Source organism: Pseudomonas sp. AN-1 (genome assembly GCF_034057115.1).
Classification (GTDB): Bacteria; Pseudomonadota; Gammaproteobacteria; order Pseudomonadales; family Pseudomonadaceae; genus Geopseudomonas.
In genome coordinates this window covers 279,888-393,863 of sequence record NZ_CP139195.1, presented here as the reverse complement: position 1 = coordinate 393,863, position 113,976 = coordinate 279,888, and the positions used below count along the sequence as shown (strand labels likewise).

105 protein-coding genes and 10 pseudogenes (2 of these 115 running past the window's edge) are annotated in these 113,976 nt (G+C 60.6%); 46 read left to right on the top strand and 69 right to left on the bottom strand.

Going from position 1 to position 113,976, the window contains the following annotated elements:
- The 3 genes from SK095_RS01865 to SK095_RS01855 form a co-directional block, all read right to left on the bottom strand.
- Nucleotides 1-56, bottom strand: the 5' portion of a protein-coding gene (locus SK095_RS01865; RefSeq protein WP_136488989.1) for a DUF3859 domain-containing protein. The gene continues 409 nt to the left of window position 1, outside the view; only the first 56 of its 465 coding nucleotides appear in the window; the start codon lies at nt 54-56; the stop codon falls past the left edge of the window.
- Between the two features lie 148 nt (nt 57-204).
- On the bottom strand, nt 205-2,103 hold the full coding sequence (gene htpG, locus SK095_RS01860) for a molecular chaperone HtpG (RefSeq protein WP_320547648.1): 1,899 nt from the start codon (nt 2,101-2,103) through the stop codon (nt 205-207).
- Nucleotides 2,104-2,203: 100 nt separating this feature from the next.
- Nucleotides 2,204-3,451, bottom strand: a complete 1,248-nt coding sequence (locus SK095_RS01855; RefSeq protein ID WP_320547647.1) for an MFS transporter — start codon at nt 3,449-3,451, stop codon at nt 2,204-2,206.
- Nucleotides 3,452-3,864: 413 nt separating this feature from the next.
- Here SK095_RS01855 and SK095_RS01850 point away from each other — a divergent pair, with 413 nt between their 5' ends.
- Complete coding sequence (locus tag SK095_RS01850; RefSeq protein ID WP_136488992.1) at nt 3,865-4,173, top strand: hypothetical protein; 309 nt, start codon at nt 3,865-3,867, stop codon at nt 4,171-4,173.
- Between the two features lie 62 nt (nt 4,174-4,235).
- Here SK095_RS01850 and SK095_RS01845 read toward each other — a convergent pair whose 3' ends face one another.
- The 11 genes from SK095_RS01845 to sdhC all read right to left on the bottom strand — a co-directional run bounded on the left by SK095_RS01845 (nt 4,236) and on the right by sdhC (nt 17,827).
- A complete protein-coding gene (locus tag SK095_RS01845) occupies nt 4,236-4,970 on the bottom strand; it encodes a DUF599 domain-containing protein (protein ID WP_136488993.1) in 735 nt (244 codons plus the stop codon).
- A gap of 60 nt (nt 4,971-5,030) precedes the next feature.
- A complete protein-coding gene (brnQ, locus tag SK095_RS01840; protein ID WP_320547646.1) occupies nt 5,031-6,341 on the bottom strand; it encodes a branched-chain amino acid transport system II carrier protein in 1,311 nt (436 codons plus the stop codon).
- A gap of 97 nt (nt 6,342-6,438) precedes the next feature.
- The gene (gene sucD / locus SK095_RS01835; RefSeq protein WP_136488995.1) at nt 6,439-7,320 is read right to left on the bottom strand and encodes a succinate--CoA ligase subunit alpha; all 882 of its coding nucleotides are present in this window, start codon (nt 7,318-7,320) and stop codon (nt 6,439-6,441) included.
- On the bottom strand, nt 7,320-8,486 hold the full coding sequence (gene sucC / locus SK095_RS01830; RefSeq protein ID WP_136488996.1) for an ADP-forming succinate--CoA ligase subunit beta: 1,167 nt from the start codon (nt 8,484-8,486) through the stop codon (nt 7,320-7,322). The genes sucD and sucC overlap by 1 nt, the downstream gene beginning before the upstream one ends.
- Before the next feature lie 204 nt (nt 8,487-8,690).
- The gene (gene lpdA, locus SK095_RS01825) at nt 8,691-10,127 is read right to left on the bottom strand and encodes a dihydrolipoyl dehydrogenase (RefSeq protein WP_136488997.1); all 1,437 of its coding nucleotides are present in this window, start codon (nt 10,125-10,127) and stop codon (nt 8,691-8,693) included.
- 69 nt (nt 10,128-10,196) lie between these two features.
- Complete coding sequence (gene odhB / locus SK095_RS01820) at nt 10,197-11,408, bottom strand: 2-oxoglutarate dehydrogenase complex dihydrolipoyllysine-residue succinyltransferase (protein ID WP_136488998.1); 1,212 nt, start codon at nt 11,406-11,408, stop codon at nt 10,197-10,199.
- Nucleotides 11,409-11,487: 79 nt separating this feature from the next.
- Nucleotides 11,488-14,319 (bottom strand): 2-oxoglutarate dehydrogenase E1 component, encoded by a 2,832-nt coding sequence (locus tag SK095_RS01815; RefSeq protein WP_201486585.1) that lies wholly within the window; start codon nt 14,317-14,319, stop codon nt 11,488-11,490.
- A 252-nt stretch (nt 14,320-14,571) separates the two neighbouring features.
- Nucleotides 14,572-15,291, bottom strand: a complete 720-nt coding sequence (locus SK095_RS01810; RefSeq protein WP_136489000.1) for a succinate dehydrogenase iron-sulfur subunit — start codon at nt 15,289-15,291, stop codon at nt 14,572-14,574.
- A gap of 11 nt (nt 15,292-15,302) precedes the next feature.
- On the bottom strand, nt 15,303-17,075 hold the full coding sequence (sdhA, locus tag SK095_RS01805) for a succinate dehydrogenase flavoprotein subunit (protein WP_136489001.1): 1,773 nt from the start codon (nt 17,073-17,075) through the stop codon (nt 15,303-15,305).
- A gap of 3 nt (nt 17,076-17,078) precedes the next feature.
- A complete protein-coding gene (gene sdhD, locus SK095_RS01800) occupies nt 17,079-17,447 on the bottom strand; it encodes a succinate dehydrogenase, hydrophobic membrane anchor protein (RefSeq protein ID WP_136489002.1) in 369 nt (122 codons plus the stop codon).
- Entirely contained in the window at nt 17,441-17,827 is a 387-nt protein-coding gene (gene sdhC, locus SK095_RS01795) for a succinate dehydrogenase, cytochrome b556 subunit (protein WP_178084045.1), read from the bottom strand. Before sdhC ends, sdhD begins: the two co-directional genes overlap by 7 nt.
- 363 nt (nt 17,828-18,190) lie before the next feature.
- On the opposite strand from sdhC, the gene gltA reads away from it, so the two are divergent.
- Entirely contained in the window at nt 18,191-19,477 is a 1,287-nt protein-coding gene (gene gltA / locus SK095_RS01790; protein ID WP_136489004.1) for a citrate synthase, read from the top strand.
- 95 nt (nt 19,478-19,572) lie between these two features.
- Here the strand turns inward: gltA and SK095_RS01785 are convergent, their stop codons facing one another.
- Nucleotides 19,573-19,824, bottom strand: coding sequence for a YkgJ family cysteine cluster protein (locus SK095_RS01785; RefSeq protein ID WP_320547645.1), 252 nt, complete (start codon nt 19,822-19,824; stop codon nt 19,573-19,575).
- 125 nt (nt 19,825-19,949) lie between these two features.
- On the opposite strand from SK095_RS01785, the gene SK095_RS01780 reads away from it, so the two are divergent.
- On the top strand, nt 19,950-20,294 hold the full coding sequence (locus SK095_RS01780) for a DMT family protein (protein WP_320547644.1): 345 nt from the start codon (nt 19,950-19,952) through the stop codon (nt 20,292-20,294).
- Nucleotides 20,295-20,303: 9 nt separating this feature from the next.
- On the opposite strand, the gene SK095_RS01775 is transcribed toward SK095_RS01780, so the two are convergent.
- On the bottom strand, nt 20,304-21,182 hold the full coding sequence (locus SK095_RS01775; protein WP_320547643.1) for an NAD(P)-dependent oxidoreductase: 879 nt from the start codon (nt 21,180-21,182) through the stop codon (nt 20,304-20,306).
- A 99-nt stretch (nt 21,183-21,281) separates the two neighbouring features.
- Here SK095_RS01775 and SK095_RS01770 point away from each other — a divergent pair, with 99 nt between their 5' ends.
- Nucleotides 21,282-21,869 carry an exonuclease domain-containing protein gene (locus SK095_RS01770; protein WP_136489008.1) on the top strand — a complete coding sequence of 196 codons (588 nt, stop codon included), beginning with the start codon at nt 21,282-21,284 and terminating at the stop codon, nt 21,867-21,869.
- Between the two features lie 121 nt (nt 21,870-21,990).
- A complete protein-coding gene (locus SK095_RS01765) occupies nt 21,991-22,272 on the top strand; it encodes a pyrimidine/purine nucleoside phosphorylase (RefSeq protein ID WP_201486588.1) in 282 nt (93 codons plus the stop codon).
- A gap of 88 nt (nt 22,273-22,360) precedes the next feature.
- Here SK095_RS01765 and cysB read toward each other — a convergent pair whose 3' ends face one another.
- The 4 genes and pseudogenes from cysB to SK095_RS01745 form a co-directional block, all read right to left on the bottom strand.
- Nucleotides 22,361-23,335, bottom strand: coding sequence for an HTH-type transcriptional regulator CysB (gene cysB / locus SK095_RS01760; RefSeq protein ID WP_201486589.1), 975 nt, complete (start codon nt 23,333-23,335; stop codon nt 22,361-22,363).
- A gap of 119 nt (nt 23,336-23,454) precedes the next feature.
- Nucleotides 23,455-23,952 carry a universal stress protein gene (locus tag SK095_RS01755; RefSeq protein ID WP_320547642.1) on the bottom strand — a complete coding sequence of 166 codons (498 nt, stop codon included), beginning with the start codon at nt 23,950-23,952 and terminating at the stop codon, nt 23,455-23,457.
- Nucleotides 23,953-24,008: 56 nt separating this feature from the next.
- Nucleotides 24,009-24,906, bottom strand: a pseudogene (locus SK095_RS01750) (5'-nucleotidase).
- A gap of 15 nt (nt 24,907-24,921) precedes the next feature.
- On the bottom strand, nt 24,922-25,872 hold the full coding sequence (locus SK095_RS01745; RefSeq protein ID WP_320547641.1) for a putative 2-dehydropantoate 2-reductase: 951 nt from the start codon (nt 25,870-25,872) through the stop codon (nt 24,922-24,924).
- 265 nt (nt 25,873-26,137) lie between these two features.
- Here SK095_RS01745 and SK095_RS01740 point away from each other — a divergent pair, with 265 nt between their 5' ends.
- A complete protein-coding gene (locus tag SK095_RS01740) occupies nt 26,138-27,214 on the top strand; it encodes a 3-deoxy-7-phosphoheptulonate synthase (RefSeq protein WP_168772478.1) in 1,077 nt (358 codons plus the stop codon).
- Between the two features lie 65 nt (nt 27,215-27,279).
- Here SK095_RS01740 and SK095_RS01735 read toward each other — a convergent pair whose 3' ends face one another.
- Nucleotides 27,280-27,576 (bottom strand): GNAT family N-acetyltransferase, encoded by a 297-nt coding sequence (locus SK095_RS01735; protein WP_136489015.1) that lies wholly within the window; start codon nt 27,574-27,576, stop codon nt 27,280-27,282.
- 369 nt (nt 27,577-27,945) lie between these two features.
- On the opposite strand from SK095_RS01735, the gene SK095_RS01730 reads away from it, so the two are divergent.
- Nucleotides 27,946-28,197, top strand: coding sequence for an Lpp/OprI family alanine-zipper lipoprotein (locus SK095_RS01730; RefSeq protein ID WP_090348647.1), 252 nt, complete (start codon nt 27,946-27,948; stop codon nt 28,195-28,197).
- A 147-nt stretch (nt 28,198-28,344) separates the two neighbouring features.
- Here the strand turns inward: SK095_RS01730 and SK095_RS01725 are convergent, their stop codons facing one another.
- From SK095_RS01725 to SK095_RS01715, 3 genes are all read right to left on the bottom strand, one after another.
- Nucleotides 28,345-29,301 (bottom strand): L,D-transpeptidase family protein, encoded by a 957-nt coding sequence (locus SK095_RS01725; protein ID WP_372239866.1) that lies wholly within the window; start codon nt 29,299-29,301, stop codon nt 28,345-28,347.
- Between the two features lie 64 nt (nt 29,302-29,365).
- Nucleotides 29,366-29,647 carry a hypothetical protein gene (locus SK095_RS01720; RefSeq protein WP_136489016.1) on the bottom strand — a complete coding sequence of 94 codons (282 nt, stop codon included), beginning with the start codon at nt 29,645-29,647 and terminating at the stop codon, nt 29,366-29,368.
- A gap of 61 nt (nt 29,648-29,708) precedes the next feature.
- Entirely contained in the window at nt 29,709-30,314 is a 606-nt protein-coding gene (locus tag SK095_RS01715) for an arylesterase (RefSeq protein ID WP_201486593.1), read from the bottom strand.
- A 10-nt stretch (nt 30,315-30,324) separates the two neighbouring features.
- Here SK095_RS01715 and SK095_RS01710 point away from each other — a divergent pair, with 10 nt between their 5' ends.
- The 3 genes and pseudogenes from SK095_RS01710 to SK095_RS01700 form a co-directional block, all read left to right on the top strand.
- Nucleotides 30,325-31,005: an ABC transporter ATP-binding protein gene (locus SK095_RS01710; RefSeq protein ID WP_320547640.1), complete on the top strand. Its 681-nt coding sequence runs from the start codon at nt 30,325-30,327 to the stop codon at nt 31,003-31,005.
- Between the two features lies 1 nt (nt 31,006).
- Entirely contained in the window at nt 31,007-33,511 is a 2,505-nt protein-coding gene (locus SK095_RS01705) for an ABC transporter permease (RefSeq protein ID WP_320547639.1), read from the top strand.
- A 30-nt stretch (nt 33,512-33,541) separates the two neighbouring features.
- Nucleotides 33,542-33,709 (top strand): annotated as a pseudogene (locus tag SK095_RS01700) (transcription elongation factor GreB); the annotation flags it as partial.
- Nucleotides 33,710-33,799: 90 nt separating this feature from the next.
- Here SK095_RS01700 and SK095_RS01695 read toward each other — a convergent pair.
- Complete coding sequence (locus tag SK095_RS01695; RefSeq protein ID WP_201486596.1) at nt 33,800-35,059, bottom strand: hypothetical protein; 1,260 nt, start codon at nt 35,057-35,059, stop codon at nt 33,800-33,802.
- 424 nt (nt 35,060-35,483) lie between these two features.
- Between SK095_RS01695 and SK095_RS01690 the strand changes: the two genes are divergently transcribed.
- Nucleotides 35,484-35,609, top strand: coding sequence for an IS3 family transposase (locus tag SK095_RS01690; RefSeq protein ID WP_414153867.1), 126 nt, complete (start codon nt 35,484-35,486; stop codon nt 35,607-35,609).
- Between the two features lie 639 nt (nt 35,610-36,248).
- Here the strand turns inward: SK095_RS01690 and SK095_RS01685 are convergent.
- Both SK095_RS01685 and SK095_RS01680 read right to left on the bottom strand, forming a co-directional pair.
- A complete protein-coding gene (locus SK095_RS01685) occupies nt 36,249-36,590 on the bottom strand; it encodes an RNA chaperone Hfq (RefSeq protein ID WP_201487066.1) in 342 nt (113 codons plus the stop codon).
- A gap of 21 nt (nt 36,591-36,611) precedes the next feature.
- Complete coding sequence (locus SK095_RS01680) at nt 36,612-37,055, bottom strand: hypothetical protein (RefSeq protein WP_201487064.1); 444 nt, start codon at nt 37,053-37,055, stop codon at nt 36,612-36,614.
- Nucleotides 37,056-37,145: 90 nt separating this feature from the next.
- Here SK095_RS01680 and SK095_RS01675 point away from each other — a divergent pair, with 90 nt between their 5' ends.
- Nucleotides 37,146-37,457 carry a helix-turn-helix domain-containing protein gene (locus SK095_RS01675; protein ID WP_201487062.1) on the top strand — a complete coding sequence of 104 codons (312 nt, stop codon included), beginning with the start codon at nt 37,146-37,148 and terminating at the stop codon, nt 37,455-37,457.
- A gap of 69 nt (nt 37,458-37,526) precedes the next feature.
- On the opposite strand, the gene SK095_RS01670 is transcribed toward SK095_RS01675, so the two are convergent.
- Both SK095_RS01670 and SK095_RS01665 read right to left on the bottom strand, forming a co-directional pair.
- Nucleotides 37,527-37,892, bottom strand: a complete 366-nt coding sequence (locus SK095_RS01670; RefSeq protein WP_201487060.1) for a histone-like nucleoid-structuring protein, MvaT/MvaU family — start codon at nt 37,890-37,892, stop codon at nt 37,527-37,529.
- A gap of 46 nt (nt 37,893-37,938) precedes the next feature.
- Nucleotides 37,939-38,499 carry a recombinase family protein gene (locus SK095_RS01665; protein ID WP_201487058.1) on the bottom strand — a complete coding sequence of 187 codons (561 nt, stop codon included), beginning with the start codon at nt 38,497-38,499 and terminating at the stop codon, nt 37,939-37,941.
- Between the two features lie 291 nt (nt 38,500-38,790).
- On the opposite strand from SK095_RS01665, the gene SK095_RS01660 reads away from it, so the two are divergent.
- Nucleotides 38,791-39,750, top strand: coding sequence for an arsenic resistance protein (locus tag SK095_RS01660; RefSeq protein ID WP_320547638.1), 960 nt, complete (start codon nt 38,791-38,793; stop codon nt 39,748-39,750).
- A gap of 143 nt (nt 39,751-39,893) precedes the next feature.
- Here SK095_RS01660 and SK095_RS01655 read toward each other — a convergent pair whose 3' ends face one another.
- The 11 genes and pseudogenes from SK095_RS01655 to SK095_RS01600 form a co-directional block, all read right to left on the bottom strand.
- Nucleotides 39,894-40,568, bottom strand: coding sequence for a DsbA family protein (locus tag SK095_RS01655; RefSeq protein WP_090212132.1), 675 nt, complete (start codon nt 40,566-40,568; stop codon nt 39,894-39,896).
- The gene (locus tag SK095_RS01650; protein WP_090212130.1) at nt 40,565-40,999 is read right to left on the bottom strand and encodes a disulfide bond formation protein B; all 435 of its coding nucleotides are present in this window, start codon (nt 40,997-40,999) and stop codon (nt 40,565-40,567) included. The genes SK095_RS01655 and SK095_RS01650 overlap by 4 nt, the downstream gene beginning before the upstream one ends.
- A 273-nt stretch (nt 41,000-41,272) precedes the next feature.
- Nucleotides 41,273-41,599, bottom strand: coding sequence for a DUF2790 domain-containing protein (locus SK095_RS01645; protein WP_201487054.1), 327 nt, complete (start codon nt 41,597-41,599; stop codon nt 41,273-41,275).
- Between the two features lie 146 nt (nt 41,600-41,745).
- On the bottom strand, nt 41,746-44,865 hold the full coding sequence (locus SK095_RS01640) for an efflux RND transporter permease subunit (protein ID WP_320547637.1): 3,120 nt from the start codon (nt 44,863-44,865) through the stop codon (nt 41,746-41,748).
- A 14-nt stretch (nt 44,866-44,879) separates the two neighbouring features.
- A complete protein-coding gene (locus SK095_RS01635; RefSeq protein WP_217681734.1) occupies nt 44,880-45,989 on the bottom strand; it encodes an efflux RND transporter periplasmic adaptor subunit in 1,110 nt (369 codons plus the stop codon).
- 9 nt (nt 45,990-45,998) lie between these two features.
- Nucleotides 45,999-46,544, bottom strand: a complete 546-nt coding sequence (locus tag SK095_RS01630; RefSeq protein WP_217681735.1) for a hypothetical protein — start codon at nt 46,542-46,544, stop codon at nt 45,999-46,001.
- A gap of 29 nt (nt 46,545-46,573) precedes the next feature.
- Complete coding sequence (locus tag SK095_RS01625) at nt 46,574-47,863, bottom strand: TolC family protein (protein ID WP_090212122.1); 1,290 nt, start codon at nt 47,861-47,863, stop codon at nt 46,574-46,576.
- Between the two features lie 133 nt (nt 47,864-47,996).
- The gene (locus SK095_RS01620; RefSeq protein WP_090212121.1) at nt 47,997-48,356 is read right to left on the bottom strand and encodes a DUF2946 domain-containing protein; all 360 of its coding nucleotides are present in this window, start codon (nt 48,354-48,356) and stop codon (nt 47,997-47,999) included.
- An 80-nt stretch (nt 48,357-48,436) separates the two neighbouring features.
- Nucleotides 48,437-48,808, bottom strand: a pseudogene (locus SK095_RS01615) (ISL3 family transposase); the annotation flags it as partial.
- Between the two features lie 59 nt (nt 48,809-48,867).
- Nucleotides 48,868-49,381 (bottom strand): annotated as a pseudogene (lspA, locus tag SK095_RS01610) (signal peptidase II).
- Nucleotides 49,382-49,584: 203 nt separating this feature from the next.
- A complete protein-coding gene (locus SK095_RS01600) occupies nt 49,585-51,984 on the bottom strand; it encodes a heavy metal translocating P-type ATPase (protein WP_201487043.1) in 2,400 nt (799 codons plus the stop codon).
- A 108-nt stretch (nt 51,985-52,092) separates the two neighbouring features.
- Here SK095_RS01600 and cadR (SK095_RS01595) point away from each other — a divergent pair, with 108 nt between their 5' ends.
- Both cadR (SK095_RS01595) and SK095_RS01590 read left to right on the top strand, forming a co-directional pair.
- Nucleotides 52,093-52,557 carry a Cd(II)/Pb(II)-responsive transcriptional regulator gene (gene cadR, locus SK095_RS01595; RefSeq protein ID WP_201487041.1) on the top strand — a complete coding sequence of 155 codons (465 nt, stop codon included), beginning with the start codon at nt 52,093-52,095 and terminating at the stop codon, nt 52,555-52,557.
- Between the two features lie 153 nt (nt 52,558-52,710).
- Nucleotides 52,711-53,229 (top strand): hypothetical protein, encoded by a 519-nt coding sequence (locus SK095_RS01590; RefSeq protein ID WP_201487038.1) that lies wholly within the window; start codon nt 52,711-52,713, stop codon nt 53,227-53,229.
- On the opposite strand, the gene SK095_RS01585 is transcribed toward SK095_RS01590, so the two are convergent.
- A complete protein-coding gene (locus tag SK095_RS01585) occupies nt 53,223-54,203 on the bottom strand; it encodes an IS481 family transposase (protein ID WP_201487037.1) in 981 nt (326 codons plus the stop codon). The two genes, SK095_RS01590 and SK095_RS01585, sit on opposite strands and share 7 nt — an antisense overlap.
- A gap of 167 nt (nt 54,204-54,370) precedes the next feature.
- Here SK095_RS01585 and SK095_RS01580 point away from each other — a divergent pair, with 167 nt between their 5' ends.
- Nucleotides 54,371-55,369 carry a YncE family protein gene (locus SK095_RS01580; RefSeq protein ID WP_201487036.1) on the top strand — a complete coding sequence of 333 codons (999 nt, stop codon included), beginning with the start codon at nt 54,371-54,373 and terminating at the stop codon, nt 55,367-55,369.
- Between the two features lie 247 nt (nt 55,370-55,616).
- Here the strand turns inward: SK095_RS01580 and pap are convergent, their stop codons facing one another.
- Nucleotides 55,617-57,107 carry a polyphosphate:AMP phosphotransferase gene (gene pap, locus SK095_RS01575; RefSeq protein WP_201487035.1) on the bottom strand — a complete coding sequence of 497 codons (1,491 nt, stop codon included), beginning with the start codon at nt 57,105-57,107 and terminating at the stop codon, nt 55,617-55,619.
- A 526-nt stretch (nt 57,108-57,633) separates the two neighbouring features.
- Here pap and SK095_RS01570 point away from each other — a divergent pair.
- From SK095_RS01570 to SK095_RS01560, 3 genes are read left to right on the top strand one after another with little or no spacing between them, the layout of a single operon-like run.
- Entirely contained in the window at nt 57,634-58,266 is a 633-nt protein-coding gene (locus SK095_RS01570; RefSeq protein ID WP_201487033.1) for a LemA family protein, read from the top strand.
- Nucleotides 58,266-59,111: a TPM domain-containing protein gene (locus SK095_RS01565; RefSeq protein ID WP_268932796.1), complete on the top strand. Its 846-nt coding sequence runs from the start codon at nt 58,266-58,268 to the stop codon at nt 59,109-59,111. Before SK095_RS01570 ends, SK095_RS01565 begins: the two co-directional genes overlap by 1 nt.
- The gene (locus SK095_RS01560; RefSeq protein ID WP_201487031.1) at nt 59,105-59,611 is read left to right on the top strand and encodes a TPM domain-containing protein; all 507 of its coding nucleotides are present in this window, start codon (nt 59,105-59,107) and stop codon (nt 59,609-59,611) included. The genes SK095_RS01565 and SK095_RS01560 overlap by 7 nt, the downstream gene beginning before the upstream one ends.
- Nucleotides 59,612-59,885: 274 nt before the next feature.
- Here SK095_RS01560 and SK095_RS01555 read toward each other — a convergent pair whose 3' ends face one another.
- The 8 genes and pseudogenes from SK095_RS01555 to SK095_RS01520 all read right to left on the bottom strand — a co-directional run bounded on the left by SK095_RS01555 (nt 59,886) and on the right by SK095_RS01520 (nt 67,833).
- Nucleotides 59,886-61,070 (bottom strand): methionine adenosyltransferase, encoded by a 1,185-nt coding sequence (locus tag SK095_RS01555; RefSeq protein WP_320547636.1) that lies wholly within the window; start codon nt 61,068-61,070, stop codon nt 59,886-59,888.
- Between the two features lie 36 nt (nt 61,071-61,106).
- Nucleotides 61,107-62,237, bottom strand: coding sequence for a cyclopropane fatty acyl phospholipid synthase (gene cfa / locus SK095_RS01550; RefSeq protein WP_201487069.1), 1,131 nt, complete (start codon nt 62,235-62,237; stop codon nt 61,107-61,109).
- Between the two features lie 20 nt (nt 62,238-62,257).
- Nucleotides 62,258-63,613 (bottom strand): MBL fold metallo-hydrolase RNA specificity domain-containing protein, encoded by a 1,356-nt coding sequence (locus tag SK095_RS01545; RefSeq protein WP_201487029.1) that lies wholly within the window; start codon nt 63,611-63,613, stop codon nt 62,258-62,260.
- 164 nt (nt 63,614-63,777) lie between these two features.
- A pseudogene (locus SK095_RS01540) lies at nt 63,778-63,975 on the bottom strand (DUF2933 domain-containing protein); the annotation flags it as partial.
- Nucleotides 63,976-63,994: 19 nt separating this feature from the next.
- Nucleotides 63,995-64,504: a hypothetical protein gene (locus tag SK095_RS01535; RefSeq protein ID WP_320547635.1), complete on the bottom strand. Its 510-nt coding sequence runs from the start codon at nt 64,502-64,504 to the stop codon at nt 63,995-63,997.
- The gene (locus SK095_RS01530) at nt 64,501-64,719 is read right to left on the bottom strand and encodes a hypothetical protein (protein WP_320547634.1); all 219 of its coding nucleotides are present in this window, start codon (nt 64,717-64,719) and stop codon (nt 64,501-64,503) included. Before SK095_RS01530 ends, SK095_RS01535 begins: the two co-directional genes overlap by 4 nt.
- A gap of 10 nt (nt 64,720-64,729) precedes the next feature.
- The gene (locus tag SK095_RS01525; RefSeq protein ID WP_320547633.1) at nt 64,730-67,147 is read right to left on the bottom strand and encodes a heavy metal translocating P-type ATPase; all 2,418 of its coding nucleotides are present in this window, start codon (nt 67,145-67,147) and stop codon (nt 64,730-64,732) included.
- 29 nt (nt 67,148-67,176) lie between these two features.
- Entirely contained in the window at nt 67,177-67,833 is a 657-nt protein-coding gene (locus tag SK095_RS01520) for a methyltransferase family protein (RefSeq protein WP_201487605.1), read from the bottom strand.
- A gap of 905 nt (nt 67,834-68,738) precedes the next feature.
- Between SK095_RS01520 and SK095_RS01515 the strand changes: the two genes are divergently transcribed.
- The 7 genes from SK095_RS01515 (at nt 68,739) to SK095_RS01485 (ending at nt 77,165) form a co-directional block, all read left to right on the top strand.
- Nucleotides 68,739-70,001, top strand: a complete 1,263-nt coding sequence (locus SK095_RS01515; RefSeq protein ID WP_320547632.1) for a TolC family protein — start codon at nt 68,739-68,741, stop codon at nt 69,999-70,001.
- Complete coding sequence (locus SK095_RS01510) at nt 69,998-71,464, top strand: efflux RND transporter periplasmic adaptor subunit (RefSeq protein WP_320547631.1); 1,467 nt, start codon at nt 69,998-70,000, stop codon at nt 71,462-71,464. Before SK095_RS01515 ends, SK095_RS01510 begins: the two co-directional genes overlap by 4 nt.
- The gene (locus SK095_RS01505) at nt 71,461-74,583 is read left to right on the top strand and encodes an efflux RND transporter permease subunit (RefSeq protein ID WP_320547630.1); all 3,123 of its coding nucleotides are present in this window, start codon (nt 71,461-71,463) and stop codon (nt 74,581-74,583) included. Before SK095_RS01510 ends, SK095_RS01505 begins: the two co-directional genes overlap by 4 nt.
- A 136-nt stretch (nt 74,584-74,719) precedes the next feature.
- Nucleotides 74,720-75,079 carry a copper-binding protein gene (locus tag SK095_RS01500; protein ID WP_201487442.1) on the top strand — a complete coding sequence of 120 codons (360 nt, stop codon included), beginning with the start codon at nt 74,720-74,722 and terminating at the stop codon, nt 75,077-75,079.
- 562 nt (nt 75,080-75,641) lie between these two features.
- Complete coding sequence (locus SK095_RS01495; RefSeq protein ID WP_201487443.1) at nt 75,642-75,941, top strand: hypothetical protein; 300 nt, start codon at nt 75,642-75,644, stop codon at nt 75,939-75,941.
- A 48-nt stretch (nt 75,942-75,989) separates the two neighbouring features.
- Entirely contained in the window at nt 75,990-76,574 is a 585-nt protein-coding gene (locus SK095_RS01490; RefSeq protein WP_236574793.1) for a hypothetical protein, read from the top strand.
- A 258-nt stretch (nt 76,575-76,832) separates the two neighbouring features.
- Nucleotides 76,833-77,165: a DUF2790 domain-containing protein gene (locus SK095_RS01485; RefSeq protein WP_201487444.1), complete on the top strand. Its 333-nt coding sequence runs from the start codon at nt 76,833-76,835 to the stop codon at nt 77,163-77,165.
- A 78-nt stretch (nt 77,166-77,243) separates the two neighbouring features.
- Here the strand turns inward: SK095_RS01485 and tatA are convergent, their stop codons facing one another.
- The 9 genes from tatA to SK095_RS01440 all read right to left on the bottom strand — a co-directional run bounded on the left by tatA (nt 77,244) and on the right by SK095_RS01440 (nt 84,062).
- Entirely contained in the window at nt 77,244-77,462 is a 219-nt protein-coding gene (gene tatA / locus SK095_RS01480) for a twin-arginine translocase TatA/TatE family subunit (RefSeq protein WP_201487446.1), read from the bottom strand.
- An 80-nt stretch (nt 77,463-77,542) separates the two neighbouring features.
- Nucleotides 77,543-78,280: a cytochrome c gene (locus tag SK095_RS01475; protein ID WP_320547629.1), complete on the bottom strand. Its 738-nt coding sequence runs from the start codon at nt 78,278-78,280 to the stop codon at nt 77,543-77,545.
- Nucleotides 78,281-78,293: 13 nt separating this feature from the next.
- Nucleotides 78,294-79,343 carry a copper resistance protein B gene (locus tag SK095_RS01470; protein ID WP_320547628.1) on the bottom strand — a complete coding sequence of 350 codons (1,050 nt, stop codon included), beginning with the start codon at nt 79,341-79,343 and terminating at the stop codon, nt 78,294-78,296.
- Nucleotides 79,333-79,707, bottom strand: coding sequence for a hypothetical protein (locus SK095_RS01465; protein ID WP_320547627.1), 375 nt, complete (start codon nt 79,705-79,707; stop codon nt 79,333-79,335). The genes SK095_RS01470 and SK095_RS01465 overlap by 11 nt, the downstream gene beginning before the upstream one ends.
- An 11-nt stretch (nt 79,708-79,718) precedes the next feature.
- A complete protein-coding gene (locus SK095_RS01460) occupies nt 79,719-81,575 on the bottom strand; it encodes a copper resistance system multicopper oxidase (RefSeq protein ID WP_320547626.1) in 1,857 nt (618 codons plus the stop codon).
- A gap of 198 nt (nt 81,576-81,773) precedes the next feature.
- Nucleotides 81,774-81,980: a co-regulatory protein PtrA N-terminal domain-containing protein gene (locus SK095_RS01455; protein ID WP_201487616.1), complete on the bottom strand. Its 207-nt coding sequence runs from the start codon at nt 81,978-81,980 to the stop codon at nt 81,774-81,776.
- A gap of 341 nt (nt 81,981-82,321) precedes the next feature.
- A complete protein-coding gene (locus tag SK095_RS01450; RefSeq protein WP_320547625.1) occupies nt 82,322-82,828 on the bottom strand; it encodes a plastocyanin/azurin family copper-binding protein in 507 nt (168 codons plus the stop codon).
- A 147-nt stretch (nt 82,829-82,975) separates the two neighbouring features.
- Complete coding sequence (locus tag SK095_RS01445; protein ID WP_320547624.1) at nt 82,976-83,539, bottom strand: plastocyanin/azurin family copper-binding protein; 564 nt, start codon at nt 83,537-83,539, stop codon at nt 82,976-82,978.
- A gap of 163 nt (nt 83,540-83,702) precedes the next feature.
- Nucleotides 83,703-84,062, bottom strand: a complete 360-nt coding sequence (locus SK095_RS01440; protein WP_201487469.1) for a co-regulatory protein PtrA N-terminal domain-containing protein — start codon at nt 84,060-84,062, stop codon at nt 83,703-83,705.
- Between the two features lie 203 nt (nt 84,063-84,265).
- Between SK095_RS01440 and SK095_RS01435 the strand changes: the two genes are divergently transcribed.
- Entirely contained in the window at nt 84,266-84,949 is a 684-nt protein-coding gene (locus SK095_RS01435) for a heavy metal response regulator transcription factor (protein WP_201487468.1), read from the top strand.
- Nucleotides 84,946-86,331 (top strand): heavy metal sensor histidine kinase, encoded by a 1,386-nt coding sequence (locus tag SK095_RS01430; RefSeq protein ID WP_201487467.1) that lies wholly within the window; start codon nt 84,946-84,948, stop codon nt 86,329-86,331. The genes SK095_RS01435 and SK095_RS01430 overlap by 4 nt, the downstream gene beginning before the upstream one ends.
- A gap of 482 nt (nt 86,332-86,813) precedes the next feature.
- On the opposite strand, the gene SK095_RS01420 is transcribed toward SK095_RS01430, so the two are convergent.
- Genes SK095_RS01420 through SK095_RS01410 form a run of 3 tightly spaced genes read right to left on the bottom strand, consistent with a single transcriptional unit; the run spans nt 86,814 to nt 89,537 of the window.
- On the bottom strand, nt 86,814-88,103 hold the full coding sequence (locus SK095_RS01420) for an ISL3-like element ISPpu12 family transposase (RefSeq protein ID WP_320547623.1): 1,290 nt from the start codon (nt 88,101-88,103) through the stop codon (nt 86,814-86,816).
- Nucleotides 88,104-88,124: 21 nt separating this feature from the next.
- The gene (gene lspA, locus SK095_RS01415; protein ID WP_320547622.1) at nt 88,125-88,637 is read right to left on the bottom strand and encodes a signal peptidase II; all 513 of its coding nucleotides are present in this window, start codon (nt 88,635-88,637) and stop codon (nt 88,125-88,127) included.
- Nucleotides 88,638-88,640: 3 nt separating this feature from the next.
- The gene (locus SK095_RS01410) at nt 88,641-89,537 is read right to left on the bottom strand and encodes a cation transporter (protein ID WP_004574643.1); all 897 of its coding nucleotides are present in this window, start codon (nt 89,535-89,537) and stop codon (nt 88,641-88,643) included.
- 95 nt (nt 89,538-89,632) lie between these two features.
- Between SK095_RS01410 and cadR (SK095_RS01405) the strand changes: the two genes are divergently transcribed.
- The 11 genes and pseudogenes from cadR (SK095_RS01405) to SK095_RS01350 all read left to right on the top strand — a co-directional run bounded on the left by cadR (SK095_RS01405) (nt 89,633) and on the right by SK095_RS01350 (nt 96,262).
- On the top strand, nt 89,633-90,040 hold the full coding sequence (gene cadR, locus SK095_RS01405; protein ID WP_004364961.1) for a Cd(II)/Pb(II)-responsive transcriptional regulator: 408 nt from the start codon (nt 89,633-89,635) through the stop codon (nt 90,038-90,040).
- A 466-nt stretch (nt 90,041-90,506) separates the two neighbouring features.
- Nucleotides 90,507-91,046: pseudogene (locus tag SK095_RS01395) on the top strand (STAS domain-containing protein); the annotation flags it as partial.
- 14 nt (nt 91,047-91,060) lie between these two features.
- Nucleotides 91,061-91,896 (top strand): annotated as a pseudogene (locus SK095_RS01390) (universal stress protein).
- A 4-nt stretch (nt 91,897-91,900) separates the two neighbouring features.
- Entirely contained in the window at nt 91,901-92,254 is a 354-nt protein-coding gene (locus SK095_RS01385; RefSeq protein WP_201487440.1) for a TraR/DksA family transcriptional regulator, read from the top strand.
- A gap of 57 nt (nt 92,255-92,311) precedes the next feature.
- Nucleotides 92,312-93,255, top strand: a pseudogene (locus SK095_RS01380) (SdiA-regulated domain-containing protein).
- A 195-nt stretch (nt 93,256-93,450) separates the two neighbouring features.
- Nucleotides 93,451-93,699: an AbrB/MazE/SpoVT family DNA-binding domain-containing protein gene (locus SK095_RS01375; protein WP_201487439.1), complete on the top strand. Its 249-nt coding sequence runs from the start codon at nt 93,451-93,453 to the stop codon at nt 93,697-93,699.
- A 79-nt stretch (nt 93,700-93,778) separates the two neighbouring features.
- Nucleotides 93,779-94,201 (top strand): hypothetical protein, encoded by a 423-nt coding sequence (locus tag SK095_RS01370; protein WP_201487438.1) that lies wholly within the window; start codon nt 93,779-93,781, stop codon nt 94,199-94,201.
- Nucleotides 94,202-94,549: 348 nt separating this feature from the next.
- A pseudogene (locus tag SK095_RS01365) lies at nt 94,550-94,741 on the top strand (type II toxin-antitoxin system HicB family antitoxin); the annotation flags it as partial.
- 216 nt (nt 94,742-94,957) lie between these two features.
- Nucleotides 94,958-95,707, top strand: coding sequence for an inositol monophosphatase family protein (locus SK095_RS01360; protein WP_201487437.1), 750 nt, complete (start codon nt 94,958-94,960; stop codon nt 95,705-95,707).
- A 206-nt stretch (nt 95,708-95,913) separates the two neighbouring features.
- A complete protein-coding gene (locus SK095_RS01355; RefSeq protein ID WP_201487436.1) occupies nt 95,914-96,099 on the top strand; it encodes a hypothetical protein in 186 nt (61 codons plus the stop codon).
- Complete coding sequence (locus tag SK095_RS01350; RefSeq protein WP_201487435.1) at nt 96,092-96,262, top strand: hypothetical protein; 171 nt, start codon at nt 96,092-96,094, stop codon at nt 96,260-96,262. Before SK095_RS01355 ends, SK095_RS01350 begins: the two co-directional genes overlap by 8 nt.
- Nucleotides 96,263-96,445: 183 nt before the next feature.
- On the opposite strand, the gene SK095_RS01345 is transcribed toward SK095_RS01350, so the two are convergent.
- Nucleotides 96,446-96,655, bottom strand: a complete 210-nt coding sequence (locus SK095_RS01345) for an MbcA/ParS/Xre antitoxin family protein (RefSeq protein WP_236574792.1) — start codon at nt 96,653-96,655, stop codon at nt 96,446-96,448.
- 315 nt (nt 96,656-96,970) lie between these two features.
- Between SK095_RS01345 and SK095_RS01340 the strand changes: the two genes are divergently transcribed.
- From SK095_RS01340 to SK095_RS01315, 6 genes are all read left to right on the top strand, one after another.
- The gene (locus SK095_RS01340; RefSeq protein WP_201487433.1) at nt 96,971-98,947 is read left to right on the top strand and encodes a type I restriction-modification system subunit M; all 1,977 of its coding nucleotides are present in this window, start codon (nt 96,971-96,973) and stop codon (nt 98,945-98,947) included.
- Nucleotides 98,944-100,335 carry a restriction endonuclease subunit S gene (locus SK095_RS01335; protein ID WP_320547621.1) on the top strand — a complete coding sequence of 464 codons (1,392 nt, stop codon included), beginning with the start codon at nt 98,944-98,946 and terminating at the stop codon, nt 100,333-100,335. The genes SK095_RS01340 and SK095_RS01335 overlap by 4 nt, the downstream gene beginning before the upstream one ends.
- Entirely contained in the window at nt 100,335-103,529 is a 3,195-nt protein-coding gene (locus SK095_RS01330) for a type I restriction endonuclease subunit R (protein ID WP_201487462.1), read from the top strand. The genes SK095_RS01335 and SK095_RS01330 overlap by 1 nt, the downstream gene beginning before the upstream one ends.
- Nucleotides 103,530-103,579: 50 nt before the next feature.
- Nucleotides 103,580-104,170 carry a DUF6088 family protein gene (locus SK095_RS01325; protein ID WP_201487461.1) on the top strand — a complete coding sequence of 197 codons (591 nt, stop codon included), beginning with the start codon at nt 103,580-103,582 and terminating at the stop codon, nt 104,168-104,170.
- A 63-nt stretch (nt 104,171-104,233) separates the two neighbouring features.
- Nucleotides 104,234-104,452, top strand: a complete 219-nt coding sequence (locus tag SK095_RS01320; protein WP_201487460.1) for a BPSL0761 family protein — start codon at nt 104,234-104,236, stop codon at nt 104,450-104,452.
- Nucleotides 104,453-104,510: 58 nt separating this feature from the next.
- Nucleotides 104,511-105,364, top strand: a protein-coding gene (locus tag SK095_RS01315; protein ID WP_320547620.1) for an IS5 family transposase whose coding sequence is annotated in 2 segments (ribosomal slippage) — nt 104,511-104,853 and nt 104,853-105,364 — 855 coding nt in all. Because the reading frame shifts where the segments join, the coding sequence is not laid out codon by codon here.
- Nucleotides 105,365-105,518: 154 nt separating this feature from the next.
- On the opposite strand, the gene greB is transcribed toward SK095_RS01315, so the two are convergent.
- Genes greB through gmtY form a run of 4 tightly spaced genes read right to left on the bottom strand, consistent with a single transcriptional unit; the run spans nt 105,519 to nt 110,674 of the window.
- A complete protein-coding gene (greB, locus tag SK095_RS01310) occupies nt 105,519-106,004 on the bottom strand; it encodes a transcription elongation factor GreB (protein WP_201487614.1) in 486 nt (161 codons plus the stop codon).
- 7 nt (nt 106,005-106,011) lie between these two features.
- The gene (gene gmtX, locus SK095_RS01305; RefSeq protein ID WP_201487613.1) at nt 106,012-106,614 is read right to left on the bottom strand and encodes a gamma-mobile-trio protein GmtX; all 603 of its coding nucleotides are present in this window, start codon (nt 106,612-106,614) and stop codon (nt 106,012-106,014) included.
- Nucleotides 106,615-106,622: 8 nt separating this feature from the next.
- Nucleotides 106,623-109,361, bottom strand: coding sequence for a VPA1269 family protein (locus tag SK095_RS01300; RefSeq protein ID WP_320547619.1), 2,739 nt, complete (start codon nt 109,359-109,361; stop codon nt 106,623-106,625).
- Nucleotides 109,358-110,674: a gamma-mobile-trio recombinase GmtY gene (gene gmtY / locus SK095_RS01295; RefSeq protein ID WP_320547618.1), complete on the bottom strand. Its 1,317-nt coding sequence runs from the start codon at nt 110,672-110,674 to the stop codon at nt 109,358-109,360. The genes SK095_RS01300 and gmtY overlap by 4 nt, the downstream gene beginning before the upstream one ends.
- A gap of 356 nt (nt 110,675-111,030) precedes the next feature.
- Between gmtY and SK095_RS01290 the strand changes: the two are divergent.
- A pseudogene (locus SK095_RS01290) lies at nt 111,031-111,882 on the top strand (IS5 family transposase).
- A gap of 155 nt (nt 111,883-112,037) precedes the next feature.
- On the opposite strand, the gene SK095_RS01285 reads toward SK095_RS01290, so the two are convergent.
- A complete protein-coding gene (locus tag SK095_RS01285; protein WP_320547617.1) occupies nt 112,038-112,898 on the bottom strand; it encodes a hypothetical protein in 861 nt (286 codons plus the stop codon).
- Nucleotides 112,898-113,976, bottom strand: the 3' portion of a protein-coding gene (locus SK095_RS01280; protein WP_236574807.1) for an AAA family ATPase. The gene runs 505 nt beyond the window's last position; the window shows 1,079 of its 1,584 coding nt (coding positions 506-1,584); its start codon lies off the right edge, out of view; its stop codon occupies nt 112,898-112,900. Before SK095_RS01280 ends, SK095_RS01285 begins: the two co-directional genes overlap by 1 nt.

Sequence of the window (113,976 nt, the reverse complement as noted above, 5' to 3'; positions counted from 1 at the left end):
GCCAGACCGGACACCAACCCCAGCGCCGCCAGCGCCCCCATCTTGAACAGTCGCATGTGGCTCTCCTTCGTTGCGATGCGGCGAGCCTATGACCTTTTCATGACGAAGCGATGACGCTCGCGCTTTTCCGCCACCATGAAAAATGCCGCCCGCCCCGGAGGGCGAGCGGCATCTTCAGGACCACCGCGGGCGGGGTTCAGCCGTTCAGGCCGACAGCTCCACCAGCAGCTTGTTGAGGCGCTGCACGTAGGCGGCCGGGTCCTTGAGGCTGTCGCCGGCGGCCAGTGCGGCCTGATCGAAGAGGATGTGCGACAGGTCGGCGAAACGGTCCTCGTCGGGCTCGGCATCCAGCTTCTCGATCAGCGGGTGCTGCGGGTTGATCTCGAAGATCGGCTTGGACTCCGGCACCTTCTGCCCGCTGGCCTCGAGGATCTGGCGCATCTGCAGACCGAGATCCTGCTCGCCGATGGCGAGGATCGCCGGCGAGTCGGTCAGCCGGTGGGAGACGCGCACCTCGGCGACCTGCTCGCCCAGCGCGCCCTTGAGGCGCTCGATCAGTCCCTCCTTGGCCTTGGCCACCTCTTCCTGGGCCTTCTTGTCCTCTTCCGAGTCCAGCTTGCCGAGATCGAGATCGCCGCGGGCGACGTCGACGAACTGCTTGCCATCGAACTCCGGCAGGTAGCTCATCAGCCACTCGTCGATGCGGTCGGTGAGCAGCAGCACCTCGATGCCCTTCTTGCGGAACACTTCCAGGTGCGGGCTGTTCTTGACCTGGGCGTAGCTCTCGCCGCTGAGGTAGTAGATCTTGTCCTGGCCTTCCTTCAGGCGGCCGAGGTAGTCGGCCAGCGCCACGCTCTGCTCGCCGCTGGCGTCGCTGGTGGAGGCGAAGCGCAGCAGGCCGGCGATCTTCTCCTTGTTGGCGAAGTCTTCCGCCGGACCTTCCTTGAGCACCTGGCCGAAGGCCTTCCAGAAGGTCTGGTAGTCCTCCGGCTTGTCCTTGGCCAGCTTCTCCAGCATGTCGAGGACGCGCTTGGTCAGCGCCGACTTCATCGAGTCGATCACCGGGCCGGACTGCAGGATCTCGCGGGAGACGTTCAGCGACAGGTCGTTGGAGTCGACCACGCCCTTGATGAAGCGCAGGTACAGCGGCAGGAACTGGTCGGCCTGGTCCATGATGAACACGCGCTGCACGTAGAGCTTGAGGCCCCTGGGCGCCTCGCGGTGGTAGAGGTCGAACGGCGCCTTGCCCGGCACGTAGAGCAGCGAGGTGTACTCGAGCTTGCCCTCGACCTTGTTGTGGCTCCAGGACAGCGGATTCTCGAAGTCATGGGCGACGTGCTTGTAGAACTCCTGGTACTCCTCGTCCTTGACCTCGCTGCGCGGGCGGGTCCACAGCGCGCTGGCGCGGTTGACGGTTTCCCATTCGGGCTCGGCCGGCTTTTCTTCACCGAACTGCTCTTTCGGCAGCTCGATGGGCAGGGCGATGTGGTCGGAGTATTTCTTGACGATGTTGCGCAGGCGCCAGCCGTCGGCGAACTCGGCTTCATCGGCCTTCAGGTGCAGGACGATGCGGGTGCCGCGCTCGGCCTTGTCGATGCTGGCGATGTCGAACTCGCCCTCGCCCTTCGAGCTCCAGTGCACGCCCTCGCTGGCAGCGGCGCCGGCGCGACGAGTGTAGACGTCAACCTGGTCGGCGACGATGAACGCCGAGTAGAAGCCCACGCCGAACTGGCCGATCAGTTGGGAGTCCTTCTTCTGGTCGCCGGAGAGGTTCTTCAGGAAGTCGGCGGTGCCGGACTTGGCGATGGTGCCGAGGTGGGCGATCACCTCGTCGCGGCTCATGCCGATGCCGTTGTCCTCGAGGGTGACGGTGCGCGCCTCCTTGTCGAAGCTCAGGCGTATCTTCAGCGGATCGCCGCCTTCCAGCAGCGCCGGATTGGCCAGCGCCTCGAAACGCAGCTTGTCGGCGGCGTCGGAGGCGTTGGAGATCAGCTCGCGCAGGAAGATCTCCTTGTTCGAATACAGGGAATGGATCATCAGGTGAAGCAGTTGCTTCACTTCAGTCTGAAAACCCAGGGTCTCTTTGCGAGTCTCCACGCTCATGAATGCGAACTCCACGGATGACAAAGCCGCGTCTGCGGCGAATGCCGTGGATATGGAGACTTCGCCCGGAATTTCAAGGGCTTGCCGCGAAAGCCCGGATTCAGGGCTCGAGCAGCTGGATCTGCGCCACCTCGCTCGGCCGCAGGATGAAGCTGGCTTCGCCCTGGCCGCCCAGCGAATGCTGGATCACCAGACGCCCTTCGGGGTTGAGTCCGTCGAATCGCCCTTCGGCACTGCGGCCACGCTCGGTGACCACGTGGACACGCACGCCCTGGTAGCGGCTCGGCGAGGTGAGCAGGCGCTCGAGCGAAAAGCCGATGCGCCGGTCGAGCGGGCGCGGCTCGCCGCGGACCACAGTGGTGGGAACCGGCGCGGTGCGACGCAGCTCCTCCTCGCTGGGCCGCGGCAGGGCCGGCGCCTGGTCGCCCTGCACATGCCAGCCCTGCAGCTCGCTGCGCCGCAGGGCAACGTCGAAGCGGCGCAGCACCCCGCCCACCCGCGCCAGCACTTCCAGCTGCAGCTGCTCGCCGTCCAGGTCCAGCGCCGGCAGCGGCTCCAGCACCAGGTCGCGCTGCCGGGTGCTGCGCTGCAGGTAGTCGGTGACCAGCCAGGCGATGGTTTCCTCGGTGTTGTGGCGGGTATCCACGCGCCCGTCGCGGTAGCGCAGGCGGTCGGTGTACAGCTCGACCTCGCCGCTCAGCGAGGTTCGGAAGGCCGGCGGCAGCACCAGGTGGAAGTCGCCACGCAGCCGGTTGGGCGGTACCGGCCGCAGGTCGAGATGCAGGGTGTAGCCGTCGACGATGCGCCGAGACTCGGGCTGGTCCTGGTCGGGCAGCAGCCAGTCGAGCTCGATTTCCGGCAGCGTCCCGTGATCCTCCGGCAGCACGTCGACGCGCAGCTCGCCGCCGTCATGGGCGGGCAGGCGGATGCGCAGATCGCGCCGGGCGAAGGAATCGTCGCCCTCGCGCAGCACCAGGGCGCCATCGATCAGTTCGCCCAGATCCGGCGCGAAGGGCTTGCCGTTGAACTCGCCGCCCAGGCGGATCTCCAGGCCGCCAGCGGCCTTGGGCTCGGGCTCCAGCCAGCGCAGGCTGAGGATGGCGGCCAGGCGGTCGGGATCGTGGCCGGCCAGCATGGTGAAACCCACCACCAGCGGAATGCAGCCCAGGCCCATCAGCATCACGGCGCTGCGCGCGCGGCGCCAGTGGCGCAGGATGAACAACAGCGGCAGCGGCGGCAGCAGGCTGCCGCACCCCCACAGCAGACTGGTGGCGAAGGCACTGGCCACCAGCCAGAACAGGCCGGACAGGATCAGCAGCAGGCCAGCGACTATCAGCAAGGAATCCATCAGGCAGGCTTCCGCAGGTGGCGGGAGGGGAAAGAAGACATCATGGCTGGTCGACCGTGAAGCGGTTGCCGCGCTCAAGCACGAGAAGTTGACTCATCGAAGGACCTTGTCTGCTAGGAAACCCCGCCGGCATTCTGGCGGACGAACGGCATCGCATGATACCCGCTTCGACGACAGCAGCCCAAGCGCCGATACATCGGGGTTCGGCCCGGAACCTTTGCCCGAAATGGCACTCTCATCAGATGAGCGAATGGAGCTTCCCCGATACTCGTCCCAGTTGTTGCGAGGAACGGGGAAAGCCGTGCAGGACGAGCCTCGGCAGGCGATTTGCCAGCCTCCCGATGCTGCACTACACCTGAATCTGACCGGCATTCGCCTTTCACCTGATTCGGATACTCCCAAGGAGCACCAACATGCAAAAGCCCCTGACTTACGCCCTGCTGCTTGCCGCCACCCTCGGCCTCGCGGCCTGTGGCGACAAGCCTGAAGACAAGGTGGAGTCGGCAAGCGGCTCCGCCGCCCAGGCGCCCGCCACCGCCGTGCAGAAGGCTGGCGAGGCTGCCAAGGAGGCAGGCGCTGCCGTCGAGGAGAAGGCAGCCGAAATGACCGAGAAGGCAGGCGCTGCCGTCGAGGAAGCCGGCAAGACGATGCAGGATGCAGGCGCCGCCATGCAGGACAAGGCCGGAGAGGCCGCCCCTGCCGAAGAACAGAAGCAGCAGTAACCCCCACCCTGCCGCCCGCCCGGTCTGCGCGACCGGGCGGGGCGGCGCTCCTCCTCCCTGCGCTACTCCATCCTGTCCCTGGCCGGCTCGCCCAGCGGTGCCGGGCTGTAGGCCATCACCTCCAGCACGTCGGAATGGAATTCGCGCCGGTACAGCACGAACACCACCCCGGCGGTGGCCAGCATGTAGACCCAGGGATTGATGAACCAGGCCAGGGTCGCCAGTCCGAAATAGTAGGAACGCAGCCCCAGGTTGAACTGGTTGGCGGCCAGCGAGATCACCCGCGCCGTGCGCTCGGCGAAGGCGCGGCGCTCCGCCTCGGTGACGTTGCGCTCGGAGATCATCGGCGCCGCCCCCACCATCATCGCCGCGAAGTTGTACTGGCGCATGCACCAGCTGAAGGTGAAGAACGAGTAGATGAACACCAGCGCCACGCAGATGATCTTGATCTCCGACAGCTCGCGGCTGACCTCCTGCACGAACGGCAGGCCTTCCAGCACCGACACCGCCCGCTCGGTGGAGCCGAGCACGGTCAGCACGCCGGCGAGGATGATCAGGGTGCTGGAAGCGAAGAACGAGGCGTTGCGCTCCAGGTTGCCGATCACGTTGGCATCGGCGATGCGGTTGTCGCGCATCAGCAGGCGGCGCATCCAGTCCTCGCGGTACAGGTGCATCACGCTGGCCAGGCAGGGGGTGTCCTTGCCCTTCCAGATCGCGTAGCGGGTGTAGCCCAGCCAGCAGAGGATGAACCAGGCCAGGGCGGCCACATGGGGCAGGTAGTGCGCGTCGATGGTCATGACAACTCCTTGTATGCTGCGCCTGTGCCTCCGGCACCCTTGCCGGAGGCACCAGCCGGATTACGCGCGCACCGGCGGGCAGCCCCGCAGGCGGTCGAAGATCATCGCGCCCAGCAGGGTCAGCAACGCCGGCAGCAGCCAGCCGAGGCTGTGCTCGGCCAGCGGCAGGCTGCCGAGCCAGCCCGGCACCAGGGCCTTCAGGCCGGCGGCGTCCAGGCCGGCGAACACGCCGAACACCAGGGTCATCGCCATCACCGGGCGGAACACCCGCGGCGGATGCAGCCACAGGCCGTCGGTCAGGCTGAGCAGCACCAGCACGATGGCCAGCGGATACAGGCCGACCAGCACCGGCACCGAGAAGCTGATCAGCTGGGTCAGGCCGAGGTTGGCCACCAGCAGGCTGAACAGGCTGACCACGATCACCACCGTGCGGTACGACACCGGGAACTGGTTGCTGAAGAACTCGCCGCAGGCGGTGATCAGGCCGACGGCGGTGGTCAGGCAGGCCAGGGTGATGACCAGCGCCAGCAGCAGGCTGCCGGCCATGCCGAAGGTGTGCTGCACGTAGGCGGTGAGGATCTGCACGCCGTTCTGCGCATCGCCGGCGATGGCGTGACTGGTGGCGCCGAGACGGAACAGCGCCAGGTAGACCAGCGCCAGGCCGATGGCGGCGATCAGCGCGGCGAGGATCGAATAGCGGGTGACCCGGTGCGCCATGCCCACACCGTGGTCACGGATGGCAGTGGCGATGACGATGCCGAATACCAGCGCACCGAGAGTGTCCATGGTCAGGTAGCCCTGCAGGAAGCCCTGCATCAGTGGCGCCGCCTGATAGTCGGGTGCGGTGGCGCCGACCGTACCGGCCGGGGCGAACACCGCCGCGCCGCCGAGCACCAGCAGGGCGACGATCAGCACCGGGGTGATCAGCTTGCCGACGCGCTCGAGCAGACGCCCGGGATTGAGGGCGAGGAACAGCACCAGGGCGAAATACACCAGGGTATACAGGGCCTGCGCGAGGCTGCCGCTGCCGGCCAGCGGCGCGATGCCCATCTCGAACGACACCACCGCGGTACGCGGCGTGGCGAACAGCGGACCGATCGCCAGGTAGACCGTCACGGCGAACAGCAGGCCGGCGCTCTTGCCGAGCGGCGCAGTGAGCTGCGCCATGCCGCCGCCCACCCGGGCCAGGGCCACCACGGTGAGCAGCGGCAGGCCGACGCCGGTGAGCAGGAAGCCCAGGGCCGCGCTCCACATGGCCTCGCCAGCGGCGAGGCCGGCGCTCGGCGGGAAGATGATGTTGCCCGCCCCGAGGAACAGCGCGAAGGTCATGAAGCCCAGACCCAGGACATCGACGGTTTTCAAATGATTCATGCACACAACCAGAAAGTGGGAACGGAATCCGGCGCCAGGCACAACGAAAAGAGCCACCCGCAGGTGGCTCCTTCCGTCAAGCCCGCTCCACCGGAGCTTATTTCATGGTCCAGCCGGTCACTTCGGCCAGCGCCTTGCCGATATCGGCCAGCGAGCGCACGGTCTTCACCCCGGCATCCTGCAGGGCGGCGAACTTCTCGTCCGCGGTACCCTTGCCGCCGGAGATGATGGCGCCGGCATGGCCCATGCGCTTGCCGGGCGGCGCGGTGACGCCGGCGATGTAGGACACCACCGGCTTGGTCACGTTGGCCTTGATGAAGGCCGCCGCCTCCTCCTCCGCGCTGCCGCCGATCTCGCCGATCATGACGATCGCCTCGGTCTGCGGGTCGGCCTCGAACAGCTTGAGGATATCAATGAAGCTCGAACCCGGGATCGGGTCACCACCGATGCCCACGCAGGTGGACTGACCGAAACCGGCGTCGGTGGTCTGCTTCACCGCCTCGTAGGTCAGGGTGCCGGAACGCGACACGATACCGACCTTGCCCGGCAGGTGGATATGGCCGGGCATGATACCGATCTTGCACTCGCCCGGGGTGATCACGCCGGGGCAGTTCGGGCCGATCAGACGAACGCCCAGCTCGTCGCACTTGACCTTGGCCTCGAGCATGTCGAGGGTCGGGATGCCTTCGGTGATGCAGATGATCAGCTGGATGCCGCCGAAGGCCGCCTCGAGGATGGAGTCCTTGCAGAACGGCGCCGGCACGTAGATCACCGACGCGGTGGCGCCGGTGGCGGCCACGGCATCCTTGACGGTATCGAACACCGGCAGGCCGATATGGGTGGTGCCGCCCTTGCCCGGAGTCACGCCGCCGACCATGCGGGTGCCGTACTCGAGGGCCTGCTCGGAGTGGAAGGTGCCCTGACTGCCGGTGAAGCCCTGGCAGATGACCTTGGTGTCCTTGTTGATCAGGATGCTCATTACTTGCCCTCCGCGGCCTTGACGACCTGCTGCGCAGCGTCGGTCAGGCTGCTCGCCGCGATGATGTTCAGACCGCTATCCGCCAGTACCCTGGCGCCCAGATCGGCGTTGTTGCCTTCCAGACGCACCACCACCGGCACCTTGACGCCCACCTCGCGGACCGCGCCGATGATGCCCTCGGCGATCATGTCGCAGCGCACGATGCCGCCGAAGATGTTCACCAGCACCGCCTGCACGTTGCTGTCGGAGAGGATGATCTTGAACGCTTCGGTGACGCGCTCCTTGGTAGCGCCGCCGCCGACGTCGAGGAAGTTGGCCGGGCGGCCGCCGTGCAGGTTGACGATGTCCATGGTGCCCATGGCCAGGCCGGCGCCGTTGACCATGCAGCCGATGTTGCCGTCCAGCGCCACGTAGTTGAGCTCCCACTTGGCGGCGTGGGCCTCGCGCGGGTCGTCCTGGGAGGGGTCCTGCATCTCGCGCAGCTTGGGCTGGCGGTACAGGGCATTGCCGTCGATGTTGAGCTTGGCATCCAGGCAGTGCAGGTTGCCGTCCTTCTTGATCACCAGCGGGTTGACCTCGAGCAGGGCCAGGTCGTAGTCCTGGAACAGCTGGGCGAGGCCGACGAATATCTGCGCGAACTGCTTGACCTGATCGCCCTTGAGACCGAGCTTGAAGGCCAGCTCGCGGCCCTGGAACGGCTGCGCGCCGACCAGCGGGTCGATGGTGGTCTTGAGGATCTTCTCCGGGGTTTCGTGGGCGACCTTCTCGATGTCCACGCCGCCTTCGGTGGAGGCCATGAACACGATGCGCCGCGAGGAGCGGTCGACCACCGCACCCAGATACAGCTCCTTGGCGATATCGGTGCAGGCCTCGACCAGAATCTTGCTGACCGGCTGCCCGTTGGCATCGGTCTGGTAGGTCACCAGGCGCTGGTCCAGCCACTGCTGGGCGAACGCGCGGGCCTCATCCTTGCTACGAACCAGCTTGACGCCGCCTGCCTTGCCGCGACCGCCGGCATGCACCTGGGCTTTCACCACCCACTCGCTGCCGCCGATCTTGTCACAGGCCTCGGCTGCTTCCTTCGGAGTATCGACTGCGTAGCCCCGGGACACCGGCAGCCCATACTCGGCAAACAACTGCTTACCCTGATATTCGTGAAGATTCATCTTTCCATACCACTTTAGTTGTAAGTATTGGCGACCGAATCCTAACCGGGAATGCACTTCAGTGGCTAGAGCTCTGGAATGGGCTTTCCGCTCCGCGCAACCGCCCGAAACGACAACGGCCCCTGGCAGCGGAAGTACCGGACTTCCGCCGCCAGGGGCCGTTGCGGGGCCGGCTGACGAAGGTGTCAGCCGGCGCCAGGCGCGTCAGCGCTTCTTGCGGTTGGCGATGTGGATGGCGTGGCCATTCACCGCCAGAGCGGCCTCGTGCAGGCCTTCCGACAGGGTCGGGTGCGAGAACACCATCATGCCCAGGTCTTCGGCGCTGGAGCCGAATTCCATGGCGATGGCGCCCTGCTGGACCAGCTCGGCGGCGCTCGGGCCGATCACGTGGACGCCCAGCACGCGGTCGGTCTTGGCATCGGCGATGACCTTGATCAGACCGTGGGTGTCGTTGGCAGCCATGGCACGGCCGCTGGCGGCGAACGGGAACACGCCGACGTTGACGGCGACGCCCTCGGCCTTCAGCTGCTGCTCGGTCTTGCCGACGGCGGCGATTTCCGGGTGGGTGTAGATGACCGACGGGATCAGGTCGTAGTTGACCTGGGCCTTGTGGCCGGCGATGCGCTCGGCGACCATCACGCCCTCTTCCGAGGCCTTGTGGGCCAGCATCGGGCCGCGCACCACGTCGCCGATGGCGTACACGCCCGGCACGCTGGTGGCGCACTGGTCGTCGACGAAGATGAAGCCGCGCTCGTCCAGGGTCACGCCGCTGTCGGCAGCCAGCACGTCCTGGGTCACCGGACGGCGGCCGACGGAGACGATCAGCTTGTCGAAGGTCAGCTGCTGCTCGCCGTTGGCGTCGGTGAAGAACACGGTGACCTGCTTCTTCTTGACTTCCGAACCGGTGACGCGGGCGTTCAGGCGGATGTCCAGGCCCTGCTTGGTCAGCAGCTTCTGGGCTTCCTTGGCGACCTGCTCGTCGATGGCCGGCAGGAACTTGTCCTGGGCCTCGATCACGGTGACTTCGGCACCCAGGCGGGCCCACACCGAGCCCAGCTCCAGGCCGATGACGCCGGCGCCGATCACGCCCAGCTTCTTCGGCACGCTCTGGAACTCCAGGGCGCCAGTGGAATCGACGATGGTGTCCTGGTTGACCGGTGCCGGCGGGATGTCGATCGGCTTGGAGCCGGAGGCGATGATCACGTTGCTGGCTTCCAGCACCTCGACCTTGCCGTCTTCGCCGGTGACTTCGACCTGCTTGCCGGCCAGCAGCTTGCCGTGGCCTTCGATCAGGGTCACGCCGTTCATCTTGAACAGGCTGGCGATGCCGCCAGTCAGGTTCTTCACGATGTTCGCCTTGCGGTCGATCATCGCCGGGACGTCCATCTTGACGTCCTTCACCTCGATACCGTGGACGCCGAAGCTTTCCTTGGCCTCGTGGTACTTCCAGGAGCTGTCCAGCAGCGCCTTGGAGGGAATGCAGCCGACGTTCAGGCAGGTGCCGCCCAGGGCAGTCTTGCCATCCTTGCCCTTGTACTTCTCGATGCAGGCGGTCTTGAAGCCCAGCTGGGCTGCGCGAATGGCCGCCACGTAGCCGCCCGGGCCACCGCCAATCACCACTACGTCGAATTTCTGGGTCATAACTCTCGATCCTTTTGGGATGAACCGGACGGCCCCTCTGTCAGGGGCCGTCGTGGGAGAAGCGCGGGATCAGACGTCCAGCAGCAGACGGGCCGGATCTTCCAGCAGGTCCTTGATGGTCACCAGGAAGCTGACCGCTTCCTTGCCATCGATCAGACGGTGGTCGTAGGACAGCGCCAGGTACATCATCGGCAGGATCACCACCTGGCCGTTGACGGCCATCGGGCGCTCCTGGATCTTGTGCATGCCGAGGATGGCGGTCTGCGGCGGGTTGACGATCGGGCTGGACAGCAGGGAGCCGAACACGCCGCCGTTGGAGATGGTGAAGGTGCCGCCGGTCATCTCCTCGATGGTCAGCTTGCCTTCCTTCGCCTTGCGGCCGTAACCGGCGATGGTGCCTTCGATCTCGGCCAGGCTCATCAGCTCGGCATTGCGCAGCACCGGAACCACCAGACCGCGGTCGCTGGAGACGGCCACGCCGATGTCCGAGTAGCCGTGGTAGACGATGTCGTTGCCGTCGATCGAGGCGTTGACGCCCGGGAAGCGCTTCAGCGCCTCGGTGGCGGCCTTGACGAAGAAGGACATGAAGCCCAGGCGCACGCCGTTGTGCTTCTTCTCGAACAGGTCCTTGTACTTGTTGCGCAGATCCATGATCGGCTTCATGTTGACTTCGTTGTAGGTAGTCAGCATGGCCATGGTGGACTGGGCTTCGACCAGACGCTCGGCGATCTTGGCGCGCAGGCGGGTCATCGGCACGCGCTTCTCGACGCGGTCGCCGACGGCGAAGATCGGCGCATCGGCAGCCGGAGCGGCCGGCTTGGCAGCCGGAGCCGGAGCCTTCTTGGCCTCGACGGCAGCGACGGCGTCTTCCTTGGTGACGCGACCGCCCTTGCCGGTGCCCGGAATGGCGTTGCGGTCCAGGTCGTTCTCGGCAGCGATCTTGCGCGCGGCCGGCGACAGGATGGCTTCCTCGGCAGCGGCGGCCGGGGCGGCAGCCGGAGCAGCGGCAGCGGCCGGAGCGGCAGCCGGGGCAGCGGCGGCAGCGCCTTCGGTCAGGGTGCCGAGCAGTTCGCCGCTCAGCACGGTGTCGCCTTCGTTCTTGACGATTTCGGCCAGCACGCCATCGGCTTCGGCCAGGACTTCCATCACCACCTTGTCGGTTTCGATGTCGACGATCAGCTCGTCACGCTTGACGGCTTCGCCCGGCTTCTTGTGCCAGGTGGCAACGGTACCGTCAGCGACGGATTCCGGGAAAGTCGGGGCTTTGATCTCAATAGCCATTCTGTGCATTTCCTATGGATTCGGGTTCTTCAGGCATGCGACTGCCGGACCCGGGGTCCGGCAGCGCAGTGTGAAGGCATTAAATGGTGAAAGCATCCTGCAGCAGCTTTTCCTGCTGCTCGGCGTGCATCGACGCGTAGCCACAGGCCGGCGCAGCGGAAGCCTCGCGACCGGCGTAGGCCAGGCCGAGGGTCTTCTTGTGTGCGGCGATGACGCGGCGCATGTGATGCTGGCTGCAGTACCAGGCACCCTGGTTCATCGGCTCTTCCTGGCACCAGACCACGTGCTTGAGGTGCTTGTACGGCGCCATGATCTCGGCCAGCTCCTCTTCCGGGAACGGATAGAGCTGCTCGATGCGGACGATGGCGGTGTCCTCGCGACCCTCGGCGCGACGCTTCTCCAGCAGGTCGTAGTAGACCTTGCCGCTGCACAGGACCAGACGCTCGACCTTCTTCGGGTCGAGGCTGTCGATCTCCGGCAGCACCGGATGGAAGGAGCCCTGGGACAGGTCTTCCAGGGTGGAGATGGCCAGCTTGTGGCGCAGCAGCGACTTCGGAGTCAGGGCCACCAGCGGCTTGCGCAGCGGGCGGATCACCTGGCGGCGCAGCATGTGGTAGACCTGCGCCGGGGTGGTCGGCATGCAGACCTGGATGTTGTGCTCGGCGCACAGCTGCAGGTAGCGCTCCAGACGGGCGGAGGAGTGCTCCGGACCCTGGCCTTCGTAGCCATGCGGCAGCAGCATGGTCAGACCGCACAGACGGCCCCACTTGGTCTCGCCGCTGCTGATGAACTGGTCGATCACCACCTGGGCGCCGTTGGCGAAGTCGCCGAACTGGGCTTCCCAGATCACCAGCGCGTTCGGCGTGGTGGTGGCGTAGCCGTATTCGAAGGCCAGCACGGCTTCCTCGGAGAGGAAGGAGTCGTACAGGTCGAACTTCGGCTGGCCCTCGTAGAGGTTCTGCAGCGGGATGTAGCGGTTGGCGTCCTTCTGGCTGTGCAGCACGGCATGGCGATGCGAGAAGGTGCCACGGCCGACGTCCTGGCCGGTGATGCGCACCGGGTGACCTTCCACCAGCAGGGTGGCGTAGGCCAGGGTCTCGGCGCAGCCCCAGTTGATCGGCATGGCGCCGACGCCCATGCGGCCGCGATCCTCGAGGATCTTGGCAACCTGGCGCTGGACCACGAAACCTTCCGGAATCTGCAGCAGCTTGGCGTTCAGCTCCTGCAGGGTCTTCAGGTCGAAGCTGGTGTCGTGCTTGGCGGTCCAGGCATGGCCCAGGTAGGGGCGCCAGTCGACGAACAGCTCGGGGTTCGGCTCCTTGACCAGGCTCTTCAGCACGTGCAGGCCGTTGTCCAGCGCGGTGCGGTATTCGTCGACCTTGGCCTGCACCTCTTCCTGGCTCAGGCTGCCTTCCTTGACCAGGGCATCGGCGTACAGCTCGCGGGTGGTGCGCTGCTTGGCGATCTTCTGGTACATCAGCGGCTGGGTGCCGCTCGGCTCGTCGGCCTCGTTGTGGCCGCGACGGCGGTAGCAGACCAGGTCGATGACCACGTCACGCTTGAACTGCATGCGGTAGTCGACGGCCAGCTGGGTGACGAACAGCACGGCTTCCGGATCGTCGCCGTTCACGTGCAGGATCGGCGCCTGGATCATCTTCGCCGGATCGGTGCAGTACTCGGTGGAACGGGTGTCTTCCGGGTTGCTGGTGGTGAAGCCGACCTGGTTGTTGATGACGATGTGGATGGTGCCGCCAGTCTTGTAGCCGCGGATCTGCGACATCTGGAAGGTTTCCATCACCACGCCCTGACCGGCGAAGGCCGAGTCGCCGTGGAGGGAGATCGGCACCACCTTGTCGCCGGCGACATCGCCGCGACGGTCCTGACGGGCGCGCACGGAACCCTCGACCACCGGGGAAACGATTTCCAGGTGGGACGGGTTGAACGCCATGGCCAGGTGCACTTCGCCACCGGAGGTCATTACGTTGGAGGAGAAGCCCTGGTGGTACTTCACGTCACCGGAGCCCAGCTCGACCAGCTTCTTGCCTTCGAACTCGTCGAACAGGTCGCGCGGGTTCTTGCCGAGGGCGTTGACCAGCAGGTTCAGACGGCCGCGGTGGGCCATGCCGATGACGATTTCCTTGGCGCCGTAGGAGCCGGAGCGCTGGATGATCTCGTCGACCATCGGCACCAGGCTCTCGCCGCCTTCCAGACCGAAACGCTTGGTGCCCGGGTACTTGGTGCCCAGGTACTTCTCCAGGCCTTCGCCGGCGGTCAGACGCTCGAGGACGTGCGCCTTGACTTCCTTGCTGTACTGCGGACGGCCACGCACGCTCTCCAGACGCTGCTGGAACCACTTGCGCTGCTCGGAATCGACGATGTGGGTGAACTCGGCGCCGATGGTACCGCAATAGGTCGCCTGCAGGGCGTCGCGGATCTCGCGCAGGGTCGCTTCCGGCTTGCCGATGAACAGCTCGCCGGTCTGGAACACGGTATCCAGGTCGGCGTCGGTCAGGCCGTAGTGATGGATCGACAGGTCTGCCGGCGCCTTGCGCTCCCACAGGCCGAGCGGGTCGAGCTTGGATGCCTGATGGCCACGCATGCGGAAGGCCTGAATCAGACGCAGCACTTCGACCTGCTTCTTCTCATGCTCACTGCTGACGGTGCCGGCGGACACCGGCTGGGCGCGACGCTGGTTCTTGGCCAGCAGCACGAAATGATCGCGGACCGTGGCATGGGAGACGTCGGGGGACTGGCTGCCGTCGGCCGGCAGCTTCTGGAAGTAGGTGCGCCACTCTTCGGGCACAGCGTTGGGATCGTGCAGGAAGAGCTCGTAGAGCTCTTCGACGTAGGCAGCGTTTCCACCGGACAGGTGGGCACTGTTCCACATCCGCTGCATTACGCTTTCATGCATGCTAGGTCACCCTCGGTAAGGGGACACCATCTGGCGTGGAGACCGCCGTGGCTTAAAGTCCAGAGCAGCGACTTCGGCAAAGCCACTTGGGATCCCGCTGATGGTCCGGGCTCCAGCCCGGTTGCCCCTGCTGGTCGTTTTTTAATCAAGAACCGCGGCTTTGTGGGCTACGGCTGGTTCTGCAACTGCGCGGAGTGCCGGCAAGCCGCCACTCCGCGCAGATTCTTTTGACTCACCGCACGCGGCGGCTCATCAGGTACCGCTTTGCAGCAGCATGTTACGCACGTGACCGATTGCCTTGGTCGGGTTCAGACCCTTCGGGCAAACGTTCACGCAGTTCATGATCCCGCGGCAACGGAACACACTGAACGGGTCGTCCAGCGACGCCAGACGCTCTTCGGTCTTGGTGTCGCGGCTGTCGGCCAGGAAGCGATAGGCCTGCAGCAGGGCGGCCGGACCGAGGAACTTGTCCGGGTTCCACCAGAACGACGGGCAGGAGGTCGAGCAGCAGGCGCACAGGATGCACTCATACAGACCGTCCAGCTTCTCGCGCTGTTCCGGGGACTGCAGACGCTCGATGGCCGGAGCCGGAGTGTCGTTCTGCAGGAACGGCTGCACCTTCTCGTACTGCTTGTAGAAGATGCTCATGTCGACCACCAGGTCACGGATGACCGGCAGGCCCGGCAGCGGGCGGATCACCAGCTTGCCGTTCTTGATCACCTGCGAGATCGGGGTGATGCAGGCCAGGCCGTTCTTGCCACTGATGTTCATGCCGTCGGAACCGCAAACGCCTTCGCGGCAGGAGCGACGGTAGGAGAAGGTCACGTCCTGCTCCTTGATCAGCGCCAGGACATCCAGGACCATCAGGTCCTTGCCGTCGATCTCGACGTTGAAATCCTGCATGAACGGAGCAGCGTCTTTCTCCGGGTTGTAGCGGTAGACGCTGACTTGCAGAGTTTTACCAAGCGACATATCAGCCTCCCTTAATAAGTACGCACTTTGGGCTCGAACGCCGGAACGGTCTTCGGCGAGAAGTTCACGCCGCGCTTGGCCACGCGCTTCTCACCCGGGAAGTACAGGGTGTGGCACAGCCAGTTCTCGTCGTCGCGCTCTTCGAAGTCTTCGCGGGCGTGGGCACCACGGGACTCCTTGCGGACCTCGGCGGCGATCGCAGTGGCTTCGGCCACTTCGAGGAGGTTCTGCAGCTCCAGCGCTTCGGTACGCGCGGTGTTGAAGGCCTGGCTCTTGTCGGCGATCTTGACGTTGGCGATGCGCTCGCGCAGCTCTGCCAGCTGGGCGATGCCCTTCTGCATGTATTCGCCGGTACGGAACACACCGAAGTAGTTCTGCATGCACTGCTGCAGCTCTTTGCGCAGCGGGGCAACGTCTTCACCGGTGGTGCGCTCGTTGACGCCGGACAGGCGCTTGAGGGAAGCCTCGAGGTCGCTCTCGGTGGCGCCGCGGTGCTCGATGCCCTCCTTGAGGGCCTTCTCCAGGTGCAGACCGGCAGCGCGGCCGAACACCACCAGGTCGAGCAGCGAGTTGCCGCCCAGACGGTTGGCGCCGTGCACCGACACGCAAGCCACTTCGCCCACGGCGAACAGGCCTTCGATGATCTTGTCGTTGCCGTTGGCGTCCTGGGTGATGGCCTGGCCATGGATGTTGGTGGCAACGCCACCCATCATGTAGTGGCAGGTCGGGATCACCGGAATCGGCGCGACCACCGGGTCGACGTGGGCGAAAGTCTTGGACAGTTCGCAGATGCCCGGCAGGCGGCTGTGCAGCACTTCCTCGCCGAGGTGATCGAGCTTCAGCAGCACGTGATCCTTGTCCGGACCGCAGCCGTTGCCGGCGATCACTTCCTTGACCATGGAACGGGCGACCACGTCGCGGCCGGCCAGGTCCTTGGCGTTCGGAGCGTAACGCTCCATGAAGCGCTCGCCGTGGGCGTTGATCAGATAGCCACCCTCGCCGCGGCAACCTTCGGTCACCAGCACGCCGGCGCCGGCGATGCCGGTCGGGTGGAACTGCCACATCTCGATGTCCTGCACCGGCACGCCGGCACGCAGGGCCATGCCCACGCCGTCGCCGGTGTTGATCAGGGCGTTGGTGGTGGAGGCGTAGATACGGCCGGCACCGCCGGTAGCCAGCACGGTGGCCTTGGAGCGGATGTAGACGGTCTCGCCGGTCTCGATGCGGATGGCGATGATGCCGACGATGGCACCGTCCTGGTTCTTCACCAGGTCGACGGCGAACCACTCGTTGAGGAAGGTGGTGCCGTTCTTCAGGTTGGCCTGGTACAGGGTGTGCAGCAGGGCGTGACCGGTACGGTCGGCCGCGGCGCAGGTACGGGCAGCCTGGCCACCGTTGCCGTAGTCCTTGGACTGACCACCGAACGGACGCTGGTAGATGCGGCCCTGCTCGGTGCGGGAGAACGGCAGGCCCATGTGCTCGAGCTCGAACACGGCTTCCGGACCTACGGAACACATGTACTCAATGGCGTCCTGGTCACCGATGTAGTCGGAGCCCTTGACGGTGTCGTACATGTGCCAGCGCCAGTCGTCGTTCGGGTCGGCCGAAGCGATGGCGCAGGTGATGCCGCCCTGGGCGGACACGGTATGCGAACGGGTCGGGAAGACCTTGGTCACGCAGGCGGTCTTGTGACCGGACTGGGACAGCTGCAGCGCGGCGCGCATGCCGGCACCGCCACCACCGATGATGATGGCGTCGAAGGAAAGAGTAGGAATGCTAGCCATGGATCAGATACCCCAAAGAATCTGCACACCCCAGACGAAGAACGCGAACATGGCGATGCCGCAGACTGCCTGGAAGAGGAAACGCACAGCGGTGGCCGACTTGCCCAGCGCCATCGGCGTCAGGTAGTCAGTGGAGATGGTCCACATGCCGACCCAGGCGTGCACGCTCAGGGCGACGACGGCCAGCAGGCTGAAGATGCGCATCCAGCCCTGGGCGAACAGACCGTGCCAGTCGGCATAGCCCAGCCCCGGATTGGCGACCAGGTAGCCCAGCAGGAAGAGGAAGTAAGCCGCGAGCACCACAGCGGAGACCCGCTGGGCCATCCAGTCGTAGAGGCCCGACCGGGAGAAGTTAGTGACGTTGGTTACCATACCCACACCCCTGCAAGAACGATCAGCACCGCGGAAATGGCGATGACGATTTTGGAGCCCAGCTTGCCGCCTTCCAGCGTTTCGCCAATGCCCATATCCATAATCAGATGGCGAATGCCGGCTACCAGGTGGTACAGGAGCGCGGACAACAGACCCCACATCACGAGCTTGGCCAGGGGGCTGGCCAGACACGCCTTCACCTGCTCGAAGCCTTCCTCGGACGCCAGGGACAGGTCGAGTGCGTACAGCAGCACAGCGATGCCCAGGAACAGAATGACGCCGGAGATACGGTGAGCGATGGACGTGTAAGCAGTGACTGGGAGTTGGATGGTCCTAAGGTCTAGGTTTACGGGTCGTTTGCTATTCACGGCTTTTTTCACACTGAGAGCCCCAACCAGCAGGGCAAGTTGTCGGGAAGTGCACTTGTCAGGTACCCATCACCAGGTAGTGACAACAGCCAGAACCTAGGCCTGGCATAGCCTCTGGCGGTCGGCCACGCAGTATAGACAGTTAGGTCAGGCCTGACAACGCGCGGCCTTAGCCTAAAGGACTGATTGTCGCACCCGTCCGAAAGGAGTAAATAGCCGTGAACTTGAGCGAACATGCGCGCGCAGAAGGCGTGTCGACCGACTTTCGGACAAATTGACTTTCGCCTTTATCGCTCTATAGTGGCACGGGCCCTGCCTGGGGGGCCGTGTATAGAAAGATGATTTCAAGCCAAGCACAATTTTAGGAGGCCGGTTATGGCTGACAAGAAAGCACAGTTGATCATCGAGGGCGCCGCCCCCGTCGAGCTGCCCATTCTCTCTGGCTCCATGGGCCCGGACGTCATCGACGTTCGCAGCCTGACCAGCCAGGGGGTGTTCACCTATGATCCTGGCTTCATGTCGACCGCCGCTTGCGAGTCGAAGATCACCTTCATCGACGGCGACAAGGGCGTCCTGCTGCACCGCGGCTACCCGATCGAGCAGCTGGCCGAGAAATCCGACTACCTCGAAACCTGCTACGCCCTGCTCTACGGCGAGCTGCCGACCGCTGCGCAGAAGGCCGAGTTCACCGGCCTGGTGAAGAACCACACCATGGTTCACGAGCAGATGAAGTCGTTCCTCAACGGCTTCCGCCGCGACGCACACCCGATGGCGGTGATGTGCGGCCTGGTCGGCGCCCTGTCCGCCTTCTACCACGACTCGCTGGACAATAACGATCCGAAGCACCGCGAGATCTCCGCGATCCGCCTGATCGCCAAGATGCCGACCATGGCCGCCATGGCCTACAAGTACTCGGTCGGCCAGCCGATCATGTACCCGCGCAACGACCTGAGCTACGCGGAAAACTTCCTGCACATGATGTTCAACACCCCGTGCGAGGAGAAGAAGGTGAACCCGGTGCTGGCCAAGGCCATGGACCGCATCTTCATCCTGCACGCCGACCATGAGCAGAATGCCTCCACCTCCACCGTGCGCCTGACCGGCTCCACCGGTGCCAACCCGTTCGCCTGTATCGCCGCCGGCATCGCCGCGCTGTGGGGACCGGCTCACGGCGGCGCCAACGAGGCCGTGCTGACCATGCTGGACGAGATCGGCAGCGTCGAGAACATCGAGAAGTTCATCGCCAAGGCCAAGGACAAGAACGATCCGTTCAAGCTGATGGGCTTCGGTCACCGCGTGTACAAGAACTTCGACCCGCGCGCCAAGGTCATGAAGCAGACCTGCGACGAGGTGCTGTCCGAGCTGGGCATCAACGATCCGAAGCTCGAGCTGGCCATGAAGCTCGAGGAGATCGCGCGCAACGATCCGTACTTCAAGGAGCGCAACCTGTACCCGAACGTGGACTTCTACTCGGGCATCATCCTGAAGGCCATCGGCATTCCGACCAGCATGTTCACCGTGATCTTCGCCCTGGCGCGCACCGCCGGCTGGATCTCGCAGTGGAAGGAAATGTACGCCGGCGGCTACAAGATCGGCCGTCCGCGCCAGATCTACACCGGCCACCCGACCCGCGACTACGTGCCGCTGGATCAGCGCAAGTAAGTCATCGCGTCACCGGCAAGGGGCTGCTTCGGCAGCCCCTTTGCTTTTGGGCCTCACCCTGCCGCCGGCAGGGTCCGCCCCACCGGCGGCACGCCTCAGGCGGTCATCTGCTCCCACTCCGTGAGCAAGCGGATGGCCTGCTCGCGGCTCTCGCCACACACCTGCGGATCGGCGGCAAACCGGCCGCACACCGGCGGCCGCTCCGGCAGGCCGAACAGCCGGCACAGATTGCGCTCATCCAGCTGCACGCAGCGGACACCGGCCGGCTTACCCTGCGGCATGCCGGGAATCGGCGAGGAAATCGACGGGGCGATGCAGCAGGCCCCGCAACCGGCTCGACACTCCATGGTTCAGGCTCTCGATACGATGGAAATCATGGCGGCGCGTGACATCGGCCGCGCGGCGCGGGAGGATAGCCGCCGTTTCGGCTGTCGCCAAGCACAGCCCATCGCCATGTACGAGAGAAAGCCCCATGCCGGTTTGGATGCAGACCGCGGCCCTGCTCAGCCTGTCCAACATCTTCATGACCTTCGCCTGGTACGGCCACCTGAAGACCCTCAACGGCAAGCCGTGGGTCATCGCCGCCCTGGCCAGCTGGGGCATCGCCCTGTTCGAGTACCTGCTGATGGTGCCGGCCAACCGCATCGGCTACACCGAACTGTCGGTCGGCCAGCTGAAGATCATGCAGGAGGTGATCACCCTGAGCATCTTCGTGCCGTTCAGCGTGCTGTACATGCAGCAGCCGCTGAAGCTCGACTACCTGTGGGCCGGACTGTGCCTGGTCGGCGCCGTGTACTTCATCTTCCGCAGCGCCTGAACCGGCCGGTCAACCCTTCGCCGGCGGCTTGAGCCGGGTGATCAGGCTGGAAGTATCCCAGCGCCCGCCGCCGTCGGCCTGCACTTCGGCGTAGAACTGGTCGACCAGCGCGGTGACCGGCAGCTGCGCGCCGTTGCGCCGCGCCTCGTCGAGCAGGATGCCGAGATCCTTGCGCATCCAGTCGACGGCGAAGCCGAAGTCGAAGCGCCCTTCCAGCATGCTGGCGTGACGGTTCTCCAGCTGCCAGGACTGTGCCGCCCCCTTGGCGATCACCTCCATCGCCGCCTTGCCGTCGAGGCCGGCGCAGTGGGCGAAATGCAGCGCCTCGGACAGCCCCTGCAGCAGGCCGCCGATGCAGATCTGGTTGACCATCTTGGTCAGCTGGCCGCTGCCGGCGTGCCCCATCAGCCTGACCATGCGCGCGTAGCTCTGGATCACCGGCTCGGCGCGGGCGAATACCACCCCCTCGCCGCCGACCATCACCGTCAGCACGCCATTCTCGGCCCCCGCCTGGCCGCCGGAAACCGGCGCATCGAGGAACTCCAGTTCGCGCTCGGCCGCCAGCACCGCCAGCTCGCGGGCAACCGCAGCCGAGGCCGTGGTGTGATCGACCAGCACGCTGCCCGGCGCCATGCCGGCGAAAGCGCCATCCGCCCCCAGCAGCACCGCACGCAGGTCGTCGTCGTTACCCACGCAGCTCATCACGAACTCGGCGCCGACCGCCGCCTCGCGCGGCGTAGCCGCACTGCGCCCACCGTGCTCGGCAACCCAGCGCCGGGCCTTCTCGGCCGTGCGGTTGTACACGCAGACCTCGTGGCCGTTGCGCAGCAGATGCGCGGCCATCGGGTAGCCCATCACCCCCAGACCGAGAAATGCGACCTTTGCCATCCTTACACCTCCATTCGACGAGAGGCCGAGCCTAGCACAGGGATTTACCGGAGCAGTAGGCAGCCCCCATACTCGGCCGAAACGGACTGCGGAGGGCGCATGAAGCACTGGCTGGTAATCGACCTGGAGGCCACCACCGATGACGGCGGCTGGCCGACCGAGGAGATGGAAATCATCGAGATCGGCGCGGTGGTCGTCGACGAACAGGGCCGCGAGCAGGATCACTTCCAGAGCTTCGTCCGTCCCACCCGCCGCCCGCAGCTCACCGCCTTCTGCCGGCAGCTCACCCACATCGCCCAGGCGGACGTCGACCAGGCGCCGACCCTGCTGCAGCTGCAGGAGCGCTTCGAGCCCTGGCTGCAGGCGCACCTCCCCGGCCTGCAGGGCTGGCTCAGCTGGGGCAACTACGACCGCCAGCAGTTCGAGGCGGAATGGCGCCGCCAGCGGATCGCCAGCGCCCTGGCCGCCCTGCCCCACTTCAACCTGAAGAAGCTGTTCAACCGCCAGTTCAAGGGCACCGCCGGGCGCAAGCAGGTCGGCCTCAACCGCGCCCTGGAGATCGCCGGCCTGGAGTTCCGCGGTACCCAGCATCGCGGCATCGACGATGCGCGCAACATCGCCCGCCTGCTGCCGCTGACCCTGCCGACCCTCGCCGCCGCGCGCCTCGAGCTGCACACCCCGCACTGAGCGTCCCCGGCGGCCGCGCACCGCCCGGGCAGGGCCCGAGCCCGGCCGCAACACAGGTGACGCGGGCATGCGCCTTGGGCATACTGGCGCGCCCTTTTTCTTCCCTTCCTGCGAGGCCCGCATGTTCAAGGTCAACGAGTACTTCAACGGCACCGTCAAATCCATCGCCTTCGACATGACCGAAGGTCCGGCCACCGTCGGCGTGATGGCCCCGGGCGAATACGAATTCGGCACCGCCAAGGCCGAAGTGATGCACGTGATCGCCGGCGCGCTGACCGTCAAGCTGCCGGGCAGCGACAGCTGGGAAACCTTCGCCGCCGGCAGCAAGTTCGATGTGCCGGCCGATAGCAAGTTCCAGCTCAAGGTCGCCCAGGATACCGCCTATCTCTGCGAATACCGCTGAGTCGCGGGGCCTGTGCCCCTGCGCCGCGCCAATGAAAAGCCCGACCACAAGGTCGGGCTTTTCATTGCGCCACTGCCGGGCTGCCGCCTCAGTAGGTCGGCAGCTCCACGTCGGCGAACAGCTCTTCCAGCTCGGATTTGTTGCGGCACTGCACCGCCTCCATCACCCGCTCACGGGTCAGGTGCGGAGCGAAGCGCTCGATGAAGTCGAGCATGAAGCCGCGCAGGAAGGTGCCGCGCCTGAAGCCGATCTTGGTCACGCTGGGCTCGAACAACTCGCTGGCGTCGAGCACCACCAGATCGCCATCCTGCACCGGGTCGACCGCCATCCGCGCCACGATGCCGACGCCGAGGCCGAGGCGCACATAGGTCTTGATCACGTCGGCATCGGCAGCGGTGAACACCACCTTGGGCTCCAGGCCGTGATGACTGAAGGCCTCGTCCAGCTTGGAGCGGCCGGTGAAGCCGAACACGTAGGTGACGATCGGATGCTCGGCCAGCGCCTCCAGGGTCAGCCTGGGCAGGCGGGTCAGCGGGTGCCCCTGGGGCACGATCACGCAGCGGTTCCAGCGATAGCAGGGCATCATCACCAGATCGCCGAACTGCTCCAGCGCTTCGGTGGCGATGGCGAAGTCCACGGTGCCGTCGGCGGCCATCTCGGCGATCTGCGTCGGCGTACCCTGGTGCATGTGCAGCGCCACCTCCGGGTACTGCTTGATGAAGTCGCCGATCACCTGCGGCAGGGCATAGCGCGCCTGGGTGTGGGTGGTGGCGATCGACAGGGTGCCCTTCTTCTCGTTGGAGAACTCCTGGGCGATCTGCTTGATGCTCTCGACCTTGCGCAGGATCTCCCCCGCGGTATTGATGATCCGCTCGCCGGCCGGCGTGATCCGCGTCAGGTGCTTGCCGCTGCGGGCGAATACCTCCACCCCCAGCTCGTCCTCGAGCAGGCGGATCTGCTTGCTGATCCCCGGCTGCGAGGTGTACAGGCTCTGCGCGGTGGCTGAAACGTTCAGGTCATGATGCGCAACTTCCCAGATGTAACGCAGTTGCTGAAGCTTCATGAAAGGTCCTCGATTCGGAGATAGGCCGGCGGACTGCCGGAGCAGCCCTGATTTTTTATAACCATATCCATGGTTTATTTTGGAATCTTAGACGAGAAATACCTTCCTGTATGCTCCCCTCAGCGACTTTCGCTACCTTCTGGCAGGATGGGCACCAGGTAGACCGGCACCCGCGCCTGCTGCAGCAGGCGCAGGCAGGTGCGCCCCAGCGCGGCGCCCGGCTGCAGGCTCTGGCTGTGCGAGCCGATCACGATCAGCTCCACGGCGAGATCCTCCGCCAACTGCAGGATCACCTGCGGCGGATCGCCGAGCTGGACCTGCACGGCGCGGATCGGCAGCGCATCCTCGGCACTTTCCTGAAGCTCGTCGCAGAATCCTTCGAACACCCGCTGCTCGATGCTGGCCATGACGCGCTCGAGGCCGTGCTGGTGGAGATCGCTGAGCGAGTCGGCATCGAGGTAGGTCTGCAGCAGCGATTCGGCAAACAGCCCGAGCGGCTCGACCACGTGCAGCACATACAGGTCGGCGTGGTGCACTCGCGCGAGCGTCAGCGCGTGCTGCAGTACGTAGGGTGCGTACAGCCCGAGGTCGGTGGCGTAGAGGATGGAGCGGATCATCAGGCCTCCATGGCAGGGGGCTGCGTTACCTCCTCAGCGTAGCAGGGCTTTGCCGCTCACTCGTTGGCCACACCATGGGGCACATGGCCGGTCGGCACCACGCTGCGCGCCCGCTCGCAGTGCCCGGCCTGGTCGTCGAAGAACACGTCGGCGGCGAAGGCCTCGAGGAATGCCGACTTGTCGAGACCGCCGAGGAACAGCGACTCGTCGAGGCGGATGTCCCAGTCGCGCAGGGTGCGGATCACCCGCTCGTGAGCCGGCGCCGAACGCGCGGTGACTAGGGCGGTGCGGATCGGACACTCCTCCTCGGCGAACTCGCGCTGCAGCGCGATTGAGTGCGGCAAGGAACGGCTTGAACGGCCCGCCGCCCAGCGGCTGACGGGCCGCCTCGCGCTCGCGCGCCTGGAAGGCGGCCAGGCCGTCCTGCTGGTAGATGCGCTCGGCCTCGTCGGAGAACAGCACCGCATCGCCATCGAAGGCGATGCGCAGTTCGTGGCTGGCCGCGCGCCGGGCACCGCCGGCGAGGATGGTGGCGGCGGCGAAGCCGGCCTCCAGGGCATGGCGCACGTCCTCGGCGTGGGTGGAAAGGAACAGCTGGCAGCCGAAGGCGGCCAGGTAGGGATCGGGGCTGCGCCCGCCGACGAAAGCGGCGCGGGTGATCGGCAGGCCGTAGTGCTGGATCGAGTTGAACACCCGCAGGCCGGTATCGGCACTGTTGCGCGACACCAGCACCACCTCGACCCGCGCCTGCGCCAGACGCGTGTTGAGGCCCAGCAGCTTCTCCACCAGCGGGTAGGCCTCGCCGGGCCCCAGCACCTCGTCCTCGTGGGCGATCTGGTACTGCCGGTAGGCCTCGATGCCCTCGGCCTCGTAGACGCGGTGGCTGTCGTCGAGGTCGAACAGCGCCCGCGAGGAGATCGCCACCACCAGCTTGTCGCCCAGGCTGCCCGCCATCTCAGCTCCTCCCCGTCACTGGCCGGCTTCCTGCAGGAAGGCCAGCGTCTGATGCAGCATGCGCACCCGCGGCATGTCCACTCCGGCGACGGCGGCGGCAGCAAGGGGCGCGGCATACAGCGCCGGCAGCTCGGCCGGGCGACGCTGGGCGAAGTCGTGGTACATGCTCGGCAGGTAATCGGGCATGCGGTCGGTGTAGGCCAGCAGCTTCTGCGGGTAGTGGTCCGGCAGCCTGTGACCGCAGGCCCGGGCGGCATCCACCACCTCCTCCATCAGCGACTGCAGCAGCGCGCGGCTGTGCGGACTGGCCATCAGCGGCGCGGTGGAGCTGCCGAGCAGCACCGAGACGCCGTTGTAGGGGATGTTCCACACCAGCTTCTGCCAGCGCGCCTGGTCGAGATCGGCGATCACGGCGGACTCGATGCCCGCCTCGCGCAGCCAAGCCACGCCCTGCTCGAGCAGTGCCTGGCGCTCGGCGGCCGACGCCGGCCCGCTGTGGTAGCCGAGGTTGCACACGCCCTGGGCCTGGTGCACCACCACGCCCGGCGCCTCGCGGTGAGCACAGATGAAGCACAGCCCGCCGAGCAGGTGCAGCGCGTCGGGCAGCAGCGGACGCAGCGCGTCCTCCACGCCCAGGCCGTTCTGCAGCAGCACCACCTTCGCCCCCGGCGCCGCGGCCTGCACGATCAGCGGCGCCAGCTCGGCGTTGCTGGTGGTCTTGGCCCCGACCAGCAGCCAGTCGCAGCGCGGCATCTGCGCCGCGTCGCGCCAGGCGTTGACCTGCGGCAGGTGCAGCTCACCGAGCTGGGCATGGCGCACGCGCAGGCCGTCGCGGGCCACGGCCTCGTATTCGCTGCGCAGCAGGAAGTGCACCTCGAAGCCGGCACGGGCCAGCATCAGGCCGTAGTAGCCACCGATGGCACCGGTGCCGATGATGCCGATGCGCGGGCGAACCGATTCGCTCATTGCAATGCTCCAGAAAGGATGGGCCGCCCACTATCGATGGCCCGCCGCCACCCTGGCAAGCCCGTCGAACGGGAAGCGTCCGCTGATCGGCCGGAAGCGGTGCGCCACCGGCCGCCGAGCCTTGCCATCCCGCGCCGAAAAACCCGCACATCTTATTGTTAAGCGGGCGCCTAAAGCGTTAAGGTTCAGGCATCCCGTTGCCCCTATTGCTGCCTCCGCCACGGGCCTGGCCGGCGGACGGCATCCGTGACCGATGAGTAACACGATGGCTGATTTACCGATCGACGACCTTAACATTGCCTCCAACGAGGCACTGATCACCCCCGAACAGCTCAAGCAGGAACTGCCCCTCACCGAAACCGCCCGCCGCACCGTGAGCGACGGCCGCCAGGTGGTGCGCGACATTCTCGACGGCAAGGACCACCGTCTGTTCGTGGTGGTGGGCCCCTGTTCGATCCACGACATCAAGGCCGCCCACGAATACGCCGAGCGCCTCAAGGGGCTGGCCGCCGAAGTCTCCGACACCCTGTACCTGATCATGCGCGTGTACTTCGAGAAGCCGCGCACCACCGTCGGCTGGAAGGGGCTGATCAACGACCCCTACCTCGACGACTCGTTCAAGATCCAGGACGGCCTGCACATCGGCCGCAAGCTGCTCTGCGACCTGGCCGAGATGGGCCTGCCGACCGCCACCGAGGCGCTCGACCCGATCTCCCCGCAGTACCTGCAGGACCTGATCAGCTGGTCGGCCATCGGCGCACGCACCACCGAGTCGCAGACCCACCGCGAGATGGCTTCCGGCCTGTCCTCGGCGGTCGGCTTCAAGAACGGTACCGACGGCAGCCTGACCGTGGCGATCAACGCCCTGCAGTCGGTCTCCAGCCCGCACCGCTTCCTCGGCCTCAACCAGCAGGGCCAGGTGTCCATCGTCACCACCAAGGGCAACCGCTACGGCCACGTGGTGCTGCGCGGCGGCAACGGCAAGCCGAACTACGACTCGGTCAGCGTCGCCCTCTGCGAACAGGAACTGGCCAAGGCCGGCATCAGCCCGAACATCATGGTCGACTGCAGCCACGCCAATTCCAACAAGGATCCGGCCCTGCAACCGCTGGTGATGGAGAACGTCGCCAACCAGATCCTCGAGGGCAACAACTCGATCATCGGCCTGATGGTGGAGAGCAATCTGGGCTGGGGCAGCCAGTCGATCCCGAAGGATCTCTGCGACCTCAAGTACGGCGTCTCCGTGACCGATGCCTGCATCGACTGGGACAGCACGGAAAAGACCCTGCGCAGCATGCATGCCAAGCTCAGGGATGTGCTGCCCAAGCGCAAGCGCGGCTGAGTCCAGCCAGCGTCCGCACACAAAAAAGCCGGGGTCAGACCCCGGCTTTTTTGTGTGCGGACGCTTCACTCCTGAGCCTGCGCCTCCAGGCCGCGATTGCGCTGGCGCCGCTCCATGTAGCGCTCCACGTAGGAGCAGGACGGTATCACCGTATAGCCCTTGTCCTCGGCGTACTGCAGCGCCTGCTCGGTCAGCGCCGCAGCCACGCCGCGCCCGCGCAGGGCATCGGGCACGAAGGTGCGATAGATGTCGATGGTCTGTTTGCCCAGATCCATGTAGGACAGGTAGGCCCGGCAGCCATCCACCGTCACCTCGAACTGCTTGCATGCCTGATCATGCCGAATGGACAGTGACTCACTCATCACGGTTCTCCCCTCGCCCAACTCGTCCGCCGTCGCTGATTGCGGCGACCATGAAACTGTCTGTCTGAACTCAAGACATTAGCAAAGCCTACCCGGCCCTGTCCAAAATCCGTGTCGCAGCCAAGCCCTGCGACCGCCTCAGCGGTCAATCCTGAATTTGACCGGTCCCAGACCGCCAAGTGCCCGCCGCCAACGACCGGGAGCGATTATTTTTTAAACAAACGACAGACCAAATGCCACGCAGGACAAAAAATTCCCCGTGACTTGCGCGAGACACGTTTACTTACTAAAAGTAATGCGTACTATATAACCCAGCCGATTTCCCGAGAGGGAAATTGCATTACGGAAGTCCACCCAAAGGGGAACACGATGAACAACGTTCTGAAAATTTCCGCTCTGACCCTGGCCGCCATCCTGGCTACCGGTTGCAGCAGCATGTCCAAGGAAACCGAAGCTCGTCTGACCGCCACCGAAGACGCCGCTGCCCGCGCTCAGGCTCGTGCCGACGAAGCCTACCGCAAGGCCGACGAGGCTCTGGCTGCCGCTCAGAAGGCTCAGCAGACCGCTGACGAAGCCAACGAGCGCGCTCTGCGCATGCTGGAAAAAGCCAGCCGCAAGTAATAGGTCTCCAGACCTTGCATTTGCAGAAGCCGACCCGCGAGGGTCGGCTTTTTTATTGTCCGCCACTTTCCCCTGGCAGCCCCACGGACAATAAAAAACCCGCTGCAGCCTGACTGCAGCGGGTTTTTCCAGCCAGCGACGGCCTGCTCAGTGCGTCGCCGCGCTGGCTACTTCCTCGCGCGACAGGGCGATCTCCACTGGCAGACCATCCTCGGCGGCCACCACCTCGCGCACCACCTCCCAGTCCAGGCGCATGCTGTCCCTGAGATCGTCACGCTTGAGCAGGGTATTGATCACCTCGGTATGCTTGTCGACCACCGACGGCTCGCCATGATCGTCAAGCGGAGTGTGCGCCTCGAGATAGACCTTGCCGCCGGCCACACCGAACTTGTAGGGCTCGTTGATGATGCGCACCGACGTGCCGACCGGAGCCATCTTCGCCAGTTCCAGCACATTGTTGTTGAGCATGCGGAAGCAACCATGGCTGACGCGCATGCCGATGCCGAACTTCTTGTTCGAGCCGTGGATCAGGTAACCCGGCGTGCCCAGGGTGAACTTGAACGGCCCCAGCGGATTGTCCGGCCCGGCCGGCACCACCGCCGGCAGGATGTCGCCCTCGGCGGCATGCTCGGCGCGGATGGAGGCCGGCGGCGTCCAGGTCGGATTCGGCATCTTGGCGGTGATGGTGGTGTTGGCGATGGGCGAACCCCAGCCTTCGCGACCGATGCCCAGCGGGTAGGTATGCACCACGTTCTGCCCCTTGGGGAAGTAGTACATGCGGTACTCCGCGAGGTTGATGACGATGCCCTCGCGCGGACCGGGCGGCAGGATGTAGCGGGTGGGCAGGATGATCTCGGTGCCCACGCCGGGCAGCCACGGATCGACCCCCGGATTGGCGGCGACCATCTCCAGGTAGCCCAGATCGTTGGCCGTGGCGATGTCGGCGAAGGTATCCTCGTACTTGGCCTTGATCACCCGTACCTGGCCGACGACATCCTCCCCGGGCGGCGGCAGGGGCAGCTCCAGTGCGCCGGCGGGCGCGGCCAGCAGCAATGCGGCCAGGCTGGCCAGCATGGGACGAACGGCAAGGACACGCGAGAACATCGAGAGTACCTGAGCAGAGTTGATGGTCAATTATTGTACATCGACAACCGACGCCGGGGAAAATTCAGCGCACCGGCCAGTCCCGCGGCAGGCCGCGGCGATCGGCGCGCAGACGCTGCAGACAGACCGAACACAGCCGGCGGTCCTTCAGGGTGGCCCTGTCCAGCTCCTCCCACAACGGCTGTGCCGGCAGCAGGCTGCCGCACAGGGTATGGTCGCCCGGATCGTCCAGCTCCAGCTGCCGGGCAACCAGATGCATGCGCACCTCCTGACAGGCGAACAGGTCCAGCTGCTCGGCGGGAACGAGCAGCCGGTAGGCATAGAGGGACCAGGGCTGGCGCGACATCAGGGGGCTCCGGGGCGGCGCGGCGCGCAACCTTAGCCGAAAGCCTCGAACGGGAAAAGCACTAAAGCAGCGGCCGCAGCGTCGGCCAGAGATTTTCCAGCAGGATCGGCTGGGCCTCGGCCGCCGGATGGATACCGTCGGCCTGCATCAGGCCGGCGACCCCGCCGACGCCCTCCAGGAAGAACGGCACCAGCGGCACCTCCTTCTTCTGCGCCAGATCGAGGTAAACCTGCTCGAAGGCGCTGGCATAGCGCTGGCCGTAGTTGGGCGGCAGCCTCATGCCCAGCAGCACCACCTGCGCGCCGGCCTCGCGACTGCGGGCGATCATTCCGGCAAGATTCTGTTGCAATCGCGCCGGCGGCTGGCCACGCAGGCCGTCGTTGCCGCCCAGCTCGATCAGCACCAGTTGCGGCCGGTGGTCCTCGAGCAGCGCCGGCAGGCGCGCCAGACCGCCGGCACTGGTGTCGCCACTCACCGAAGCGTTCACCACCTGCCATTGCGGCGCCTCGCGCTGCAGACGCTCGGCGAGCAGGCTGACCCAGCCCTGGCGGGTTTCCAGGCCAAAAGCCGCGCTGATACTATCGCCGACGACCAGCAGGGTTCCCGCCGCCGCATTCTGCACCAGCAACAGCAGACCCAGGCAGCCGCTCAACAACCAAGGACGCATCTGACTCTCCATGAACGCAAGCATTCTAGTCGCGCGTAACCTTAGCAAAGTGGTCCGCAGCGCGGAAGGCGAGCTGACCATCCTCGCCGACCTCAGCCTGGACCTCGTCCGCGGCGACAGCCTGGCCATCGTCGGCCGTTCCGGCTCGGGCAAGTCGACCCTGCTCGGCCTGCTCGCCGGCCTCGACCGCCCCAGCGACGGCGAGGTGCTGCTCGCCGGCCACGCCCTGTCCACGCTCGACGAGGACCAACGCGCCCGGGTGCGTGCCGAGCACGTCGGCTTCGTGTTCCAGTCGTTCCAGTTGCTCGACAGCCTCACCGCCCTGGAGAACGTCATGCTGCCGCTGGAGCTGGAAGGCCGCGACGACGCCCGCCCCTGCGCCCGCGAACTGCTCGAGCGCGTCGGCCTCGGCCAGCGCCTCTCCCACTATCCGCGCCAGCTCTCCGGCGGCGAGCAGCAGCGGGTGGCGATCGCCCGCGCCTTCGTCGGCGAGCCGGACATCCTGTTCGCCGACGAACCCACCGGCAACCTCGACAGCCAGACCGGCGAACGCATCAGCGAGCTGCTCTTCGAACTCAACCGCGAACGCGGCACCACCCTGGTGCTGGTCACCCACGACGCCCGCCTGGCCGCACGCTGCCACCAGCAGATCCGCCTGGAGGCCGGCCGTCTGATCGCCGCGCAGGCCTGACATGCGCAACCTGCCGCTGTCCCGACTGCTGCGCCTCGCCCTGCGCCAGCTGCTGCGCGAAGCGCGCAGCGGCGAGCTGCGCGTGCTGTTCTTCGCCCTGCTGATCGCCGTGGCGGCGAGCAGCGCCATCGGCTATTTCGGCGCCCGCCTCAATGCCGCCATGCTGCTGCGCGCCGGCGAGTTCCTCGCCGCCGACCTGGTGCTGCGCGGCACGGCGCCGGCCAGCCCCGAGCAGATCGCCGCCGGCACCCGCCAGGGCCTGGAGCACGCCCGCGCGGTGGAGTTCTCCAGCGTGATCGCCACCGACCAGGGCGTGCAGCTCGCCAGCGTCAAGGCGGTGGACGACGCCTACCCGCTGCGCGGCCGTCTGAAGAGTGCCGCGCAGCCCTACGCCAGCGAGGAGCCCGGCGGTCGACCGGCGCCGGGCGAAGCCTGGGCCGAGGCGCGCCTGCTGGCGGCGCTGGACCTGAAGGTCGGCGACCCGATCGAGGTCGGCCGCCAGATGCTGCGCCTGACCCGGGTGCTGACCTACGAACCGGACCGCAGCAGCGACTTCTACAGCCTGACCCCGCGGGTGCTGATCCACCTCGCCGACCTCGACGCCACCGGCGTGGTCCAGCCCGGCAGCCGGGTCAGCTACCGCGAACTGTGGCGCGGCGCGCCTGAGGCCCTCGCCGCCTACCGCCGCACCGTGCAGCCCGGCCTCGCCGCCCACCAGCGCCTGCAGGACGCCCGCGACGGCAACCGCCAGGTCGGTGGCGCCCTCGACCGCGCAGGGCGCTACCTCAACCTGGCCAGCCTGGCCGCCGTGCTGCTCGCCGGCGTCGCCGTCGCCCTGTCGGCGACCCGCTTCGCCAGCCGCCGTCTCGATCTCAGCGCCATGCTGCGCTGCTTCGGACTGACCCGCCGCGAGACGCTGCTGCTGTTCGGCCTGCAGCTGCTGCTGCTCGGCCTGCTCGCCAGCCTGGCCGGCGCCCTGCTCGGCGCTCTGGCGCAGTTCGGCCTGTTCCATCTGCTCGCCGGGCTGCTGCCGCCGCAGATCCCCGGTGGCGGCCTGCAGCCGGCGCTGGTCGGCATGGCCACCGGCCTGGTGGCGCTGGCCGGCTTCGCCCTGCCGCCGCTGGCCGCGCTGGGCCGGGTGCCGCCGCTGCGCGTGCTGCGCCGCGACCTGCTGCCGCCACCGCTGGCCACCTGGCTGGTGTACGCCATCGCCCTGCTCGCGCTGGGTCTGATCATGTGGTGGCTGAGCCTGGATATCCGCCTGACCCTCGCCCTGCTCGGCGGCGGCCTGCTCGCCTGCCTGGCGCTCGGCGGCCTGTGGCTGCTGGCCCTGCGCGGCCTGCGCCGGCTGCTGGCCGACGCCGGGCTGACCTGGCGCCTGGGCCTCGGCCAGCTGCTGCGCCACCCGCTGGCGGCGGTCGGCCAGTCGCTGGCCTTCGGCCTGATCCTGCTGGCCATGGCCCTGGTGGCCCTGCTGCGCGGCGAACTGCTCGACAACTGGCGGGCGCAGCTGCCCGAACAGGCGCCCAACCACTTCGCCCTGAACATCCTGCCGGCCGAGCGCGACGCCTTCGCCGCGCACATCGCTGCCCTGTCGCCACAGCCGGCCAGTCTCTACCCGATGCTGCCCGGGCGGCTGGTGACCATCAACGGCCAGCCGGCGCGCGAGGTGGTGAGCGAGGAGTCGCGCGGCGAGCGTGCCGTGCGCCGCGACCTGAACCTGACCTGGTCGGCGCAGCTGCCGGCCGGCAACCAGTTGCTCGCCGGTCAGTGGTGGGACACGCTGCCGGCCGATCATGGCCCGTCGGTGTCGGTGGAGGCCAAGCTGGCCGAGAGCCTCGGTGTGCAGCCGGGCGATCGCCTCGGTTTCACCATCGCCGGCCAGGACATCGAGGCGCGGGTCGCCAGCCTGCGCAGCGTCGACTGGGACAACTTCCAGCCCAACTTCTTCGTGATCTTCGACCCGCAGAGCCTCGCCGGCCAACCGGTCACCTACCTGACCAGCTTCTATCTGCCGCCGCGCTCGGAGCAGGCGCTGGTAGAGCTGGCGCGCGCCTTCCCCGCCGTCACCCTGCTGCAGATCGACGCGGTGCTCGCCCAGCTGCGCGGCATCCTTGCCCAGGTCACCCTGGCGGTCGAATACGTGCTGCTGTTCGTCCTCGCCGCCGGACTGGTGGTGCTGTTCGCCGGCCTGCAGGCGACCCTCGACGAGCGCATCCGCCAGGGCGCGCTGCTGCGCGCCATCGGCGCCGAGCGGAGCCTGCTGCTGCGCGCCCGGCTCAGCGAATTCGCCGTGCTCGGCGCCGGCAGCGGCCTGCTCGCCGCCGTCGGCTGCGAGCTGATCAGCGCCCTGCTCTACCGCCAGGCGTTCGACCTGGCCTGGCAGCCGCACCCGATGCTCCTGCTCCTGCCGCCGCTCGGCGCCCTGCTGGTCGGCGGCGCGGGCCTGTTCGGCACCCGCCGCGCACTCGACGCCAGCCCGCTCGCCGTGCTGCGTGAAGTCTGACCCTGCCACTGCCTACAGGATGCCCGTCCGATGAGCCGTTACCGTCCGCCGCGCAGCGCCGGCACCCCGCTGATCACTCCCGAGGGCGAGGCACGTCTGCGCGCCGAGCTGCACGAACTGTGGAACGTGCGCCGTCCACAGGTCACCCAGGCGGTGAGCGAGGCCGCCGCCCAGGGCGACCGTTCGGAGAACGCCGAATGCTCTTAAGAACCCCGGAGCACATACTAAAATCGACCAGACCTACATAGCTAGGCTATCAGGCAATAGTATATATACTATTGGCACATACTATCTGCCGCCACCCTTCTGACTATGCAATGCCGGCATCTCCTCCCCAATTTGAACCCTCTCTAACCACCTCGAGACGACCTCTCGCGCAGAGAGCCTGCTCCAATCAAAATGGTCATCGAGAAAAAAATTACAGAAAAATGTCTCGAATGGTGCCCCTCCTACGTTTGGAGGAAACGATTTTGACTTTTTTAACTCCAACCCATGTTCCTCGATATAGTCAATATAATTACCGAGAAACTTTGCGAAAAGGTGCCTTTGTGCAAACGAATAAATCCCTTTCTTATGCTGATAAACAATAACCCTGTCCGCCTGCGCATGAAATGTATAAAATAATTTTGTCGGGCTATACCTTTCAGCCAGATGCAAAAGTAACGCCTGAAGTGCAGAGGAATTTTCAATTTGCAATTTGAACTCCCTTGCCACCTCCCCAATCAATCCGTAAAGACCCGCCTGCTTCATCTCTGTGACTATTTGCCGCATGCGAGTGACCTCCTCGATAGATAGCCTATCCCGAGCAATTCTTGCATGCAGCACCTTCAAAAGCCCCCCCGCATCACAACCCTCAGCCGGACACAAGATATACACACCTCGGTATACACCATCCGGCGAGACACAGACTTCACTAAAATTTCTCGCCCGACTCCTTGATGCATTATCCGCCACACACATTGACTTGCTTGCAGACTCCACCTCTGGCGGAAGTGATTCTATGAATGCAAAAACCCTTTTTCCAAGCAAAGAACTGAAGATGCTATAATCAATAGCCGGAACTCCAGTCACACAAATCTCATTAGCGCCCTGAGCTATCGGCAAACGCAAGTCCACCCCACCAGCAACAACGGAAAAAAGAAAGACAGACTCAACAACATCAAGCTTATCAATATAGTCGAAAGGAAAAAGATTGCTCCTCTTGAACTCCCCAACAACCTTAGCACTCCGATCAAGCAATTCTTCTCGCGCCACTCGCTGACACTCTGAGCACCGAAACTCAAGAAGCCTCACCCTTTCAATAAGCTGCGCCCTGCTTGAAACTGGCTCAACAACCCCACAACAAGCACACACAAATTTATTTGAATTTTTCGCAAAGCAAGACTTACTAATAATCTTAGCTACACTCCGAGCCCCACCAAGCCGGTAGGAATGACTTATATCCCCAACCCTAAAACAAAACTCAGCCCTAGTACCAAAATGACCACGCCAATAATCATTAATAACTGAAACCTCAATATCCGAAACACCCACCGAATAACAAATCATGCAAAATCCTCATAAAATCCTAAAAGCCAAAGGATCCTAGCACGCCTCAAACGAGCACTCATCTGAAGTGGGGTGCAAATTCCATCCATGCCAGGGCATCGACCTGCTCGCAGTGACCGGCGCCGAATCAACGCTGGGTGGCGAGCTGCTCGATGAGTGGCAGCATGACGGCGCAACTGGTCAGCGACGCTCTGATGACGACCATTGGCGAAGAGGCAAGTCGGTGCCACTGCCGCTTCTCCATCAATCCGATCCAGGGCAATCAGTACGTCAGCTAGAACCTCCTGCGGTTACTGGCCGATCAGGGCATCAAATGCAGCATGAGCCGCAAGGAGGATTGTTGGGTCAATGCAGCCATGTAGAACCTTCTCTCGATGCTGAATATCGAGCGGGGCATCACCGCCAGTAGGCGACACGGGACGAGGTGCGAGCCAATGTTTTCGACTACATCGAACGTTTCTACAATGCTCGACGACGGCATTCGCCCCTGAATAGAACTAGCCCGGTAGTATTTGAAAAGCGCCATGCAGGGTTAACTGGGTTTCCCTGAAAGTGGGTGAAGCCAAATCAACCAACTTTTCAGTGAAAACCGTGCTGCTTCTGGCAGCTGCAGCATCATGGGCATGATGCTTGAGGCGTGCCTCATCAAAAAGCAACAGGGCCTGCGATAACAAGCAGGCCACAGTCGCGCGCCTCTATATTTCGAACCTGCTGAATTCTAGCCTGATGTCGCGCTACCAAATCAGGCGTGATGTAGCGACTCCACCAAAGTATAGACGCAAGCCCGGTGGCATTAGCTGGCGGTACTTTGGGGTTTAAACGCTCGCCGAGCTGTCGACTGGGCGCTCTCCGCCAAGCCTGATAAGGAGCTGGCGATCAATGCGCTCTACGCGCCGTAACAGGTGATGCTCATCTCAGATAGGCAGCCAATATTGCAGCCACCTGAGCTGGCAGCAGCCGTGCCGCTAGCGGATGGAGCAGAGCATGAATCAGCACAACAACTGCTGGGACAGCACCCTGTTGGATCTATTATTTCGCAGCCTGAAGACAGAATAGATATCGCCGACAGGTTACATGACCATCAAAGCTCCGCAGCAGGATATCAACCATTACCTGATCCATCGACACACCTAGCACCGCCCTCACCAGATCAATACCGGATTTCCTCAGGCTGTGACTGAGAAAAAACTTAACCCACTGACCTAGATGGCTTGACGATTGCAATACGACGCTTCCGCCTTCTCTGCAGAGCGGTTCCCATCCCCCTGTAGCGCAGAAAAAGATCGAGATCCTCGGCAGCTCGAATGTATGCGATGCTGCTTTTAAAGATCATCCGAGGCTCCTTGTTCCGACTGCGACCGCCAAGCAAGAGAGACTTCCGATCATGGGATCGCACCACACCGATGAACTGCACACCTGACTCAAGAAAAATGGTCAGCTCTCGACCGTGCGCGATGCAATGATCAAGAAATCTGCTCTGCTCGGCTGCCGAGCGATCAATCTTCTCGACCTGATGACGGAACTCTTCCATGACAACCCCGTGATCCCACAATTATCTGCGCAGGTGCTTGTCCGCTGAGAAAATAGTATGAGAGGTCCGCAAATTGTTTCTTTGCGCGCTAGGGTGGGTACTGTAGCAGTGCCCACCCTCAACCTTAAAAACATACCCCAGCTGGCTGTCCTCATCCAAAGCCACATTCACCTCTTCCACCGGCTCCATCATCCAGCGCTGACTGCCATTCAAATGAGCAGGCGTGACCAGCAATGCCTGTGCCAACCAAGAGCAATCGTCTTGCTCGTCGAGCAAGCGCTGAAGCGCTGGCACCGACGGAATCATCAGCATGCTGCTTATCCTGTCGTCACCCACTTCCCGTATGAACTCTATGTAAAACCACGGCCAGTGGACGTCTTGCTCGACGAACTGCCAATGCTGCACGCGGGTGTCACCAAAAAGCGTGCCCAAAGGCAGCTCCGCGTGTCGATACGTCATGAACATAGCTTTTCCTGCAAAAATATTAACTATAGTTAATGGCGATCCGACGTTCAAGACGGCTTCATCATCTCTTTTCCGGGGATGATGAAAAAGATGGAGCTGAAGACGGCGCTCGGCATGGCCCTGAGAAGGGCAAGGAAATCCAAGCAGCTCAGCCAAGAGGACCTGGCAGGCGTCAGCAGCCAGACCTACCTGAGCATGCTGGAGGGCGGCGCCAAAAGGCCGACACTTGAAAAGCTCGACGCTATAGCCTCTGCCATGGACGTGCATCCCCTGACGATCCTTGCTGACTGCTACCTGCTCATGGATGAGAAGCTCACGCTGGATGAGCTTTTCTCCCGTATTCGCACTGAACTCAGCCAGAGGGAGGCTCCCCCCAAGTCAGCCGCACAGAGCTCAGCCTAGGTGTGCAGTCAGATACTCAGCAATTGCCTTGGTAGGTAGACCCATTAGTTTACCCACCAAGACTCACCATCAGTCCTGCCGCCACCCCTCGACGACCTCAGCCCCGAACTCCGCCTTCCAGGCCTTGAGCAGGGCATGGTTCCCGCTCTTGGTTTCGATGCGCTTGCCAGTGACGGGCTGGACATAGACCTTCACCTGGCGAGGACGGCGCTGCTTCACGACCTCCGACGCGACCGGCTCAAGCTCGACCGGCTGCGGATTGAGGATGGCGACAACCTTCGCCAGCCCCATACCGTAGTCCGCCATCAGCGCCTTCAGCTTCTCTTCGAACTTCATTTCGCGCTGCAGACTGGCGTCGGCCTGCAGTTGCTCCAGCAGAGCCATCTGTTTCTGCAGTTCACGCTCGGCACGGCGAAATTCGGCCAGTTTGGACATGTTCACTCCTTTGGTTTTGTAACGAAATCAAATCGGAAACGGCCGGCTACTCGCCGGCGCGCAGGTATTCGTAGAGGGTGGCCCGGCTGATGCCGAACTCGCGGGCCAGGGCAGCCTTCGGCTCGCGAGCTTCGGCGCGACGGCGCAGCTCGGCGACCTGCTTGCTGTTCAAGGCTGGCTTTCGGCCGCGGTAGGCGCCGCGCTGCTTGGCCAGAGCGATTCCTTCGCGTTGCCGCTCGCGGATCAGCTCGCGCTCGAACTCGGCGAAGGCCCCCATCACCGACAGCAGCAGGTTGGCCATTGGCGAGTCTTCGCCGGTAAAGGTCAGCCCCTCCTTCACGAACTCGATCCGCACGCCGCGGCCGGTGAGCTGCTGCACCAAGCGACGCAGATCGTCCAGATTACGGGCGAGGCGATCCATGCTGTGCACCACCAGGGTGTCGCCATCGCGGACGTAGCCGAGCAGCGCGTCGAGCTGGGGACGCTGGGTGTCCTTGCCGGAGGCCTTGTCGGTGAACACCTTGCTCACCTGGGCGCCTTCGAGCTGGCGATCCGGGTTTTGGTCGAGGGTGCTGACCCGGATGTAGCCGATCCGCTGTCCGTGCATACAGCCTCCAGGGTGATTGTGTATGGATGAACCCTATAGAGCTGCCAGACACATGTCAAACAATGTAGAAAACGACCCTATCAAGACGCACGGGAGCCAGCTTCCTGAGTGTCCTGATAGGGTATGGCTCATCCGGACAGATGAGTGGCGGCCGTAATCGATCAAAAACTCTGTCACGCCTATCTTCTGCTTTATCTGAATTGTCTCTTGCCGCTTGAAAACACCTCAGCCCAGAAATAACGCCTTTCAAGGTGCGAGAATGCCTGCACCACAAACAGGAGGGGATTGAGGATGTTGCGAGACTGGCTGGAGCATAACCAGATAGACTTGTATTTCGTCGCCGTAGCCATCGCGGCTGCTGCAGGTCTGACCTCCGAAGATATGGCTGATCTGGCGGCAATGGCTATCACGCCGGCGATTGCCGTGTTGATGTATGCCATGTTCATGCAGATTCCATTCCTTGAACTTCAGCAAGCCTTCGCCAACCGACGCTTCGTCGGCGCCTTGCTGCTGGCCAACTTCGTGCTGGTGCCGCTGCTGGTCTGGCTTCTGACCCTGCCGCTGTCGACCAACAAGGCCCTGCTGGTCGGAGCCCTGCTGGTTCTGCTGACGCCCTGCATCGACTACGTGGTGGTATTCACCCACCTGGGCAAAGGCGACTCGCGGCTGGTACTGGCCGCCACGCCCCTCCTGCTGCTGCTCCAGCTGCTGATGCTGCCGGTTTATCTGAAGCTCATGCTCGGCACGCAGGTGGACACGGTGATAGCTATCCGTCCCTTCGCCGAGGCCTTCCTGTTGCTGATCGTCGCGCCCTTGGGGCTGGCCGTCGCCACCGAGCTGAGTGCGAGACGCTCCGCGGCGGTACGCATCTGGAGCGCCGGCTGGGCCTGGCTGCCCGTGCCGGCGATGGCAGTGGTACTGGTGACCGTGATCGGTTCGCAGATCGCTGCGGTGGCCCAGCAATTGGAAGTGCTGGCCCCCCTGCTACCGGTCTACGCCGCGTTCATGTTGCTCGCCCCTGCGCTCGGGGCGTTCAGCGCCAGGCTGTTCCGCCTGGCGGCGCCGGCAGCGCGGGCGGTGGCCTTCAGTACCTCCACTCGCAACTCGCTGGTGGTACTGCCACTGGCACTGGCACTGCCCGAGCCGATCAGTGGGCTGGCGGCGGCCGCGGTGATAACCCAGACCCTGGTGGAGCTGGTCGGTGAGCTGATCTACCTGCGCGCCATCCCGGCGCTGGTAAGGGGTATCTAGAGCCTGTACCTGTCTGTGTTTGGTAGCGGGCGAAAACAGCACTCCAGCGAGTGCCGGTGCCATCCCGGCAGCACCACCCGCCGGGTGCCTACGCTACGCCCGGCAGGAGGTGGACTGTAAGCTCTATCAGCGCACCCTTGGTGTCAGTTCCTGGCCTTGGCTACTTCGCTGCGAACCAGATCGCGCAGCGGCTCGGGACCGAACTCGCTCAGCGCGCGGCCATTGACGAAGAAGGTCGGGGTGCCCCGGATACCCACCGTCTTGACGTCCTGCATATCCGTCTCCAGTACGGCGTCGACGCCGGGCGTGTGCATGTCAGCGCGGGCCTTCTCCACATCCAGGCCGGCGCCCTCGGCGGCGACCCAGGCTGCTGCCACCTTGGGGTCGTCGTGCCAGCCTGGCTGGGCGGCGAGCACGGCCTCCAATACCTGCGGGTAGAGGTTCTGCTTGCGCGCGGCCTCCAGCATGCGCGTCACTTCCTCGGAGCCCTGGTGGAACAGTACATAGCGCAGCACCAGCCGCACATCGCTGGGGTTCTCGACGAGGATCTTCTTCACATGAGGGTAGAAGGCACGGCACGCCTCGCAGGAGGGGTCGAAGAACTCGACGATGGTCACCGGCGCCTGTGCCGGGCCGAACACCGGCGAGTGGAAGCGCACCAGGTTGCCGCCATTGGGCGCGTCCGGCGGCATCTGGGCGGGCGCCTGGGCCACCTGCGGCGGTTGCGGCGGCGTCGTCTGCGAGTAGAGGAATACGGCCACGGCGAAGACGGCCAGGATCGCCACGCTGATGATCATGACCAGGGTACGGCGGTTCATGGAGCAGTTCTCCGGCGAATGACGAGGAGCAGGATGGCGATAAGGACGAAAGCAAACAGGGCCAGCATCGGCAGCGGCACGCCGCCGAAGATGGTCATGCCGGCGCCCGAGCAGGACGGACCGGTAGCCGTGCAGGGCTGGATCGGCTGAGGAATCAGCCCGGCGTAGAGCAGCGTGTGAGCGAAGGCCAGTGCCGCGCCGATGCCGGCCAGCGGCAGAGCGTAACGCCAGATGGCGAAGTCCGAGCGGTAGCAGGCGATGGCCAGGATCACCGCCAGCGGGAACATAAAGGTGCGCTGGAACCAGCACAGTACGCAGGGAGCCTGCCCCATGACCTCTCCGATGAATAGTGCGGAGAGACTCGACAGCAGCGCCACCAACCAGGCGAGTAGAAGCAGTGGCCAGGGTCCGGAAGATGATGACGTACTCATTGGCCCCTCCTTGTTATGTAACGAGGACAGCAGTGGACAGCCATCCCATTGACTTGAAACATGACGATTCCTCCCAGATTGGCGGTTTTCAGAAGGGCTTGTCGGGATCCTAAATCCCATAGGAGATTCCCTAAAAAATCGGCGCCACTGGGACGCCGAGTGTCTGGAAAGGGGCAAGGCCCAGACGAAAGCACTTTCAACCACACGGCTGCAGTCAGCCGCTCCTTACATTAGGTGGGGCCATTTTTAGGCGATTGGTCAGCCGGCCCCCGCTCAGCCGCGCCGGCATCCTCCTCCGACTGCTTGGTACTCGACCGTTTGGAGCTCACCCTTTGAGTCGAGGAAGGTCATCCGCGCAGGCACCACGCCACAGACCTTGGCCTTGCGTGTCACACTGATCACCTTGACTACATCGAGCTCCATGCCATAGCGATACTTCTCGACTTTCGGAGCGGGTTTCCCGAGCTCTGCGGCATACGCTTCCATGGCGCGTTGGTTCTCCTGGATGATCTTGTCAGGGTCATTGTCGAAACCAGCCGATATTGCGGTGGAAGAGACGGCAAACATCGAGAGGGCCAAGATTGCTTTCAGGGATTTCATTTGAGTTCCTCTATCACTTCGGTAATTTGCGGAGTGCTGCTTCAGCGACTTCAGCTTCCGGATCATTTGTCGGCAAACACGGTTACTTTGTGGTGCGCAATACCGCCCCGGAGGGCTGTGATTGCGATGAGAAATGAGGCAAACCATCAGAAGGCCCCCGCTTCGCGATCAGCTATCAGGCGCTCGGTGTCCTTGCGGCCGAACAGCCAGAACATCACCGGGGTCAGATAGGTATCGAGGAGGGTCGAGCTGATCAGGCCGGAGAAGATCACCACCGCCACCGGGTGGAGGACTTCCGTGCCCGGACGCTCGGCCTCGAACAACAGGGGCGCCAGGGCAAAGGCGGTGACCAGCGCCGTCATCAGCACCGGGCTCAGGCGCTCCAGCGAGCCGCGCAGGATCATCGCGTGGTCGAAGTTCTCCCCCTCGATGCGCATCAGGTTGATGTAGTGGCTGACCTTGAGGATGCCGTTGCGCACCGAGATACCGGCGAGGGTGATGAAGCCGATCAGCGCGGCAATCGACAGCGGCTGCCCCGACAACCACAGGCCGAGCACCGCGCCGACCAGGGCCAGCGGGATGTTGACCATGATCAGCGCCGACAGGGTCGCCGACTTGTAGCGGCTGTAGAGCACCACGAACATCAGGATCAGCGAGACGATGGACAGCAGGCCGACCAGACGCGACGCTTCCTCCTGGGCCTGGAACTGGCCGCCCAGGGTGATGAAGTAGCCTTCCGGCAGCTTGGTCTCGTCGACCACCTTGCGGATGTCTTCGACGATCTCCGACAGCGGGCGCCCTTGGGCGTTGGCCGACAGCACGATGCGACGCTTGCCGTCGTCGCGACTGATCTGGTTCGGGCCGTCGCCGTCCTCGATGCTGGCGATCCGCGACAGCGGTACCCGACCGGTCGGGGTCTCGAACAGGATGTTGCCCAGCCCCTCCGCCGAACGCGCCGTCTCGGGCAGGCGCACCACCAGAGCGAAGCGCCGGCCACCCTCGACGATCTGGGTGACCTTCTCGCCCTCGACCAGACTCTCCAGCGTCGCCAAGATCTGCGGCGCGGGCACGCCGTACTGGGCGGCGGCGGCGTAGTCGATGCGCACCTTGATCTGCGGAGCCAGCACCTGCTTCTCGATTTCCAGGTCGGCGATGCCGGGAATATCCGCCAGCCTGCCGCGCAGGGCATCCGCCTGGCCGCGCAGGGTGTCCAGATCCTCGCCGAAGATCTTGATGGCGATCTGCGAGCGCACGCCGGACAGCATGTGGTCGATCCGGTGCGAGATCGGCTGGCCGATGCCGATGGCCGCCGGCAGATTGACCAGCCGCGAACGGATGTCGCCGGTGATCTCATCCATCGAGCGGGTCAGCTCCGAGGCCGGCTTGAGGCCGACATCCAGCTCGCTGACGTGCACACCCTCGGCGTGCTCATCCAGCTCCGCGCGACCGCTGCGGCGGCCGACGTGGGTCACTTCCGGCACCTGCATGACCAACTGCTCGGCCTGCTGGGCCAGCGCCGAGGACTCCGCCAGAGTCACGCCGGGGTTCAGACGCAGGCCGATCAGCAAGGTGCCCTCGTTGAACGGCGGCAGGAAGGTCTTCGGGAAGAACGGCACGCTCGCTGCCGCGACCAACACGGCAATGCCCGCTACGACTACAGCTGCCTTCGGACGCTGCAGGACGGCTTGCAAGCTGCTGCGATAGCGGCTTTTCAGCCAAGCCAGCAGTTTGGTGTCGCCATGCTCCAGCGACTTCATCCGCGGCAGCAGATAGAAGGACAGCACTGGGGTGACGGTCACCGAAACCACCAGCGAGGCCAGGGTCGAGACGATGAAGGCGATCCCCAGCGGTACGAATAGCCGCCCTTCCATGCCCGGCAGGGCGAACAGCGGCAGGAACACCAGCACAATGATGATGGTGGCGTAGAGGATGGCCGAACGCACCTCCATGGTCGCGTGCCCCACCAGTTCCAGCGGGTGCAGGCGGTGCTCGGGGTGCTTGGCCCGCTCCACCTTCAGCCGGCGCAGCACGTTCTCCACGCCCACCACAGCATCGTCGACCAATCCACCGATAGCGATGGCCAGGCCACCGAGGGTCATGGTGTTGATCGACAGGCCGAAGTACTTGAACACCAGACCGGTGATGAAGATCGACACCGGAATGGCCGTCAGCGCGATGATGGTGGGCCGCAGCGTGCCGAGGAAGAAGAACAGGATCGCCGCGACGAACACCGAGGCGCCGATCAGCTTGCCCTGCAGGGTGCTGATCGAAGCCTCGATGAAACTGGCCTGACGGAAGGTGACCTGGGGGGCCTCCATTCCGGTCGGCAGCGACTTGCGCATTTCCCCCAGCGCCGCCTCGATGGAGCGGGTCAGCTGGATGGTATCGGCCGTCGGTTGTTTCTGGATGCCGAGGATCACTGCTGCCTTGCCTTCGAAGCCGGCATCGCCGCGCTTCAGGGCTGCGGCAAAGGTCACTTCGGCGATCTGCCGCAGGAGGATCGGCTGGCCGTTACGCGCCGTGATGGCCAGGTTCGACAGATCCCCCAGACTCGACGTCCGCCCCAGGTTGCGAATCAGATACTCGCGCCCATTGAGCTCGAGGAAGCCCCCGGAGGTATTCGACGAATAGCCCTTGAGCGCCTCCTCCAGCTGCGTGTGGCTGATGCCCAGCTCGGCCATGCGCGCCGTGTCGGGCTGGACCTGGAACTGGCGGACCTCACCGCCAATCGGGATCACCTGGGCCACACCGGGGATCGCCATCAGGCGCGGACGCAGCACCCAGTCGGCGAACTCGCGCACCTGCATCGGGGTGATCCGTGCCGCGTCGATGGGAATCGCGATCTGCATGATCTCGCCCATGATGGAGCTGATCGGCCCCATGCGCGGGATCACGCCCGGTGGCAAGCCCTCCTCCATCGCGGAGAGCCGCTCCGACACCATCTGCCGGGCCCGAAAAATCTCCGTGCTCCAGTCGAAGGTGACGTAAATGAACGACAGCCCGCTGCTGGAGACCGAGCGCACGCTCTCCACGCCGGGCAGACCGTTCATCGTGGTCTCCAGCGGGAAGGTGATCAGTTGCTCGACCTCTTCGGCGGCCATGCCGCCAGCCTCGGTCATGATGGTGACCGTGGGCTTGTTCAGATCGGGAAAGACATCCACCGGCATGCGTGACAGGGTGAATGCGCCGTAGGCCATCAGCACCAGGCTGGCGATGATCACCAGCAGACGATTGCCGAGGCTGTTGTCGAGGAGCCACTTGAACATGGGTCAGGCTCCCTTCAACGAATCTGGTTGATCAGGCTGGCAGCCTGCGTCACGACACGATCCCCAGAGGCAAGCCCACTGGTCACCAGCACGGATACCCCGTCCAGCGCGGCAAAGGTGACCGGGTGCGGCACGAAGTGCTCCGGCGCGGTCTTGACCCAGACGACATTCTGGTTGGCGGCATTCTTCATCAGCGACGCCGCCGGCACCCGGATGCCCCGGGTACGACTGGCGGTCTGCACGAAGACTTTCACCGGCTGTCCCACGGCCAGGCGGGACAAGGCGCTGCCCTCGCCCTGGAACAGCATCGGCAGGGCCTGTTCACGCAGGCTGCGGGCCGCGCCGATGAAGGTCAGCGGCACACGTTCGCTACCCACCGCCAGAGTGGCTCCCGCCACATCGGCGGCCTGGTTCAGGTCGTAGGCCAGCGCTTCGATGCGCAGACGGGAGGGATCGACCACCTCGAACACCAGTTCGCGGGCATCGACCACCTGGCCGGAGACGGCATTGGTCGAGGCAATCACCCCGGAAACCGGCGCAACCAGTGCGTCCCGCGCATTGACGCCCGAATTCAGCGCAGCGACTTGCGCCCCCAGACTCGCGGCCTCGCTGGCTGCTGCCTCGATATCCTTGCGCGGCACCGTATCGGCCAGCTCGCGCAAGCGCGCCAGGCGCTGGTCGGCAAGGCCCTTGGCCGCTCGCAGTTGAGCCAGCTGCGCAGCCTGATTGGCCCGCTCGAGAACATCGCCGGTCGCCACTACATAGGCCAGCACCTCACCTTTCTTCACCGCCTGCCCGACGCTGGGAAAGCCGCGCGGTCCGGCTTCGAGGCGCCCAGCCAGCACGGCCTGCACCTTGCCGCCGGCATTGGGGTCCATCACCACCTTGCCGGCCAACTCCAGCGAGCGCGGCAATTCGGCCGTCTCGAGCGGCAAGGTGCGCACCCCGATCTGGCGTTGCGCCGGTTTGGGCAGGAATACGCTGCCGTCGGGCAGTCGCTGGGGGCCGTTGCTGTTGCTTGCAGGCGCTTCTTCGCCATGGTCATGCCCTTCGCCAGCCCAGGCGGGCGAGGTCAGCGACAGCAGGGCCAGGCACACCGCGGAAATCAGAAAATTAGCTTTCATAAAACACCTTCACGAATGACGAGGAGCGACACGGGCGCGGCGCATAGCCCAACCCAGCAGGGCAAGCAGAACCAGCCCGCCGGCCCCCCAGGCCCCATAAGTGCCCCAGGACACGCCAGATGCAGACTCTTCGGCGTGCTCTTCGTGATGGATATCCAGTTCGGCGGTCAGCTGCTCACGCTGCTGGTCGGCCACCACCAGGGCGACGATGGCCAGTTCGCCCTCTTCGGGCTCCTCCGCCAGCGCGGCCTCGAACTCGCCCGGCTCGTGCTGCTCGACCTCGACCTTGACGCCACCCACCATCAGCTGGAGGGTGGCGTCCGTCACCGGACTGTTGTCGGCAGCCCGGTCGAGCCACAGGGTGAGGTCGTGGCCATCGAGCACGCCGACCAACTCGAAGGTGTCGGAAGTCGCCGCGAAACGCGGCAGGGCCGGGCCTGTCGGAGTGGCCGGCGCTTCGCCATGGTCATGCCCATCGCCGGCTTGAGTGGCCAGGGGGGCGGCAGCGATCAAGATCGCCGCAGTGAAGGCTGTCAGCCTTGGAAACAGTGTCATCTTTGCAGTCCTGTAGGTTCGTTCTGGCCCTATTCGGGCAGCAGACCCAGTGCCTGGCGCAGTGAGGAAGTCGCCGCCTCCTGATCGAGTCGGGCCAGAGCGGCCTGACGCTTGGCGTCGGTTGCCTCGAGCTCGATACGCAGGCGCGTCGGCAGATCGGTTTCGCCGAGGCGGAAGGATTTTTCGAAGAAACCGCGCGACTCCTGGGCGAGCCGGGCACGCTTATCGGCAGCAGTCACTTGGGCGCGGGCGGATTCGAACTCCAGCCGGGCGGCCTCCAGCTCGCCGAGCAGGCGCTCACGCGCCAGACGCGCCTGCACCTCGGCTTCGATGGCTTCGGCCTCGGCCGTGGCTTGCTTGGCGCGATTGCGGCTGCCCGAGCCGAAGGGGATGCGAATGCCCAAGGTGAGGCTTTCGTCATAGGACTCCCCCGGCTCGCGTTCGCGGCTGGTAGACAAGGTCAACTCGGGATTGGCTCGGGTCTGCACGCGAGCCAGCTCGGCCGAGCGGCGAGCGACCTCGGCCTGATCCAGCAGTGCGACCACCGCCGGATGCTGGGCATCCAGCACAGCGAAGTCGGCGGGCAGCGCGGGTACCGGCTCACCGGCAACTACGCCAGACGCAGCCTCTTCGCGACCACCCGGCAGGGTGCCGATCAGGCTGCGCAACTGCTGCGCAGCCGTCGCCAGCGCACTCGTGGCTCGCGCCGCTTCGATCTCGGCCAAAGCCGCAGCCCCCTCGGCCTGGTGCTGATCGGCCTGGGCCAGCTCACCCGACTTGACCCGCTTGGCGACATCGGCAGCGAGCTGTCGGGCATTGCCCTCGCGCTCGCGGGCCAGGCTCGCTTCGACCCGGCTGCGTTGCCACTGCCAGTACGCCTCGCGCACCTCGGCAGCAGTACGCAGCTGCGCAGCCGAGGCGCGACTGGCGGTGGACTGGGCCTCGGCCTCGGCCACGGCGCCCGTCCGCGAGCGCTCGCCGGGCAGCCACAGGGGGATGGCGAGGCCGACATTGTGCTCGCGGCTACCATCGTTGCCATTGAGCTGGTCGCCTTTGCTCGACAGCTCCAGGGCCATGGGCTCGGCGGTCCAGCTGGCGGCGGCGGCGCGACGGGCAGTGGCCGCCTCACGACGCGCAGACGAGGACTCCGCTTCGGGCTGACGCGCCCAAGCGGTATCGAAGGCTTGCTTCAGCGATAAAGGACCGGCAGTGACCGACTGCAGGCTGGAAGCACTTGGCGCTGTCTGCGCCAACGAACTGCCGGTGGCCAGCACGAGCAAGGCACAGGGCAGCCATTTTCTGGTTTTGCTTGGGAACATCCCGACTCTCCAGTGATGAAAAAGCTCACGGGGAATCGGCGAGACGCCATCAGCTGGCTCGCAGCACGCCAACGCTCATCGTCGCTGACGATGGTCGTTGAGTGGGTACGGGAGAGAGGAGTCGCCTCGCCGATCAGGCGAGGCGGGCCCAGGCAGGGCGCTCAGGCGGAGAGAATGGCCGGGACAGCGGATGAGCTTGGTAGCCAGTCTCGCCAGCTGAGGAGCTGTTCACATCAAACAGAGTTGCCGCGGAAAAGATCGCCGTGACGCCAGCGGAAACGCAGGCGTTGCAATCGCCATGCAGGTTCTTGCCGCCTTGGGGATCGGGACCGTCGTCGTCCTCGCTTCCCGCCTGGCTTTGGTGCTGATGAACGTGGTGGCCGAAATGCTTCGTCTGGTTACCCGATTCGTGCTGGCAATAGCTGCCCACTGCAGCCCAACCGAGCTGCAGCGGCATCATCACCAGCAGAAAAATCGTTAGCCAACGGCGCATAAGGACTTGATAGTAGATGGATTAGTTATATGGAATCTTAACAGTTTCTGTCTGGTAAGAAAACCTGACGGGACCGACGGCACGCTGACGATCTCGACCTTCTGCCAGTCTTTCAGCTTCATCAGGGCTGGTCACCACATCCTGACGGTGGCTGGCCAGCAGATCAACCACGGCCTTCGCCTTGATGTTGGTGAGGACGCAACGATAACGCCGATCCAGATACAGTTCATCGATGCCAAGATACGGGGCGTCTCGAGGCGGCGCCAGTAGCTCATGAGCTCGGCACAAGCGTTGAAAATGTCCCACACCGTCTTCTCGTCCAGGCCGGTCTGTTCAACCACTTAGGGCAGGGCCTTCTCCACGTACTCATGCAGCCGTAGCGTCAGGCGGAAGCCGTCCATCATCTCCGGTAGCTGGAGTCTGAAGGTGGTCTTGCAGGCCCGCACCTCGTATTCCGGCATGTGCAGGATGTCGTCGGGAGTTTCGGTCATGGCTTTATTAGGTGTAGGCTTCAGGCAGCCCCATCTGGCTCGACATTGAGATTTGATTTCCCACGTAACAAGCTTACGGAAGCGATAAGAAATGCACCGAGGACAATTGCAATGTCGGCGAGGTTGAAGGCCGGCCAATGCCAGTATCGCCAATAGAAATCAAGGTAGTCCACAACATAGCCACGGAATATCCGGTCAATCAGATTACCTGTAGCACCACCGAGGATCAGGCAGTAAGCGATGGCTTCCCCTTTATGACGATTGTCTCGGATAAATTTGATAAGCACAATCGAGACCAATACCGCGATCCCTATAAAAAAGTAGCGCTGCCAGCGCTCCACCATCAGCGAAAAGACTAAATGCGGCACCGGTGTTCCAAACGTGTACCCAGTTAAGGAACGGAGTCACTGGAAGAGACTCGCCATAACCCATTGACTGCTGGACTATCCACTTTACACCTTGGTCCGACGCTGCTATCAAGCCGGAGAGAGACAATATAGCATGCGACGAGAGCTTCTTGTCAAGAACAAGCATTTTTTAATCCTTAAGCGCCAGAATGCACCTAGCGCCATTGTGCACAACAACACCCACGACGGTACCGGCAATCAGATCTGGAAATTTGAACCAAGCCAAGCGACGAGAACGCCGCCCAACCATATATTCCGGACACCCACACTTTCCAGCCTGGCTTGCCCCCCTGGATCAGCACTCGTGGACCGCAGAAGCTCGCAAACCCATTACTTGCGCAGCAACCGCAGCCCGTTGGCCACCACCAGCAAACTGGCCCCCGCGTCGGCAAACACCGCCATCCACAGCGTGCCCTGCCCGGTGAACGTCAGCAGCAGGAAAACCGCCTTGATCCCGAGGGCGAAAGCGATGTTCTGCCGCAACACCGTGGTGGTCGCCCGCGAAAGCCGGACGAATGCGGGAATCTTGCGCAGGTCGTCGTCCATCAGCGCAACGTCCGCCGTCTCGATGGCGGTATCCGTCCCCGCCGCTCCCATCGCGAAGCCGATGCTCGCCCGGGCCAGCGCGGGCGCATCGTTGATCCCGTCCCCCACCATGCCGACCGCACCGGCCTTGCCACTCGTCATCAGCCCTTCGATGGTCTTGAGTTTGTCTTCCGGCAGCAGCCCACCGCGAGCCTCGTCGATGCCGACCGAGCGGGCAATGGTTTCGGCGGTATGGATGTTGTCGCCGCTGAGCATCAGGGTTTTCACCCCGAGGGCGTGCAGCTCGCTGATCGCTTCGCGACTGGTTTCTCGCACCGTGTCGGCCACCGCGAAAATGCCCAGGACTTCGTGCTGGTTGACCAGCAGCACCACCGACTTGCCCTGGCGCTCCAGGGCAAACAGTTGCGCCTCGATGGCTTCCGAGCAAAGACCCAGCTCCTCGATCAGCCGGTGGTTGCCCAGCTGGTACAGATGATCGTCGATACGGCCACGCACGCCACGGCCCAGAATGGCAGCCAGATCGGTCACCGGGTATAACGCCAAGCCGGCTTCGTTTGCCGCCAGGGCGATGGCGTGGGATACCGGATGATCCGAGCGCGCAGCGAGGCTGGCCGCCAGGGCGTGAACCCGGGCCTCGTCTCCGCGCAAAGCAATAAAGTCGGTCTGCACCGGCTTGCCATGGGTGATGGTGCCGGTCTTGTCGAGTGCCAGCGTGGCCAGCTTGCGACCCTCCTCAAGGTACACACCGCCCTTGATGAGAATGCCCTTGCGTGCGGCCGCAGCCAGGCCGCTGACGATGGATACCGGCGTGGAGATCACCAGTGCACAGGGGCAGGCAATCACCAGCAGCACCAGCGCCTTGTAGATCCAGTCCATCCACTCGCCGGACAAGAACAACGGCGGCATCACCGCGGTCAGCAAGGCGATCAGGAACACTGTCGGCGTATAGATCTGCGCGAAGCGGTCGACGAAGCGCTGGGTCGGCGCCCGACTCCCTTGGGCGGATTCGACGGCATGAATGATCCGGGATAGCGTCGAGTGACTGGCTTCGGCCGTCACCCGAAATTCGAACGACCCCGTCTCGTTGATCGTCCCGGCAAACACGCTGTCACCCACGGTCTTGTCCACCGGCAAACTCTCGCCGGTGATCGGAGCCTGGTTCACGCTCGAGTGCCCCTGGGTCACCACGCCATCCAGCGCGATTCGCTCGCCCGGGCGCAGACGCACCGTGGCTCCCACTGCCACCTGTCTGGCGGGTACACCCAGCCACGTGCCATCCGGTTGCTGGACGGTGGCCGTTTCCGGAGCGAGTTCCATCAGGCCGCGAATCGCGTTGCGCGCACGGTCGAGCGATCGGGCCTCGATCACCTCGGCCAGGGCGAACAGGAACATCACCATGGCCGCCTCCGGCCACTCGCCAATGAGCATCGCCCCGGTAACGGCAATCGACATCAGCGCATTGATGTTCAGGTTGCGGTTCCTGAGGGCAATCCAGCCTTTCTTGTAGGTCGAGAGTCCGCCTACCGCAATCGCCAGCACGGAAAGCGCCACGACCAGCCAGTGATTGCCACCGTTCAACCAGTGCACGACCTCGGCCAGGGTCGCGCTCACGCCCGCCACGGCCAGTGGCCACCAATGGCGGGGGCTGGTAGACGGCTCGGCGGTGTCGTTGGCAACGCTCGGTTCGACCTTGGCTTCGAGGCCGATGGATGTCAGCGCGCCCAAGATGGCATTCAGGCTTTCGGGACGGTGCGTGACCGTCAAACGGCGTTGCAGCAGATTGAAGTCCAGGGACTCGACGCCGGGCATTCCGGTCAGCTTGTCGCGAATCAGCCGTTCCTCGGTGGGGCAACACATCTTCGCGATGGTCAACACCGTGCACACCTGCTCGGCTGGAAGGGCAAGACGCTGGGCCTGCATGCCGATGGCGCGCAATCCGGCTTCGACCGGTTCCAACGAATCGAGCTGATGGTTCACCGTCAGCGTGCGCTGCATCAGGTTGAACTCCAACCCTGTCACCCCGGCGAGCGGCTCCAGCTTGTCGCGAATCAGCCGTTCCTCGGTGGGGCAGTCCATGTTGTCGATGCGGTACTGCACAGTCTTGCCCGCTCCGGTGGCAAGACTCTTCGGTTCCGCTGACGACGCAGTGGAACAACCGCACCCAACAGCGTTGCACTCACCCATGCTGTACCCCCAATGACGTTGGACACGAGTAAACAACCTGTAGCGACTACAGAGTCAAGAGCCTATGCTGCAAATAGGAGTCACCAGACCCGGCTATCGGAGACCAACGTGAAAATCGGTGAGCTAGCCAGTACCACGGGCACCCAGATCGAAACCATCCGCTACTACGAGCGCGAGGGGCTACTCGCCTCGCCCGCCCGCAGCGACGGCAACTTTCGCATCTACACCGAAGCGCATGTCGAAAGGCTGTCCTTCATTCGCCGTTGCCGCATGCTGGACATGACACACGCCGAGATTCGGGGACTGCTCCACTTCAAGGATGCTCCCAGCGAGCACTGCGCCGGTGTGAATGCCCTGCTGGACGCGCACATCGGCCATGTCACCGCACGCATCGAGGAGCTCCGCCAGCTGGAGCAACAGCTCAAGAGCTTGCGTGAGTGCTGCAACGAGCCGAGTGCCGCCGCCCACTGCGGCATCCTCCACGAATTGTCGCAGCCGTTATGCGAAGGCGAAACGAGCGAGGGCAATCACGTGCGCTGCGCGCACTCAGGAGGCATCTCCCATCAGCGGTAGCCGGGGCCAGCCTGAGTGCCGCTTGTGAAGGGAGCAATCAAATAGGCAATCCAGCCAAGAGGCTCTACAGTTTTAGGCAAAACCCGTTGAGTCAACGCAATCGCTCGCTCATAGGGATGTTGGTTCAGCTCACCACCACAAAGGCAGCTCGATATGAAAAACATCAAACTGGCGGTACTCCTCGTTGCCGCATCACTGTCATCCGCATGGGCGCTGGCGGCAGACCCAACCCCAGCCAAAAGCGCTACCCCCCCGGCGCAGCAGCAAGCTCCGAGCATTGCCGAGTTCGACAAGCAGATGGCTCAGGCGCAGGAAAACCTCCAGAAGATGCAGGCCCAGATGGAGAAAATCCGGCAAACCCAAGACCCGAAGGAGCGGCAGAAACTCCTCCAGGAGCATTGGAATACCATGCAAGGCGGGATGGGAATGATGCACGGCATGGGTATGGGCATGTGGGGTGGAGGCATGATGGGTGGGCACATGATGGGCGGCGGCATGATGGGTGGCGGCCACATGATGGGCTGGCAGGACTATTCGAACCTGCCCCCGGAGCAGAGAGCACAGCGCCAGTACATGATGGACAGGTACATGGGGATGCAGCAGATGATGATGGATCACATGATGTGGCACCAACACTACATGGGGATGCCGCCAGCTAAACCCGCTCAGTAAGCATGACTCTGGGTGTGTAGTCCCGGGATGAGGTGGTGCGGGTCAAGCTTGAAACAGTCCGGTGTTCGAGTCCAGGCATCACAGATCGTTTTGAACGGAGTACGCCACCGTAGAGCCTTCAGGTGCTTGGCAAAGTTGTATGCCATGACGAAGGCCCGAACATGGGCTTTCAGCGCATCGAAGTCCGGGTAGTGGAACGACTTGATGGTGGCCTCCTTCACGGTGCGGTTCATGCGCTCGGCCTGTCCGTTGGTCCACGGGTGATAGGGCTTGGTCAGCTTGTGCTTGATGCCATGCTCATGGCAGACACGGTCGAAAATGTGCCCACCAAACCGATTGGTCAGGCCGTTTCGATACCGTGGCTGCTCGGTGAACGCCACGCCGTTGTCCGTGAGAACGGTGTGAATGGTGTACGGGTATGCCGTCACCACCTCTTCGAGAAACGCCGCACCGTTCTGCTTTGTCGCAGCATCGAAGAACGCCACGTGGGTGAATTTGGTGACACGATCGATCGCCAGGAACATGTGCTGTTTTCCCTGCTCCAGCCGGAGTTCACAGCTGTCGATATGCAGGTAGCCGATTTCGGTTGGAGCAAACTTTCCATGCTTGGCTCCACCCGGCTCTGTGCTGGGCAGTCTGCTGATGCCATGGCGCACCAGGCAGCGATGCAAGGCACTGCGAGTCAGTTGGGGGAGGGTTTCACGCAGATGCCCCAGCAGGTCGTCCAGGGGAAGCAGGGTGCGTCGCCTGAGCTCGACCACCATCGCTTCTTCAGCATCCGAGAGCCGGACACTACATGGCTTGGCAGGCCCCATGGGCTTGTCAGTTGTCGTCGAGCGCGAACGCCACTTGGCCACAGTCTTGACGTTCAGTCCATAGCGGGCGGCAAGGGCGCGCGTCGACTCTTGCGACGCTTGGAGCTCGGCTCGAACTCGCGGCGTTGTGCGGGCTGAGCCATGAAGACCTGTTGCCATAGCGCATCCTCCTGGTGAGGGTTCAAGAATGCACCATGACTTCCTGGGACTGCACACCTAGGCCTCCTGACCGAATTGTAATGGCCGCCTAAGCCTAGAGAAAGCTGTGCCGATCTAGGCTGAAGGGGTATATCGAACCCTCAGCCCCACGCGCCAGGAGTATTTCCATGAAACCAGTCCTAGCTGCCATCGGTATGGCGATTGCCCTGCTCGCCAGTGCTACGAGCAGTGCCGCAACCATCTATGTGGCCAACGAAGGCGCCGGCAGTCTAACGATCATCGACGATGAAGCGCGAACCACTAGCACGCTGGCACTCAATATCCTGCCGCATAACGTGGATTTGACACCCGACCGCAAGACCCTGCTGATTGTTGGCATACCTGGCGGCAATACCCAAGCTGGGCATGGGAACCATGACGCTCAAGGCGGGCGATTATTGGTGTTCGACGCCGACAAGTCGATACAGTCGGCGCGTATCATTCAGGTCGGCGGCCATCCGGCGCATGTGGTTCCGGATCGCAGCGGCAAACTCGCCTTCGTAACAGACGCAGCCAGTCATGCGGTAGTCGTCGTCGACCTCGCCGCCGAACGCATTCTGAACAGGATCAAGGTCGGCAGCTACCCGCATGGCCTGCGCCTATCCCCAGATGGACGCACCTTGGCCGTGGCCAACCGGGACAGTAACGATATCAGCCTGATCGACGTAGCTGACAGAACCCAGACCGCCCGCATCGCGGTCGGCAGGAAGCCAGTGCAAGTAGCCTTTGCTCCTGATGGTCAACGGCTGTTCGCCTCCCTCAGCGGAGAGAACGCAGTGGCCGTGGTAAACCTACAGAGCCACCGTCTCATTGCCACCCATCCCGTCGGCCCCGGCCCCATCCAGCTCTCCGTGACGCCCGACGGCACCCAGCTGGTGGTTGCCAATCAAGGTAGCCGGCAAGCACCGGGGCATACTTTGTCCATCCTGGATGCCGCCAGCGGCCGTCTCATCGCCACCACCAAGGTCGGCAACGGGGCCCATGGCGTATCCATCGCCGGCGACGGTTCGCGGGCCTATATCAGCAATGCCTTCGAAGACAGCATTTCGGTCGTCGACCTCAAAAGCCATGCGGAACTCGCCAAGTTCCCGACCTCAGCCGGCCCCAATGGCATTGTCGCGCGCTGACTGTCAATTGAAGCCACACCTCCTCCCGGCGGCGCACCTCTGTTAGGCATGGTTGTGCCCGTTCGGGAGGCTCGGTGACGAACACAGCACACGGCTACTCGACCTGAGCCAGTCGCGTGATGGGACATGACTGGCGCACATAGCCCTCCATCACCGACAGCATCAGAACAGATTAAAAACGCTTCACGGCCTGCTGAAGCCTCTGCACAGCCAGCCCCCACCGTGGGCGTCATCAGCCCCACAGGCATCAACCCGACCGGGCGAACGCTGACTCCAGCGCATCGTTAATGGTGCGCAGGACCTTAATCCGGGCGAAACGCTTGTCGTTAGCCTCGACCAGCGTCCAAGGCGCGATTTCAGTGCTGGTGCGGTCGACCATGTCGCCTACAGCATCGGAGTAAGCGTCCCACTTCTCGCGATTGCGCCAGTCCTCTGCAGTGATCTTGAAGCGTTTAAATGGTATAGCCTCCCGCTTCCTGAAGCGCCGCAACTGAGTTTCTTGGTCAATAGCCAGCCAGAACTTGGCCACCACCACCCCCGAGCTGGTCAACTCCTCCTCGAAATCGTTGATCTCACCGTAGGCACGCAACCAGTCAGCCGGGCTACAGAGTTCTTCGACCCGCTCCACCAAGACACGTCCATACCATGAGCGGTCAAAGATAGTAAATTTTCCACGCCGCGGGATATGCCGCCAAAAGCGCCAGAGATAGGGCTGGGACAACTCCTCTTCGGTTGGCGAACCGATCGGCACGATACGGTAAAGGCGCGGATCCAAGGCTGCAGCTACGCGGCGGATAGCCCCACCCTTGCCAGCTGCGTCATTGCCCTCGAACAGCGTGATCAGAGCGTGCCTGCGCATGCGCTTGTCACGTATCAATTTGGACAGGCGAGCCTGCTCGATGACAAGTTGTTCTTGATATTCCTCCTTGGTCAATTCCCGGCCCAAGTCCAAGGCATCCAGCAGGGCACGGTTGTCCAGGCTCGACACCAATGGCGCGGCGTGATGAGCGTGCACCGTCGGTGTTTTGTGCTCCAGCGCGCATTGCAACCCCTCAAGAAGGATACGAGCGACCGTGATGCTGCGATAGCGCTCATCCTCCCCCTCAATCACATACCAAGGTGCGTATTCGCGGCTACTGCGACGCAGTACTCGCTCGCCGTGAAGGACAAATTTGTCGTAAGTCTTCGACTGCTGCCAGTCTAGCGGACCCAACTGCCAGCTGTGCAAAGGATCGTCCTTCAACGTCTCGAGCCGCTCCTTCATTGACCTCTTTGACAGATGGAACCAGAACTTGAAGATCAACGTGCCTTCTTCGCTGAGCATCCGCTCCAGCCGCTCGGCGCTGGCGATGAACTGGTCGAGCTGGGCATCGTCGATTTTCTTGTGCACTCGTGCCTGCAGCATCTGGTCGTACCAATTGCCGAAGTAGATTCCAACCTTGCCCTTAGGTGGCAGCTGTCGCCAGTAGCGCCAGGCCTGCGGACGGGCCAGTTCCTCATCGGTCGGCTGATCGAAGGTACTGACCTCGATGAAGCGCGGGTCCATCCATTCGCTGAGCAGCCTGACCGTCTCCTCCTTGCCCGCGCCCTCAATGCCGGCAATCAGTATCAGCACCGGAAAGCGCGCCTGCTGCCCAAGCTCAAACTGGGCCTCCAGAAGCGCTTCGCGTAGCACCGGCACCTGAGCATCGAATGTGGCCTTGTCTATGGCGTGACCGACTTCAGCGGACTCAAACATGGATTCCCCCTCTATCAATGCTGATTTCAGCGTAACTGATCGACGACCGTTTGCCGGTAATTTTTCCCTTCACCCCCACAGCAAGGTTGCCCCCCTTAACTCATCGGAAAAGGGCCGAAGGGGGGGGGCTACCCCACCAGATCAGGAGATTTCTAGCTTCACCCAATTCATTATTTCAAAGCACACCCACAATTAATAAATACAAAGCCCGCCAGTCCGTGATAAAGCAACTTTAATACAGAGCAGACTGCCTAGCAAAACCAAAAAAACCAAGAAAAGCCCACACAAGCAATACCCATACATATAAATACAACTTCAAATCAATGAAAATCAGCCCGCCAGCCATGGCATTGCGATGACCTCCTAAAAATATTGATAAAACCCCAAAGCAACGCAAGCCAGCCAAACATTACACCAATGTAATCTTTTCGTCAGAAACGGAATAAAAGCCCCGGCCATATTGCCTACGATCAAGCAACCCTGCTATACATAAAAAACAATTTCAGATTGCAGGGAGATCACGACAATGCGAAAACTGTTTAGCCTGCTGCTCATCACGCTGGTCCTTAGCATCTCCGGCTGCGGCTATAACACCCTGCAATCGACAGACGAACAGACCAAGTCAAGTTGGTCCGAGGTATTGAACCAGTACCAGCGCCGTGCCGACCTGGTGCCCAACCTGGTCGGCACGGTTAAGGGCTATGCTGCCCACGAGAAGGAGGTGCTGGAGCAGGTAACGGCTGCCCGCTCTCGGGTCGGCGGCATCCAGGCTACGCCGGAGCTGGTCAATGACCCGCAGGCCTTCGCTCGTTTCCAAGAGGCCCAGGCCCAGTTGTCTGGCGCACTGTCGAGGCTATTGGTGGTGTCGGAGAACTACCCGCAGCTGAAGGCGGATGCCGCCTTTCGCGACTTGCAGGCTCAACTGGAAGGCACTGAAAACCGCATCACCGTGGCACGCAACCGCTATATCCAGGCGGTGCAGGAGTACAACGTCACGATACGCAGCTTCCCCTCCAACCTGACTGCGATGGTGTTCGGCTACAAGATCAAGCCTAACTTCAGCGTTGAGAACGAACGAGCCATTGCCACACCACCACAGGTGAATTTCGGGAGCTCTCCGGATAAACCGCAAAGCGGCACGCCGCAGCCGAGCAACTGATGAGCAAGTTCATTGCGGCGAGAGCCGGGCTGCTGGCAATGCTCCTCGGTTGGTGCTTGGCGGCCACGGCCCAACCGGTAGCGATGCCGCCCTTGACGGCACGGGTCACTGATCTGACAGCGTCACTCACGGCCGAGCAGGTAGCCAGTCTGGAAGGCAAGCTGCAACGCTTCGAGGTAGCAAAAGGCAGCCAGCTGGCCGTGCTAATTATCCCTAGCACCGGAGAAGAATCGATAGAACAGTATTCCCTCCGGGTGGTCGAGCAGTGGAGGCTGGGGCGCAAGAAGATCGACGATGGCGTACTGCTGATCGTTGCGAAGAATGATCGGACCCTGCGTATTGAGGTGGGCTATGGTCTGGAGGGGGCTCTGAACGATGCCACAGCCAAGCGCATCATCAGCGAGATCATCGTGCCACGCTTCCGCCAAGGCGACTTCTATAGCGGCATCGAGGCTGGCGTCGACCAGATGATCGCCATTATAGATGGCGAACCACTACCGCCCCCCAAACGCGGAGCGAATGGAGCTCAGGATGAGCTCTCGAAATCGATTCCCTTGATTGCGATGCTGGTCTTCGTGGTGGGCGGGGTGCTGCGAAAACTGCTGGGGCGTTTACCCGCTGCATCGGTAACTGGCGCCGGAGTGGCTCTGCTGACCTGGTTATTGATCGACGCCATCCCGGTTGCACTTGGCGCAGGACTGATGGCGTTCGTATTTATTCTTCTCGGGGGCGGCAGGCATGGCGGCTGGTACAGCGGCGGCGGCCGGTCCGGTGGAAGGTTCCGTGGCGGCTTCGGTGGTGGTGGAGGCGGATTCGGCGGGGGAGGTGCATCAGGACGATGGTGAAGAACAACTACCGGCGCCTGGTTCGCCACCTGACGATGACACCCTGGCAGCTCAAGCGTGCCTTCCCCCCACAGACGCTGAGCACGATTCAGGCAGAGATTGCGGCAAGCGAGTGCACCCATGCCGGGCAGATCCGCTTTGTTGTTGAGGGCGCATTGCAAGCAGTCGAACTATGGCGCGGGCAATCGCCGCGTGAACGAGCGCTCGAGGTTTTCTCGCTGCTACGGACGTGGGACACCGAGCACAACAACGGCGTGCTGATTTACCTGCTGTTGGCCGATCGCGACGTCGAGATCGTGGCCGACCGTGGCATTCATGCCCAAGTCGGTGCCAGTGCGTGGGAGGGGATCTGTCTCGCCATGGAGCAAGCCTTTAGGCAGGGGCGCTTCGAGGAGGGAGCACTGGAGGGGATTCGTGCCGTAACCCGGCTCATGGCACAGCATTTCCCGGAAACCGCCGGTGGGAGCAATGAACTGCCCGATCAACCGGTTTTGCTGTGATCACCGCACCGATGGAGTGCAGCATCAGCAGCGAGACAGCGATGTAGAGGCCCAGCGTCACGAGCGCCAAGGCCACGCGATTGCTGGCGCGATCAATATGTCCCGGACACGATATCTCCTTAAATACGCTCCGCCGATCCTGGCACGATCGACTGTTTCAACCAGCACACGATAGCGCTGCAGTAATGCAATGAGCACGACGTGCGGTAGATGGACGAAGGCTCCACACGCTGTTCGAGTCGCCCGTGGTATACGCACCCGGCCCCCTCTTTCATCAGAAGGCGGGCAAATCGCCGCGCACCAATCGCGCGGAGGTACGCTCGATGTCGGACAGATGAGCTTGCGCAAGGCTTTGTACTGCCTGGCGCATGGCCGCGCGCAAAGGACTGTGGCAGCCCAGTTCGACAGCAACCAGCGCAGGACGATCGACTGGCTGGCCGATGCGCGACAATAGTTGCACTGTGGCTTCTTCCACGCCCTCGACCTCGGCGACGATGGCGCGTGCTATTTCCCATGCGAGCGCGTTGTACAGCTTGCCGACATGGGAAACCGGGTTCTTCCCTGCCACGGCTTCAAGTGACATGCTGCGGCAGGGTGTGATCAGGCCATTCATGCGGTTGCCGCGCCCGACCTGGCCGTCGTCGCCCTGCTCCGCGCTCAATCCGGACACGGTCAGGTAAATCCCCTCCACACCGCTCGCGTTCGGATCGTCAAGCGTATTGATGGCGAGATCACAGGGGCTCACCAAGGTCGCGCGTAGATGCTCGGCCATCGCGTGCTTGATCGCAAAATAGTCTGCCGCATGGCGAATCTCCCGATCGATGAGCGCCAACGCGACGGTGAACGTCATCCTGTCGCCAACCCGCGCGCCCATGACCTTGTAGTCGTCGCCCGCTGCCGGAAATCGCGCTTGAAACTCGGCCGAGTGCAATAGCGTCCCCAGTTGCAGCACCTGTTTCTCGAGGGGCGAGTATGGTGCGAAGCCGATTCCGAAGGAGGTGTCGTTGGCCAGGGCGTGGGACATCCCGCGCGCGAATGCCTGCTGCAGATTGGGGCTGCCGGTGCGTACCGCACATTCGATTTCGAACAATGCCGGATCGCAGCGCAGGTTTTCGGATAGATAACGGTATGCAGCGCCCCTCACCAATTCGGCCAGCCCGGCGTCCGGCAGGGGACTGGCTCGACCGCACAGGATCAGGCGCATCGGCGTCAGCACCTGTCCACCGCCAAAGCGCGGCAGGCTCTCGCCACCGATCAACAAGGCCTTGTCGACGTTGTAATGCTGGATGCGTCCGTAGGCTTGCAGGTACGCGCGGTTGAGCGCCAGCGACACGGCCTCCGCGACACCATCGCACAGGCTGTCCGGATGACCGATGCCCTTGTGCTCGCACATCTCGGCTTCGCTCATCCGGTGCAAGTGTTTGCAGGCGGTAATGACGAACCGGGTCACGTCGCCCATGTACCCTCCCCCGCGTCACCTCGATTGGTGGATGCCCTAACGCAGGCGGCCGTAGCCGCCCGCGCAGCCGTGCTTGCTCAACACGATTTGCCACAATTGGTTCTTGCGCGCCCGAAACGAACCGGCGCAGGTCAACAGGTAGTAACGCCACATGCGGAAAAAGCGCTGATCGTAGTGCCCAGCCAACTCCGGCCAGTGGCGTTCGAAGTTGGAGTACCAAGCCATCAGCGTTTTGTCGTAATCGGCGCCGAAGTTGTGCCAGTCCTCCATCACGAAACGTGTTTCGATGGCCAGGCCAATTTGCGCAATCGAAGGCAGCATGCCGTTCGGGAAGATGTATTGGCCGATCCAGGGATCGGTCGTATGCACCGAGGTGTTGCTGCCGATGGTATGCAGCAGGAACAAACCGTCGTCGCGCAGCAGACGGTGCGCGGTCGCCATGTAAATGCGGTAATTCTTTACGCCGACATGTTCGAACATCCCCAGCGACACGAGGTGATCGAAGCAGCCATCCACGTCGCGGTAATCCTGCAGGCGTATGTCCACCGGGAGTTCGCGACAGCGTTCGGCAGCGTAACGCGCCTGATCCCGGGAAATGGTGACGCCGACTACCTGAGCGCCGTAGCGGGAAGCGGCATACTCGGCGAAACTTCCCCAGCCGCAGCCGATGTCAAGCACCCGGTCCCCCGCCTTTAGGCCGAGTTTCCGGCACACCAGTTCCAGTTTCCTTTCCTGCGCCTCCTCCAAGCTAACCGCGTCCTGCCAGTAGCCACAGGTGTAGGTCATGCGGCGATCCAGCATGCGTGCGAACAGCTCATAGCCGAGGTCGTAGTGTCGCTCGCCAACGATCCAGGCACGACAACGCGACTGGAGGTTCAGCAGTTGCGCCCGCCATTCGTACCAGCGCCCGAGTAAACTGCCGGTGAGCCGGCGATCGGCACCCGCGCGAAACAGGCGCGCGACGCACTCGTCCAGTTGCTCGCAGTCCCACCATTCGTCCATGTACGCTTCGCCGAGACCGAGGCTGCCCTGTCGGCGCAGGCGTCCGAACAGCCTCGAATCGTGCACCTGTAAGTCCCAAGGTCGACTGCCGTCGAGGTGGACTCCGGCGGCATCGAGCACAGCTTGCAGGCCTCTGACATTGTGGTTTTTGTAAATTCGAGTCATGCCCATCAGCGCGCTCCTGATCAATCCAGAACGAACTCGTCGAGCATTTCCGGAACCATGACGTTCCACCCCAGGCGCTCCTCCAGGTAACGCCGTTGGCTGTCAGCAGCCAATGCCTCGCCATGGGTTAGAAAAACCTGCCGCGGCGGCTGCTCAAAATGGCTTAGCCAATCACCAATTTCGCTAAAATCGGCATGCCCGGAGAGACTGGAGATCTCTTCAACCTGGCAGTTGATAGGCACATATTCGCCATAGATCTTTAGTGTGCGCATACCATTCATCAATGCATGGCCGCGCGTACCCTCAGCCTGATAGCCTGCTATCAGCAAGGTGTTGCGATGGTTGCCACCCAAGGCCTTGAGGTGGTGCAGAATTCGCCCACCGGTAAGCATGCCGGCGCCGGCAATAATTACCTTCGGATATGAGTCTGCACTGAGCGCCTCCGAATCCTGCCTGGTACGGACATAGGTCACGCCTTCGCACATGGCATGGCACTCTGCGTCGCTGAGCTGATGCTGGGCCCGGAAGTGGCAGAACACATGTGACACATTGATAGCCATGGGGCTATCCAGGTAAAGCGGCACATCTGGAATACGGCCTGCTGCGCGCAACTGCGTCAGCAGATGCATGAAAGTCTGCGCGCGCCCGACGGCGAAAGCCGGCAACATGACAGTCCCGCCCCTGCCGACCGTTGCGTTGACGATCTTCTCTAGCTGCTCGGCTACGTCGACGACCGTATGGCGTCGGTCACCATATGTGGACTCGAGAACAAGGTAGTCCGCATGCTTGATCGGCAACGGGGGCTTCATCACAGGATCATTCGGCCTGCCCAGATCCCCACTGAAGGACAATGTGCGCGTGCCATTATCAACATGCACGCATGCGGCCCCGAGAATGTGTCCAGCTGGAGTGAAGTGCACGCGCAACCCTCCAATCTCGAACACCTCATCGAAGTCACGTGTATCGAACTCCTTCAGTGCTCGCTCTGCCTGCTGAGCCGTGTATAACGGCTCGGCCGGGGTATGTTTGCTGTAGCCGTAACGATTGGCACGCAGAGCATCCTCCTCCTGCAGCTTGCCGCTGTCCGGCAACAGGATCTCGCCCAGGGCGCGCGTGGCGGGCGTGCAATAAACCGGCCCGCTGAATCCGTCTTGAATGAGTCGAGGCAGGTAACCGCTGTGATCAAGATGAGCGTGCGTCAACACAACAGCGTCGATCTCGGCCGGAGCGATTGGAAAGGGCTTCCAGTTACGCTGACGCAGGGCTTTGACTCCCTGGAAGAGCCCGCAGTCGACCAGTACTCGTGTATCCCCCTCCGTGACAAGATACCGAGAGCCGGTCACCGTGCCAGTGGCGCCAAGAAACTGTAGTTTCACGACCTTCGCTCCTGAGATTGATCTTGCCGCGGAGTTTCGCTACCTGATTTTTCTTCTTGCCCGTGCTTGTGCGCCTGCTGTTGCTTATCGCCTGTACTTGTGTGCCGATGGCCGCCACAGCCACCGTGCGCACCATGCCCTTCACGCTGCCCACCCTCATGTCCTTCATGCCCTCCATGACCATGACCGCCATGCATGAACAGGTGCATCAAGGGACAGGCCAACAACAACAAAAATGGGAGATAGGGTATGACGTGGGCCCGATGCTCGGTGAGCAGAAAATATCCGGCGATGGCAAGAAATCCAAGAAAGAACCAATTGGCACGGCCTGCGTTGCGAAATCGACTGTCGTGTCTGGGCATGGTATGCGCTCCCTGGCGATTAGCGGGATGGGTGACGATAGGGCAAGGCTACTTCCACATCGGATGGCCCTCCCTCATTGCGACGGATGCGCAAATGAATGACATAAGGCATATCCCCCTCCATGCGGAAGAAATTACCGAAGGTCACGGTGTCGGCAATTTTCATGGGTTCCAGAAGCTTTTCCTGAGATGCGCCTCCGAGAGGCTCAACTCTCGCCCGCACTGATGCTTCCGAAAGGCGTTTGCCCGTCTGCTCTTCAAAAATGGCCACCACCAAGTGATGAGTATCGACCCCCGCTGCATTAGTGGGCTGCATGTGCTTGCCGGACTTATGCTCTTGCTGGGCAACCATTTCAGCCGGCAATACGCCATAGTAGATCGTCAGTCCGTCCTTACGCACCGGTTGCCCAGAAACCTCGGCATACGCGTTCGAGTAACCGGAGAGGATTACCAGCATTGCAAGCCAGAAGAAGTGCACACGCATCCATGAAGCTGACACCCTATGATTCAAAACCACATGCGTCATCATGGCAAATCCTTCCTCTGCAGTTTACGGCCAGCTTCGCCAATATCCTTATCGAACTGTCGGACACCACGTGCGGTCTGGATCAGGACCAAGACCGGGCATATCAAGAAGATCAGAGAAACAACCAGCGACTTAATGCTAATACCGTACAGGTAAAGTACTGTCACGATACCAATGGCACTGACAACAGTGCAAATGGTCAGAATGTTGCGCTTCATGATCTCACCCCTACCTTGCGCCTATACGGGCGCGTTTGAGCAGTGCGGAGTTGACGATCACCGACAGCGAGCTGAGCGCCATGGCAGCAGCGGCGATGATCGGATTGAGCAGCCCGAAGGCCGCAACCGGGATGCCAATAGCGTTGTAAATGAACGCCCAGAAAAGATTCTGCTTGATCTTGAGCATGGTCGCACGGGAAAGCAGGATTGCCGTGACCACATCTCGGACATCATTCTTGATCAAGATGATGCCCCCGGTTTCCTTGGCCACATCGGAGCCGGAACCGATGGCGATACCAATATCAGCAGTGGCGAGCGCCGGCGCATCGTTTACGCCATCGCCAACCATCGCTACGACCTGACCTTCCTGCTGCAACTTCTGGATCACTGAGACCTTGTCTTCGGGCAATACTTCGGCGATGACACGATCGATTCCAACCTGTTGAGCAATCGCCTTGGCCGTACGTTGATTGTCACCAGTCAAAAGAACCACCTGAATACCACGCGATTTGAGTTCACTAATGGCTTCGGCAGCTTCCGGCTTGAGCGTGTCAGCCACCGCGATGATGCCCAGCAGATCCCCCCCCCGACCAACCAGCATTGCGGTTTTGCCTTGGGCTTCCAGCTGGGCCATGGCTTGTTCCGCATGGCTGATCGCGATGTTCTGCTGCTGGAATAGACGCCGGTTGCCGAGCCAGACCAATGTGCCGTGCAACTCCCCCTGGATGCCGTGACCCGCTATGCCCTTGATGCCGCGAGCGGCCTCAAGCACCAAACCACGATGCTGAGCTGCGCGCACGATGGCTTCGCCAAGGGGGTGCTCAGAGCCAATTTCAACGGCTGCAGCCAGAGCCAGAACACCCGCTTCATCGATGTCTTTAAGTGGCACTATATCGGTCACCGTCGGCTCGCCACGGGTGATCGTACCGGTCTTGTCGAAAACGACGGTCGAGAGCTTTTCAGCACGCTCCAACACCTCACCGCCCCGTATCAAGATGCCCATGTCCGCACCTTTGCCGACACCAACCATCAATGCAGCCGGCGTTGCAACGCCGAGTGCACACGGGCAGGAAATGATCAGTACGGCAATGAAGGCGAGCAGGCCCTGGGGGAAGAATCCAAAGGCCCACCAACCGAAAAAGGCAAGCAGGGCAACCAGAACCACTGCCGGCACGAAATAGCCAGTGACCTTGTCCGCGAGCCGCTGGATCTGCGCCGTACTCGCCTGGGCGTCTTCCACCATCTTGATGATCTGTGCCAGAGCGGTTTCCTTACCGATCTTGGTAGCCTTGAAGCGGAACAGCCCCGAGCGGTTGAGCGTGCCACCGATCACAGCTGCGCCAGGCTTCTTTTCCACCGGCATCGACTCACCGGTCAGCATCGATTCATCAATGCTCGTTTCACCTTCGGTGACTGCACCATCGGTGGGAATTTTCTCGCCAGGCCTCACCACCACGATCTCACCGACCATGATGCTTTCGGCCGGGATCTCCTCTTCCTTGCCGTCGCGTAGCACGTGGGCCGTAGCTGGCTTCAGGTCCAGCAGCCGCCGCACGGCAGCAGAGGATTTCTTCTTGATGATCTCCTCCATGTACTTGCCCAGCAGCACGAAGGCGATAATAACTGCCGAAACCTCGAAGTAGACGTCTCGCTCATCGACCTTGATCGGCAGGACATCAGGGAAGAACAACACGGCGACACTATAGAAGTAGGCAACCGTTGTGCCGAGCGCGATCAGGAAGTCCATGTTGATGCTGCGCGTGCGAATGGCATTCCACGCACCCTTATAGAAGCTCCAGCCACCGATGAATTGCACCGGAGTTACCAGCAGAAACAACCATACGCCCCAGGTGAAGAAGGGAAGTGCGTCAATCGGCACCCAGGTCAGGATGGTGGCGCCAGTAGCGAGACCAATGAATGCTCCCGCGCGCAGGATGGCAAGAGCAAGCACACCGGTGAGCGCAATGGTCACCCGTGTTTTCATCCGCTTGAGCTCAGTCTCGGGGGACTCGAAGGTTTGTTTACAGCTCTCGCTGCAAAAGTAGTAAGTGCGCCCGCCGCGCTCACTCTTCAGGGCCGTAGCCTTGTTCACCAGCATGCCGCAGATGGGATCCTTGGCTTTGCCCTCCACACCATGTTCATTGGCGCGAGGGGTTGCCACCGAGGAGCTGCCTCCGTGAGGACCATCATGGGTATGCTCGTGACTGCAACCTTCATGCTCAACCTTGCCCATATAGCGCTCTGGCGCCTTGGCGAACGCCCCTTGGCAGCGACTCGAGCAGAACCAGAAACGCCGCCCTTGGTACTCCTGACTGAGCGTCGTTGGCTCCGGATTGACCTCCATGCCACAGACTGGATCAGTTACCGTCCTCATAGACCCGCCCGACTTCCCCGACTCTTCCGTGCGCATGCCGTTATACTTTTCCATATTTCATCACTCATCTCACTAAGTCGAAATTACGATTTGGCTTGCACTTTATGACCACCAAAACGAGGAATGAAAGCGGGGACCTCATTCATGTATCGACGATAAGCATCACCAAACTGAGCAAGCGCATCACGCTCTTCAGATTTCGCCAAGCGCGTATACATGAACACGAGAATCGGAAACATGGCAATTGTTATCAATGTCGGCCATTGCAACAGAAAGCTGAACATGATCAACACGAAACCGATATATTGCGGATGACGGACTTTCGCATAAGGTCCAGTGGTGGCGAGCTTGCCTGACCTTTGTGCCTCGTACAGCACTCGCCAGGCAGAGGCCAGCAACCAGAAGCCAGCAATAAGGAAGACACTGCTGGCGATGTGGAACGGCCCCAGATGGGGGTTGGCCTTCCAGCCGAACAAGACCTCAAGCAGGTGGCCCGCATCGTGCGAGAAAAAGTCGATGCCGGGATAGCGGGTGCCGAGCCAGCCCGACAGCAGATAAATTGTCAGCGGAAAGCCATACATCTCGGTGAACAGCGCCACCAGGAATGCGCTGAAAGCACCAAAACTTCGCCAATCACGAGCTGACTTTGGCTTGAAAAAGCTGAACGCGAAGATGATGAACACCAATGAGTTGATGATCACCAATCCCCACAGGCCATAGGCTGGCATGTCGTGTGTCATGAGGGTTCTCCTTTGAAACTATCAGTAAAGTCCAAAACCTGCGCCCTGCCACCCTTCGAGAAAATCAACATGCCATCACTATCGTCGTCCCCCTTAAGACCCCTAAGAGGGTAACGGATGTAATTTTATGACATTCGATAATAAGCCGGTGGCAACCCTTGTCTTTGATGCTAGACCTAAAAAGCTGACATTGGACTGACCCCAAAATTACAATTTTGTCAGAAATCACTATCTTGTTGACAAAGACAAAAAGCACAACCCCTTGCCAGCAAGATCAAAATAACAATCTCAAACTCCCAGACAACTACAGTCAAGAGAAAAACCACACATTGCGCAAGGCACACGAAAAACACTGACCCCTGTCAATTCCTATCAAGCAAAAGCTGAGCTGCCTCGACAGGCAATTGCCGCCAACAAATTTCCCCTGCTATCGTTCTGAGAGACTCGAGTGGGGTTACCCTAGATGCTTCGGCTTTCATTGATTCTGGCGCTGACTTTCAGCCTCGTGTTGCCTTATTTCGGCAGCACGGCCTCGGCTCGGCCCACCGAACCCTGCCCGATGCAAAGTTCATTGCCTCACCAAGATCACACCTCCCCCTTGCAGGCGCCCTGCTGCGAGCACATGGAGGATGCTGTCGATTCGCTCAGCAAATCCCCCTGCAAGCCTGGACAAGAATGCAAGACCAGCGGGCTTCTCCAGGCTGTCGTGATCAAGGCGCCCCCCCTTCAGCATCCCGGCCCTGACACACCGCTCGCCCAGCCCCCCATTCAGCGAGAACCAACGCCCCTCTGGCGCCCACCCTGCGTCGCCTGATGCCCCAGGTCTGAGGCACCCCAACTATGTGGGGAGCCGTTGCTGTCAGCCATTTCTTCGGTGACATCGATTAATCGCATTGGAGGCGCACATGCCTGCTTTCCTTTTGACACGCAACAGCTATCTTGGCGTGCTGGCTGTTGTTCTTTGGGTAAACTCCGCCCTCGCTGCGCCGGAAGCCACCCTGACCTTCGAGCGCGCTCTGACTCTGGCCGAGCGCACAGCCCCTGAAAACCTTTCCCGACAGGCGCAGGTCGAGTCTGCCGAGCAAGCGCTGCTGCCGGCAGATGCCCTGCCAGACCCCAAGCTGATTCTTGGCATCGATAACCTGCCCATTGAAGGCCCGGATCGCTATACCCTGAACCGCGACTCGATGACCATGCGCCGTATTGGCCTCATGCAGGAAGTCCCCAACGGGGACAAGCGACTGGCCCGTCGACAACTGGCCACCGCCACGCTGACCCGGGCCGAGGCTGAGCAACGCGCTATGGTGCTGGAAACCAAGCGACAAACTGCCCAGAGCTGGCTCGACGTCCATTACGCCGAGCGCAGCGTGGCGTTGTTCGACCAACTGGATCAGCAGGTCGCTCTCCTACGGTCGACCGTGCAGGCACTGATCGCCGGCAGCTCGGCGCAGGCCGGCGAGCTGCTCCAGGCGGATCAGGAGGCCCTGACGCTGGCGGATCGGCGCGATGAGCTGCGCCGCGACGCAGCGGTCGCCAGAGCCAAACTGCGACGCTGGATCGGCGATGAAGCTCGCCTGCCGTTAGCGGGCACACTTCCCCCGCTGAGCCTGGACCTTCCGGACTTGCAGCATCGACTGGCCGAACACCCTGAGCTGCGCGCTGCTTCCGCGCGGGTCGGCGAAGCCAATGCCGAACTGGCCGAGGCTGTCGCCGAAAAGACGCCCGACTGGAGCGTCGAGCTCGCCTACAACAACCGCGACAACCAGTTCGGCGACATGGCGATGTTGCAGTTCACTTTCGACTTGCCGATGTTCGTAGGCTCTCGCCAAGGCCCCCGGATCAATGCCAAACAGCACAGCGTTGCCCAAATGGAGGCAGAACAGGAAGTGCTGCTCCGCACACACCAGGTAGAGCTGGAAAGCGGCTTGGCCGAACTCGAGCAGTTGCGCAGGGCGCTGGATCGTACAGAGCGCATCCTCATCCCACTGGCGAGCAAACGCGCCGACCTGGAACTCGCCGCCTACAAAGCGGGGAACAGCCAACTGACTACGGTCATCGCAGCACGCCGCGAGCTGATCGAGGCGCAACTTCGCCAAATCGAACAACAGCGCAAGCTGAGCCAACTCTCCGCAAGCCTGTATTACGCCTACGTGGAGCCCCTGAAATGAAAACCTCCGTACTCGGATATTCCCTTTTGGCCATAGCCATTGCGGCAGGTAGCGTTGCAGGCGGTTTCTGGCTAGGGCAACGAAGTGTCAGCCATGGCGATTCGCCTATGACAAATGCCAATCCGGATGATCGCCAGATTCTCTACTGGTACGACCCAATGAAGCCTGAACAACGCTTCGACAAACCTGGCAAGTCGCCGTACATGGATATGCCACTGGTGCCGAAGTACGCTGGAGCGGAGCAGGACTCCTCCACGCTCAGCGTGCCGGCGCAAGCTGTGCAGAACCTGGGCATGCGCACCGCAAAGGTGGTCCGCGCGGTGCTGCCAGCCGGTATCGGAGCCGTGGGTTCCTTGGCCTACAACCAGCGGCAGGTGGCCACGCTGCAGGCCCGCTCGGGCGGATTCGTCGAGCGCGTGTATGGGCATGCCCCCGGTGATGTCCTGCCCGCAGGAACACCTCTGGCAGATCTGCTGATACCCGAGTGGTCAGCAGCCCAGTTGGAGTTCATCGCGGTACTTGAGAGTGGCGATGCGCGCCTGATCGAGGCGTCGCGGGAGCGTCTGCGTCTGCTGGGCATGCCGCTGAGGGTGATCGAGCGCGTGCAACGCACGCGCAAACCAAACGCCGTGCACACCGTAACCACCCCCATGGCGGGCGAGCTGCAGTCGCTGGAAGTTCGCGCCGGCATGGCCGTTTCGGCCGGGCAGGACCTAGCCCGCATCAACGGGCTTTCCACTGTCTGGCTGGATGCCGCAATTCCAGAGGCCCAGGCGGCAACCATTCAGGTCGGGGCAGAAATAAGCGCCAACTTGACCGCCTTCCCTGGCCAGCCCCTGCAGGGGCGCGTGATCGCCCTGCTGCCCAGCGCCGATCTGCAGACCCGCACTCTGACGGTGCGCAGCGAACTGCCCAATCCTGACGGCAAGCTACGCCCCGGCATGTTCGCCGCGGTACGCCTGAGCAGCCGGATCGAGCAGCCCACCCTGCTGGTTCCCAGTGAAGCGGTCATCCGTACCGGCAAGCGCTCCCTGGTCATGCTGGCCGAGCACGAAGGCCGCTACCAGCCCATTGAAGTGCAAATCGGCCGCGAGTCGGAGGGCCGTGTGGAGGTGATCTCCGGGCTGTCTGAAGGCCAAGAGATAGTGGTCTCCGGACAGTTCCTGCTCGACTCCGAAGCAAGCCTGCAGGGGGTGGTGGCGCGAGCCGCTGAAGATATGCCGCCGCCCACGCCGCTGCATGAGTCGGAAGGGGTGATCCGCGGGCTCGATGGACAAGAGGTCACCTTGGAACACGGGCCGTTCAAGAGCTTGAACATGCCCGGTATGACCATGGCATTTCCCCTGGCAAACCCCGAGGTTGCAGCCGGACTGAAGGTTGGAGATCGCGTGCGAATTGGCGCCCAACTGACCGATTCGGGGCTGATCATCGAACGACTCAGCAAGCAAGGGGATAGCCAATGATCGCGCGACTGATCCACTGGTCGATCGGCAACCGCTTTCTAGTTCTGCTGGCGACCTTGTTCATTACCGCGTGGGGCATCTGGTCCCTGCGCAGCACACCGCTGGATGCGCTGCCGGATCTGTCTGACACCCAGGTGATCATCCGCACCAGCTTCCCTGGCCAGGCACCACAGATCGTCGAGAATCAGGTGACCTACCCACTAGCCACCACCATGCTCTCGGTGCCCGGGGCCAAGACAGTGCGCGGCTATTCGTTCTTTGGCGACTCGTTCGTCTACGTGCTGTTCGAAGACGGCACTGATCTCTACTGGGCACGCTCGCGTGTGCTGGAGTACCTCAACCAGGCCCAGGAGCGGTTACCGGAAGGTGTCACGACGACCCTGGGGCCCGATGCCACCGGGGTGGGCTGGATCTATCAATATGCTCTGATCGACCGCAGTGGGCAGCATGATCTCTCACAGCTCCGTGCGTTACAGGACTGGTTCCTGAAGTACGAGCTCAAGAGTTTGCCCAATGTGGCGGAAGTCGCCACGCTTGGCGGAATGGTCAAGCAATACCAGGTTGTACTCGACCCGCAGAAGCTCGTCGCCTACGGCATTACGCAGCAAGCAGTTGAGGAAGCCCTGAAGAGCGCCAACCAGGAAACCGGCGGTGCCGTTCTCGAACTGGCCGAGCGCGAATACATGGTGCGGTCCTCGGGCTATCTGCAGAGCCTGGAGGACTTCCGTAATGTGCCGCTGCGAGCCACCCCCGCTGGGGTGCCCGTTCTGCTCGGTCAGGTTGCCACCATCCAGCTGGGGCCGGAAATGCGCCGCGGTATCGCCGAACTGGATGGCGAAGGCGAAGTGGTCGGCGGCGTGGTCATTCTGCGCTCGGGCAAAAACGCCCGCGACACCATCCGGGCAGTGCGAGAGAAACTTGAGGCGCTTAAAGAGAGCTTGCCAGCCGATGTCGAAGTGGTGACGACCTATGACCGCTCACAGTTGATCGATCGCGCCATCGACAACCTCAGCTTCAAGCTGCTGGAGGAGTTCGCGGTGGTCGCGCTGGTGTGCCTGATCTTCCTCTGGCACCTGCGCTCGTCCTTGGTGGCGATCATCACTTTACCGCTAGGCATCCTCGTGGCGTTCATCATCATGCGCCACCAAGGTGTCAACGCCAACATCATGTCCTTGGGCGGAATCGCTATCGCGATTGGCGCCATGGTCGATGCGGCCGTGGTGATGATCGAAAACGCGCACAAGCACATCGAGGCCTGGAAGGAGCGGTACCCAACCGAGCCCCTGCAGGGCGACCAGCACTGGCGGGTGATCGGTGAAGCCGCCGCCGAAGTCGGCCCAGCGCTGTTCTTCAGCCTGCTGATCATCACCTTGTCTTTCCTCCCCGTATTCACCCTGGAAGCCCAGGAAGGCCGCTTGTTTGGCCCCCTGGCCTTTACCAAGACCTATGCCATGGCGGCTGCCGCCGGCTTATCAGTCACTCTGGTTCCGGTACTGATGGGCTACTGGATTCGCGGGCGGATTCCCAGCGAGCAGCAGAACCCGTTGAACCGCTGGCTGATCGCGGCTTATCGACCCGTACTGGAGGCGGTACTGGCCTGGCCGAAAGCCACCCTGGCTTTGGCTTTGTTGGTCTTCCTGTCCAGCCTCTGGCCGTTGAGCCGCTTGGGAGGGGAGTTCTTGCCACAAATGGATGAAGGCGACCTGTTGTATATGCCATCGGCGCTTCCCGGTTTGCCGGCGAGCAAAGCGACGCAGCTCCTGCAGCAAACCAACCGCATGATTCACAAGGTGCCCGAGGTCAAACGGGTCTTCGGTAAAGCTGGACGCGCGGAAAGCGCCACCGACCCAGCCCCCTTGGAGATGTTCGAAACCACGATCCAGTTCAAGCCTCGCGACCAATGGCGTCCAGGCATGACTCCGGAGAAACTGGTGGAGGAGCTGGATCGTGCAGTGAAAGTCCCTGGCCTCTCGAACATCTGGGTGCCGCCGATCCGCAACCGTATCGACATGCTCGCCACCGGGATCAAGAGCCCGATTGGCGTGAAAGTTTCAGGGACTTCCCTGGACGAAATCGAGCGGGTCGCTCAGGAGGTAGAAGCCGTAGCCAAGCAGATACCGGGCGTCAGCTCTGCCCTAGCGGAAAGGCTGACCGGCGGGCGCTACATCGACATCCAGATTGATCGCCTCGCTGCGGCGCGCTACGGAATGAGCATCGCCGAGGTACAGGCCGTGGTGTCAGGGGCCATCGGCGGCAGCAATATCGGCGAAACCGTCGAGGGCTTGGCGCGTTTTCCGATCAACCTGCGCTACCCACGCGAATGGCGAGACAGTCCCGAAGCGCTTCGGCTATTACCGATTCTCACCGCCGCAGGACAGCAGATCACACTGGGAATGGTGGCCAGCATCCGCCTGAGCGAGGGGCCACCGATGCTGCGTAGCGAGAACGGTCGCCTCTCTGGATGGGTATACGTCGATGTCCGTGGGCGAGACCTGGCGTCGACGGTACGAGAGTTGCAGCAGCGGGTTGCCGAAAAAGTGAAGCCGGGGGCAGGCATGACGGTGTCCTACTCCGGGCAGTTCGAATACCTGGAGCGCGCCAATGCTCGGCTGGCATGGGTGGTCCCGGCCACATTACTGATCATCTTCGTGTTGCTTTACCTCACCTTCAACCGCCTCAGCGAAGCCTTGCTGATCATGGTCACATTGCCCTTTGCGCTGTCCGGGGGCATCTGGCTGCTCTATTGGTTTGGCTTCAACCTATCGATCGCCACAGGGGTCGGCTTCATTGCTCTGGCAGGGGTATCCGCGGAGTTCGGGGTGATCATGTTGATCTACCTCAGAAACGCTTGGCACGCTCGGATCACTACCGGCCGCGACGACAACCCCGCCTTGCTTGAGGCGATCCGTGAAGGCGCGGTGTTGCGTGTCAGACCGAAGGTCATGACGGTCGCAGTGATCATTGCCGGCCTCGTGCCTATCCTGTGGGGTAGTGGCGCTGGCTCCGAAGTGATGAAACGGATCGCCGCGCCTATGGTCGGAGGAATGATTACCGCCCCCTTGCTCTCCATGCTGGTCTTGCCGGCGGCGTATTGGCTGATGCGGCGCAAAGCGCAGTGATCGATGGCGAGCGCTGAGGCAAGACAGAACCAAGGATCGGCTCAAGGCGGCCTGGAGAGCGGTCGCCTTGAGCAACACCGATTGCAGACAACACGGTCTTATCCAGTCAACCATCGAGCCAAGAAGGAAACTTGCAATGAAGTACGCACTCACTACCACCCTGGCCCTTGCCTTCAGTCAGATCACTCTGGCGGCAGGCAGCCAGGAGATGCCCATGGGTCAGATGCCGATGGAGCACCCCATGAAAATGGAGCAAAAAGACGGCTCTGCCCCGATAGCCAAGGCCAGCGGGACGATCAAGGCCATCGACACAGCCAAAGGGATCGTCACCCTAGCCCACGGTCCGGTCCCCAGCCTGCAATGGCCCCCTATGACTATGGGCTTTCAGGCTAAACCCGAGCAGCTCAAAGGGTTGAAAGTCGGCGACAAGGTAGACTTTGAATTCCGTAGTCAGAATATGGCGGCCATTATCGTTTCAATCCAGAAATCAAAGTAAGCCTGACATTTCAGTGCCACTCAGCTCCTTGGTCAGGCCGCCATCTCAAGTCAGTTGCCGGGCGATTTACTCTATTGGGCGTAAAACCTGACCAAACCGAGCGATGGCCTCACGATGCGTACGTAGCTCGCTGTAGGGCAGATAGCGTGGGGCAAGCCGGCCAATACGACGGAACGCAGGCCGGCGTAACTGATCTCTGACCTCACCTTCGCGCTCATTTGGGGCGACCAGCATTATTTTAGCAAAATTGGTGGCTAGACTCACCGCATGGGGAATCAGGATCACCCAATAGCCGCCTCGGAGGCCATGCACTTAATGGAGGTTTCCGTTGATCAGATCCACAAAGGAGGTCAGCTCGGCTCGAGAAGGAGTAGCTTGTGCACGCTCATGCTGCTCTCTGAGCGCGAGAGGTTTTTGCATCCACAGACACGAGGACCATATCGCTATGGCGAAACCATTAAAGCTGCTCTGTGGTTCCATTCTCACGACCTTACTCTCGCTCGACGCGGCTGCCACTGAGCCGCGCGGAGTCCTTCTCCCAACTAGTGAAGTTGCTGATGGCATGCAACGGGTCGCCATCGTGGGTGGCAGCTATTTCTTCCGGCCCGAACATATCGTCGTGAAAGCGGGGCAAGGGTTGGAGCTCGCAGTGCGGATGGAGCCCGGCATCATCCCACACCGGTTCGTCCTGGAGACGGCCAGCGGCAAATCCCTGGCTGACGTTTCGATTGGTGAGACGGCGAAGGTGCTGCGCTTGGATTTGCCGGCAGGTAAATACCTGTTCCATTGCCCAAACCGGCTGTTGTTTTTCAAGAGTCATCGCGAGCGCGGCATGGCAGGAGTGCTCGAGGTCAGGGAGTAGCAGGTGTTATGGGGCGCTCTGATCTTCACGCTACTTATGAGTGGCGTCATGGCCGATCCGCTTTCCGACGCTGTAGACCGTTTCCGTGAAGTGAGCACTTATCAGGTCACCGTGCGCTCGGTGGCTGCTGACGGCGAACGACAGGTCATCCGTTATTTCTACCGTAAACCTGGCTGGGTGAGGATGGAGTTCGTCCAGCCCCATAGTGGCGCGGTACTGATCTACGACCCCGACGCGCGCAAGGTTCGCCTCTGGCCGTTTGGTCTGAAACACACCTTGGTGCTCACCCTGGACTCGGACAATCCGCTGGTCCGCAGCGCTCGCGGCCACCGGGTCGATCGCTCCGACGTGGGGGCTTTGCTGGAAAACCTTCTGACGCTGCGTGCTCGTGGCCAGGCGGTAGCACTGGGTGAGGCAGTTGTGGCTGGGCGGCCTACTGTCGGTGTCGACATCATCGGCGCCGCGGGAGTTACCGTAGCTGGTGTCCATCGCTATCAAGTTTGGCTGGCGCAAGACACTTTGTTTCCGCTCCGGGTCAAAAGCTTTGAGGTTGGCGGAATCTTGATAGAGACCGTCGACATGACCGACGTTGCGACCGGAATGCGATTCGACGAACGCTTCTTTACCCCTTGACCGGAAGGGCTTCGAATGCGCGGGCACGACAGCACTCATTCCCTGGCTTTCGGTATCACTAGGCTGGGACACGTTGCTCACTCATATCATTTTCGGGGTCACCCTGGTCGGGGCATGCAGGCTCTTCGGCTCCATTGGCAAAGCGGCCGGGCGGCCAACCAAGCCCCCAAACATTACCGTTAATTAATTTTCCGGTCATGCTTGCGACAGCGTCCATGCGGCACAATCAACTCCGTGCTCACCATGAGGAAAAATCAAATGAAATATATAAGATTGGCCATGATTATAGCCACAACGATGTCAATGCCATTCGCCATGGCGAACGATATTTCCGACAAGGAGTCGGACCGAATCCTGCATAAAAATCAGGCACTGGTTCAGAAGTATGCTGAGGATCAAGGAAAGCCTGCCCCGCAAGTAATAAAATACAAATACGGAATGGAAATGGATATCACCAAGGTTGTCAGCGTAAGCCGTCCAGCCGAGGTCTGTCGTGTCGTTCCGGCAAGAATCACCTACGAAGACTCACAGGGCTCCTTGAACACGATTGAGTATCTAGTCATGGGCACGGGCTGCCGGAGCGACGGCTGAGTTTTGTCTACCGAATCCTTTTGGTAATTAGCAAAAAAGAGCGGGGCAAATAGCTGCCCCGCTCTCAAGTTAAAACCTCTAGCCTTTTTTGACATCCAGGAACTTCTGGCCATCTGCCTCTGTTGAGGTGCATGTGCCACTGGGATGGTCTTTCCCCTCCTCAAGCGAGCTCCGAAAAGATCGGATGGCTCCGCCAAGATCCCCTCCCAAGGTTCTTAGGCGCTTCGTCCCAAAAAGCATTACCACAATCACCAGAATAATCAGCAACTGCCAAATACTAATTCCCCCAAAACCCATCGCCGAACCCTCACTATTACGGACTCTCACATACCTCGTAGGAACGCCAGGACAGATCCAGCGGTTACTGGATCTGGCGACTAGTGTCCATGGACGTGCTCTTTCCCATCGGCGTGGGTATGGACCATTGGCGGAGGCATGGCGGAGGAAGAGCTGCTTGCATCCTCTGATCCATGATGAGGAGCAGTCATTTCTCCAGCATGATGCCCCTCCTGGCTTACCTCATGATGCCCTTGGGCGCCTGTATCCTGAGCGTTATGCTGCCCTTCATGATCGTGCATTATGGTTTCGCCACCGCCATGCTGGTGACCGGCGCTGCTCGCCACCAATGCTTGATATTCCTGCGCATCAAGCTTCGGCAACTGCTCCAGGAAGGCCACCATTCCCCATATATACTCATCGCCCATGCTCTTGCCCCAGGCAGGCATGCCCGAAGCCTTGATCCCATGCTTGATGATCCAGAATGTGGCTGCGGGGTTGCCATTAGCTCCCACCTTACTCAAGTCGGGCGGAGCTGGATAAAGGCTCTGGCTGAGTTCGGTTTCACTCACCCCTGGAGCCAGGTGGCAACCGATACACATCGAGTTGTAGTTACCGGCGCCTGATCGAATCATCTTTTCATCGGCGAGATTGGGAACCTCGACATCCCTGGCTCGCACAGCAATCGAACGCTCGCGCGCAGTGTTCAGCAGCGCATGAATTGCTGGGAAATGCGGGTCATCAGCCCCCACGTTGATAACGCCGGAATACACGACGCCGGCACCAACTACTGCTGCAACAAGGCTGGCCAGCGTCAGGGTTTTTATAGTTCTTTTCATTTCATTTGATCTCTCAGAACCAGATTCGGACACCAGCCACCAAACGCGCCTCGCTGACATCCTCGTCCTCTTCGCGCAGCAGGTCGGCGGTGTTGCCGTAGGCGCGGGTCCAGTTCACCCCAATGTATGGAGCAAATTCGCGGCGAATCTCGTAGCGCAGGCGCAGGCCAAGCTGGGTGTCGCTAAGGCCCGAGCCGACGCCGCGCTCCTCATCATTGCGGCCGAACAGATTGACTTCAGCGACTGGCTGCAGGATGAGGCGGTTGGTCAGCAGGATGTCGTACTCGGCACTCAGGCGTGCAGCACTCTGCCCCCCTTCGCCCAGGAAGGCGGTCGCCTCGGTTTCCAACCCATACAGCGGCATGCCCTGCACGCCGAAGGCGGCCCAGGTCTGCGGCGAACCCGGTTTGAAGTCCTGACGTACCCCGGCCACGGTTTCCCACCAAGGACCGATGGCGTGGCTCCACAGCAGCTGCAGTTCGGCCTCTTCGGTGTGACCGTTGAGGCGCTCGCCTTCGGAGCGGAAGGCGAGGCGGTCGATATTGCCGCCAACCCAACCACTCAGATCCCAGCTCAGCGCGCTGCCGTCGTCGGCATCCTGCCACTCCAACTGATCGGCGAGAAACAGGTAGTTGATCCCGTCCTTGTGCATGGCGTGTGGTGGCAACGGCGGAAAGGCTGCTGCGCGGTCAGCGTCAGTCAGCGGTGGCACCGGAGCGCCCTGGTACCGACGCTGAGGCTGACTTGCTTGGCTCGTCGACCGCATCTCCATGTGCTGCTGATGCATTTGCATCATCTGCTCATGGCTCATCTGGCCACCATGCATCTGCTGCATCATCTGGCCATGGTCCATGCTGCCGTGATTCATCATCGGCATGCCTTGTTCCGATGTGGCAGCCTTTTGAGGTTCGGCTTGTGGATTATGTGCACTAGGTTGGCCGTTCGACGGCGAAGCGTTTCCGCCATGACCAGCGTGAGCCGAGTGGTCCTCGACCTCGACCGCTTGAGCGGCACCGACCATCCCGAGACTCAGGGCGAATACGAGGGGAAACTTATTGCCCATTTTTCCCGTCCTTGGCGCCAGACGCGGCTTTTGCCGGGGGCATACCGTCATGATTCATCTGCCCTTGACCCATGTTCTGGTCGTGCATCTGTTTCATCATCTGGTCATGGTCCATGCCACCATGGTCCATCATCTGGCTGTGGTCCATCATGCCGCCTTGCGGCATTTGGCCACTACCCTTCATATCGCCCTGACTCTTCATCTCGCCAGGCTGGGGCTTTTGAGCCGCCGGCTTGCCGGTTTGGGTATTCTGCGGGTGATGTCCTTCGTGCTCGCTCTGTGCCATCGCATTCGACAGAGCGCCAAGCAGGCCAAAGGCCAAGGCGCTGGCGAACAGGGTTTTGCGCAATTGGAAGGTGGTCATCTCAGCTCTCCTCATTCTTCGACGCGGACTTCACGGAACATTCCGAGGTCCATGTGCATCAACAGGTGGCAGTGGTAGGCCCAGCGGCCCAAGGCATCGGCAGTCACGCGGTAGCTGCGCTTCGAGCCAGGCGGCATGTCGATGGTGTGTTTGCGGACCAGGAAGTTGCCATTTTCATCTTCCAGGTCACTCCACAGACCATGGAGGTGAATGGGGTGGTGCATCATGGTGTCGTTGACCAGCACGATGCGCAGCCTTTCACCATATTTCAGCCGGATCGGCTGGGCGTGGGCGAATTCCACACCGTCGATGGACCAGGCGAAACGCTCCATATGACCGGTCAGGTGCAGCTCGATGGTCCGACTTGGCACCCGGCCGTCAGGATCGGCGAAACGGCTGCGCAGATCGGCATAGGTCAGGACTCGACGACCATTGTTGCGCAAGCCAAGGCCTGGATCGTCCAGCTTGGCCACCGGCATCATGGTCTGCATGTCCACCAGCGGATTGCCGTTCTCGCTGCTCGGGTGGCTCTGCATAGCCATAGCTCCGGCAGCACCATGCTGCATACCGGCCATCTGTCCATGATCCATTCCAGACATTTGACCATGATCCATCCCAGGCATTTGGCTGTGATCCATACCAGCCATGCTCGCATGGTCCATCCCCGCGGAGCGACCGGCTCCGTGATCCATGCCGGCCATTCCGCTCATGTCCGAGTCGCCTTGGGCGCCATGAGCGTCATGCCCACCGTGCCCCATGTCATCCATGCTCAGCGTCGGGCGTGAATCTGGCGTGGGCACCGGGGCGCTCAGCCCCTCGCGAACAGCCAGGGTACCGCGTGCGTAGCCGCTGCGGTCCATGGACTGAGCGTACAGGGTGTAGGCCTCCTGGCTCCCATCCGGGGTGACGATGACGTCGTAGGTTTCCGCCACGGCAAGACGCAGCTCGTCAACCTCCACTGGGTCGACATACTGGCCATCCACGGCCACTACGGTCAGTTTGAGGCCGGGGATGCGGAAGTCGAAGTAGGTCATCGCCGAGCCGTTGATCAGACGCAGGCGGATGCGTTCGCCGGATTGGAACAGCGCGGTCCAGTTGCCGTCCGGTGCTTGGCCGTTGAGCAGGTAGGTGTAGGTGGCACCGCTGACGTCGGCGAGGTCAGTGGGGCTCATGTTCATTTTCGCCCAAGCCCAACGCTCACTGACCGTCTCGCTCCAGCCCTTGTCGGAGACGTCGTTGATGAAGTCGCCAACCGTGCGGCGGTGCTCGTTGTAGTAGTCGGAGCGCTTCTTCAGTTTGGCCAGCACGCTGGCCGGGTTCTCGTCGGTCCAGTCGGAGAGCATCAGCACGTAGTCGCGCTCGTACTGGAAAGGTTCGGGCTCCAGCGGGTCGATCACCAGCGGACCATAGACACCGAGCTGCTCCTGGAAACCGGAGTGGCTGTGGTACCAATAGGTGCCATTCTGCTTAACCTTGAACTTGTATTCATACATGCCATCCGGGGCGATGCCAGCGAAGCTGAAGCCCGGCACGCCGTCCATGTTGGCCGGCAGCAGAATGCCGTGCCAATGGATGGAGGTGTCCTGCGGCAGGCGGTTGCGCACCCGCAGGGTCACGGTATCGCCCTCGCGCCAGCGCAGCAGCGGGCCGGGAATCGAGCCATTGATGGCCATAGCGGTGCGCGCTTTACCGGTAATATTGACCGGCAGTGCGTCGATGGTCAGGTCGAACTGGGTACCGCTCAAGGCCGTCGGCTGGCCGGGGCTGGTCAGCGCCCAGACGGGTTGCCGCCACAGACCCAGGCCCGCGAGCACCCCGCCTACCGCCAAGCCTTTGATGAAGGTTCGTCTTGAAGTCTTGCTTTGCATGCCGTTACGTCCACTCAATCCGAAGAGGCTTAGGGCTGCCTGATCCGCATGAGACGGTAGTTGGCAGCTTTTCTTGGGGGCTAGCCCCCATTGCCAGATTTACTGTCGTCAACTCACCGTGCAGCTCGGCAGCCGGGTTAATGAGTTCACCACACTTAATCCAATCGAAAGATTACATTCTTGTAAGACTTTGGACGCTCAGCAGTTGGTGTGCTTGGCTGATTTTTCTTTCTCGCCAACCACGGTGGGCTTTTCGTTCTGTTGCTGAGCCACCCGATAAGCCTCCATCGAGGCTTGGCGAGCTTGCTCCATACGCGCGAAAGTACGGTCTCCCCCTCCTTCGGCCAGCGCCAAAGAAGAGGTGGTCAATGCAGTGACTACGAACAGGGTTTTGAGCGCTTTCATCTGGGAGTCCTCGCCAGTTGGATTGCCCCGCCTGAACCAGGATGCTTACAGGGAGGCGAACATTTACATAGAGCAACTTTAACGCAGGGAGGCTGTCAGAAACCTGAGATGAATATTACAATTCTGTCAGTTTTCATATGACTATCTGAAGCATGTGTACCGATCACGGCCCAACCAGTCAAACTGGCCTCCAGACCGCTCCATAACTGACCCGACCATCAAAATCGCCGCCCATCCAAGCGTATGGGGACATGGCCAGAGAGCCACCCAAATAGCTCTGAAGCTGACCGCCCCGGCACTATTAAACATTCACGCCGGGGCGATTAACAACCAAACCAGCTTCAGTGCACGTTGACTTTTCCCAGCATTCCCGATTGGTAATGCCCCGGGACATTGCATGCGAACTCTAAGTCATTGGCTTTTGAAAATCGCCACACAAGCTCTGCAGTGGCTCCCGGCTCGACCAAGACACTATTAGTGTCGTCATGTTTCATGCCGCCCATATGCCCCATCGCCTCCATACCGTGGGTGCCACTTGAGGATAAGGCTCCACTCTGAAACATCGCAGCCATTTCCTTCTGGTGAGCCACATGGGACTCAGGATTACCAAGATTGAATTCGTGAAGCAGCGCACCATCATTTTTCAGCAAGAAGCGAACGGTTTCGCCCGCCTTTACCTCAATACTGCCTGGCAAGAAAAACATGTCTCCAATTTTCACCTCAATGGTACGATCAATCGTAGTGATATCTCCTGGCCGGCCGGCATTACCCTGACCAGGGCTAGCAATAGCTACAGAAGAAATAACGAGGCCGACGAGAGAGGATAGTAATGCTGACTTGGTTCGCATGGTAAGACCCTCCAGATTTCGCTGCTAGCAACACCTCTGCCATTTTTAAAATTTCACTGAAATCAAGCACGGAAGCTAGAAGCGTGTAGATTTAGCGGGGATCGGTGCTTCTCCCGTGATGCATGAGGTGAAGCACCGACCGCCGAATCAACGCATTACAAACTCGCCAACCATGCCAGCTTGATAGTGACCTGGCAGGGTACAAGCAAATTTCAAACTATCGCCTTCGGCAAAAGTCCAGACGAACTCCTTCGTAGCTCCCGGCTCTACGAGAATGGCATTTGGATCGTCATGCTTGGCTTCAATAACTTCCGGATATCCGGGAGGGCTGGAGTCTCCTGATCCGGACCAGCGCTCGCGCCATGCTATCGACTTCGCCATCCCCGTCGGCGTCAGCGTGCCATCCTTGAATAGGTCTGCCATCTCGCGCTGGTGTTCCAGCTGGGTGGCGGATCTACCGATGTTGAACTCATGCATCAACGCCCCTTCGTTTTTCAGCACGAAGCGCACGGTTTCCCCAGGCTTCACCTCAATCACCTGCTGGCTATAACCGATGTCTTCCATCTTGACGAAGACAGTGCGGGTAGTTGGCGTAGGCTTTGCCTGCTGGCCGATGTCATTAGCACTGCCGCTGCTTACGGCAGCGAAGACCTGAGAAGCAGTGCCGATCAGCAACGCAAAAGCCAGGAGCTTTAAACCTGAGCTGTTCATGATGAGACCTCGCTTATGGTGTTTGGAGATCTCATTCTATTCCCTGCTACCTGCCAAGAAGCTGACCCCAAAACTACAATTTAGTCAGATTGAAAAACGGCGCCGTGGAGGCGCCGTCAGGCCAAAGGGGTAGGGGCATAAGGCCTGCAAGATGGGATAACCGTTACGGGTGGCACTCCTTGTCAGCCATCATCAGCTTGTGCTCACGCACCATCTGAACTAGCACGTCGTCTACCAGCTTGTCGTGCCTCTCCATCCAAGCCAGATGCTCTGCGGTCGTCATGCCGGGAGCTGGGTGCTCTTTATGCAGTTGGCTCATGATGCCCTCCAACATATGCATATGCTCTTTCATATGCACATGGCGCTCGTCAGGCGAAGACTTTTCTGCTCGAACCAGTGCAGCTTCAGCCTTATCCCGCATCTGCTCAATACGTTCAAAGACACGATCACCACCGCCCTCTGCAAAAACAGCAGTAGACAGTAACAGAGAGCCAATCAGGAGCAAGCTCTTCATTGATTTCATGGCATAATTTCCTTTGAAAGAAGCCGTAACTGGCGCCCCTCATTATGTTCATGCAGGAGCGCGAGAGCATGACGCTTACATCCTCACCCTAGACAAAGCCACCTTACGAAAGGCTTAAGCCAGAATTACATTTTCGTAAGGTTAAGGCTGGTGGAGCTATTTCCCTGCAAACTGAGTAAGCCTGATCAAAGGAAACTGCCGACATGAGATTACTGGTAGCTGAAGACGAACCAAAAATCGGGACATACCTGCAGCAAGGGCTCTCCGAAGCTGGGTTCAATGTTGACCGGGTCATGACAGGTACCGATGCGCTTCAGCATGCTTTGAGCGAAGCCTATGACCTCTTGATCCTGGACGTGATGATGCCCGGGCTGGATGGCTGGGAAGTGCTACGCATGGTACGAGCCGCCGGCAAGGACGTTCCCGTGCTATTCCTGACTGCACGCGATGGGGTTGATGAGCGGGTAAAAGGATTAGAGCTGGGTGCAGACGATTACCTTGTCAAACCATTCGCCTTTTCCGAGCTGCTGGCCAGGGTCAGAACCTTGTTACGGAGAGGCCACAGTTCGTCCATCCAAGCCACCATGAGAATTGCCGATCTTGAGGTCGACCTGCTGAAACGCCGAGCCATACGCGGCGGAAAGCGAATAGACCTTACGGCGAAAGAGTTCTCTTTACTGGAACTCCTACTGCGACGACGCGGAGAAGTTCTGCCGAAGTCTCTGATTGCCTCTCAAATCTGGGACATGAACTTCGACAGTGATACAAACGTCATTGAGGTTGCCATTCGGCGGCTGCGCGCGAAGATAGATGATGACTTCGAGGTCAAACTAATCCATACCGCCCGAGGCATGGGCTATATGCTTGACGCGCCGGATTCAGAATGAAGCGACTCTCTCTGACTGTTCGCATGAGCCTGATGTTCATGTCTGCGGTAATCGCAGTCCTTACGGTAGCCGGATTGAGCTTCAACATACTCAGCCAGCATCACTTCGTGACATTAGACCGGCAGATCCTGCTCGAAAAACTCGAATCCACCAAGCGTATTCTCGAAAGCAAACGGAATAGCGAAAATCTATCGGAAGAGCTTCCGCAGCTACAGGCCTTGCTTGGAGCGCATCAGGATATGGCAGCCACCATCTTGGCCGGAGATGGCTCAGTGCTGTTTTCAGATTCTAAAGCAGCCAATATCCCAGAAAGATACCGAGTATCGGCTACACGAAGCATGTGGGAATGGCAGGACGGTGAACACATGTATCGTGGCATGACTGAGAAAATTTCGATACCCGGTCAAGCTGACCCTCTGACCGCCCTATTAATCCTTGATGTAACTACTCATACACATTTTTTTGAGACGCTGCTACGATGGTTCTGGATTGGACTGCTCATAAGCTCCATTGCCAGCGTTGCCCTCGGGTGGATGGTAGCCAGGCGTGGGCTCGCCCCCTTGCAGCAGATCACTCAGGTAGTTGCTTCCATGTCAGCGAGGTCTCTGAAGGAGAGAATCCCCCTAGAGTCGGTCCCCCCTGAGCTTCAACAGCTGGTCGCATCATTCAATGCGATGCTAGCCAGGCTCGATGATGCCTTTGCCAGACTCTCTAACTTTTCAGCCGACATTGCACACGAACTGCGAACACCAGTGAGCAATCTGATGACCCATACTGAAGTTGTGCTCACCAAGAAACGCAATATCGAAGACTACCAAGAGAATCTCTGCTCAAATCTCGAAGATCTCAAGCGCATGTCGCGCATGATTGATGACATGCTGTTTTTGGCTAAATCTGACAATGGCTTGATCACACCTGAAAACGCTTGTATTGAGCTCAAGGAGCTCGTAACAAAACTGGTCGAATACTACCACCTGCTTGCAGATGAAGCTGGCATTACCATCACCGTATCGGGATCAGGAATCATCTCTGGCGACCGACTGATGCTAGATCGCGCGATCTCTAACCTGCTATCTAACGCCCTGCGCTACACTCCGGCAGGCGAGAGGATTTCAGTTAAAATTCGCACGAGCGGTGAAGCTGTCTCGCTGACCGTCGAAAATCCAGGAGAAGTTATAAGCCCAGATCACCTAGATAAACTCTTCGACCGCTTCTATCGCGCGGACCCAGCCCGACGCGAAGGAAGCCCAAGCAATGTAGGGCTTGGATTGGCCATTACACGATCCATCGTTGAAGCACACAAAGGTAAAATTTGGTGTACTTCAGAAAATGGGATTACGGCTTTTCACATCGAGTTTTTGTTACAAAATCAAAGTTCTTGAGTCGAGGTAGCGACAAGAAGTGAGTGCAACATTTGACCATTCCGACAGGGGGCACGAACTCAACGTAGAAGAACGCTCCGACGTTCAGGCATGCCTGCCACACAGCATGACAGCATGCGCTTGCCCGAATGACCATCAGCGGCGAGATCCGACCTGACTGCAACGGACACAGGCAGCACCAGACGCAAAAGCCCTGCGCGAAGTTTCGGCCTCCTGATGCCATGGCACAGGCAAGTGCAACCTGACCAAAGGCAAGGTCAACGCGACGGCTATGAGCATTTTGGTCGAGCACACCAGCACCTACGATGCGACGGCTATTTCGGCGCTGGAAGGCTTTAGTTCGGAGCTCAATCGCATGCCGCTGGCTGCGTCAAAGGCCAATCCTATGACTGACCGCGAGATGGCCCGGCATGCGAAAATAACTGGGTATACGGATTTAATGGTTGATGGGGCACCTTCACCCCATCAATCTGATACCACCCTCAGATGGTTGATAGATCGACTCCGTAGTTGAGTTCCTCTGCGAAGTCCGGCAGTCCGTAACCGATGGTTTTCTTGTAGAAAGGAGAGACCTTCGCAGTCGGTGCCTTCTTCTTGTGCTTCGTGGTGTAGAGCATTCGTGCCCGCATCACCTCGAAGGAGTAACCGCGCCCTTCACGGTTCTTGTCCTTGGCCAGTCGGTTGATGGACTCCGTGTAAGCGTTGGTGACGGGCATGTCCGTCTCGAAGTAGGTCATGGTCTCTTCGCGCCAGTTTCCCACTGCCCTGACCAGATCGCTCCAGACTTCCTTTTGGCCCTTCGGGATGGTGGCTATCCACTCGTCCAGGGCGGCTTCTGCCTGGAGCCGTGTGGTGGCGTCCCAGATGCCGTAGAAGCGCTCCTTGTGCTCGTAGGCGGCCAGCAGTTGCGGGAACGCGCCTGTCCAGGTCTCCATGATGAGGCGCTCCCGGTCTGAGACTTCGTGAGCGCGTTTCAGCAGGATTTTCCGGTCTCCCTTGAGAGTCCGGCTCTGGGACGGTTTCAGCTCCTTTCTGAGGCCCTTGCGCACTCTCTCTAGGGCATCGTTGGCCATGCGCACCACATGGAACTTATCGATCACGATACGGGCCTGGGGCAGCACAGCCTTGACCGCTGCCCGGTAGGGGTTCCACATGTCCATGCTGACGATCTCGACCTTCTGCCGGTCTTTCAGCTTCATCAGGTAGTTGGTCACCACGTCCTGGCGGCGGGTGGCCAGCAGGTTGAGCAGGGTTCGCTCCTCAATGTTGGTCAGAATGCAGCGGTAGCGCTTGTTCAGGTATAGCTCGTCAATGCCCAGGATGCGGGGCGTCTCGAAGCGGTGCCAGCGCCCCAGGAACTCGGCGCGGGCGTTGAAGATGTCGCGCACCGTCTTCTCGTCCAGGCCGGTCTGTGCCGCCACAAAGGTGTAGGGGTGGTTGAAGGATTCCTTCTCCACGTACTCATGCAGCCGCAGTGTCATACGGAATCCGTCCACCATCTCCGGTAGCTGGGGCCTGAATGTTGTCTTGCAGGCCCGGCAGGTGTATCGGCGGCGGACCACCCAGAGAGTGACCCGCTTGCCGTGGATGGGCAGATCACGATAGGGAACGTCACGCTTGCCGAACCGTACGAACTCACCCTGCACGCCGCATTCCTCGCAGGCGATGGGATCGGGCACGTCCACCTGGAAGTGCATTTCGTCGTCGGTTGATTTGCAGCCCAGTACTTGGTATTGCGGCAGGTGAAGGATGTTGTCGGGAAGTTCGGTCATGGTGTTGTATAGGCGTAGGTGTCAGTCAGATCCATCCGGCTCGGCATTGGTGTTTGCTTTTTTACCCAACAAGCTGCTGGAAACGAAAAGTAAGGCACCGAGGACAATTGCAATATCAGCCAGGTTGAAGGCCGGCCAATGCCAGTCTCGCCAATAGAAATCAAAGGAATCCACAACATAGCCGCGAAAGACCCGGTCAATCAGGTTGCCCATGACGCCACCGAGGATAAGACTGTAAGCGATGGCTTCTCCTTTATGACGATTTTCAAGGATCAGCTTGATCAGAAAAATCGAGACCACTACCGCGATTCCGATAAAAAAGTAGCGCTGCCAGCCTCCACCATTCGCAAAAAGACTGAATGCGGCACCGGTGTTCCATAGGTGCACCCAGTTAAAGAACGGGGTCACCGAAACATACTCGCCATAGGCCATTGATTGCTGCACCAGCCACTTTACAGCCTGATCAGACGCTGCCAGCAGGCCCGATATGGACAATAGGGCATACGGCGAGAGCTTTTTGCCAATAATGAGCATTATTTAACCCTTCAACGCCAAAATGCGTCTGGCACCGTTAAGTACAATGCCCCCCGCGATGGTGCCGATAATCAGATCCGGATAATTGGAACCGGTCCACGCGACCAGGGCGCCGGCGGTGATGACCCCCAGGTTGATCACCACGTCGTTGGCCGAGAATATCCAGCTTGCCTTCATGTGCGCCCCGCCTTCCCGATGTTTGGATATGAGCAGCAGACAACTGGTATTGGCAATCAATGCGACGAATGCGATAGCCATCATCACCAGCGATTCAGGCTCACTACCGAATACAAAGCGTCTCACCACCTCTACGAGCACGCCCACAGCCAAGATCAGTTGCAGTACACCAGCAAGATGCGCGGCACGTACCTGCATTTTCACGCTATGTCCAACCGCATAAAGGGCAAGCCCGTACACCGCCGCATCGGCAAAATTGTCCAGGGATTCTCCAATCAGGCCGGTGGACTGGGCGATCAGACCGGCAGTCATTTCCACCACGAACAGAAGTGCATTGATGCCGAGCAACCAGCGCAGGGTCCCGGATTCTTGCTTAGCAGAAGCTGCCGAAAACTCGGCGGCCTTGATGGTCTCCGGATTTGCAGCGACGGTTTCCTGAAGCGAGGCGCCTAGCCCCAAGGTCTTCAGTTTCGAGGTGACGGGCTCGACCTCGCCGTCATGCACGACCTTCAGCCGGCGGTTCGACAAGTCGAAGGACAGCGCCCGAATCTCCTCAAAGCCGTTCAGGGCTAGGCGAATCATTCGTTCTTCTGATGGACAGTCCATCTTCGGCACGGCATAAACACTGACCCATCTCCCTGGCGCCTCGGAGGAGGCCTGTATATCGGTATCCGCTGCGGACGTTGCATCACCGCCACAGGCGCCACCACAGGATTTGCTCATGATACGACTCCACTTGAACAATGTTGTGGTACCATTTAAAACTATAAAGCTACTATAAGGTCAATAGAGTAAAGAATCCGTTGGGGAGGAGGCTGATGCGCATTGGTCAGTTGGCGCAGTTGGTAGGGGTCGAAACACAGACGATCCGCTTCTATGAACAGCAGGGCTTGTTGCCGCCGCCTGATCGGCAGGACAACGGTTACCGTGTCTATACCGAGAAGCATGGTGAGGGGCTGGCCTTCATCCGTCGCTGCAGAATCCTGGGCCTGTCACTGGCTGAGATTCACGAACTACAGAGCTATCAGGACGACCCTCATCAGCCTTGTACCGCCGTCAACGCCTTGCTCGATGATCACATCTCTCATGTGCGGTCGCAGATAACCGCTCTGCAAGCGCTTGAGAAACAACTCGTTTCACTGAGAGCGAGTTGCAACGATGACCGGGAAGTTGAGGCGTGTGGGGTTCTTGCTGGAATTAGCGAAGGAAACATGCACCAGCAGTAGGTGAAGCATCAACCAGATAATCCGATGAGATGCCGGTCTGTCTCACTCTCATGCAAAGGTAAGATCAACCATTTAATCCGCTTACCCAAATAACTCAGATGACCGGCGGCTATCTACGTCTGTGCCCCACACAACCTTGGCAGTGCGGGGCAACGAGAACATCAACGGACTGATTCATCAGTACCAGCCCAAGGGCACGGATCTGTCGACCTACAAGCCAGGGGCAGCTGGATGCGATTGCATTCGAGCAGAACATCCGCCGGCGCACGCGATGCAGCCCCAAGAGCCCCCTTGAGGTCATGAGCGATCTGATGGCCAAGCATCATGAGACGTCCGCCTCACTTCAGCTACCGTGCTGCACTCAACTCGTGAATTCGCACATTTTGAAAAGCATGAGTGTCCTGAGGAAGTCTGATCCTGCAATTTTGACAAAATTTTGGCCATTACGGAGCAATCCGCAAAATCGCAAATCCCCATGGCTGCACTGGTGGCGGTGATGATCATGGTGTCGATCGGCACCTTCAGCTGGGATTCGCTGCGCAATCTGAAGCAGCATCCGCTGTCGACCAACATCGTCATGGTGGTCACCGTGGTGGTGGTGGTCGCGACTCACAACCTGGCCTACGGCGTACTGGCAGGCGTGCTTCTGGCGGCGATGTTCTTCGCCAATAAGGTCGGCCACTACATGCACATCGGCTCGACCCTCGACGACAGCGGTGATCACCGCACCTACACCGTGACCGGTCAGGTGTTCTTCAGCTCCTCCGACAAGTTCATCGCCGCCTTCGACTTCAAGGAGGCCTTGGAGAAGGTGACCATCGATCTCAGCCGCGCGCACTTCTGGGACATCACCGCCGTGGCTGCGCTGGACAAGGTGGTCATCAAGTTCCGCCGCGAAGGCACCGAGGTGGAGGTGCTGGGCCTCAACGAGGCCAGTGCCACCATCGTTGACCGCTTTGGCGTCCACGGCAAACCGGACGCCATCGACAAACTCATGAGCCACTGAGAAGGACTGCACACATGACCCATGTAATGGCTTGTATCGACGGTTCCCCCTCCGCCGCTGCGGTATGCGACTACGCAGCCTGGGCCAGCCAGCGCCTGACCGCGCCGCTGACCTTCCTGCACGTCATCGACCGCGACCTGTATCCCCAGGCAGCATCGGCTTGGGCAGCCGCGAGCACCTGCTGGAGGAGCTGGCCGCCCTCGACGAGAAGCGCGGCAATCTTGCCCGCGAGCAGGGCCAGCTGATGCTCGACGCCGCCAGGGAGCGCGCCATCGCGGCCGGCGTTGCCGACCCCGCTGCGCGGCAGCAACATGGCAGCTTGGTCGAGACTCTCGGTGAGCTGGGGGCAGACATTCGCCTGCTGGTGATCGGCAAGCGTGGCGAGGGCAGCCTCAAGCCCGGCCAATTGGTCGGCAGCCAGCTGGAAAACGCGATCCGCAGCATGCACCGTCCGGTGCTGGTCACCCCGGCCGAGTTCAAGGCACCGCAGAGCGCGATGCTGGCCTTCGACGGCAGCGCCACCGCGCGCAAGGGTGTCGAGATGCTGGCGACCAGCCCGCTGCTCCAGGGGCTGCCGATCCACCTGGTAATGGTCGGCCCGGACATCAACAGCAACAAGGAGCCGCTGGAGCAGGCCGCACACCGACTGCAAGAGGCCGGCTTCGAGGTGCATACCGCCATGCTGGCCGGCGAGGTCGAACCGACCCTGCACGCCTACCAGGCGCAGCATCAGATCGACCTGCTGGCGATGGGCGCCTACGGCCACTCGCGCATCCGCGAGTTCCTGGTCGGCAGCACCACCACCAGCATGCTGCGCACCACCGCCACGCCCTTGCTGATGCTGCGCTGACGCCATGGCCGACGCCCTGGATCTTGCCCACTTCAAGGCCCTGCTGGAGCAGCGGGCCGCCGAACTGGATCGACTCCTCGAAGACCCCGAGGCCCGTGCACAGTCGGTCGAGCTGGATCAGAGCAAGGTCGGGCGCCTGTCGCGGATGGACGCCCTCCAGCAGCAGGCGATGACCGATGCCATCCGCAGCCGGGCCGTGCGCGAGCGCACCCGGTTGCAGCTGGCCCTCAAGCGCTGGCACGAAGGCGAGTATGGCTGGTGTACCCAGTGCGGCGAGCCCATCGCCGCCGGGCGCCTGGAGTTCGATCCGGTCACCCCGCTGTGCATCGACTGTGCCAGCAAGGCCGAGTCGGAATGAAACACTCGCGGCCTACGCTGCATGGAGCACACCGGCCGCATCACCCAAGAGAGTCCCATGCCCCTGACGGAACGACTGACGAGCAAACGCACCTGGCTGTGGGCGCTGCTGTGCCTGCTGCTGCTCACGGTGTACCAGCTGCGTGCCCATCACCTCGATGACCGCCTGTACTTCTGGATCATGACCCACTGGCACACCGACGCCTGGCAGGAACGCTCGGTCTGGCTGCCAGACTACCGGGTCGAACTGGACGCCAAGCCCATACCGGGGGTGGACAACAACCTGTCCGGCCTGACCTACGACCCCGACCGCGATCGCCTCTGGGCGGTCACCAACGGACCGAACGAGCTGTTCGTACTGAGCCGCGAGGGCGATGTGCAAGCCCGCTTCGAGCTGGATGGCTTCCACGATGTGGAGGCCGTCTCCTATGCCGGCAATGACCGACTGGTGATCGCCGAAGAGCGCCGCCAGAGCCTGGTCGTCGTCCCAGTACCGCTTAACCCGGATGGCAGCCTCATCCACGCAGGAGTACTGCGCCGCGACGACTATCCGGCCCTGACCCTAGCAATGGGCAGCGGTGACAACAAGGGTTTCGAGGGCTTGGCCTACGACCTGAAGGGCGACCGCCTGTTCGTGGCCAAGGAGCGCGATCCCCGTCAACTGCTGCAAGTGAGCGGACTGCGCAAAAGCCTGGAGGGTGACCTATCCCTGCATGTGCGCGACCTGTCCGGGTTGGTTAAGGCCAAGGTGTTCGCCACCGACCTGTCCTCGGTCGTCTTCGACCAGCGGAGCGGTCACCTGATCCTGCTCAGCGACGAATCGAAGCTGCTGATCGAGATGACCGACGAGGGCAAGGTGGTGAGCTTCCGTTCCCTGGCGGTGGCTTTGCTGGCCTACAGAAAGGCATCCCACAGGCTGAAGGCGTGACCATTGATGACGAGGGGCATCTGTACCTGATCAGCGAGCCCAACTTGTTTTATCGCTTTACTCGCGAAGAGTGATCCAGCCCCGGGCAACCTCAGGCCGACATCTCGGACAGACCTGGCCGAAAAATATGACGATAAAATCCGTTATCGTTACTTTCTGGCAGGCGGCTGTTTCGCTACCCTGAGTTCCTGTGCCGTGGGCCCTGTTGGCGTCGGCTCGCCGTCGCCTCCCCCCGCGGACGCCTGATCTAACTCACCCAGGAGCCCCCCATGGAAACCCGGCAGGTCGTGATCGAAGACTGGGAAGGTGATGGCGGTATTCGCATTCCCGATGAAGCCCTGCAGGAAATGGGGGTCGACGTCGGGGACTCGCTGTACCTGATCGAGGAGTACGTGGGCACGACACGCTGCCTTGTGCTCAGCAAAACCCCGCGCATTCCCGATCGCGTCGATGAGCTGGTTGACCACTGGGAATCCTTCGGAAAGGCGGCAGCCGATTCAGACGCCAAAGATGAATGAGCTGATTCCAACAACCGAGGAATCCTCGGTAGCGTGAGCTGAAGTCGAATGCGACCAGACAGGAAGAGCGGGGTTTCAAGTGACAGAGCTGATCACCAAGGCAGAGCTGACAGCCATCAAAGCCGATAGTTACTCGCGCGAAAAACTGCGCCGCCAAGCCCTTTGGGCGATGACCCATCGAGAGCGGCGGGCCCATGCGCTGGCTTGCCTCGATCTCATCGAACGACTGGACCATGAGGCGCCGATTGGCGAAGCGGCAACCTGGACGCTGGGGGATGTGGCTCGTCTCGTACCGGTCTCCCGGCGTGACAATCCACCGCTCGAGGTTGTGCGACCGGCCGACATACCCGAGCCATGGCGCAGCCGTATGGCTGCAGCGAGCATCGGCTCGACGATGTGCAGTGCTTTCCCAGGCTACTACGTCGATGATTGGCGGACGTTCCTGAGGCTCTGGCGACTCGAGCATGAGCAATTGCATGAACATCGTTTGGATCGGTCATGACTGGAGGTCGACGGTGAGCTGGATACGCTGTCGGTCCGGCGGTGGACGACCCGCTGAAGCGGGAGTACTACTCACACAACAGCACGGCGATCTGGCTGACACAGACACTACCCTGCAATAGGGACAATGCCAGTAAGGCATGGACCGGCAACGGCGTACTGCAGGCGCAGTGGTTCGATGGTTAAGCCGAGTACGCAGCGGTCCCGCTTCGGCGGCGCGATGGCGAGCGCGAAAGTATGCAGCTGTGTAGGTCCTGCTTCGGTTATGCAATGGCCAAGCTCAAGCGCGTGCACTGGGTTATCCATATGTTTGGCGACGATCCTGATTCAGGGCAGGAGGACTGATTCCGTGAGCAATCTGCTGCAGCACCAGGGGTATTACGGCTCCATCGAAGCCAGCACCGAGGACAACTGCCTGTTCGGCAAGCTGCTCTTCATTCACGCACTGGTCAACTACGAAGGTGAGACGATAGCCGAGTTGCAGGCCGCCTTCCGCGAGGCGGTGAACGACTACATGGCCACCTGCCAAGAGCTGGGGAGATAGTGGGTGCCACCGATCGTATGGCGTCTCGATGCGTGCCACCGCCGAATGCAGGGCCCAAAACGCTCCCCCTCGATTTCGACTGAAAATGACCTGACGATCAATTGAAATAGGGCCTTCAACCTGTTCCCCGGAGTGACGCTGCCATCCGTTCCCGCTGCCGAGTACGCCGGACAGTACAGTCCCAGCGCCGAACATCAATCTCGAGACAAGCTCATGCTGAATGAAGTCATCTCTTTGGTTCTGCGCGCCGGAGCACTCATCGCCGCCGAAGCTGCACGGCCAGGTGGCCCTCGCGGGGCGGGAGACAAGGCGGATATCGACGTCGAAGTGGAGATCCTGCTGCGCGAGGGGCTGCTGCGACTGCAGCTGGGAGACTTCTGGGGAGAGGAAACGGGAAGCGCGCTGACTGGGGCGAGCCATTGCTGGGTGGTGGATCCAAACGATGGCACCACGGATTTCCTGGCGGGTAGGCCTGGCTCGGCCATTTCCGTTGGCCTACTGAAAGATGCCGTACCGGTGCTGGGCGTCGTCTATGCGCCAGTTACCACGCGCGGGCCTGACTGCATTGCCTGGGAGCTCAGCATGACTGGCCTGCTGCGCAATGGCCGACACATTTGCCCCAACCTGGACGCATGGCAGCTCGACGCTAACTCGGTGGTATTTGTCAGCACGGCCGCCGACCAGCAACCAGAGCTCAACACCGTGCTCTGTGCTCCGGCGCGCTTCAGCCAGATGCCCAGCATCGCGGGGGTTTCGCTCTACCCTGTATCTCCGCACGACGTGGTCGCCGGCCATGCCCTCCTCAAGGCTGCCGGCGGCGACTTGCTTGACCAAGACGGCCACCCGATTCGTTACGACGACTTGAGCAAACCTCTGTGCCGCAGCTGTTTCGGTGGCAATCTGGCTGCTAGTCAAAGCCTGGCCGCACGCCCTTGGCGGCAGCGACTTTCGATCCCGTCCTGAGCCCCCCGTGCTCCCAAAAAATGGGAAAGCGGTCGTGCGTGCACTTGAGCCGGCATCAGCCCGACGCGAAGGACGGCGTGGCTTTCGAGTCTCCGCCGCCGGCTTCAGGAAATGGGCTGGGGCAGCGCAGCTACATTCTGCTCAAAGGGGGTGTAATCACTCAGTGACACCTAACATCTCGGGACACAACCCCGCATGAGGTAGGCATGAAGCACAAGAAAGTCTCTGACAAGCACGCCATGATCGCGAAATTCACGGAAGAGGCCCTACGGTTGGGCGGCGGTGTTTCAGACAACCAACACCACTTCATAAAGGCAGCTCTTGCCCATGGCAAAACGATGGAGCCTGCAGGTCGTCTTGCGGGGGCCAACAGGGAGTGCAGCCATGACTGACCAGTCCAAGCAAGAAGCCGTCACCCTTAGCGCCGAGGCATACCAGGCACTCCTGGATGAGCTGGAGGATCTCCGTATCGAGCGTGTTGCGTGTGATCGTATAGCCACCGTCCAGCCTTCCAAGCTGCTATCCATCGAGGACATGCGGACCCGTTTTCGTTGATGCTCAGACGAGCGGTCCAGTCGCGGAGCTGCTCCGTTACTTAGCGGGCGCCGTGTCCAGCATGGCCTCCATGCCCACCCGGAGCTTTTTGGAAAGTAAACACGCACCAGCTTGCCGCTTTCCGTGTAGCGGCCCGCCACCTCGACACCTCCGCACATGCTGCACCTGCCGCCCCAGCCGTTATCAAACCACCCCGCCGGACTCGATGGCCCGCAGAATCCTCCGGACCAGCTGTGCGCCCGCCTCCGTCGCGCAGCAACTCAGCGGGGTGACATCCCCCAGCGCCGTGTTGGGCCTGGCCAGCCAGTCGAGCGCGATCGAACGGCTCTCAAAGACACGCTCGGCCAGGGCCTGCACCTCCCGAATCCGGGGCTCGGTTTCGCGATCCGCCACCACGGGGCCTCCTCCTCGCTCATCACAATGTGCAGATTTTGCACATACTGCACATTCTCAGGTGTCGCATCTGATTTGCTGGGCATAAATACAGTGCTTATTGAGGCAGTCATCATGAGTTTGACACTGCCCAGCCCGCTGCGCGCGGTCGTCCAGCGGCTGACCCTGTTCCTGAGCCCGGTCGCGGCTGGATTCCCCTCCCCGGCCGATGATCACGGCCCAAAGTCGCGGTTAGGCCAGACACCTCTCGGATGCTCTGCAAGAAGCCTTGGCGGGGTAAACTCCCCCTTTTGCCCCACCAAGGACACGCCCCCCGTGAACACGGAAAATCACTCCCAGACCGCCTCCTTCCTCTGGTCTATCGCCGACCTGTTGCGTGGCGATTTCAAGCAGTCGCAGTACGGCCGCATCATCCTGCCGTTCACCCTGCTGCGGCGCATGGAGTGCGTGTTGGCCCCGACCAAGGACGCGGTTCTGGCGCAGGCCCAGGAGCACTGGAACAAGCCGGACCTGGTGCGCGAGAAGCTGTTGCTGCGCGCTGCCGACCAGCAGTTCTTCAACACATCCAAGCTGGTCCTGGCGACCTTGTCCGAGCAGCAGACCGCCGCCGACCTGATGAGCTACGTGCACTCCTTCAGCAAGGATGCTCGCGAGATCTTCGAGCACTTCGAGTTCGAGAACTTCGTCCAGCAACTCGCCACAGCCAACCTGCTGTATCAGGTGGTACAGCGCTTCGCCGCTGCCCCGCTGAGCCCCGAGCAGATCACCAACTTCGGCATGGGCCTGGTGTTCGAGGAGCTGATCCGCAGGTTCGCGGAAAGCTCCAACGAAACCGCAGGGGAACACTTCACCCCGCGCGACATCGTGCACCTGACCACCTCGCTGGTGGTGACCGATCAGGGCGACAAGCTCAAGCCCAACAGCATCGTCACCATCTATGACCCGACCGCTGGCACGGGCGGTTTTCTGTCCGAGGGCGACGAGTACATCCAGTCGATCAGCGACAAGGTCACCGTCTCCCTGCACGGCCAGGAGCTCAACCCCGAGTCCTACGCCATCTGCAAGGCGGACATGCTGATCAAGGGCCAGGACGTGGCCAACATCAAGCTCGGCAACACCCTGTCCGACGACCAACTGGCCGGCAACACCTTCGACTTCATGCTCAGCAACCCGCCGTTCGGCGTGGAGTGGAAGAAGGTGCAGAAGCAGATCACCGACGAGCACACCGTCAAGGGCTACGGCGGCCGTTTCGGCCCCGGCCTGCCGCGTGTATCGGACGGCTCGCTGCTGTTCCTGCTGCACCTGGTGAGCAAGATGCGCGACCCGCGCGACGGCGGCTCACGCATCGGCATCATCCTCAACGGCTCGCCGCTGTTCACTGGCGGTGCCGGTTCGGGCGAGTCGGAGATCCGCCGTTACCTGCTGCAAAACGATCTGGTCGAGGCGATCATCGCCCTGCCCACCGACATGTTCTACAACACCGGCATCGCCACCTATGTCTGGCTGCTCTCCAATCGCAAGGCGGACGAGCGCAAGGGCAAGGTGCAGCTGATCGACGGCAGCCAGCACGCCAGCAAGATGCGCAAGTCGCTGGGCAGCAAGCGCCAGTTCCTCGACGACACGCAGATCGAGGATCTGGTGCGCCTGTACGGCAGCTTCGCGGAAAACGCCCAGAGCAAGATCTTCCCCGTCGAGGCCTTCGGCTACCGGCGCATCACCGTCGAACGCCCGCTGCGCCTCAACTTCCAGACCAACGCCGAGCGCATCGGCAAGGTGCTGGAAGAAAAGGCCATCCAGAAGCTCGACGACGCCGCCCGCCAGAAACTGGTCGAGGCCTTGCAGTCCATGGATGCCAGCATCCTGCACCGCAACCGCGAGCAGTTCAGCAAGCTGCTGAAGAAGACCCTGATGCTGCAAGGCGTCACCCCCGGCACGCCAGAGCTCAAGGCCCTGCTCAACGCCCTCGGCGAGCGCGATCCCGAGGCCGATATCTGCCTGTCCAAGGGCCAGCCCGAGGCGGACAGCGGCCTGCGCGACTTCGAGAACGTGCCGCTCGGTGAGTCGGTGTACGCCTATTTCGAGCGCGAAGTACTGCCCCATGTGCCTGACGCCTGGATCGACGAGAGCAAAACGGATGCGCAGGACGGAGAGGTCGGCATCGTCGGCTTCGAGATCCCCTTCAACCGCCACTTCTACGTGTTTCAGCCGCCACGTCCGCTGGAGGACATCGACCGCGACCTCAAGGCCTGCACCGACCGGATCAAACGGATGATCGAGGAGCTGTCGGCATGAGCTTTCCGAAGTATCCGACGTACAAAGATTCCGGGGTGGAGTGGTTGGGGGAAGTGCCAGAGCATTGGGCGATTTTTTCCCTCAAACGCGCAGTAGATGGCTGTGCCAACGGTCTTTGGGGGGAAGAGCCTGACGGAGAGAATGATATAGCGGTCATTCGCGTGGCAGATTTTGATCGTGGCATCTCCCGAGTCGGACTCGACAAGCTGACCTATCGCAGCATTACACAGAAAGAGCGCGCCTCACGCCTTCTCCAGCCTGGTGACCTTCTGATCGAAAAATCTGGTGGTGGCGAGAAGACATTGGTCGGCTGTGTCGTGCTTTTTGAGCATGATTTCCAGGCCATAACCTCGAATTTTGTTGCGCGGATGCGCCCGCTGGTGGAGTTCGATAACAGATTTCTCTGCTATGCCTTTGACAGCCTTTATCAAGGGAAGGTTAATTACCCAGCGATCAAGCAAACCACTGGCATCCAGAACCTTGACTCTGAGGCCTACCTGCAAGAGCGCTTCTGCTTTCCGCCGCGTGCAGAACAAACCAAGATCGCCCGCTTCCTCGACCACGAAACTGCCCGTATTGACGCGCTGATCGAAGAGCAGCAGCGTCTGATCGAGCTGCTCAAGGAAAAACGCCAGGCGGTGATATCCCATGCGGTGACCAAGGGCCTCGACCCGAGCGTTCCGATGAAGGACTCCGGGGTGGAGTGGCTGGGTGAAGTGCCGGCGCATTGGGAGGTTACTCGAATCGGATGGCAGTGCTTGGTTGGAAATGGCTGCACTCCGTCGCGCGACAACCAAAATTACTGGAATGGCGGCCATTTCCCATGGCTGAACAGTTCTAAAGTCAACTTAGGTCGAGTGGTGAATTCTGACCAATTTGTAACTGACTCAGCCTTGAAAGAGTGCGCGCTTCCAATTGTTAAGCCCGGATGCGTTCTGATGGCCATCACCGGCGAGGGAAAAACTCGCGGAATGGTTACAATTACAGAAATAGAGGCAACCATAAGTCAGCATATTGCCTTCATGGAGCCTAGAAGTTGCGCACTAATCTCCAGTTATCTGCATGACTGGCTAAGTGCGAACTACGAAAGAGTTCGCCATGACTCAGCAGACTGGGGAAGCACAAAGGCGGCCATCACCTGTGCGGACATTCGAGCCTATCCCTTGCCGCTTCCCCCGATTGATGAGCAGAATAAAATCTGTCAGTTCATCGAAGAAAAATCATCTCTTTTTGATGACTTGACTTTGGCCGCAGATGAAAACGTCAACCTCCTCCAAGAGCGACGCTCTGCCCTGATCTCCGCAGCCGTCACCGGCAAGATCGACCTGCGCGGCTGGCAGCCACCGACCAGCGCGCCTGCCCCCATCCGCGAACAAGAGACTGTGTAATGGCCGACAGCAAGGAAGCTCAATTCCAGCAGGACATCATCAAGGCCATGACTGCCCAGGGCTGGCTCACCGGCCCGGCCAGCGGTTACGACCGGCGCAGCGCGCTGTACACCGAAGACCTGCTGGCCTACTTCAAGGAAGCCTGGCCGGATCGCTGGGACAAGTTCGCCAAGGCCAACCCCAACGACCCGGACGGCGTGCTGGTGCAGAAGGTGGTGCGCGCCCTGGAGCAGGACGGCACCCTGGAGGTGCTGCGCCACGGCTTCAAGCTGCCGGGAGTGAAGGTCGAGCTGTGCAGCTTCCAACCCGACCACGCCATGAACCCGGACTCCCTGCGCCGCTACCAGTGCAACCGCCTGCGCGTGGTGGCGGAGGTGTCCTATTCGCCCCACTTCCAGGAGGGTAAGTACAACCCCCGGCTTGACCTGGTGCTGTTCGTCAACGGCCTGCCGGTGGCGACCTTGGAGCTGAAGAGCGAGTTCAAACAGTCGGTGGAGAAGGCCAAGCAGCAGTACCGCCACGACCGCCCGCTGAAAGACCCGCTGACCCGCAAGCCCGAGCCGCTGCTGACCTTCAAGCGCGGCGCGCTGGTGCATTTCGCCGTAAGCCAGAACGAAGTGGCGATGACCACCCAGCTGGCCGGCAAAGACACCTTCTTCCTGCCCTTCAACATGGGCAACGAGGAAGGCGGCGCCGGCAACCCGCTGCCGGCCGACGACAGCCAGTACGCTACCGGCTACCTGTGGCTGCGGGTGTTCCAGCCGGATGCTTGGCTCAAGGTGCTGGGCCGCTTCCTGCACCTGCAACGCAAGACCAGCGAGGGCTTCGACGGCCAGCTGACCACCAGGGAAACCCTGATCTTCCCGCGCTTTCACCAGTGGGAAGTGGTCAACAAGCTGATCGACAGCACCCGCAGCGAAGGCCCCGGCCAGCGCTACCTGATCCAGCACAGCGCCGGCTCCGGCAAGTCCAACTCCATCGCCTGGACCGCGCACCAACTGGCCGCGCTGTACGACGCAGATGGCAACAAGCTGTTCAACTCGGTGATCGTCATCACCGACCGCACCGTGCTGGACAGCCAGTTGCAGAACACCATCTACCAGTTCGAGCACGCCCAAGGCGTGGTGCGGCCGATCACCCGCGACATCGGCAGCCAGAGCAAGTCCGATCAGCTGGCCGAGGCGCTGGCCGCGCAGACGCGCATCATCATCGTCACCATCCAGACCTTCCCGGCGCTTTTCGATGCCCTGGACAAGCATCCCAAGCTGGCCAGCGGCCGTTATGCGGTGATCGCCGACGAGGCGCATTCGTCGCAGACCGGCTCCTCGGCCAGCAAACTCAAGGCCATCCTCGGCAGCGATGCGCCGGACGAGGGCGAGGAGATCAGCGCCGAACTGCTGCTGGATGCCGCCGTGGCCGCCCGCCAGCCGAACCAGCGCATCAGCTACTACGCCTTTACCGCCACGCCCAAGGCCAAGACCCTGGAGCTGTTCGGCCGCCGCCCCGAGCCGGATCTGCCGGCCAGCGCGAGCAACAAGCCCGAGGCGTTCCATGTGTATTCCATGCGCCAGGCCATCGAGGAAGGCTTCATCCTCGACGTGCTGCGTAACTACACCACCTACAGCACCGCCTGGAAGATCGCCCACCCGGACGGCGCCGACGAGGAAGTGGACAGCAAGAAGGCGCGCCAGGCGCTGGCCCGCTGGGTGCGCCTGCATCCGTACAACATCGACCGCAAGGTCGAGATCATCGTCGAGCATTTCCGCGCCCATATCCGCCATCTGCTCGGCGGGCAGGCCAAGGCCATGGTGGTCACCAGCAGCCGCCAGGAGGCGGTGCGCTACCAGTTGGCGATGAAGTACTACATCAAGTCCCAGGGCTACCAGGACGTGCATCCGCTGGTGGCCTTCTCCGGCAGCGTGTTGCCGGACGCGGTGATTCCCGAGGAAGTGACCGAGAGCAGCAGCCTTCTGAATGCCGGGGTGAATGGCCGCGACCTGGCCGAGGCGCTGGACAGCCCGGACTTCAACGTGATGATCGCCGCCAACAAGTACCAGACCGGCTTCGACCAGCCCAAGCTGTGCGCCATGTACGTGGACAAGAAGCTTCAGGGCGTGGACTGCGTGCAGACCCTGTCGCGGCTGAATCGCACCTTCCCCGGCAAGGAAACCTTCATCCTCGACTTCTTCAACGACGCCCAGGACATCCTCGACGCCTTCCTGCCCTACTACACCAAGGCCGAGCTGAGCGATGTCACCGATCCGCAGATCGTCTACGACGTGCAGAAGAAGCTGGACGCCGAGGGCATCTACCACTGGGAAGAGGTCGCGGCCTTCGCCACCGCGTTCTTCGATCCCAAGGCGCCGGCCAGCAAGCTGAGCTACTACAGCAAGCCGGCCCGCGAACGCTTCGCCAAGCGTTACCAGTTCGGCCAGGAAGCGCGCCGCCAGGCCCTGGAGTTCAAGCAGACGGCCGAGAAGAACGGCGACAGCGCCGGTCTGAAGAAGGCCGAGCACGCCCTCAAGGAGGCTGGCGAGCAGATCGACCAGCTCGACCTGTTCAAGAAAAACCTGCTGAGCTTCGTGCGCCTGTACGAGTTCCTCTCGCAGATCGTCGCCTACGAGGATCGCGAGCTGGAACAGCTCTGCGTGTTCGCCAAACACCTGCACCCGATGCTGCGCGTGGACCGTCTGGATCGGGACGACGTGGACGTGAGCGAACTGCAACTGACCCACTACCGTCTGACCAAGCGGGCCGAACACGACCTGCGCCTGAGCGATGAGCAGGGCGACTACAGCCTCGACCCGGCCAGCGCCGTGGGCAGCGGCAAGCCCCACGACCCGGAAAAGAAGCAGCTCTCGGAAATCATCGAGGCGCTCAACGACATCTTCGGCGCCGAAGTCAGCGACGATGACCAGCTGCACTTCCTCACCGGCATCGCCCAGCGCATCAGCCGCGAGGAAGACGTCATGGCCCAGGTCAACAGCCAGCCCGCCGAGCAGGTGATGCACGGTCTGTTCCCCAAGCGCGTGGAGGACATCGTGCTCGACGCGATGACCGACCATGAAAAGCTGTCGCTGGAAGTGCTCGACAACGTGGCCAAGAGCCGGGCGTTTGCCAGGGTGATCTACAAGCTGCTGACGGCGGCGGGAGGGTTGGGCGGCAGTGACAACACCGGCAAGTACGGCGTCTAGCTTCGGTTGACGCCCATGAGCGGTACGCTTTCTGATCGCATGGATGCACCATGTCCATAGCCTCCACCCTCTGGAAACAGGTGAAATACCTGCCCAAGGGGCGACCGTTCAGCTCTCGCCGCTTTGCAGGGCTGGGGTCACGCTCTGCTGTCGGCAAGGCGATAGCCCGGCTGGTGAGCGCTGGCGAGCTGGAGCGGATCACTCGCGGGATCTACATGCGGCCAAAGATCAGTCCGTATGTCGGCAATGTCCGTCCCAGTGCCTTGGCCGTGATCCGGGTCATCGCCAAGCAGAATCACGAAACGATCCAGGTGCATGGTGCCGAGGCTGCAAGGGCACTGCATCTGAGCACCCAGATGCAAACACAGCCGGTGCTGTATACGAGCGGCTCCAGTCGAGAGATTCGAATCGGTGCCCTGACGATACGGCTCCAGCATGTTCCCCCAGAAAAGTTGCAGCATGCCGGAACCAAGGTGGGACTGGCCCTGGTAGCGCTCTTCTACCTGGGCAGGAAAGGCGCGAATCCGGCTTCAGTGGCGAAGATCAAGAGCCAGCTGACGCCGGCCGAACTCAAGCAGTTGGCAGCCTGCAAAATGCCTGCCTGGATGAGCAAGGCCCTGGCTGGCCCTCCGCCGGCCTGACGCCATGCACCAATGGCCAGGCAGAGCAATTTAGCTAGATGAGATAGGTGCAAGGAGAATGGAATGACGATGCCGAGTGAGCGCACCCGCGCAATCATTCAAACCCGAGAGTTTCTGGTCGACTTGTCCCGTGACAAGACGCTGCCTGAGGCCGTGCGAACGGAAGCGCGTCGCCTGTTGCGTCATTACCCGAGCGCCGATGAGGTGTTGCTGGCCGGGAAGGTGGAGGAACAGCGCGAAGATGGCCTGCCGTGGGCTTTCCTGAGTTCCAGGATCGACTAGGTTCTGTACGAAAAGTCTGAACGGGTAGAATCGGCGCCATGACAGGCTGGAGGCCCGCATGGCAAAGCGTTACGAACTCCCGGATGCGGCTTGGGAGCTGATCGCTGATTTGGTTTCCCCCGAACAGAAGATGGGGCGACCTCGCAGTGATGACCGACTGATGCTCAACGGCATTTTCTGGATCCTGTGCTCAGGTGCCGCCTGGCGCGACCTGCCAGAGCGGTTCGGCCCATGGTCGACGGTGTATCAGCGCTTTCGTGACTGGCGGGATGACGGCACGTTCGACCAGGTACTTGAGCGCCTGCACATTCGCCTGAATCAGGAAGGGCTGATCGATCTGGATACCTGGATGATTGATTCCACAGCGGTGCGAGCAACCCGAGCCTCTTCTGGCGCCGGGAAAAAGGGGGGCCAGAAGAACCGGTAGACCATGCGTTGGGGCGTAGCCGAGGCGGCCTGACCACCAAGATCCACATGGTCTGCGATGCCAACGGCGTGCCTCTGCGCTTTTTGCTGTCGCCGGGCCAGGCCAGCGACATCTCGAATGCCCAGGCACTCCTGGATCAGGTTCGCATCCCTGGCAAGCCAGGCCGGCCTCGCAAGCGCTGCCGCTGGTTGCTGGCAGACAAGGGCTACGATGCCGAGCACTTGCGCCAGTACTGCGACCGTTACCGGATGCAGCCTGTGATTCCGCTGCGAACCATGAAACGCAAGCCCAAGCCCGGCCTGCCAAGGCTGTTCGACCGCCCCAAATACCGGCAGCGCAACATCATCGAGCGGATGTTCGGCTGGTTGAAGGAGAGCCGCAGGATCGGCACTCGCTACGACAAGCTGGCAAGAAGTTTTGCTGCAATGGTCACCCTGGCTTGCACGCTGCGGTGCCTACGGCAGTACTTTTCGTACAGAACCTAGCCCTGTATCTCCGACACGGGAGGCAGGTGGGAAGCTGGATCGCAGCTCAGCATGCTGGTGCTGCGTTCCAGTGGGGCTGAAAAAGATCACACCCCCAACGGTAATTTCGAGCAAAATCTCTCAACACGACACCAGAAAAGCCAATCGTTAAACACTATTTTTCGAGACGCCCCTCATAGGTGATCGAGTCAACCTCCCAGCATTTTGTTGCATCTGGAGTTATTACAAAAACCTCGTCACCCACACTCTTCCCAATACATGCCCTAGCGACTGGAGAGTTTATCGATATATAGTTCTTTTTCCCATATATCTCATCAACCCCTACAATCCTGAACGAAAGAGACTCTCCCTCCTCCCCAACCAAGGTAACCCAAGCCCCAAAGAAGACCTTTCCCTCCTGTGTCTCACTATACTCAACAACTCGCAGGTCAGAAATCCTTCCCCTTAAATACCTAACCCTTCTATCAATTTCCCTAAGCCGCTTTTTATTATACTGATAGTCAGCATTTTCAGACCGATCCCCCAAGCTTGCTGCCCACTGAACTAGTCTCGTTACAGCAGGCCGTTCCTCACGCCACAAAAAATCAAGCTCACTTTTGAGCTCTTCATAACCTTCAGGAGTAATCAGGTTCGCACTCATAAAAACCCTACATGTACTTTAAAGCCTTTTTAACAGCATCAACGGTAGCTGCCTTAAGAACCACGGAGCCTGACGAATCGACAATCTCACCAAACTCCGAAACAGCAAACCGCCACTTATCCAGAAACTCATCCGAGACGATATATTCAAGAGCCCGCCTCTCGAGACTACTAAGCGCCCCTCCATCGCCCTTATCACTTTGATAGTCCAAAATCTCAATACGAGTCCCTGGCGGAACAAATTCCTTAATCTTCTTATTTGCCGCAGCCAGTTGCGACGCCTGAATGCGCGCAAGCAGTTTATGCTTTGGATTTTGAATTTCCTCAATCCAATCATCCTCAGACTTATCTTTAGAGCGCGGACTCTTAGCGGCATTACGCTCCTCAAAAGAACTGATCAGCGCACGATACTTCTCTCCAGTAGCATTACGAAGGCTTTGAGCCTTGGGAACCCCCCTTTTGTAACCAAGGCGAGCAATAGTAGCAACCGAGAACTCATTCAAACCACGCCGCTCTTGCTCGACACAAATCTGATATATTGCATCAAGCGTTTGGCATGTCTTCTGTGAAGAAGAATCTTTGAGTTTTTCTAGCAACTCTTCTGGACTCATACCCACCCCTAAACCAAAGCCGGAACAGAACTCTTGGTTATAAGCTCAATCTCAGATCGCTCGATTCGCTCCGTCCCAACAAGATCAGAAAGCTTTATACCTCCATTAACAAGACTATCTACCCTCTCCCATGATTTCAACCTGGCCTTGAACAGGGCTACAAGCTGATTGCCTATCTTAAGCTGATCTTCTTTTGAAAGCATAAACAAACTTGGGGCAAGTTCGTTTAGGCATGCCATCCTATCAAGGAGTTGTGACCGCGGTATAATCGCTCGAGAGGCATTACAGCTCTCATAAATCACGGCATTCTCACAAATTTCTTGAAGCTGCTGGAAATACGATACATCCTCAATTTCAACCTGCAACTCGGAGTCTGACATCTTAATCAATGAAATCCCGGAATCATCACAGTTATCATGGCCATTTACGACAGACTGAGATAGCTGAACAAGCCTATATGACGACTGGAGGTCACACAGGAGCATATCCATTTTCTTTGCAGCACTTTCATACTCCGAGTCCAACTTCCTGATCTTGAACTCAAGGGATTTTCGCGTGCCAGAATCAAAAGCTTCCCCTTTCAAATCAGCAATATATTCAAGCCGATCAAGCTCATCGAGCGAAGCAGAAAGCGCAGCAACTTTATTTTGAAGGTCACGACAAACCTCAGACTGCTCATTTGCCTCCAGCAGAATTTCATTGGTGATTGAGAGCAATCCCCCCATAAAAACCGGGCCAGTTATGAAGTGCCTACACCTCAAGCAGTTCTGAAATCCCAGATAACCACAAGGTGTCGCCCCATGAACTTTAGTAGCCCCAATCTCTTCACCTCCATCATCACAGCGAGTAGCCGCATACGGGCAAATCCCATAATCCCTAAAAATATAATTCCCTGCAGGAATCTCATTATTCAACGACTGAAGAAGATCCTGATTATTACCGACCAACTGATTTTTAACCGACTCAATTTTATTCTGCTCAATAAGAGACTGAGTCGCCTCAGCTTGCGATTTCAACGCTTTCTTCTCTCCCTCTTCGAGTCTCTGCCGAATATCTCTATGAGACACCTTGCAATAATATATCGACATAACAATCGAAGAGTGCCCCACCAATTTCATCACAATCTCAACCGGCATCCCCATCTCCATCACATAAGCCGTGATCAGGCTTACGCGCATAGAGTGCGGAGTGTATTTTGACTTGTAGTTCGACAGCCGATACGGGCTGCCATTCAAACTGGCAAGATTCAAGCTTGATGGCTGCACATGATAAAGCGCTGCAGCCAGGCGCATAGTTAGTGCCGAACCCGGGTTCTTCGGCTCGACATCACCAAACGCACGAAACAAAAAGCAATTAACACCTTTAGCCTTCAACTGCAGCTCATTCAAATTTGTTCGCACACAGCAAGACCAAGGAGTAGCTGCGGAAATTGGATTATACTTCTGCTGCCACTTCCTTAACCGAACCAACCAGCAAGCAAGATCCTCAGGTATCCATGGAATAGAATAAGAACCACCGCTATTACTAGTTTTATTTGTTGTGACGTGCATTCCAAGATTTCCATCCGGAAATCTTTTCACAAATGACTGAGATTTTGTCGTCCCTGCCAACGCCCCCTCATTCCTCAACCAAACGATATTCCCATTGGAGTCCAGATCTGCGATCTCCTTATCCCCCTCGCCAGAATCATTATATGCAATCTGGCGCCCCCTCAATGGAACTTTGGTCAGCGCATACGTGTGAATCCAGTCAATTGGAGACCAAATTTGATACTCATCCCCCTGCTGACGAACCACACAGTCAGGGTCAGAAAAATCAATATCCGCACTAGACACACTAATCCAGTCGGCATCAAATTTCTGCAGATGCTGCAAATCACGGAAGCTCTTTGCACCGCTAGGAACAATCCACTCCTGAACCCTTCTAACAAAATAATACTGAAGACAAGGTTTAGTGGTTTCACTCCTAACAGGATTAGTCACACTCCTATCACTTGAAAGGAGGAGAAATGGATTTCTGGCATCCAGCACCCTTACCACTTCACCGGTTTCTTCATCCTCATCTGTCAGATCGGTCTCTATGACATAGTTGAGGAACTCATTTACAGCAATCACCACATTTCTTCTAGAATTATCCGTCGGAAGCTTATTCAACTCCTCCTTAAACGGCTTTATGTTAACTCGCTCCTTCGTCAAAAACTCTTGAGGAGAACGACTGAAATCATACTTTTCTATATACATCCTCACAAACCTGCAGAGGCTTGATTCTTTAGAACCACCTCCCAGCGCCTGCCGCATAAACTCCTTGATTTTCTCACCCCAAATCAAGTATGGAGCAGAAATGTAACCTGGCTTAAAAGGCTTTTCTTTACCAAGAAAATCAAACCAACTCTCCCATTCCCCAGCATACGCTTCCTCAGGATTCGCCGGATAACCCGGATCCTTCAACTGTTTGATATAGGCAGTATACTCACGCTTAGAGCCTATCCCCTTCGATCTAACCTCCTTTTTCAGCAAACCGTAAGGCTTTATTGCTGGAATATCAAAAAGATCATTGTAACTAACCCACTCCCTTCTAAAAACCCTTTCTGGATTCGCAACCAAACCTGGTATATCTTTATATCTTGCCTTGTATTCGGTTGTATTTTTTATTCCATTCTCAATACATTTCTTCTTTAGCTCAGAAAGACTTCTAACCCGGGGAAAATCAATATCACACTCACGACCTCCGCCATTATTGCTAGTCAATTCCCACGCTTCCTCATTTCATTTCTCACATCATCACTTGTCGGATTAATATAAACCAAGCACGAGTTCGGGCTTTTATGATGCATTGCCTTCTGAAGATCAACTTGAGTTAAGCCAGAGCTTCGCGCTCTATAGCCATACGCATGGCGATGACCATGCTCTGTAGTACCCAATTCCTTCTTGCACTCTAAACCGATTCGCCGCACAGCCCGCTCGTGCTTGCTTTGAAAATTTTTTAACGTCTCCGGCTCCCCATCATCCTTCGTGAAGGCAAATGGATGAAAAACCTTGGGCTCCGCACGCTGATACTTCAGATACTTTACCCAAACATCCAGAAAATCTTTCGCCTTATGCGTGGGACTAAAAATAACTTCAAAATAGCCATCCTTGCTAGTCAATAGAGGATTTTTCCACCCTGAATATAAGCGCTCAGTCAACCGATAGGAGTTCCTAGGTTTATAGATCGTTTCACTCAAAAGATATTCCGCCCTATTTTTATACCTAGGATCAGGAGACCTTCCAGATTTCGGATGGTAAACTCTAACCAAAGCTTCTCCCTTGTGAACAGGATGAATCGTTATATCCGAAACAAATATATGAAAAACCTCACACTTACGAAGCCCACCATAATTCATCAACATTGTTATTGCCTGAGACCTGTAATCAGGAACTCCATCAACAACAAAACCATCACGAATGAGATCTTCTATTTTTCCTTCAGGAAAGCGCTCTGCTTTTTCATTGCTAACAACAGGAGGCTGCGGCATGTAAATCAATCTTTTCAGGGAGGCCTCTTTTTTAGCCTCGCTGGGCGAAGATAGATGATTCAAGAATACATTTGAATTCTTTTTATAGTAGGCACACCAATTAAGACGCTCCTCCCAGCTTGTTGCCCTCCTAAAGGGATTTATTCTTTTATCATCATAACCATCTTGCTCGGCAAGAAAATCAGTATAGTTAGTAATGTGAAAAAGAATCACATTGGCATCAGCCGAATTTCGCCCCCTCCAAAAAAGCCCCAAAGGGTCATTACTCGTCTCATAATCGATTGTCCCAACCTCCAACGCTCGCGTGAAGCTCTTTAATAGCTCCACTGTTTTCCTGAAGCCCGTGGCAGCCTCTATATAATCGATTAAAAGCCTCAACGAAAAAACAGATTTCTCCCTCCAGGACTCGCTCTTTTCCGAGTACCATGCCAAATAGCGCACATGGGAAATCAGAATCCCACTACGCGTATATATCGCAGGCAATTGATACTTGTTACCACTGGACACATCCCTGTAAACGACCTGGAGTTTTAGCGAGCTATTCATAGGAGGTGACATTTAGTATGGGGTCATAATAATACACCAAGACTTGGCCTGCGGCCTCAATAATTCACATTAAATTCTTGAGACCTCATCAGGAGGTTCGCATGGCAACAGGTCTGATGGCTCAGCCAGCACAACGCCGCGAACTCGAGCCGAGTTCAACGGGCCGCAAGAGTCGACGCGCGCCCGTGCCGTCCGCTAGAACTTGACCAGACCGTGCCAAGTGATGCTCGCGATTGACAGCAGCAGACAAACCTATGGGCCTGCCAACCTGGATAGTGCTAAGTTATCGGAGATCTAGGTTCTGTACGAAAAGTCTGAACGGGTAGAATTGGCGCCATGACAGGCTGGAGGCCCGCATGGCAAAGCGCTACGAACTCCCAGACGCCGCGGGAGTTGATCGCCGATCTGGTTTCCCCCGAACAGAAGATGGGGCGACCTCGCAGTGATGACCGACTGATGCTCAACGGAACCCTCTGGATCCTGTGCTCAGGTGCCGCCTGGCGCGACCTGCCAGAGCGGTTCGGCCCATGGTCGACGGTGTATCAGCGCTTTCGTGACTGGCGGGATGACGGCACGTTCGACCAGGTACTTGAGCGCCTGCACATTCGCCTGAATCAGGAAGGGCTGATCGATCTGGATACCTGGATGATTGACTCCACAGCGGTGCGAGCAACCCGAGCCTCTTCTGGCGCCGGGAAAAAGGGGGACCAAAAGAGCCGGTAGACCATGCGCTGGGGCGCAGCAGAGGTGGCCTGACCACCAAGATCCATATGGTTTGCGATGCCAACGGCGTGCCTCTGCGCTTTTTGCTGTCACCGGGCCAGGCCAGCGACATCTCGAATGCTCAGGCACTCCTGGATCAGGTTCGCATCCCTGGCAAGCCAGGCCGACCTCGCAAGCGCTGCCGCTGGTTGCTGGCAGACAAGGGCTACGATGCAGAGCACTTGCGCCAGTACTGCGACCGCTACCGGATGCAGCCTGTGATTCCGCTGCGAACCATGAAACGCAAGCCCAAGCCAGGCCTACCAAGGCTGTTCGACCGCCCGAAATACCGGCAGCGCAACATCATCGAGCGGATGTTCGGCTGGCTGAAGGAGAGCCGCAGGATTGGCACTCGCTACGACAAGCTGGCAAGAAGTTTTGCCGCTATGGTCACGCTGGCCTGCACGCTGCGGTGCCTACGGCAGTACTTTTCGTACAGAACCTAGTCGCTCGACCGGGGGGCGCGCTCCCTGGTCGAGTCATCGCTTTTTGCTCTTGTCGAGGAGGCAATAATTCGACAATTTACATACATTAGATAATGTCTGCTTCGGTGTGCCCTCAATAGCTTTTTCTATTGGCTGAAAGTGGTATGATTTTAATGTCACATGAACCCGCCAGCGCAATACCAGTCGCTTGCCGAAAGCGCTTGGAACATGGCTGTTTGCCAAGAGTTTCTATGCTGGCTAGCATGGGATTGAGCTTCTATCGTCAAGTGTGATTTTATTCCATCTGCCCCCAGTAATTCCCGGTAACAGAGTAGCGATTCTCTCAGGCAAGCCAGATTATTGCTAGCCTCTATCGAATATCGCGAAGCCAGCTTGAAGTCGTTAAAGTGCGAGTGAGCGCGTGCTTTCGATATGTGATCCCAACTCTCAGGGGGGCTAGCAAAAAAACGAACGGTGGCAGGGGTCGTGTGTATGACTTCTGCATACAGCCATTGAGTATTAATGAATTCATCTTGATCAAAGTAGGGGTGCAGGCTTTGTTCTTCTGCTAAAATTGCAGTTATTGTGCCTTTCCCTGTGTTGCAATCCTTGCAGGATGGTATCAGGTTTAATGGTAATATTGAAAATTGAGGGAATTTGGACTTTGGCAAATAATGATCTAGGGTGGAGGCATGTCCAAAGCCACAAAGCGGGCATCTCCCCAATGGAGCTTGAGATAACAAGGAGTCATAGATGATTCTTGCAGGCTTTGTTTTTCCCACCATGTGCGAACTGTAAATATCCTTGAGCTCGTTTTTTGTTACTGAGCATAAGGCGGTCTCATCGTTCCCGCAATTGTTGGGTGGGATCGTATAGAGCTGCTTGTTCTCTGCTCTTGTCTTGTAATCAAGTCCTGCGGCGACAATTTCATTTTTTGCCAAGTCGAGGCGATTGCGTACGCTTTCATCTGCAATGCTGGTTATGCATGTAAGATACACGTCCTGGATATTATAATTTGGTGCGGCTATGGCTCTCATTAATTGCTCCTTGATTGCGAGTCTCTACTCACAATCATTGAGCGCAGAATTGCTTTCCCTTCAAAGCCGAGTTGATGATGATATTCTTGCTCTATATCTTCATAGCTCCTGCCTTCGGCAACGGAGGTTGCAAGTAAGTTGTGGAATCCAGATTTGGAAACCTCTAGGCCAAATACTTCTCGAGTTAAAGTGCCAACATTTTCTGCAAAGGTTTCGCTTTCTGGTCTGTCGATGTTGGTGATAAGTCTTGTCCTTCTAATTATGGAGACGCAGTTTTTAGGTACTTCCTGCAGGACTACCGGAGAATGGGTGGCGATAATTGCCACGCCATTACGATTGGTCAACAAGTCAGATAGCGCCCGTGTGAATGCTGATAGTAATGGCGGGTGGAGGTGGCTTTCTGGTTCGTCAAGCAGGACTAAGGTTTTTTCTTCAATTGTTTCAACTAGTTTTGTAATGGTTAACAGAACAATGGCATGGCCTGAGCTCATTCGCTCAAAAAGGGAATTAGCTATGCCAAAAAAATTCTGCCTTCTATCGGATGAATCGTCAGCATAAAGATTGGTTAGTCGGCATAAATCCATCTCGGCAAAATTTAAGTCGGACTCCAGCTTATTAACGGCTCTTACCCATCTATCTCTCTTGGCTGTTAACGAAAAGCATATTTCTAGGCTGCTTGTGAAATCTCTGCATAGGTCACTTTTGTCCTTCACCAACCATAGGTCCTGTCCTTGCTGGTTGATGCGTTTCTTTAGTCCCACATAGTAGTAGCGTATTCCGGCATTGGCATTGCGTCGGTCATTGGGGGGAATAAAAGGATCAAAGGCACTAAAGGAGACCGAGACAACGCCAGCAAAGTAATTTTCGCCTAGCGCAGCGACTCGCCCCCATGGTGATGGAGTGGAAAAATATCCGGTTTCCTCCACGGTGCCCCGCCCAGGAACAAGAGCGTCAACCATATTATTCAGGAGGGTTGTTTTTCCAACACCATTGCGGCCGATCAATATGTGAATATTTGATGACGGCTTGGAGTTTGGTTCGACAGTGAATTCGACTTTTATCCCGGAATAACGCTCAT

Coding starts and splice junctions, on each gene's coding strand:
- sdhD (WP_136489002.1), bottom strand. CDS start 17,447: ATGGTAACCAACGTCACTAACTTCTCCCGGTCGGGCCTCTACGACTGG.
- SK095_RS01745 (WP_320547641.1), bottom strand. CDS start 25,872: ATGAGCGAATCGGTTCGCCCGCGCATCGGCATCATCGGCACCGGTGCC.
- SK095_RS01565 (WP_268932796.1), top strand. CDS start 58,266: ATGAGCAAGTTCATTGCGGCGAGAGCCGGGCTGCTGGCAATGCTCCTC.
- SK095_RS01420 (WP_320547623.1), bottom strand. CDS start 88,103: ATGACCGAACTTCCCGACAACATCCTTCACCTGCCGCAATACCAAGTA.
- SK095_RS01685 (WP_201487066.1), bottom strand. CDS start 36,590: ATGGAAGAGTTCCGTCATCAGGTCGAGAAGATTGATCGCTCGGCAGCC.
- SK095_RS01650 (WP_090212130.1), bottom strand. CDS start 40,999: ATGAGTACGTCATCATCTTCCGGACCCTGGCCACTGCTTCTACTCGCC.
- SK095_RS01520 (WP_201487605.1), bottom strand. CDS start 67,833: ATGACACACGACATGCCAGCCTATGGCCTGTGGGGATTGGTGATCATC.
- SK095_RS01435 (WP_201487468.1), top strand. CDS start 84,266: ATGAGATTACTGGTAGCTGAAGACGAACCAAAAATCGGGACATACCTG.
- SK095_RS01655 (WP_090212132.1), bottom strand. CDS start 40,568: ATGAACCGCCGTACCCTGGTCATGATCATCAGCGTGGCGATCCTGGCC.
- sdhA (WP_136489001.1), bottom strand. CDS start 17,075: ATGGCTAGCATTCCTACTCTTTCCTTCGACGCCATCATCATCGGTGGT.
- SK095_RS01780 (WP_320547644.1), top strand. CDS start 19,950: ATGCCGGTTTGGATGCAGACCGCGGCCCTGCTCAGCCTGTCCAACATC.
- SK095_RS01470 (WP_320547628.1), bottom strand. CDS start 79,343: ATGGGCAATAAGTTTCCCCTCGTATTCGCCCTGAGTCTCGGGATGGTC.
- SK095_RS01490 (WP_236574793.1), top strand. CDS start 75,990: ATGGCCGATCCGCTTTCCGACGCTGTAGACCGTTTCCGTGAAGTGAGC.
- SK095_RS01705 (WP_320547639.1), top strand. CDS start 31,007: ATGCGCAACCTGCCGCTGTCCCGACTGCTGCGCCTCGCCCTGCGCCAG.
- SK095_RS01500 (WP_201487442.1), top strand. CDS start 74,720: ATGAAGTACGCACTCACTACCACCCTGGCCCTTGCCTTCAGTCAGATC.
- SK095_RS01320 (WP_201487460.1), top strand. CDS start 104,234: ATGACGATGCCGAGTGAGCGCACCCGCGCAATCATTCAAACCCGAGAG.
- brnQ (WP_320547646.1), bottom strand. CDS start 6,341: ATGAATCATTTGAAAACCGTCGATGTCCTGGGTCTGGGCTTCATGACC.
- SK095_RS01740 (WP_168772478.1), top strand. CDS start 26,138: ATGGCTGATTTACCGATCGACGACCTTAACATTGCCTCCAACGAGGCA.
- greB (WP_201487614.1), bottom strand. CDS start 106,004: ATGAGTGCGAACCTGATTACTCCTGAAGGTTATGAAGAGCTCAAAAGT.
- odhB (WP_136488998.1), bottom strand. CDS start 11,408: ATGGCTATTGAGATCAAAGCCCCGACTTTCCCGGAATCCGTCGCTGAC.
- SK095_RS01855 (WP_320547647.1), bottom strand. CDS start 3,451: ATGGATTCCTTGCTGATAGTCGCTGGCCTGCTGCTGATCCTGTCCGGC.
- pap (WP_201487035.1), bottom strand. CDS start 57,107: ATGTTTGAGTCCGCTGAAGTCGGTCACGCCATAGACAAGGCCACATTC.
- SK095_RS01785 (WP_320547645.1), bottom strand. CDS start 19,824: ATGGAGTGTCGAGCCGGTTGCGGGGCCTGCTGCATCGCCCCGTCGATT.
- SK095_RS01530 (WP_320547634.1), bottom strand. CDS start 64,719: ATGAAGCGCAACATTCTGACCATTTGCACTGTTGTCAGTGCCATTGGT.
- SK095_RS01495 (WP_201487443.1), top strand. CDS start 75,642: ATGCAACGGGTCGCCATCGTGGGTGGCAGCTATTTCTTCCGGCCCGAA.
- cfa (WP_201487069.1), bottom strand. CDS start 62,237: ATGACTCGAATTTACAAAAACCACAATGTCAGAGGCCTGCAAGCTGTG.
- SK095_RS01725 (WP_372239866.1), bottom strand. CDS start 29,301: ATGTTCTCGCGTGTCCTTGCCGTTCGTCCCATGCTGGCCAGCCTGGCC.
- SK095_RS01630 (WP_217681735.1), bottom strand. CDS start 46,544: ATGACACTGTTTCCAAGGCTGACAGCCTTCACTGCGGCGATCTTGATC.
- SK095_RS01585 (WP_201487037.1), bottom strand. CDS start 54,203: ATGGCAACAGGTCTTCATGGCTCAGCCCGCACAACGCCGCGAGTTCGA.
- tatA (WP_201487446.1), bottom strand. CDS start 77,462: ATGGGTTTTGGGGGAATTAGTATTTGGCAGTTGCTGATTATTCTGGTG.
- SK095_RS01640 (WP_320547637.1), bottom strand. CDS start 44,865: ATGTTCAAGTGGCTCCTCGACAACAGCCTCGGCAATCGTCTGCTGGTG.
- SK095_RS01765 (WP_201486588.1), top strand. CDS start 21,991: ATGTTCAAGGTCAACGAGTACTTCAACGGCACCGTCAAATCCATCGCC.
- SK095_RS01375 (WP_201487439.1), top strand. CDS start 93,451: ATGGAAACCCGGCAGGTCGTGATCGAAGACTGGGAAGGTGATGGCGGT.
- SK095_RS01755 (WP_320547642.1), bottom strand. CDS start 23,952: ATGATCCGCTCCATCCTCTACGCCACCGACCTCGGGCTGTACGCACCC.
- SK095_RS01430 (WP_201487467.1), top strand. CDS start 84,946: ATGAAGCGACTCTCTCTGACTGTTCGCATGAGCCTGATGTTCATGTCT.
- sucD (WP_136488995.1), bottom strand. CDS start 7,320: ATGAGCATCCTGATCAACAAGGACACCAAGGTCATCTGCCAGGGCTTC.
- SK095_RS01735 (WP_136489015.1), bottom strand. CDS start 27,576: ATGAGTGAGTCACTGTCCATTCGGCATGATCAGGCATGCAAGCAGTTC.
- SK095_RS01670 (WP_201487060.1), bottom strand. CDS start 37,892: ATGTCCAAACTGGCCGAATTTCGCCGTGCCGAGCGTGAACTGCAGAAA.
- SK095_RS01335 (WP_320547621.1), top strand. CDS start 98,944: ATGAGCTTTCCGAAGTATCCGACGTACAAAGATTCCGGGGTGGAGTGG.
- SK095_RS01570 (WP_201487033.1), top strand. CDS start 57,634: ATGCGAAAACTGTTTAGCCTGCTGCTCATCACGCTGGTCCTTAGCATC.
- SK095_RS01710 (WP_320547640.1), top strand. CDS start 30,325: ATGAACGCAAGCATTCTAGTCGCGCGTAACCTTAGCAAAGTGGTCCGC.
- SK095_RS01660 (WP_320547638.1), top strand. CDS start 38,791: ATGTTGCGAGACTGGCTGGAGCATAACCAGATAGACTTGTATTTCGTC.
- SK095_RS01410 (WP_004574643.1), bottom strand. CDS start 89,537: ATGAGCAAATCCTGTGGTGGCGCCTGTGGCGGTGATGCAACGTCCGCA.
- gltA (WP_136489004.1), top strand. CDS start 18,191: ATGGCTGACAAGAAAGCACAGTTGATCATCGAGGGCGCCGCCCCCGTC.
- SK095_RS01815 (WP_201486585.1), bottom strand. CDS start 14,319: ATGCATGAAAGCGTAATGCAGCGGATGTGGAACAGTGCCCACCTGTCC.
- SK095_RS01475 (WP_320547629.1), bottom strand. CDS start 78,280: ATGAAAAGAACTATAAAAACCCTGACGCTGGCCAGCCTTGTTGCAGCA.
- SK095_RS01525 (WP_320547633.1), bottom strand. CDS start 67,147: ATGGAAAAGTATAACGGCATGCGCACGGAAGAGTCGGGGAAGTCGGGC.
- SK095_RS01510 (WP_320547631.1), top strand. CDS start 69,998: ATGAAAACCTCCGTACTCGGATATTCCCTTTTGGCCATAGCCATTGCG.
- SK095_RS01455 (WP_201487616.1), bottom strand. CDS start 81,980: ATGAAAGCGCTCAAAACCCTGTTCGTAGTCACTGCATTGACCACCTCT.
- SK095_RS01465 (WP_320547627.1), bottom strand. CDS start 79,707: ATGACCACCTTCCAATTGCGCAAAACCCTGTTCGCCAGCGCCTTGGCC.
- SK095_RS01450 (WP_320547625.1), bottom strand. CDS start 82,828: ATGCGAACCAAGTCAGCATTACTATCCTCTCTCGTCGGCCTCGTTATT.
- SK095_RS01730 (WP_090348647.1), top strand. CDS start 27,946: ATGAACAACGTTCTGAAAATTTCCGCTCTGACCCTGGCCGCCATCCTG.
- SK095_RS01680 (WP_201487064.1), bottom strand. CDS start 37,055: ATGTTCATGACGTATCGACACGCGGAGCTGCCTTTGGGCACGCTTTTT.
- SK095_RS01810 (WP_136489000.1), bottom strand. CDS start 15,291: ATGTCGCTTGGTAAAACTCTGCAAGTCAGCGTCTACCGCTACAACCCG.
- lpdA (WP_136488997.1), bottom strand. CDS start 10,127: ATGACCCAGAAATTCGACGTAGTGGTGATTGGCGGTGGCCCGGGCGGC.
- gmtX (WP_201487613.1), bottom strand. CDS start 106,614: ATGAGTCCAGAAGAGTTGCTAGAAAAACTCAAAGATTCTTCTTCACAG.
- SK095_RS01600 (WP_201487043.1), bottom strand. CDS start 51,984: ATGGGTGAGTGCAACGCTGTTGGGTGCGGTTGTTCCACTGCGTCGTCA.
- SK095_RS01330 (WP_201487462.1), top strand. CDS start 100,335: ATGGCCGACAGCAAGGAAGCTCAATTCCAGCAGGACATCATCAAGGCC.
- SK095_RS01440 (WP_201487469.1), bottom strand. CDS start 84,062: ATGAAATCAATGAAGAGCTTGCTCCTGATTGGCTCTCTGTTACTGTCT.
- sucC (WP_136488996.1), bottom strand. CDS start 8,486: ATGAATCTTCACGAATATCAGGGTAAGCAGTTGTTTGCCGAGTATGGG.
- SK095_RS01620 (WP_090212121.1), bottom strand. CDS start 48,356: ATGCGCCGTTGGCTAACGATTTTTCTGCTGGTGATGATGCCGCTGCAG.
- SK095_RS01590 (WP_201487038.1), top strand. CDS start 52,711: ATGAAAAACATCAAACTGGCGGTACTCCTCGTTGCCGCATCACTGTCA.
- htpG (WP_320547648.1), bottom strand. CDS start 2,103: ATGAGCGTGGAGACTCGCAAAGAGACCCTGGGTTTTCAGACTGAAGTG.
- cysB (WP_201486589.1), bottom strand. CDS start 23,335: ATGAAGCTTCAGCAACTGCGTTACATCTGGGAAGTTGCGCATCATGAC.
- SK095_RS01325 (WP_201487461.1), top strand. CDS start 103,580: ATGTCCATAGCCTCCACCCTCTGGAAACAGGTGAAATACCTGCCCAAG.
- SK095_RS01645 (WP_201487054.1), bottom strand. CDS start 41,599: ATGAAATCCCTGAAAGCAATCTTGGCCCTCTCGATGTTTGCCGTCTCT.
- SK095_RS01675 (WP_201487062.1), top strand. CDS start 37,146: ATGGAGCTGAAGACGGCGCTCGGCATGGCCCTGAGAAGGGCAAGGAAA.
- SK095_RS01775 (WP_320547643.1), bottom strand. CDS start 21,182: ATGGCAAAGGTCGCATTTCTCGGTCTGGGGGTGATGGGCTACCCGATG.
- SK095_RS01635 (WP_217681734.1), bottom strand. CDS start 45,989: ATGAAAGCTAATTTTCTGATTTCCGCGGTGTGCCTGGCCCTGCTGTCG.
- SK095_RS01845 (WP_136488993.1), bottom strand. CDS start 4,970: ATGACCATCGACGCGCACTACCTGCCCCATGTGGCCGCCCTGGCCTGG.
- SK095_RS01665 (WP_201487058.1), bottom strand. CDS start 38,499: ATGCACGGACAGCGGATCGGCTACATCCGGGTCAGCACCCTCGACCAA.
- SK095_RS01535 (WP_320547635.1), bottom strand. CDS start 64,504: ATGATGACGCATGTGGTTTTGAATCATAGGGTGTCAGCTTCATGGATG.
- SK095_RS01560 (WP_201487031.1), top strand. CDS start 59,105: ATGGTGAAGAACAACTACCGGCGCCTGGTTCGCCACCTGACGATGACA.
- SK095_RS01695 (WP_201486596.1), bottom strand. CDS start 35,059: ATGATTTGTTATTCGGTGGGTGTTTCGGATATTGAGGTTTCAGTTATT.
- SK095_RS01355 (WP_201487436.1), top strand. CDS start 95,914: ATGAAGCACAAGAAAGTCTCTGACAAGCACGCCATGATCGCGAAATTC.
- SK095_RS01285 (WP_320547617.1), bottom strand. CDS start 112,898: ATGAGAGCCATAGCCGCACCAAATTATAATATCCAGGACGTGTATCTT.
- lspA (WP_320547622.1), bottom strand. CDS start 88,637: ATGCTCATTATTGGCAAAAAGCTCTCGCCGTATGCCCTATTGTCCATA.
- cadR (WP_004364961.1), top strand. CDS start 89,633: ATGCGCATTGGTCAGTTGGCGCAGTTGGTAGGGGTCGAAACACAGACG.
- SK095_RS01770 (WP_136489008.1), top strand. CDS start 21,282: ATGAAGCACTGGCTGGTAATCGACCTGGAGGCCACCACCGATGACGGC.
- SK095_RS01385 (WP_201487440.1), top strand. CDS start 91,901: ATGGCCGACGCCCTGGATCTTGCCCACTTCAAGGCCCTGCTGGAGCAG.
- SK095_RS01505 (WP_320547630.1), top strand. CDS start 71,461: ATGATCGCGCGACTGATCCACTGGTCGATCGGCAACCGCTTTCTAGTT.
- SK095_RS01580 (WP_201487036.1), top strand. CDS start 54,371: ATGAAACCAGTCCTAGCTGCCATCGGTATGGCGATTGCCCTGCTCGCC.
- SK095_RS01350 (WP_201487435.1), top strand. CDS start 96,092: ATGACTGACCAGTCCAAGCAAGAAGCCGTCACCCTTAGCGCCGAGGCA.
- SK095_RS01720 (WP_136489016.1), bottom strand. CDS start 29,647: ATGTCGCGCCAGCCCTGGTCCCTCTATGCCTACCGGCTGCTCGTTCCC.
- SK095_RS01850 (WP_136488992.1), top strand. CDS start 3,865: ATGCAAAAGCCCCTGACTTACGCCCTGCTGCTTGCCGCCACCCTCGGC.
- SK095_RS01625 (WP_090212122.1), bottom strand. CDS start 47,863: ATGTTCCCAAGCAAAACCAGAAAATGGCTGCCCTGTGCCTTGCTCGTG.
- gmtY (WP_320547618.1), bottom strand. CDS start 110,674: ATGAATAGCTCGCTAAAACTCCAGGTCGTTTACAGGGATGTGTCCAGT.
- SK095_RS01485 (WP_201487444.1), top strand. CDS start 76,833: ATGAAATATATAAGATTGGCCATGATTATAGCCACAACGATGTCAATG.
- SK095_RS01360 (WP_201487437.1), top strand. CDS start 94,958: ATGCTGAATGAAGTCATCTCTTTGGTTCTGCGCGCCGGAGCACTCATC.
- SK095_RS01515 (WP_320547632.1), top strand. CDS start 68,739: ATGCCTGCTTTCCTTTTGACACGCAACAGCTATCTTGGCGTGCTGGCT.
- SK095_RS01555 (WP_320547636.1), bottom strand. CDS start 61,070: ATGGGCGACGTGACCCGGTTCGTCATTACCGCCTGCAAACACTTGCAC.
- SK095_RS01715 (WP_201486593.1), bottom strand. CDS start 30,314: ATGCGTCCTTGGTTGTTGAGCGGCTGCCTGGGTCTGCTGTTGCTGGTG.
- SK095_RS01460 (WP_320547626.1), bottom strand. CDS start 81,575: ATGCAAAGCAAGACTTCAAGACGAACCTTCATCAAAGGCTTGGCGGTA.
- SK095_RS01445 (WP_320547624.1), bottom strand. CDS start 83,539: ATGAACAGCTCAGGTTTAAAGCTCCTGGCTTTTGCGTTGCTGATCGGC.